This window comes from Pedobacter sp. CG_S7 (genome assembly GCF_040544395.1).
Lineage (GTDB): Bacteria > Bacteroidota > Bacteroidia > Sphingobacteriales > Sphingobacteriaceae > Pedobacter.
The window spans coordinates 57,672-148,973 of the sequence record NZ_JBEONS010000005.1; the positions used below are offsets into that span (position 1 = coordinate 57,672).

Sequence of the window (91,302 nt, forward strand, 5' to 3'; positions counted from 1 at the left end):
GTAATCAAGCTTATGTTTTATAATATAGTCACTTAAATAAAGTACAGGACTATCCAAAAGACCATGCAAGCACAAATAAAGGACATTAATAATTCTCCCAGTCCTGCCGTTACCATCATAAAATGGATGTATGCTTTCAAACTGATAATGTTGAACTGCTAGTTTAATCAATGGAGAAAGTACATCAGTTTCATTTATGTACACTTCTAAGTTTTTCATTAATGCAATGATCATATCATAATCATCCGGTGGCGTGTAAATGACTTCACCTGTAACAGCATTTTTTAATGAGGTTCCAGGCAATCTTCTAAGCCCTGCTTTATTCTCTTCCAGGATTTCCTGTATAGCTAATACTTCGTTTGTATTCAAAAATCCCTTTTGCATGATCATTTTAAACCCGGCGAGCATAGCTTCTCTGTAGCGTAGAACTTCCTTAGTAGCATGATCTATTTGTGAGCCAGTTGCAGATAATGCTTGATAAAGCCGATCATGAGTAGTAATTACATTCTCAATTTCAGAACTCATAAGAGCTTCTTTAAGTATCACGGCGTTAAGAAGTATGGAAGGATTAGGAAGTGTATAAGCTAATCCCTTTAATTCGGCAAGGGCTATTGAAGATTGCACAACTTGCCTTAAAACAGCGATTGTCTCCACTTTAATTTGATCAGGAGGCAATAATGGCAATTCATTAAATGGTACGTTACTTTTCAGTTTAGCCAGTTTTTTCATACAAATTATCTTTACATGAAGCGATCATCATGTAAAGATAATTCAATTTTCTATACATGACAACTTCATCATGAAAAGATTCTATACATGATGTTTCATGAAACAATTCTGACATTCGACTACATTATATGATGCATTTGATTATAGGCTTTGTTGCGCTTTTAAACGCACAGGGCATAAAAAAGTCCCTTCTTGTTGTCAAGAAGGGACTTTTTATTGTTTAAATACTGTTTTTAAAATGGGTCAGTGGCGGTGCGTAATTCGAACCAGTTTGTGGCTGATTTGAAGCGGTTGGCCGAAATGCCACGTAGAATGAAAGAGTTTGAAGAACTGGGAAAACTCATAAATAAGCGTTTTAGTGCCGATTTTTGTACCATCAACCATTGAGTAGTTTTTATCTCTAGTAGCGAAGTTTGAAAGTTCACTACTAGGGATATTTATGTATAGTTTCTCACTAGTAGTGTATCTCCATTAATTTTGTTTTAAATTTTAATAATACCTATCTTTATATTATGACTACAATGACCATACAAGTTCCTGCTGCCCTTGAAAGAGAGCATGATGAGACTACACGTCTTATTGCAGCCAAGCTATATGAAGCAGGTAAACTTACGCTAAGACAGGCTGCTGAAATGTGTCAGATGAAAAAGTGGGATTTTGCTGAAATCCTGATCAATTACGGCGTCCATTACCTAGATCAGAGTGCAGCTGAGGATCTTGAAATGTTCAGGCATGCCCATGCCCGATAAAATTGTCATTACAGATGCTAGCTGTTTCATTACGCTTGACAAAATAGATGGCATTCATTTACTCCATTCCTTGTACAAAAAGGTGATAACAACTCCTGAGATAGCTGCTGAATATGGTAAACGGCTACCTGATTGGGTTGATGTAAAAGCTGTTCAGAATCGTGATCTGTTATATAACTATGCTGAAACTGTGGATATAGGTGAAGCCAGTGCTATGGCTCTTGCATCAGAAATCCATGCTGATTTACTCATTATAGATGATGCAGAGGGGAGAAAATTCGCTAAAAGGCTAGAACTTAACATTACTGGAACCATTGGCGTAATACTTAGCGCGAAGCTTAACGGCATCATTCCTTCAGTTAAACCATATATTACCAAAATACAGCAAACTAATTTCAGGATCTCTGAATGGTTGACCGCACAGATCATTAAAGACGCTGGGGAATAATTTGCAACTAATCATTCCTTTATACATAGAGAACAAAGGTTGATGCATTTTTTCTCAAGCACCTTAAAAATATTCCACCGTTTTAGAGGGTTTTAAACTAGCATAAATGCATTCAAATTTTCATGCCTAGTGGGGTATTTCGCAAACACCTTACTAGGTATATTTGGGTATCTTTTTTACCTAGTGGGTATTAATTATTCTGTATCCTCTTGTTGAGATTTTAAATCTTGATAATTTGTCAATGAAACTTTTGCATAGTAGAAAAGCAGCATAAGATTAATATATATAGTGAGATAGAACGATACTTTTCCGGTAATTTCATGGTATGAATTATTGAAAATATCCTTTAACATATGATATTCAAGATAGAAAGGCAGGATATAAAGAGCGAGAACAGGAAGGGCTAATGCAATTCCAATACATCCCATTGCAACTGGTGTCTTTCCCGAAACCAATCTTGACAAATCTGTAGTAAAAGAGAACGGAAGCAATATCCTTGTAAATACATTATTCTTATCAAAATCGGCAAGTTCTATTTTCTGTTTATATAGTGTTAAAAACAGTAATTTAACAGTTATCAGTACTTCTGTTTTGTGAATAGAGCAAATGATAAGATCAAAAAGCAGGTATGCAAATAAAACAGGAAGCAATTCCCCAATTACACCAATGTCTTTAATATTGAATGGCCCGATACTGAAACTTTCAACCGATGACTTTGCCAAAAGAAAATATACCAGCACAATAATAATCAATGAAAGTGTCGTCTTGTCAATTCGTTTATTTAATTCCTGCAACTTAGCGTAGGATTTATCATAGAAATCCTTAAGATCACTTTCTTGATTGTCAGTGATGAATTTTAAAAGCTGTTTTTGATTCATATTTAATGCTTAATCATTTAAATTGACGCCATCTATAAAATCATTGTAAAGAGTATTCAAATCTGTGATACCTTTAAAGATCATGAGTTTGTTGACTTCACCATCATTTATATTTAATATCACATTGCACTCTGAAACTACACATAAAACCTCAATTAACATTTTATGATAAAAATCAAGATCCTTTTCGGCACTTGTCAGCAGGAAATCATGCATTTTTTGACTGAAGTGCTGGTACTGAGAGAAATATTTAAAAAGCAGGGTGAGGACAAAATGTCTGCGAAATTTCTTTTTTTCAATAAACTCTATCTTTGCACTCTCCGAAATGAAGTATCCGCCCTATGAACTACATATTGTTTAGCAGCAGGTTTTGTTTATAGTTCTGCGGATACAACTCCTTAATTTTTTTATGATTTATTGACATGATGTTTTCCAAGGTATACTTCAACCACTGGTATGGATTTACCTCATGTTTTTTGCAGATGGCAAAGAATGCTTCGTTCTCTAGTGGGGCGAGGCATTTGAATACATAATTTTTCCTCCTATTTTTCTATTGAGTAAGTTGCATGCCTTTAATGCATTAATACACCAATAATGAAGAAGATAGATTTTAACAAAATATGGCTCGGCTACCTCCATCCAAGTCAACCTTTGAATCATTTTATCTATTTTATTTAGGCTTTAAATTTGGTTTGTAATCAGGGTGTGTATACTCTTGCCAAAACATATGACTGGCATAGGCATATTCTTTAGTTTTCAAATAGTCTAGTTGACGAATATGCCCGACCATAAAATTAACAGATTTGCTTCCATCGCCGACACAAAGGTGTTCTTCTATATATTTATAAACGTCTATTGAGGGTTTAGATGGCCCTGGTAAAACGACCGCAAATTGTCTGCTAATACTTTTCGTTTTTAGATTGAAAACTACAAGAAAACTCTGGAGTTCTTTAGGCTGACTTATGATATTTATTCCTTCAAGAGCCTTGGGGAAATGATAATTGATCCAAAAAACATTCCCAAGTACATTTTTGTCTGGATTTAAGATTTGTTCCCGTACTCTATATAACCCACCATTGATAAGAAAACCATTGCCTAAATTGGCATAAGCCATCAAATACGCAATTCTTAACAAGGCGACTTCAGCCCTGCGTTTATTAGAATTTCTTGTAAAATCTAATGTGAAAGTAGGGCTTGACCATTCAGTTAATGCTTCGTCAGAGCTAAATAGAGGATTGTACGTTCGAGGCATTTTCCAAGACATTTTATCAAGGAAAAATTTAGAGTCTATGGGATTCGAAATTTTCGGCTCAATCGACAATATTGCAGTACCGTCTTTATCCATTGTAAATGATCCATTAACCTTTTTTCCTTCAATTTCGAAGCTCGCCCTACTACTTGAACCGGGAAGAAATGATTTAGAATCTTCTTTTAGCAGAAAATTCAAAAGATGTACATCTAGTTCGTGGCCACTTTTAGAATTACAGGATTTGCAGGTTAAAGTGAGGGGCTTGCCACCCATTGAAACAGGTGGGACATCCTCCAGGGTCAGCGGGTTACTAGCAGTATGTATAAGATCATTTGTGAAAAAGGGGTCAAAACAAAGCGGGCATATATATCCGTTTGAAAAATCAGGAACGAAATTAACATCTGGATGTTCCTTGACCCATTCAAGATTCTGGGAGAAAAGATCAAAAATCTTCTGCTTTTTTTCGCGGTTATTCATTGGAAAAAATTGATACTGTGATTTAAGTTATGATAAAGCTGTATTTATATTCTTGATGTCAGTTTCATCAAAAGGCGACCAGCCACCAAATGAACAATTTTTATCATGCGATCAGAAATCCTATGTATTGTGGCAAAATTAGGGTTCCGGCTTTTAAGGACGAATCTGCACGTTTAGTTGATGGGCTTCATGAACCTTTGATTTCCGAAGCTCAGTTCTACAAAATTCAGGATATATTAGACGGCCGCAAAAAAGAATATGGTTTGCCCATAGCCACGCCAAAGGATTTGCCGTTAAGGAATTTCTTAAAATGCCCAAAGTGCCCAAGGATGTTAACAGGGAGTGCTTCTAAAGGACGTACGACTTACAGGGTGTATTATCATTGCCGTTCAGTTTGCGGGGTCAGGTTCAGGGCTGAAGAAGTAAATGCCGCGTTTTTAGATGAACTTATGCAGTTCATCCCCAGAAATGGTTACCCTGAATTATTCGTTCAGACAGTTACAGATTCTTATAACAACCAGACCAAGGGACTGCGGGATGACCGAAAAGAGCTAATCACTGAAATCAACCAGCAAACCAAAAGAATGGAGAACGCCAGGGAATTGATGCTGAATAATGATATTGATTCTTCAGATTTCAGGCTTATTAAAGATCAATGCAATGAAAAAATCAATCGACTGGAAGCACAGTTAAATCACCTGACCGCAGAAAATGCAGTGATTTTAGACATCAAACCAATAGCACAACAAGCGATAGAGGGCTTACGGCAATTGGACAAATTTTATGAAAATGCGGGCTTAGAGGGCAAAAGATACCTAGTAGGGATGTTATATCCTGAAAAATTGACCTATTCTGAGGGGGGATGTCGAACCACAAAGATGAACGAAGCGGTCGAGCTCATCTACCTGAAAAACAAAGAATTACAGGCTAAAAAAAAGAGGCAAAAAGTTCTTAAAAACTCTTTGCCCCATAATGGGTGGAATATGGGGCTCGAACCCACGACCCTCGGTACCACAAACCGATGCTCTAACCAACTGAGCTAAAACCACCGTTTATTTCAGTTTGACAAAAGTACTAACTTTAAGTGATTTTTCAAATTATTTTTCAAATACCTCTAAAATATTCAGTAATTAATTAGCATTCAGGCAGATTAGTTTTTAAAGACTTTAATATATACTATATTTCTTTTAAGAAAATTATTCCTTAAATAACGGAAAATATACTTTTATTATAATGAAAAGATTGTTATATTTGAACTTACCCTTAAGGGTATATGTTTTTCATAGGTAGATGTAAGGGTCGAATACTTGTATTCGGCCCTTTTTTATTTAAAGGTTGTATCTTTAACCCACAATGCACAAAAAGAAAATTATTATTGCAATTACCGGTGCCAGCGGTTCAATTTATGCGAAACTCTTATTAGATAATTTACAGTTATTATCAGATCAAATAGAGAGGGTAGGTGTTGTCATGTCTGATAATGCCAAAGAAGTATGGCGTTTTGAACTCGGAAATGAACTTTATGATAATTATCCTGTAGATTTTTATCAGAAAATGGACTTCAATGCACCCTTTGCTTCTGGATCTGCGAAATATGATACCATGATCATTATCCCTTGTTCTATGGGTACCGTGGGTAGAATTGCTCATGGTATTTCAAATGATTTAATTTCCCGTGCTGCGGATGTAATTCTAAAAGAACGTAGAAAGTTGATTGCCGTGGTTCGCGATACCCCTTTCAGTTTAATCCACCTCAATAATATGAAAACAGTTACTGAAGCTGGCGGCATCATTTGTCCTGCAAATCCTTCTTTTTACCATCTTCCTAAAACAATCGAAGAAGTTGCGCAAACAGTAGTGAGTAGGGTTATTGATTTAGCAGGCCTGGAACATGATAGTTTTCGCTGGAACGAGTAAATTTATATAAAGTTTACAAACTGCTTATTGTTTGCAAAGTGATAAGCCAGTGAAATAAGTATCTTTGCTGACTTTAAATATGAAAAAAGTTGCTTTTTATACATTAGGTTGTAAGTTGAATTTCTCTGAAACTTCAACAATTGGTCGTTTATTTACCGATGCGGGCTATGCTGTAGTTGATTTTACTGCTGGCGCCGATGTTTATGTAATCAATACCTGTTCGGTAACGGATCATGCTGATAAAAAATGCAGAAAGGTTGTTAAAGAAGCATTAAAATATGCTCCAAATGCTTATGTAACTATTGTAGGCTGCTATGCACAATTGAAACCTACAGAAATTGCAGAAATTGAAGGTGTGGACATGGTATTGGGTGCTGCAGAAAAATTCAGGATCGTTGAGTTTATTACCGACCTTACTAAAAATCCTAAAGCAATTGTACACCAACAAAGTATTGAAAAAGTAAACCATAATTTCATTGCTGCTTATTCTATTGGCGACAGAACCCGGACGTTTTTAAAAGTTCAGGATGGTTGTGATTATCCTTGTACTTATTGTACTATTCCTCTAGCCCGTGGTGGCAGCAGAAGTGATAGTATTGGAAATGTTGTAAACCGTGCAAAACAAATTGCAGCAAGTGGCGTAAAGGAAATTGTGCTTACCGGAGTTAATTTAGGTGATTTTGGCATCAGAAACGGACAGCGTGAAGATAAGTTTTTTGATCTTGTTAAAGCGCTTGATGAAGTAGAGGGTATTGAAAGGATTAGAATTTCTTCTATTGAGCCTAATTTATTGAGTAATGAAATTATTAGTTTCGTTGCTTCTTCAAAAAGATTTGTACCACATTTTCATATTCCTTTACAATCTGGTTCTAATAAAATATTGAGTCTGATGCGCAGACGTTACCAACGCGAGCTTTACACCGAACGTGTTGCAACAATTAAAGCGTTAATTCCTAATTGTTGCATTGGTGTAGATGTTATTGTTGGTTTCCCCGGCGAAACACATGAAGATTTCTTAGAAACTTACCAGTTTTTAAATGAACTTGATATTTCTTACCTCCATGTTTTTACCTATTCTGAAAGAGAACAAACTGCAGCTGCAGAAATGGAAGGTGTTGTGGCCGGCAGTACGCGTGCCGATCGAAATAAAATGCTGCATATCTTGTCCGACAAAAAAAGAAGGGCTTTCTATCAGTCTCAGTTAGGTACCGTTGGTGAAGTTCTTTTTGAGGATGATCAAAAATGTGGCTTTATGCATGGTTTTACTAAAAACTATGTTAAAGTGAGGGCTAAATATGACCCTGTTATGGTGAATGAAATCAAATCTGTAAATCTAGTCGCTATTACTGCCGATGGTGAGGTAGAAGTTACGGAATGCAGCCAAGTTTTAGCGCATTAATACTATATTCGCATAAAACTTTTTATACGTATGTTTCCTACTGTATCTCATTTTATAGAATATCTCTTTGGTGTTCAGATTCCCTTACCGTTTAATACTTTTGGTGTATTTGTAGCAATGGCTTTTGTGGCCGGGTATTGGGCTTTTACAAAAGAATTGCAGCGCAAAGAAGCACTCGGTATTCTTCACCCGATAAAGAAAACCATGGTCATTGGCAAGCCAGCTACTACTGCTGAATTGATCTATAATGGAATTTTTGGGTTTCTAATTGGCTATAAACTCGTTTATGCCTTAATTAATTACCAGCTTTTTGTAAGTGACGCACAAACTGTTCTGCTTTCTACTAAAGGAAATATTTTAGGTGGTTTGTTTTTTGCCGGCTTATTTGCTTATTGGGATTATAAAGAGAAGGGGGCACATCAACTTGCTAAACCTAAAACAGTACAAGTAACAGAACATCCTTACCAATTGATGGGCAATTTAATTGTCTGGGCTGCTGTTTGGGGCTTTTTGGGTGCTAAAATATTCGATAACCTCGAACATTGGGACACCTTTGTGCAGGATCCGATTGGAGGTTTATTGTCCTTTAGTGGTTTAACTTTTTATGGTGGATTAATTTGTGGTGGTGCCGCAGTGATCTATATCGCTAGAAAAAATGGAATAAAGCCTTTACATATGCTTGATGTTGGTGGGCCAGGTATGATGCTTGCTTATAGTGTGGGTAGAATTGGTTGTCAGATGTCTGGTGATGGCGATTGGGGTATTGTTAATTTGAACCCTAAACCTATTAGCTGGATGCCAGATTGGTTATGGTCTTATACTTATCCAAACAATGTGGCCATGGATGGTAATCCTATTCCAGGCTGTGTTGGTAAGTTTTGTAATGAATTGCCTTTACCTGTTTATCCAACTCCAATTTATGAAGCGCTCATCTGTTTTGTGCTATTCCTGATCTTGTGGCAAATACGTCACCGCATTAAACTTCCAGGAATGATGTTTGGTATCTATTTAATGTTAAATGGATTGGAAAGATTTTTTATAGAGTTGATTAGGGTGAATTCTAAATATACAGTTGCCGGTATTTCTTTTACACAAGCTGAATTGATTTCCTTAATATTATTTATAACTGGTTTGGCAATGGTGGTTTTCTCCCTGAAAAACAAAGTGAAAAACGCTGCCAATTAAATTTTATGATATTGGATTACGAATTGTTATGTACCAAGGTAATTGCGGTTACTCGCCTAGTTGGTAATTTCATAAGAAAAGAGTCGATGAATTTTGATGCTAAAAACATCGAGTTCAAAGGGCTAAATGATCTGGTCTCTTATGTTGATAAGACTGCTGAAGAACACTTGGTGGCAAATTTAGCTGAACTAATTCCTGATGCTGGGTTTACAACTGAAGAAGAAACTGTTAACAGTAAAGGGGCGGTATTCAATTGGATCATTGATCCTTTAGATGGTACAACCAACTTTATTCATGGCGTTCCAACTTATTCCATCAGTATTGCTTTGTACGAGGATGGCGCTCCTGTATTGGCTGTTATTTATGAAATTAATAGAGGTGAAATGTTTTATACCTATAAAGGGGGGAATGCTTTCCTTAATCATAAGATCATTAGTGTTTCTAAAAGAAATAAGCTGGAGGATTGTTTGCTAGGCACAGGTTTTCCATATTATGAATTTCAAAAACAAGTGCAATACATGGAGGTTTTAAGCGAAATGATGCGTAAATGTCATGGAGTAAGACGTATTGGTTCTGCAGCTGTCGATTTAGCTTATGTTGCCTGTGGAAGATTTGATGCTTTTTTTGAATATAACTTAAATTCATGGGATGTTGCTGCCGGTGCTTACCTGGTGCAACAGGCGGGTGGTCGCGTGTTAAATTTTAAAGGCGGACAAGAGTTTTTAGAAACCAGGGAAATATTAGCGACCAATGCGCTCATTGATGACGAACTTTTTGAGGTAATGGACAAGCACTTTAATCCATAAGAATCAAAAAAAAAGAGGCTCCGATGTGGAACCTCTTTTTTTTATATATAATTTCTTTTAAAGCGCTTCTGAAACAACTTCTTTAACTTCTGGTACCATTCTTTGCAACAGGTTTTGAATACCTGATTTTAAAGTGATGGTAGAAGAAGGACAGCCACTGCAAGAGCCTCTTAGCTCTACGGTAACGATACCTTCGTTAAATGACTTATAGCTAATTGCTCCACCATCTTGTTCAACAGCGGGTCTAACATAATCATTCAAAATCTGTTGTATTTTAATCTCAATTTCAGTTCCTTCAAAACTTAATACTTCTGAAGTTTCTTCTTTAATTTTGTATTCAGATTCTACAGCACCTTTAACAAATTCTTTAAGTATAGGTTCAATATCTGGCCACTCTACATCTTCAGTTTTGGTTACCGTAACGAAATTGCTTGCGAAAAATACCCCATTAACAAAATTGAATTTGAACAATTCTTTTGCAAATGGAGAGTGTTCAGCACTTTCTTTTGTTGCAAAATCTTCGCTTCCATTGATCAATAATTTATTGACCATAAACTTCATTGTAGCAGGATTTGGCGTTGGTTCTGTATATACGTTGATAGTCATTGTCTTTTTTTTCTACAAAAATAATTAATCTACTGCTGCTATTTGAACTTAGCTTGTCTTTTAAAGGTCATTATCTATTAAAACACGCCTGTATAGGTATAGGGAGTGATTTGTTTGAGCTCTTCTTTTAATTCTGTACTGATATTTAACCCTTCTATAAAAACTGACATCGTTTGTGCAGTTATTTTTTGGTTGGTACGTGTTAAGTCTTTTAACGCTTCATAAGGATTTGGGTAGGCCTCTCTTCGTAAAACCGTTTGTATTGCTTCTGCTACTACCGCCCAATTGTTTTCTAAATCTGCGGCAATGGCTTCCTTATTAAGGATGATTTTATTTAATCCTTTTAATGTTGAGGAAATCGATATTACTGTATGTGCCATTGGTACACCAACATTCCTTAATACCGTTGAATCTGTGAGGTCGCGCTGCAGTCGGGAGATCGGTAGTTTTGCAGCAAAGAATTCAAATAAGGCATTTGCAATTCCGGCATTTCCTTCGGCATTTTCAAAATCAATTGGATTTACTTTATGTGGCATTGCTGAAGAGCCAACTTCACCTTCTTTTATTCTTTGTTTGAAATAATTTTTAGAGATGTAAGCCCAAATGTCTCTGTCGAGGTCAATAATGATATTGTTTATTCTTTTTAAAGCATCACATTGAGCAGCAAACTGATCATAATGTTCAATTTGTGTGGTGTGTTGAGCACGGCTTAAACCAAGGGTATTATTGACGAATTGATTAGAGAATGCTACCCAGTTTATTTTTGGATAAGCAATGTGATGGGCATTGAAGTTTCCAGTAGCACCACCAAATTTGGCGCTGTTAGGTATAGCCTTAAGGTTGTTTAATTGAATGTTCAATCGCTCAGCAAATACCAGAAACTCTTTACCTAGTTTAGTAGGTGAAGCAGGTTGCCCGTGCGTATGTGCCAATAAAGGAATGTCTTTCCATTCTTGAGCTAAACTATTTAGCTTGCTAATTAATTCTGAAATGAGTGGTAAATAAACATCGTTCAATGCCAACTTGAAGGTGTATGGAATGGCGGTATTGTTGATGTCTTGTGAGGTTAAGCCAAAATGAATAAACTCTTTAAAAGGCTGAAAATTTAGTTCGTCGAATTTTTTCTTGATAAAATATTCTACTGCCTTAACATCGTGATTGGTGATTTTTTCAGTGTCTTTGATTTCCTGTGCATCTGCTTCATTAAATTTTTGATAAATGTGACGCAACGTGTTGTAATTACTTTTGTCAAATGCTGATAGCGCTGGTAGATTTAATTCACAAAGGGCTATAAAATATTCAATTTCAACGAAGACTCTATATTTGATAAGACCATATTCAGAGAAGTAGCTGGCTAATGCCTGTGTCGTATTTCTATAACGACCATCGACAGGAGATATAGCTTGAAGTGGGGATAAGTTCATGTAAGGGGATATTTTTTACATAGTAAAGGTAGCATAAATTAGGGATTTCAGGGAATCTGAAGGCTAAAATGGCTGGTATAGACATAAAAAAAGGCTTTGAGGTATACTCAAAGCCTTTTTAATAAAAGTAAACTTTTGACTAGTTTTTAACTTCAGTTTTAGTAGTTTCAACTGCAACTGTAGTATCTTTAACAGTTGAATCTTGAACTGTAGTATCGATAGCAGTAGTATCAGTTACGATAGTTGAAGAATCAGTCATTGAAGTATCAGATCCGTCAGTAGTTTTTTCTGAGTTACATGCTGCTACTGATAAAGATAATGCTAAAGCTATAAAGCCAAATTTAAATAAGTTTTTCATTCTAATTTCCGTTTTAAATAATTAATTAATTTCACTTCTTAATACCCGTAATTTTAAAAGGTAACCCTAACTTTGAAAAATAAATAAAAATACTTTTTTCAAGCTTTAAGTCAGACTTTATTTATCTTAGGTTTTAAAGTTAAAGGCACAAAAGTAATTTTTTTATTTAAAATTGGGTTACCATTCACATATAAAAGTATTAATTGGTGAGTAATAAGTTAAGCAGTTCACTTCCAACAGATAGAGAAGTAGTTTTAGGAATTCTAAATAACTCGGATGAGGCGCTTAATAAGTTGTACGTTGGGTATTACCCAATGATATTACAATTTATTTTGAATAATAATGGCGATGAAGAAGATGCAAAGGATGTCTATCAAGAAGCAATTATTGTTTTATATAATAAAATAAAAAGCGGTGAGTTTGAATTAAGTAGTAAGCTTAAAACATATATATATTCTGTTTGTAGGCGTATATGGCTAAAAAAACTTTCTAAGGAAAGTAAGAAAGCAACGAATGTTGCAGATTTTGAAGACATAGAAGCCGTGGAAACTGATATGGAAATGCACAAAGAGAAAGATTTGCAATTTGATAAAATGCAGGAAGCACTTCTTCTCTTGGGTGAGCCATGTAAAACTATTATTCAGGACTTTTATATTCATAGTTTATCTATGCAAGATATATCTGAAAAATTTGGATATACTAACACGGATAATGCGAAAACGCAGAAATATAAATGTTTGCAAAGATTAAAGAAATTGTTTTTTCAAGCTTAAATAAAAAATGAGAAACGAAATAGAACTTGAGGCTTATATTGAAGCTTATTTAAATGGCCAACTTTCTGAAGTGGAAATGAAGGCATTTGAAGAGTTGCGTGCAACTGATCCCAAAGTAGACCATAATGTTGTTACACATCAATTTTTTCTGGGTACAATGAAAGAATATGCAGACACTTTATCTCTCAAGGATAAAATGAATGCTATTCATAGCACTATCGATGTACAACGTTTGTCTGATAAATTAAAACCGCATCCATCTTATATTGTTAATTTATGGCGAAACAATAAGGCTGCATTGGCTGTGGCTGCCTCATTTATGTTATTAACAATGGTTTCAGTTTATTCAATTCAATATAATACCAAACAAAATGGTGGTTATGAATTGATGAGCAGAGAGCTAGTGAAAATTAAAAATTCGCAAAACAAACTCATCAGAAATATTAATAACAGTAAAATAGAAAAAGTACCCGTAAACCCAGCTAAATTTGGTGGAACCGGGTTTGCACTTACTTCTAGTGGGTATTTATGTACCAACCTCCATGTTGTTAATGGTGCTGATTCTATATACGTGCAAAATGCCAAAGGAGACTCGTTTAAAGCTAAAGTAGTTTATCAGGATTCGCAATATGATCTTGCAATCTTAAAAATTGTAGATAAAAACTTTTCCACACTCTCATCTTTACCTTACAAATTGAATAAAAAAAATATGGGAATAGGTGAGAACGTATTTACGCTTGGTTTCCCTAAAGATGATGCTGTTTTGGGCGAAGGTTACGTAAGCTCTAAAACAGGACATGCCGGTGATACTACAGCTTACCAGGTTTCTATTCCTGTCAATCCAGGTAATAGTGGTGGACCATTATTAGATAATAATGGTAATTTGATTGGTGTAATCAGTGCTAAAGAATATCAAATTGATGGGGCTGCTTTTGCCGTGAAATCAAAATATATATTAGAGGCATTGAGTGCTATTCCTCAAGATTCTCTGGGTAAAAAAGTGGCTTACTTAAAAAGGAGTCCGTTACAAGGTTTAACTCGTACCAAACAACTTGAAATTATTCAAGACTATGTATTTATGATCAAAGTATATAATTAAAAATACGTTATTATGATAAAACCCCAGGAGCATTTGGTTGTTTCTGGGGTTTTCTTTTTATAAATTAGCCTTGAAATAATTTTCATTTAAAACGATATATTATGAGTTTAAGAATAGGGGATACTGCTCCCAATTTTCAGGCAGAAACATCTATTGGAAAAATTGATTTTTACGAATTCCTGGGCGATAGCTGGGGCGTTTTATTTTCTCATCCTGCCGATTATACGCCGGTGTGCACTACAGAGCTTGGTCGTACGGCAGCACTGAAAGGTGAATTTGAAAAAAGAAATGTTAAAGTATTGGCATTAAGTGTTGATTCTGCTGAATCTCACCGCGGCTGGATACATGACATTAATGAAACTCAAAACACAACAGTTGATTTTCCAATTATTGCAGATGAGGATAAAAAGATTGCAAATATGTATGATATGATACATCCAAACGCTTCAGAAACCCTTACTGTGCGTTCTTTATTCATCATATCCCCTGATAAAAAAGTGAAATTAATGCTCACTTATCCAGCTTCAACAGGCAGAAACTTTAATGAGGTTTTAAGGGTAATTGATTCTTTACAATTAACGGCTGACTATAGTGTGGCCACGCCAGCAGATTGGCAGCAAGGAGATGATGTTATTATTGCGAACAGTATTAAAACTGAGGACATCCCTGCGCGCTTTCCTAAGGGACATAAGGTCATTAAACCTTACTTAAGAACTACCCCTCAACCTAATAAATAAATATTTTCTAATATTTTTGTTTTAGTTGTTATTTAGTGATAATTTAAGGTGCCAAAACAAAAATTATTATTTATTTAAGACTAAAAATTATGAATACCGGAAAAGTAAAATGGTTTAATTCTGAAAAAGGTTATGGATTTATTGTTTATGAAAACAACAAAGACATTTTTGTGCATTTTAAAGACGTTCAAGGTGGTATTGACAGCTTGAAGGAAAATGACGCTGTAGAGTTTGATATTGCTGAAGGGCAAAAAGGCTTTCAGGCAGTCAGGGTCAAAAAGTACAATTAATTGAACCAGAACAAAACGCTCTTTCAGGATGAAAGGGCGTTTTGTATTTAAAGCCTTTACTTAGTAATGCTGTAGGATAGTCGCTTTAATAATCAGCAATCGAGAAGCTTTCATCTGTGTGAAAATATAAAACTCGTTTTTTCCTGCTTTTATTTTGTATTTCCTCGCAAGAATTTCTGCCTGCTCTGGGTAATTTCTTACCAGAACATTCCCGCTTAAGTTTTTGATTTTCTTTAGATCTGCCGCACTTATAACTTCATTTACTTTGAAGATTCTTCCTGGAAAATCTGGCTTATATTCATTGGATGTATATAATTGTGTTTGTTCCTGCAGTTTTTTTAATTCATACCTTTCTCCAATTAACGAAAAACCACCACTTTTAAGTAAAGCAACATCAGGCTCGTAAATATAATCCAATAAATTTTCTGCTAAAATTCCTTGCGTCTTTTCTCCATTGAAAAAGGAGAATTGTTTGATGTTATCATTTATAGTGACGCTAGTTATTTTAACCGGTTTTATTATTTCGGTTTTTTCCATCACAAATAGCAATTCCTTACATTCATTTTTTGTACTTACAATATGAACTTCGGTTACATGGTTCAGCTCTTTTAAGCCTGCAGTAATGTCAAGTAAAGGTGATGTTTTAACAATTACTTTTGAAGCCTTATTCAAAAGTAAGTCCAGGTTTTCTACAACATTTGGTGTGCAATCTTTTAACATAAAGACTTTGCCTACATTGCTCCGTCTGGCCGGGTCGATATAAATCGTGTCGTATGTTTTATCAGCAGTTTTTAAATAGGCTAAGCCATCACCAGCTAAAAATGTGATATTCGCGACTTGGAGTGCTTCCACATTATGGGCAGCAATTTGAGCTAATTCCTGATTAATTTCGCAATGTAATACCGAACTTGCTTTTTTGGCGAAGTAATAACTGTCGACACCAAAACCACCTGTGAGGTCAATCAGCTTTCCACCATTAAAGAGGCTAGCTTTATATGCCGCTGTCGTTTCAGAAGAACATTGCTCAATAGATAAAGGCTCAGGGTAATAAATAGAACCCGCATTAAACCATGTAGGAAGTTTTTTCTCTGCTTTTTTCTTAGCTTTAATCTGAATAGAAAGTTCTTTAGAAGAGACCATGGTAAACGGACTTTTGGCTAGAGCAATTTGATTTACATCAGCATTTAAATGAGTGTTGATGTATTGCTGAACTGCTGTATCTAATATAAACTTATTCAATAGTTGTGTCTTTCATTAAAATTTGACAAGTATGACGGCTTTTTAGTTCCAGTAAGATTTGTTTTTTTATGGTTACCCTGTCAATCGTTTGTTGGTTATAATACCTGATTGTAACCAGTTCCAGGCCTATGTTGTATTTCACTTTATAAAAAAAAGATAAATCCTTGATGAGTGCCTGAACTTTTACTTCATGCTGGTCAACGCTTACTGAGAAACTTAATGCAGCGTTCAGCATGGTATTTATTTTTACTTTGTGTTTGTGGAAAAGACTAAAAATACCACTCAGGTTTTCTTCAATGATGAAAGAATAGTCTTTTGGGAAGATAGAAATTAAAACCTGGTTTACCTTAAAAATAAAGGATGGTACAGGTAAAGGTGTTTCGAGTGCAGTTATTATCGTTCCTAAATGAGTAGGATCTTTAAAAGAGCGCACGTACAATGGTATATTTTTGTTTTGCAGGGGTTTAATGGTTTTTGGATGTATTACTGTAGCACCATAATAGGCTAACTCAATAGCATCGTGATAGGAGAGTTGAGGAATTCTTTCCGTCTCTTCAAACCATTTTGGATCTGCATTTAATACTCCCGGCACATCTTTCCAAATCGTTAGTGCCTTTGCGTTCAAACAGGCGCTGAAGATGGCTGCTGAATAATCTGAACCATCTCTACCAAGTGTGGTAGTGAAGTTTTCACTTGTTCCACCAATAAAACCTTGTGTAACCACAATACATTTTTGTAACAGCGGGATCAATTGTTTTTGGATTTCGGCCTCTGTTTTAAGCCAATCTACCTTAGCTTCCTGATAGGTGTTATCTGTTTTAATGTAATTTCTAGCATCTGTCCAGGCAACATTACAGCCTATGGATTTCAAATAGGCTGTAACTAATTTTGTGGAGGCTACTTCGCCAATAGAAACGATTTGGTCATATAAATAATCTGGTGCATCACTAGCTTCTTCTTCCAGCAGCCATTCTATCTCTACAAATACATTCGCTATTTCATCATATAACGGATGATGAGGGTCCTGAAAAAGATCCTTCACTATGTTAAAATGAAAGTTTTTGATTTCTTCCAATAAAGGTGTTGCACGGCTATCATTAGAGATATAATACTGGCAAAGTAATTCAAGCTGATTGGTAATATTTCCAATAGCAGAAATTACGACTAGTAAATTTTCTGAAGCTGTATTATTAATGAGCGCAGCCATGTTTTGAATGGATTTGGCATCACATACAGATGCGCCACCAAATTTGTATACTTCCATATTATTTAATTTCGGGTAGTGCCGGATTGGCAATGATCAACTCTTTTATAGCTGTAAATGGAAATACAATACTCGAAATTAATAAAATTAGGGCTATTATTTTCATGCTTATTTTATGTTTTCTATGGTGCTGTTAAGTATCAAAAGCTATTCTGTAAGCTTTTATTTATTACTTAATTGTTCTTTTGAAAAGGAAGCATTTAGCCATCCATCTTCAAAAGAAGCCTGATATTTATTGTAAAAATGAATAGCAGGTTCATTCCAATCCAGCACTTGCCAGCTCATTCCATTAAACCCTTTGTCTTTAGCCTCCTGAATTAATGTTTCAAAAAGCAGTTTTCCAACACCCTTACCTCTAAATTCTTCGGTTACAATAAAGTCTTCTAAATAAAGGCGGCAACCTTTCCAGGTGGAGTACCTTACATAATATAAAGCAAATCCAACAATTTCACCAGCTATTTCTGCTACAAAAGCTTTCCATACAGGTTCTTTCCCAAAACCCGCAGCTAAAAACTCTTCCAGCTTAACGGTAACTTCTTCAGGGGCCTTTTCGTATAATGCCAGTTCATGAATTAATGCTAATAAAGCCGGACAATCTTTTTCCTTTGCAATGCGTATGTTTACTTTCATTCTGCTTTAAAATGTTTAATTACTCTTTTTCCAAAAATATTGCTACCTATTCTAACCATAGTACTACCTTCTTCGACAGCTAATTTATAATCAGCAGACATCCCCATGGACAGTTCTTTAAAAGAGGGCTCGTTTCTAAAATAACTTAATTTAATACCTTCAAACAGCACCTTTAGTTCCTGAAATTCATCACGTATTTGTTTTTCGGACTCCGTATTCGTTGCAATACCCATTAAACCAACGATTCTTATGTTTTTAAAATTCTGAAAGTTATCTGACCTCAATAACTCTATAACTTCATCAAAACTAAGACCGAATTTCGTTTCCTCATCAGCAATATATACCTGAAGCAGGCAATCAATAACACGATTGTTTTTAGCCGCTTGCTTATTGATCTCTGTTAAAAGCTTTTCGCTGTCTACAGATTCAATTAGGGCTATAAAAGGTGCAATGTATTTGACTTTATTTGTTTGCAGGTGACCAATTAAATGCCATTCTATGTCCTTAGGTAACTCTGCTTGTTTATCCACCAATTCCTGTACTATATTTTCACCAAACACACGCTGTCCGATGTTATAAGCTTCCATTATTTCGGAGGCTTCATGGAATTTCGAAACTGCAACTAGCTTAGCTGAGCTGTCTTCTAATTCCTTTTTATATTTCAATAAGTTATCTGCTATGCTCATTTATCAGTATTTTTGGTAAAAATAACAACCTTGCTGCAATTTGCGCAATGAATTAACAATGTTTAAAAAATTAATGAAGAAGATTTTATTTTTAGGATTCCTATTTCTAACAATATACGGTTGTAAATCTCCCATTGCTGATGATATTATCCAGCCCAACAAAATGGGTGATATCTTGTATGATATCCATTTAGCAGATGCCTACACGAACACAATGTCTAATCAAGATTCAGCGAAAAGAGTTGCTTCTTCCTACTATTATGGGATTTACAAAAAGTTTGGAATAGATTCTGCAGCCTACACTAAAAGCATGGATTTTTATTATGAAAATCCTGAAATTATGGCACAGCTATATGAAACTATACAGGCGAAATTAAAGAAAACAAAAGATAAGGCAGAGAAGGCCCAGGAGCTAAAGCTTAAGTTGGCCACTGATAAAAAGAAAAAGCTTGATTCTTTGAGTGCCGATTCTTTAAAAAAGATAAATTTAAAAAAAGCTGGACTTAAGGATAGCGTAGCTATAAAAAAGAAAGATAGCATAGCTAAAGTAAAAAAGGCTGCATTGAAGAAAATAAGAATAAAAAAAGCGAGAGAATTAAAAGATGTTAACAATAAACCAATCCTGAAATAATCATGTTATATCCGGAGAATTGCTTGGAACGACTGGGTTTCAACGAAGTTAAGGCGCTTATTTATAAAAATTGCCTAAGTCCTATGGGCCAGCAAATGGTCAGTAAAATGCAGGTCATGAAGAAATATGACCAAATCGATAAATTTTTAAGACAAACCAAAGAATTTAAGAATATCCTCGAAAATCAGGAGCCTTTACAAATTAATACTTTTTTTGATATCAAATTTCTGGCCGACAAGATCAGAGTTGAAGGAAGCTATTTAGTAGAGGATGAGCTTTTTCAAATGTACACTTCCTTACAAACGGTATTTTCTGTTATTCGTTTTTTTGATGAAAGGAAAGAAGTTTATCCTAATTTGGAAGCGCTTTTTGAACACTTACCTGTTGAAAAAAACATCCTTAAAAAGATAGAAATGGTGCTTGATCCTAAAGGGAAGATCAAGCCAAATGCTTCTAATGCATTGCAGCAGCTGATTGCCGATATTGCAAAAGCCGAGCAAGAAGTAAGAAGAAGAATGGACAGCATTTATAAACAGGCGGTTAGTAATAATTGGGTGGCCGACGGCAGTTTAACCATCCGTGATGGCAGGATTTGTATACCTATACTCGCTGAAAATAAACGTAAACTGAAAGGTTTCATTCATGATGAGTCTGCAAGTGGGCAAACAGTATATATGGAACCTGAAGAGGTATTTACCTTAAATAATAAATTGCGCGATCTCGAATTTGATAAGCGCCGGGAGATCATTAAGATATTAATTGCTTTAACCACGGAGTTAAGGCCATTTACGCCTTTGATTTTGTCTTATCATGGTTTTTTAACCAAGCTAGATTTCGTTAGGGCAAAAGCACTCTTTGCAATTGAAGTGGAGGCAGATATGCCTGTGCTGGTCAAAGAAGCCAGAATTAAATTAGTAAACGCCAGGCACCCCTTATTGTTATTGTCTTTTAAAGAAGATAAGAAAACCGTAGTGCCTTTAAATATGCAGATCCATGAGACTTTAAGGGTTTTGCTTGTCTCCGGACCAAATGCTGGAGGTAAGTCTGTTTGCATGAAAACCGTTGGCCTTTTACAACTGATGGTACAATCTGGATTATTGATACCCGTTCATGAATCAAGCGAGGTAGGTGTTTTTGATCAGATCTTTGCTGATATCGGCGACGATCAATCTATAGAAAGTGATTTGAGTACTTATAGCGCACACCTCACCAAGATGCGGTATTTTGTGGCCCATGCAAGTCCGAAAACATTAGTGTTAATTGATGAATTTGGTACAGGTACCGATCCTCAATTCGGTGGGCCAATGGCGGAGGCCGTTCTTGAAGTCTTAAACAATAAAAAGACAAGAGGTGTAATTACAACCCATTATTCAAATCTGAAACTCTTTGCAGGAAACACCCCAGGGCTTGAAAATGCATCCATGTTATTTGATAATGATAAGATGAAGCCTTTATATGTTTTGGAAATAGGTAAACCTGGTAGCTCTTATGCTTTTGAAATTGCGCAGAATATTGGTTTGCAACCTGAAGTATTAAAGCTGGCCAGAGAAAAAACAGGTACCAATCAAAACCGGATCGACAGTTTGCTTGTGGATTTAGAAAGAGAGAAAAAACAAATCTACGATACAAAAATTTACCTCTCTACCCAGCAGAATAAAGTTAAAAACCTTGTTGCAGAGAATGAAAAGTTAAAGTTATATTTAGAAGAAAATAGGAAAACCCTGATAAAGGAAGCTAAATTAGAAGCCCAGGCAATTATTAAAAACGCCAATAAATTAGTGGAGAACACCATTGCCGAGATTAAAGAAAATCAGGCAGATAAGGTAGCAACCAAACAATTACGGCAAAACCTGCAAAAAGTATTAGTGCAAAACCAGGTTAAAGAAGAAAAGAAACCCGAAGTAGCAGTACCACTGCATACGCCTATACAAGTAGGCGATTGGGTAAAGTTAAACAACAGCGAGACCACCGGGCAGGTGTTAGAAATTAACCGTGATAATTTAGTCGTGGCATTGGGAGAACTCAGGTCGGTATTGAAGAAAAATAGGGTTCAAAAGATCAGCAATACGCAAGCTAAAAAAGCAATACAATATAATTCCTATTCAGGAAGTATTTCTGAAGCCATAAGTTCTTTTAATGCGGAACTTGATCTAAGAGGTCGCCGTGGTGAAGATGCTTTGCAGGAGGTAGAAAAGTACCTAGACAGGTCGGTGATGCTTGGTTTTCCTTTCATTAAATTGATCCACGGTAAAGGGGATGGGATTTTAAGAAAGTTAATTAGGGAGTATTTAAAAAAATACAGCCAGGTAACCGGCGTTGAAGATGAGCATCCGGACCGTGGTGGAGATGGTATAACTTATGTATATTTAAAGTAAGGGGTTTTACAACAAGTTTTTATACTTTAGCAAACAAACCAAATATATGATCAATAAAGTTGTTTCTGGAGTCGATGAGGCTATTCATGACATAGCAGACGGCCAAACGCTCCTACTTGGTGGATTTGGCTTATGCGGGATCCCTGAAAATTGTATAGCCGCCCTTGTTAAAAAAAAGGTAATGAGCTTAACCTGCATTTCTAATAATGCAGGCGTTGATAACTTTGGAATAGGTTTGTTGTTACAGCAACACCAGGTAAAGAAAATGATTTCCTCCTATGTAGGCGAGAATGCAGAATTCGAAAGACAGCTGTTAAGTGGTGAGCTTGAAGTAGAGCTTATTCCACAAGGAACTTTAGCAACAAGGTGCATGGCCGCGGGTTATGGTATGCCAGCCATTTTTACACCTGCCGGTGTAGGTACAGAAGTTGCTGAAGGAAAGGAAGTTAGGAATTTTAACGGCAAAGATTACCTGATGGAATATGCATTTGATGCAGATTTCGCCATCGTAAAGGCTTGGAAAGGTGATACCGCAGGAAACCTTATTTACAGGTCTACAAGTAGAAACTTTAATCCGGTGATGGCTATGGCTGGCAAAATAACGATAGCTGAAGTAGAGCTATTAGTGGAGGCCGGAGAGCTTGATCCTGACCAAATTCACACCCCTGGTATTTATGTTCATCGTGTTTTTCAGGGTTCACATTACGAAAAAAGAATCGAACAACTTACTGTCAGGACCAAAGAACCAAAGAATTAATCATTATGCTAGATAAACATGGAATTGCGAGACGGATCGCTAAAGAAATAAAAGATGGTTATTATGTTAATTTGGGAATAGGGATACCAACTTTAGTTGCAAATTACATACCTGAGGGCATTAATGTGGTGTTGCAATCTGAAAACGGATTGTTGGGAATGGGTCCATTTCCTTTTGAAGGAGAAGAAGATGCGGATCTGATCAATGCAGGTAAGCAAACCATCACCACCTTACCGGGCTCTTCTATATTTGATTCTGCAATGAGTTTTGGCATGATCAGAAGCCAGAAAATAGACCTTACCATTTTAGGGGCTATGGAAGTATCTGAGCATGGTGATATTGCCAATTGGAAGATACCGGGTAAAATGGTTAAAGGCATGGGGGGTGCTATGGATTTAGTGGCTTCTGCAAAGAACATTATTGTTGCTATGCAGCACATAAACAAAGCTGGCGAAAGTAAATTACTGCCTAAATGTAACTTACCATTAACGGGTGTAAATTGCATCAGGAAAGTAGTTACAGAACTCGCCGTATTGGAAATAATACCCCAAGGTGGATTCCATTTAATTGAAAGAGCTCCGGGTGTGAGTGTAGCTTATATCAAAGAGGCTACTTTAGGCCGGTTAATTGCTACCGAAAACACCCCCGAAATGGACCTGAATTAGGCCCTTTCTTTACAATATTGTATTTTTAAATCTTGAGCAATCTTTTCCGTTATAGAAATAATATGGTCAGGGGTATCAAGGTTATTTAAAATGATCTGGTTACAATCATCTTTATATGGTAAAAGAAACTCATTATACGAAGGTACCACATGATTGTGCCATTTAAATAATACATCTTCCTCAGGATAGCCGCGTTCCATACCATCTCTTCTTACGCGGCGGTTTAAAGCGACAGTGTCTTCTGCTTCAATAAAAATCTTATAGTCTAATAAGGCTAAAATTTCTTTGAAATGCAGGATGAATAAACCTTCAACAATAATAATTGGTGCAGATTTGATTTCAAGTATTTTAACTACCGCAAGCGGGTTGTTGAAATTGTATTCTTTTTTATAAACGACATCACCCTTTAACAAATTCTTAATGTCAACGCAAAATTGTTCGTGGTCAATTGTAGAAGGGAGGTCAAAATTATAATGTTTATTTTCTTCCTGGGTCATTTCTCCTGCAGGAATGTAGTAATCGTCTTGAGATACCAAAGTAACTTCATCATTTTTAAAATGATGTAAAAAACAATTTAAAAAGAAAGTTTTACCAGAACCGCTGCCTCCTGCAATTCCGATAATAAAAGGTTTATTGTTCATTATTCTCTTGTCCGCTGTATGTTAAATTGCAATAAAATCTTTTATCTAAGGCACCCACTGCATCGGCAACCGCTTTAGTCATTACAATAATCACATCTTTTGTAGATTCATTCTCTGTAAATTTCCCAACTACTTTTGCAAAAGTAGAGCGGTTACTCATTGGGTAAGTAATTTTGATGACGGTTCCAATAGGTGCAGTTCGGTGAAGTACCAGCATTTTTGTAGGGTCAAGTTCCGGATCAATAATGGCGATAGCAGTTCCTTTCTCTTCAATTTGGTTTAAACCATATTTGCTAGGGGCATATTTTAAGGAAGGATCTTTTATAGATGTCAGCGTATCAGTGTCATTATCAAAAGGGTTTTGAGGTTTTTGTCCGTACTGACCTTTAATTAGCAATTTTTGTCCTAATCTCAACGAATTACTGGAAAGGTTGTTTTTGGCTTTCAGCTGGTCCATTGTCATTTTGTAAGTTGTTGCAATGGAATAGATGGTTTCATTAGATGCCACGGTGTGCACTATTAAATCTTCATAAGGTAAATCTGCAACAGGAGTTACAGGAACTTTTTTTGTAAAGATAGGCTCGGCTTTTTTAGTAGGGAGAGGCTGCTCTGTTTTAGTTTCAGCGGTATCCATTTTAATAGCTTCCGGACTCTTTATAACCGGCATTTTTAACAGCTGGCCTATATTTAGGTTTATAGAATTTAGATTGTTGATCTTTTTGATCTCCTCAACCGTTGTACCATATTTTTTAGCCAGGGCGTTTAAGTTTTCTTTTTTCTGAACAACGTGTTCTGTAAAGGTTTTCTCTTTAGTTATAGCAGGCTGCTGGATTTGATTGTTTCTTGCAGGAGGTATAATCTCGGTAAAAGAACGCTGTGTGGGTACTTTAATGATTGTACCTATATTCAGGAACTTGTTGTCATTGAAAAGCATAATTTCCTTTGGCGTGACATTATATTTCCGGCTGATGGAATAGTAGGTGTCATGCTGTGCAACTTTATGTATAATTAACTTCTTTCCGTTTAAATTTTCTACACCAATAGAGTCCCTGCTGTTTGCTGCAGAGGTGGCTGATACGTTATAGAAAATAGCAAACAATAAAACTATATAATATTTTTGCATTAATGATTTGTCATTTAGTTTGGCAATATTACGAATAAAATTTAAAAGCTTAAATTCTGAATAGAAAACGGGAATTTAGCTAGTGTATTGTATCCAATATTATTTTATTTAAAACCATATCAAAAGATAGTTGTTTTAGTATTATATTTAAAACAAAAAGAAAAATATGGACGCTAAAAAAATAAGTTTGAATGAGAAAGAAGTAAAACCTATTGTTGACATGCTTAACGAATATCTTGCAAACTATCATATTCATTACCAGAAGTTAAGAGGTTGCCATTGGAATATTAAAGGACAGAATTTCTTTACTTTACATGTTAAATTTGAAGAGCTCTATACCAATGCTCAACTTACTATTGATGAAATTGCGGAGCGTGTACTTACTTTGGGAAAGCCACCTCATAGCAGATTTCAGGATTATATTAAAGAATCCAGCATTAAAGAGATTAATACTATTGGTATGAGCGACATGGCTTTAGTAGATGCTATTCTTGATGATATGTCTGAATTGATTTCAATGGAAAGAGCGCTTTTAGTGGCTACTGAAGAAGTCAATGACGATGGTTCTAATGATATGGTGAATCGCTTTATGCAATTCAAAGAAAAAACAACATGGATGTTGCGTTCATTCGCAAATAAAAAATAAATAGCAATACAATATTATAATTTAAAATGGCTGTCACCCTACTCATGGGTGACAGCCATTTTTTTTGGCAGGTCGTTGGCAGGTCCTTACCTTATCCTTTGCAGGTCATTTAGACCTAGCGAGGACCTACCAACGACCTAGAAAGGACCTGCCAACGACCTGCCAAACCTTGGTAAAACATAATTGGTTATTGTTGAATATATTTAGTAAAAATAGTTACCTCGGGGTGAAAGGGAAAAAGGCATTAATCCAGACCACATTAGTATAAACCAAGAATTCTTTAATACCTTTGATTTTAATGGGATATAATAGTTTAGCAGCTTGTGTTGCCGATTTAGATAAACATGGGCATTTACTGCGCATCAAAGAAGAAGTAGATCCTTACCTGGAAATGGCGGCCATCCATTTGCGGGTATATGAACAAAAAGGTCCTGCCATCTTGTTTGAAAAGGTAAAGGGAAGTAAGTTTCCTGCAGTATCTAATTTGTTTGGAACCCTTGAAAGGTCTAAGTTTATGTTTCGCGATAGCCTAGCTAACGTACAGCAGTTGGTTGGTCTACGTTCAGATCCGATGAAGGCGGTCAAAAATCCCTTCAAATTTGCCGGAGCAGGTTTAACAGCAATTTCGGCCTTGCCTTTAAAACAAAGTTTATTTAAAGCTGCTTTCCAGAAAACCACCATTAGTGCTTTACCACAAATTGTAAATTGGCCAATGGATGGAGGGCCTTTCATTACTATGCCCCAGGTTTATACCGAAGATATTGATAAGCCTGGTGTGCTAAACGCCAACCTGGGTATGTATAGGATACAATTAGGAGGAAATGATTATATAAAAGATAAAGAGATTGGCCTACATTACCAGATCCACAGAGGTATTGGCGTACACCAGTCAAAAGCCAATGCCAAAGGGCAGCCTTTAAAAGTTAGTATATTTGTCGGCGGGCCACCAGCGCACCCATTAGCCGCTGTAATGCCCTTGCCCGAAGGATTGTCGGAGATGACTTTTGCTGGTGCTTTAGGGAACCGGCGTTTCCGGTATTTCTATGACGAGGAAGGTTTTTGTATTTCTGCAGATGCAGATTTCATCATCACGGGTACTGTTTATCCGCATGAAAATAAACCTGAAGGTCCTTTTGGTGACCACTTGGGTTATTACAGTTTAACGCATCCATTTCCTTTAATGAAGGTCCATAATGTCTACCATCGCCAGGATGCTATTTGGTCATTTACAGTGGTGGGCAGGCCACCACAAGAGGATACCAGTTTTGGTGCCCTGATTCATGAAATCACCGGCGCGGCAATTCCTCAGGAGATCCATGGACTAAAAGAGGTGAATGCCGTAGATGCATCAGGCGTACACCCTTTGCTATTTGCCATTGGCAGTGAAAGATACACCCCTTTTTTAAAAGAGCGTAGACCTCAGGAAATACTGACTATTGCCAATCACATTTTGGGAAAGAACCAACTGAGTTTGGCGAAATACCTTTTCATTGCTGCCAGAGAAGATAACGAAAGCCTCAGCACTAATGCAATAATAGCATTTTTAAAGCATATCCTGGAGCGTATAGATTACTCCAGGGACCTGCATTTTTATACACAAACAACAATTGATACGCTTGATTACAGTGGCGAAGGATTGAATAGCGGCTCTAAACTCGTTCTAGCTGCTGCAGGTCCTTTAAAAAGAGAGTTAGTCAATGCATTACCGATTAATTTTAAACCAAAAGAAGCGTGTTACCTGGCTATGCCCGGGGTGCTAACCCTTCAATGTCCTGCTTATGTTAACGCATTTACCGCTCAGCAGGAAATTAATGCCTTAAAAGAGGAGCTTCAAGGGTTTGATCTGGATGGGATAGCTTTAATTGTAGTTTGTGATGACGCAAGCTTTGCTGCTAAGGATATCAATAATTTGGTTTGGATAACTTTTACAAGAAGTAATCCAGCAACCGATATTGATGGGGTTGGGAGTTTTACCAAATACAAGCATTGGGGTTGCACCGGCCCATTGCTTATTGATGCCAGGAAGAAACCGCACCACGCATCGGAATTAATTAAGGATCCGGATGTAGAAAAGAATATCAACAGGTTTAAATTATAAAACAAAACCCCGGCTCTTTAAAAAAGCCGGGGTTTTGTTTTATAATTAACAGTGTTTTTTAAGTTGCTTATTTGAATATTAAAGCATTAATAAACAATTAGTTTTGCTTTTTAGAATCTCACTCCAAACGTTAAGAAAACATTGTTTTTGTTGAGTTTAACATCAGCAACCGGTTCAGAAAAATCATTTAATACATAAGGACTAAAAGTGTTATTTGTTTCTGCACGCTGATAAGCTAAATCAATATAGTATTGATTTACTTTGTAACCTATACCGCCACTATAAAATTTAGTTTCAAATAAGTTCTTGTCGTCATCTTTATAAGGCGTTCCATTTAATCCAAATCCCGCTCTTAATGTTAACTGATCAATTTTATATTCACCACCAACACGGTAATTTATAGCACTGGTATAGAAATCTTTCACATCCAGGTTATTATTAGAGATGGTTGTTGGTGCGTAGTTGTTCGCTGCATTGCTGAATTTAATCGAAGAATAGTCAACATAATCAACATCAGCGGTTAATAAACCGCTATTTCCAAGGATTACACTTGCGCCAACAGATCCTTTATAAGGAGTTCTAAGGTTGTACTGAAAAACATCAGTACCAGGATCGTTGGAATATAAGGTGTTACCACCAAAACGAGTGTCTAACACTTCAGAGTAAACATCCTCGAAGTGTAACCAGGTTGGTGTTTGAAAAGTAGCACCAATCCTAACGGCATTAACGGGTTTAAAGATTAATCCAAGTTTACCATTTATACCAGCACCATCAGTGGTCTGACTTTGTCGGTAAGAAAGGTCGTAACTATCGCCTGCTACAGGATCACCTGGAATAGGAACAAGCACCGGGTTTAAAGTTGAAACACCATTTTCAGTAAAGTGGGAATCATAGCCATAACGAACACTGACTAATCCAACTGAAGCACCAATATATAATTGATTAGAAATATTTACTGCACCGGAGAAGTTGATTTCAGAAGTGGAACCATACCTAACCTGGTTATAAGCCTGTTGGTTGTTTAAACTAGTAGCTTTTTCATATTTGGCTGTATTCCCCGAACTAACCTCATCAATCATAAAATTATCATAAGCCATTCGCGCTAATGTTCCTGTAGCTAATTGGTTATTTGATAAGCCAGTAAGTGTAGCATCTTGTGCAAAAAAGTCGCCGATAGAATTCTGTGAATTAGTACCTCCATAAGCGTGGTTGGCACTAAAATCATTATTTCTATTGTATCCAATTCCCCATACAAAACTAAGCACTCCTTTGTTAAGGTCTGAACCATTATTTCTTACTGAAGGATTGTAAAAAACTATTCCAGCCTGATTTAAGTTAACCTTGTCCTGATTGCTATTAGTTCTTTGTCCAAGGTAACTGGCCTCAGACATGGTATTGTTATACTCTGGGGTAAAGCTAAATTCTGAACGGGTAAACATTCCTAAACCTGCAGGATTGCCACTTATGGAACTAATGTCTCCACCTAAGCTGATCTGAGCATTTCCTAATCCTTTAAAACGGGCAGAACTCCCGTGGTTGGATTGCGAAAACCGTAAAGCATCTCCTGAGTATTGCGCGTATATTACACCTGTATGAGCTACCATAGCTAATGCAAGAATTGTTATAAATTTTTTCATTCTTATTGGGTGTGCCTTATTAAATTAATTTCTGCTTCCGCCTCTTTGGCTTCTGCCTCCGCCACCTTGTGAGCTACCGCCATTGTTACTGGAAGCAGGTGGGGAATAGCTTGGTCTTGATTGTGTATTGGATCTTGTAGGTGGCCTGTTGCTTTGTGAAGGACGGCTTATTCTTCCTGTAGCATCAGGATTAGTAGTGTTGGCACGCCCAGGGTTATACCTTTCTGCGCGACTTCTGTCTGTAGACATGATGCCGTTAGTTGATCTTGTTGCCCCACGGCCAATGTAATTTCCTGTTGCTGATCTGGAGGAATAGCCAGTGTTGTTTTCTCTTCCTCTGTCAGGTCTTGGTCCGTAATTAATGGTGCCACTTAAGTTGTTACCATAACCACCGCCATAATAACCACCGCCATAAAAGCCGCCACCATAATAACCACCTCCATACAAGCCTCCACCGAAATAAGGGTTCCAACCAAAATAAGGAGAGTTTATTCCCCAACCATAAAAAGGTCTATTCCAGGAATTACCGAAAAATGAATTTCCCATGCCAAAACCAAATCCCATAGAAAATCCGGAAGAGTACCATGGTGAAAAACTGTTGTAACCATAAGAATCAAAATAAAAAGGGTCATAATAGCTTCTGAAAGGACTTCCATAATAGAACCTATTAATACGGGAAGAGTAATCCATATCATAATAAGGATCACTATAGCCATAATCGTTATCCTGTGTAGAATTATCGTTATATTGAGAAGATTGACGTGGGGCAGGTTGTACATATTCCTGTGCCTGAGCAACGGAATTATAGACATCATCTGTGTTATTATTTTCTTGTGCCAGCCTAGGGACTGAACAAGAAGCCAAAGCCACCGTTGCTACTGCCAGCAGACTGGTAAATAATCGGATCGGTTTCATCGTGTTTGAATTGTTTGTGTGTGTTGCAATTTTTATAGCTATAAATTTATAAATTTGTAGACTACTATACAACTTAATTAACACAAAAAACGTTCCACATACTTATGAGCAAAGGTATTACAAGCAAAAACGACGATTATTCACAGTGGTATAACGACATTGTTATAAAGGCAGACCTTGCAGATCACTCCGATGTAAGGGGTTGTATGGTTATAAAGCCATATGGTTACTCGATTTGGGAGAAAATGCAAGCCATTTTAGACCAGAAATTCAAAGATACCGGACATAGTAATGCCTATTTTCCGCTCCTCATTCCAAAGTCATATTTTTCTAAAGAAGCTTCGCACGTTGAAGGTTTTGCCACTGAATGTGCAATTGTGACACATTATCGTCTAAAAAACGATGGTGCTGGCAATATGGTAGTTGATGAAACAGCAAAATTGGAAGAGGAACTGATTATCAGACCAACTTCTGAAACTATTATTTGGAATACTTATAGAGGATGGATTCAATCTTACAGAGATTTACCTTTATTAATTAACCAATGGGCAAATGTAATGCGCTGGGAAATGCGGACCAGGTTGTTTTTAAGAACTGCAGAGTTTCTATGGCAGGAAGGGCATACTGCTCATGCTACCGCACAAGAAGCTGTTGAAGAAACCGAACGCATGCTGGATATTTATGCTGATTTTGCCGAAAGTTACATGGCCATGCCTGTTGTAAAAGGTAAAAAAACAGCTAATGAGCGTTTTGCTGGTGCTTTAGACACGTATTGTATCGAAGCACTGATGCAAGATGGAAAGGCATTACAAGCAGGTACTTCTCATTTCCTCGGACAAAATTTTGCCAAAGCATTTGATGTTAAGTTTACTAGTAAAGAAGGCAAAGTGGAGCATGTGTGGGCATCTTCATGGGGTGTTTCCACCCGTTTAATTGGCGCATTGATTATGGCACATAGTGATGATGCCGGATTAGTGTTGCCACCAAATTTAGCCCCTATACAGGTTGTTATTGTCCCTATTTACAGAAGCGATGAAGACCTTAAAAATATTTCCTCCTTTGTTGATGAATTGATGCCTAAACTTAAACGCATGGGTATAACGGTTAAATATGACGACCGAGACACACAGCGTCCGGGATTTAAGTTTGCAGAGTATGAACTTAAAGGTATACCAATACGTATGGCCATAGGTGGAAGAGATATGGAAAATAAAACCGTAGAAATCGCCAGAAGAGATACCCGTGAAAAATTTACGGTAATGCAGGAAGGATTGGAAATTTATATCCCGCAATTGCTTGATGCTATTCAAACCAGTATTTATAATAAAGCCGCAAATTATAGGGATGAACACATTACAGAAGCCAATTCTTATGATGAATTAAAATCGCTTTTGGATAGCAAAGGTGGATTTATTTCTGCACATTGGGATGGTACACCAGAAACGGAACAAAAAATAAAAGAAGAAACCAAGGCTACCATTAGGTGTATACCATTAAATAACAAACAAGAAGATGGTGTTTGTGTTTATTCTGGGAAGCCTTCTACCCAACGTGTTTTATTTGCACGCGCTTATTAATTGAATTATAAAACAGTTAGCTGTTTTTATTAAATAAAATAATAACTATGAAATTTGCAACAAAAGCTATTCATGCAGGTCAAGAACCTGATCCAAGTACTGGAGCAGTAATGACACCCATTTATCAAACTTCTACCTATTGGCAAAAGTCGCCTGGTGATAACCAGGGATTTGAATATTCTCGTGGAACAAATCCGACTAGAAAAGCGCTTGAAAGTTGTTTAGCTGCTTTAGAAAATGCAAAATATGGTTTAGCTTTTTCTAGTGGAATGGGGGCGACGGATGCAGTTTTAAGATTGTTACAGCCTGGTGATGAAGTGATTACTGGAAACGACCTTTATGGTGGTTCTTATCGCATTTTTACTAAAATATATCAAAAATACGGTATCAAGTTTCATTTTCTTGACCTTTCTAATCCTGAAAATATTATACCTCATCTAACAGATAAAACTAAATTAATCTGGATTGAAACACCTACAAACCCTACAATGCAAATTGTAGATATTGAAGGGGTTTCGAAAATAGCAAAAAAGCATAATTTAATACTTGCAGTAGATAATACTTTTGCATCTCCATACCTGCAGAATCCAATAGATTTGGGTGCTGATATTGTGATGCACTCGGTAACTAAATATATTGGTGGTCACTCTGACGTAGTGATGGGTGCTTTGTTGGTAAACGACGACCAGCTCTACAAAGACCTTTGGTTTGTTTACAATGCTTGTGGTGCTACTCCTGGACCTCAAGATGCCTTTTTAGTGTTAAGAGGAATTAAAACATTGCACTTAAGAATGAAAGCGCATTGTGAAAATGGGGAGAAGGTTGCTCGTTTCTTAAGGAATCATCCTAAAATAGATAAAATTTACTGGCCTGGATTTGAAGACCATCCTAATCATGACATAGCAAAAAAACAAATGCGTGGTTTTGGTGGTATGGTTTCTATCACTTTAAAAGGTGCTGATTTGAAAGAAACCTACCGTGTAGCTTCATCTTTTAAGGTTTTCACTTTAGCAGAGTCTTTAGGTGGTGTGGAATCCCTAATTAACCACCCTACCAGTATGACCCATGGTTCTATTCCTAAAGAAGAACGCGAAAAAGTAGGGGTAACAGATAACTTGCTTCGTCTAAGTGTAGGTGTTGAAGATATCGATGACTTATTGGCTGATTTAGAACAGGCACTTAAATAATATTCATTGGAATTCCTTGAACTTAAAGATTTTTTAGACTTAAAGGTTGCACAATACAACCGGCCTGTTTTCATTGAAAACGATCCGGTTTGTATTCCACACCGCTTTAAAATAAAACAAGATATTGAAATTGCCGCATTTTTTGCGGCAATTTTAGCTTGGGGACAACGAAAAACGATCATCAACAAATGCACTGAGCTGTTCGAAAGAATGGATAATGCGCCTTATCAGTTTATGTTGCAGCATACTGATGATGATTTAAAGTCGCTTTTAGGGTTTAAACACCGTACTTTCAATGATACTGACCTTTTGTATTTTGTGGCTTTTTTTAAGGCACATTATCAAAATTCAAATAGCCTTGAAACTGCCTTCATACCAAAGCATTTGAGCTCCTCGCCATTTAGAGAAGAATATTTAAGTGCGCCTGTAGCTGAAAATTTTACTTATGCTTCTAGTGCCTGTTTTGCAAATGAGCTTAGCAAACCAAATTTCGAAATTGAACAAACACTTAATCATTTCAGGTCTTACTTTTTTAGCTTGGAAGATTTCCCAAGGAGAACCATTAAACATGTTTCATCACCCTTGCAAAAATCTACTTGTAAACGGTTAAATATGTTTTTAAGGTGGATGGTAAGGAAGGATGATTGTGGTGTAGATTTTGGATTATGGACGACTTTAAAACCGAAAGATTTGATTTGTCCTTGCGATGTTCATGTAGACCGTGTAGCACGCCGGCTGAATTTGATTTCTAGAAAGCAAACCGATTGGCAAACTGCTGTAGAATTAACTAAAGAGCTGAGGTTGTTTGATGCGGTAGATCCTGTTAAATATGATTTTGCTTTATTTGGTTTAGGCGTTGAAGAAAAATTTTAACTTTACCTATAGTGAATTTTAATGCTATTAAATAATGGTTAAGCCTTGCGTTCATAATTTCTGAACCAACTGCTTATCTTCATTTGAATGACACCAAAAAATGCCTCCCTGAAAATTCTTGTGCTCATTTTTGAAACGCCTTCTGTACGGTCTGTAAAAATAATAGGAACCTCTAATACTTTAAAACCATATTGTATGGCTGTAAATTTCATCTCAATCTGAAAAGCATAACCTACAAACTTAATTTTGTTTAGCGGGATTGTCTCTAACACAATTCTGCGGTAACATTTAAATCCTGCAGTGGCATCCTGTATGTCGATGCGGGTAATTAAACGCACGTACATGGAGGCGAAATACGACATGAGCACCCTACTCATAGGCCAGTTCACTACATTGACGCCATTAACATACCTCGATCCAATAGCAACATCAGCACCGTTTACACAAGCCTGCCTCAATTTAATCAGGTCATCCGGATGATGAGAAAAATCGGCATCCATTTCAAAAATGTAGGCGTATTTTCTACTAATTGCCCATTTAAAACCATGTATATAAGCTGTACCCAGACCTAATTTACCAATTCTTTGCTCGAGGTGAAGTTTGCCAGAAAATTCTGGCTGCAAGGTTTTAACAATTTCAGCAGTGCCATCAGGGGAACCGTCATCTATAATTAAGATTTCAAAAGGAAAGTCAAGAGAGAAGACTTTTCTAATGATCTTTTCTATATTTTCCTTTTCATTATAGGTAGGAATAATGATTAAACTATCTGACACGTATTAATTTTATGAGGTAAATAACATTCAAAAGTATTGAATAAAAATTAAAAAACCCGCAGGAGTAACTATTCCTGCGGGCTTTATTTCAAAAGATGAATCTTATGTGGTAGAATTCATTGTTTTTTGCAGCCACTTGCTCATCACAAACAAGATGATTGATGCAATACCGGCCATAAATACAAAGAGCATAAAGAAATCATTTAGGTTATGCATTTCATAGCCAGCAAAATTAGTCACCTTAGCTCCATCAGGATATAAAGAACTTAACTTTCCTGCAAGCACATTCGCTCCAGCATTTGCCAAAAACCAAACCGCCATTAATAAAGAAGCAAATTTTACAGGTGATAATTTGTTTACCAGCGACAAGCCGATTGGCGATAAGCATAATTCTCCCCAGGTATGAAAGGCGTACATCCCGATTAACCAGATCATACTTACTTTAACACCTGTACCAATTTCTTTAATTCCTACGGCAATAACGAAATAACCTACGGCTAACAGCATTAATCCGAGGGCCATTTTTGTAGGTGCTGAAGGCTCTCTTTTGCCAAGTTTAATCCATAACCAGGCAAATAAAGGAGCGAATACAACCACGAATATAGAATTTAAAGACTGGAACCAACTTGCTGGAACAGTCCAGAATCCTAAATCACGTTGGGTTTGCTCTTCAGCAAAGAATGTTAACGAGGCACCAGCCTGTTCAAATGCACTCCAAAAGAAGACCACAAAGAAAGCAAGAATAAAGATGACCGAGATTTTCTTTTTCTCTACAACGCTGAGTTTTTTATCAGCAAATATCATGTAACCAATACCCACAACGGCTACGATTAATAAATAACTTAAATAACTGTAAACCTGTGCATCGATATAAAGCATACCTACACAAATTGCTGCAAAAGCTAGTAAGGCAAGATAAACCAATACAGGGTTAGTTTTTTTAGCATCAGGATTTACAGGCGACATTCCCAGCGGTTCACCATTTGGGTGGCGAACATATTTGTCTTTTAAATAAACGAAAACAATTACACCAAGGGCCATAGCGATAGCTGCACAAAGGAATGCCCACTTAAAATCAAGAGGGTTTCCAGTATCACCGAAATAACCGCAAATAAATGGTCCTAAAGCACCACCAACATTAATGCCCATATAGAAAATAGTGTAGGCAGCATCAATTCTCCTGTCATTGGGGGGATACAATTGCCCCACCATCGAAGAGATATTTGGTTTGAAAAACCCATTCCCTGCAATCATAAATCCTAATCCAGAAAAGAAAAAGAAAATGGAAATCTCCATATTGGTTTGATACATGGAAGCGCAGGCAAACATTAATAGATTTCCAAACGACATTAAAATACCACCTGTAATAATGGATCTTCGATTTCCCCAATACCTATCTGCAACAAAACCACCAATCAATGGAGTTAAATAAACTAAACCCGTATAACTACCATAAAGATTAGAAGCAAAAGCTTTATCAAAAAGCAAGGCCTTTGTCATGAATAATACTAAAATGGCCCGCATGCCATAATAGTTGAAACGTTCCCACATTTCCGTTGCAAACAAAACGTATAATCCTTTAGGGTGGCCTTTCGAAGAAGCGTTAAACTCCTCAGGCTTCAGGATTTTAGATTGATCCATATAATTTTATTTTATGTAATAAATTAGTTTAAAAGTTAAGCGTGTTTGTTAATAATTCCCCTTAACCATTTTAACATGGCGAATATCACAAGACCAGCTAATATACAGGCAATAAAATTGATCCAGAAAAAGTTAGCTTTCTGTTCATAAGTATCCCATAGGGAAGCAAGTACACCAGAAAGTTTGTTTCCTATAGAGGTAGCCAGAAACCAGCCCCCCATCATTAAAGAAGTTAAACGGGCAGGAGCTACTTTTGAAACCAAGGATAAACCAATAGGAGAAAGGAACAACTCACCAACGGTTATTACCGCATAGGATGCTATTAACCACCAGGCAGACGATTTCTCTAAAGTAATATCCGTTGAATAGATTGCGAATGACATGATTGCAGTAGATAGACCAGTAATTAACAAGCCGTAGCCAATCTTTGCAGGAGTGGATGGTTCTTTACCTCTTTTTCTAAGAAAACTAAATAAGGAAATGACCAGCGGGGTAAGTAAAATGATAAAGAAAGGATTTACCGATTGGAATATTTCTGTTGAGATCAACTTAATAGGCTCATTTTCCTTCGGCCAATCGGCCTTTTTTAAGTTTTGGAAATAAGGATCTGGTGCCACCTCCATGATTTTCTCTCCATTAGCATCTTTTAGAACCCTGAAAAAAGGATCATGTTTTGGTAAGGAATCCTGTTTTGTAGTCAATTCTACTACCATTCCAAAAGGCTGGACGAAACTAGCCGTTTTATCGCCGATTTGTCGGTCGGTATAAGTCTCTGCGTAATTGGTCAATGCAGACGAGTTTTGCTTAAAAACTGCCCAAAAAACAACTACTACAGCAAAGATAGCTAAAAGTGCCCCGATACGAGATTTATCTTCCTTGTTTGATTTTACCAATAGATTGATATAGAAGGAGATAACCGGAATACAAGCAATAATAAAAGCATCAGTTGAATCAGATCCAAAAATATTACCTGGAATAAACCAGCCTGCAATACCGAAAACAAACATTGGAACTATTACCAGCCACATCACTTTACTAACAGACATGTCCTCTGGGTTTGCAGGTTTCATTACATCAGCATGTTTAATATGTTTTGAACCTATTATGAACCAGATAATACCTAAAAACATGCCTACCCCAGCAGCACCAAACGCATATCCCCATCCATATTCATTACGCATATAAGCTGCAACGAAATTGCAGATAAAAGCACCCAGGTTAATACCCATATAAAAAATATTGTATCCCGAATCTTTTAAAGCTTTGTTTTCTGGTGTGGAGTATAAATTACCCAATAGGGTGGAGATGTTCGGTTTAAAGAAACCATTGCCGACAACAATAAATACTACGGCTAGCCAAAACATTTCTATGGAAGGGAAAGCGAGGCAAAAATATCCTGCAGACATTAATAAGCCACCCATAATAATAGATTTTCTGTAACCTAAAATTCTATCTGCTATTAAACCACCTATAAATGGGGTTAAATAAACAAGGCCTAGGTAGGTACCCACTATATCTGCTGCCTCCCTATTGTCAAAGCCAAAACCACCTTTAGGGTCTTTTAAATAAAGCAATAAAATACCGAGCATGAGGTAGTAGCCAAAACGCTCCCACATCTCCGTAAAAAATAAAACGGGCAGACCTTTTGGGTGCCGCGTTTTCGTTGTTTCAGCCATTGACTTTATTGGTTTTTTATGTAATAATGAAGTATAAGTATCGCGCAAGATAATAACATGGAAGCAAACTACCAAGTTTTTAATCTCAGGCCTTCATCCTGAATTAATTACATGTGCCTGGAGAGCTTTGCTTCCATATAATAAAGCAGATATACTTAGTTTAAACCCTCAATTACGATGGCACTGGCACCACCACCACCATTACAAATTGCGGCAACACCAATTTTTCCATTATTTTGAGCAAGCACAGAAAGTAGTGTAACCACAATTCTGGCTCCCGAGGCACCTAATGGATGACCTAATGCAACAGCCCCACCATTAATGTTAACCTTTTCGTTGTCGAGCGCTAATAATTGGTTATTTGCTAGAGAAACGACTGCAAAGGCCTCATTAATTTCAAAGAAATCGACTTCTTTTAGCGTTAAGCCTGCTCTGCTTAAGGCCAAAGGAATGGCTTTAGCGGGAGCAGTAGTGAACCATTCTGGAGCTTGCTGTGCATCTGCGTAAGCTAAAATTCTTGCTAATGGCTTTAATCCAAGTTCTTTTGCTTTATCTGCACTCATCAATACCAAAGCAGCAGCACCATCATTTAATGTAGACGCATTTGCTGCGGTTACTGTTCCATCTTTCTTGAAAACAGGCTTTAATCCCGTTATTTTTTCAAATTTTACAGCGAAAGGTTCCTCATCATGAGTAACAAAAGTGATGTCCCCTTTACGGTCTTTAACCTCTATAGGCACTATTTCTTCCTTAAACTTATCAGTTTGCTGTGCAGATTGAGCTTTTTTATACGATGCAATAGCAAAAGTATCCTGATCTTCACGACTGATGTTACATTCTGTTGCACAAAGTTCAGCAGCAGCACCCATGTGATAGTCGTTATAAACATCCCAAAGGCCATCTTTCACTAAACCATCAGTCAGCTGACCATGGCCTAAACGATAGCCATTACGTGCTTTATCTAAATAATAGGGCACATTGCTCATGCTTTCCATACCACCGGCAACAACAATATCGTTTTGCCCAAGTGCAATACTTTGGGCAGCTAACATAATTGCCTTTGTACCTGAGGCACAAACTTTATTGATAGTGGTTGCTGGTAAATCTGGAAGTCCTGCTTGTTTTGCAGCTTGTGTAGCGGGTGCTTGTCCGAGGTTTGCCGACAAAACATTTCCCATATATAATTCCTGAACATCTTCAGGTTTGATACCAGCTTTTTCTATAGCCGCTTTTATAGCTATCCCACCCAATTGAGTGGCAGAAAAACTAGCTAGAGCACCACCGAAGCTCCCAATGGGAGTTCTAACTGCTGAAACGATCACTACTTCTTTCATTCGTAATTTTATAATTAATGGGGCAAAGTTAGAAAATGAAGATCAACGTATAATTTGTTCCTTTTACATTTTGCTCAAGGTAATGCAAGATCATTTGTATTTATAAAAGTAACAGAGGTATTGGCTATTAGAGTTCTCTAATCCAGATGTTTCTAAAACTAATAGGCTCACTTTTGTCACCATGCGACTGTAGTTTTATTGGAGATGACCCATGAGCTTTTTGATATGACGGCTGACCAACATATTGCGTTGGGCCTTTCAATTGAAAATTATTTTGAACCAGGATACCATTGAACAATAAGGTAACTTTTGCTGGGGTTTTTACCGAGCTATCTGCATTAAAAGTTGGTGCAGTCCAGATCACATCATAGGTTTGCCACTCACCGGGTTTTTTAGCTGCATTAAATAATGGGGTAGTTTGCTTATAAATGCTCGCTGCCATGCCGTTGGTATAGGTTTTGTTTTCATAAGAATCAAGGATTTGTAATTCATAACCGAGGTCGCCCTTACCTAAAGAAGCCAGGAACAATCCGCTATTACCCCTTGCTTGCCCTTCTCCAGTAATATTTGCAGGTATAAGCCATTCTAAGTGCAATTGATAATTATTAAAAGATTGTTTTGTCTCTATGTTTCCGGTTTTTTTATCTACGGTAAACACCCCATTTTTAACTTTCCATTTTGCAGGCTCTGATTTATTTTCAACCATCACCCATTGATCAAGGTTTTTACCATCGAAAAGTACAATAGCATCAGAAGGAGCTGCAGTGGGTGTTATTGCTGGAGTAACCACTTTGGGTACAGGAGTGTAAAATTCAGTATCCTCATGTTTGGCTTCCTGTTGTTGTGCATTTGCCATTCCCATTCCAACCAAAAATAGGGAAGTAGTTAACATTACGCTTTGTAATTTCATATATTGAATTCTTTTAGTTTTTAATTTATTATTTGGTTAATTTAGTAATATATATAACAAACTACATCATGGTTCAATTTTCTAATTTATTTTTTTTTAACCGGATAGCCTTTATCTATCCAATCTGCCTTCAGGCTTGTCGGTAAGTTTATGATTTTAGTATTGTTATAACCTAACGATTTTAAAAGGTCGTAGGCAGGACGAACATTTGGGCAGTTTTTAAAAGGACAGCAGCCGCAATAAATTACCACTAATTTATCCTTTGAAATGTTTTTGACTTCTTTTTTCAGGTTATCAAGTCCAGCTTTATCTCTAGCGGCCCCCAAATTTTTAGATCCTGGTATATCGCTCACAAAACCAATGTTAAATATAGGCGGCTTTTTTGAAGAAGGGCTTTTCAATAAAGCCATTAATGCTGAGGGCTCGATGAGCTGATTTTTATTCCATATTTCCTCTTTACCTAAAGATTGAGCTGTAGCTGTACCGTTAGCTAAAGGAATTACTAAAAACAAGAATAATAGAAACTTTAAATAATTTTTCATTGGATTAGATTTTTGTAATACTTGTATTTTATAATAACATAAAGGTACATTATGCAGCTTGAATAGGCAAGGCATATTAAAGTTCAGTCTATTGCTTTTTGAATGATATTTTTTTTCTCCTATTTTTAAAGCAACAGAATAATTGTGGGCCAATTTTAAAAACTCCTAATTTAAGTTTAAATATGCCCGTATTCCTTTGTGTTAAATAGTTTCATCTATTCATTTTTAACCTAAAACAGCTCAATTATGGAAAGACAATGGCCCATTTTCAATTATGATAAGGGAAAGTCCAGCTATAAAACACAGGGAAGCTTTTTAACATCAAACACTTAGCGAATCTATTTTACCTTAAACAGCTGTTCAAAAATCTCCATATCCAAAACTTACTTTATTTGAGCTCTTAGACAATTGTTTTCCAGGAGGCGCTACTTTAGCCAAATGGGATAGGCGGCTTTTTTAGCGCTTTTAAACAATATTTTATATGGATTATGAAGCGGCAAATTAGAAGCCTGAGGTCTAGTAAATAGATTTAATGTACCTTTGTATTAACCCGGTTTTTTAAAAAATACAACATTAAAATAGTATTGGACTATACTTATGGATATCAGTACCTTCAGCGCATTTAAAAATAGAAACTACAGGTTGTATTTTGCCGGACAATCTATTTCGCTGATTGGTACTTGGATGCAAAAAACTGCTGTTTACTGGGTCATCTATTCTCAAACGAACTCACAGTTTATGTTGGGCTTAACACTTTTCGCAAGCCTTTCTCCCTCTTTTATATTTTCATTCCTGGGTGGTGTTGTATCCGATCGCTACAACCGTTATAAGGTCTTGTTGGTTACTCAGGTAGCTTCAATGGCACAAGCAATTTTACTGACCTTAGTAATTGTTTTTCAGGACTATGCTGTATGGGAAATTATTGCCTTAAGTGCATTACTGGGTTTAATTAATGCTTTTGATGTTCCTGCCAGGCAAAGTTTAGTCTATGAAATGGTAGAAGATAAAAAAGATTTGCCCAATGCCCTGGCATTAAACTCTTCTATGGTTAACCTTTCCAGATTAATAGGCCCTGGAATTGCTGGTCTGGCATTGGAGAAATTTGGAGAAGATGTTTGTTTTGGCCTCAATGCCTTCAGTTTTATTGCCGTTATAGGGTCGCTGTTAATGATGAAACTGCCCAAGTATATTGCCAAGCGCCGGACTATGAATGTTTACGGCGAATTAAAGGAAGGTTTCGTCTACATCAAAAAAACGCCATCTATTGCTTTTATCCTCCTGATGTTAGCTTTGGTAAGCTTATTTGTATTGCCTTTCAGTACGCTGATTCCAGTTTATGCAAAAGACATTTTTAATGGTACTGCCTCCACCTTTGGAGTAATTGACAGCGTTATTGGTTTGGGTGCTTTTCTAGGAGCAATTTTCCTGGCTTCCCTGAAATCAGGCAAAGACCTTAAAAAGATATTAGCCATTAATACTTTAATATTTGGAGTAGGCTTAATCTTGTTTTCTCACAGTACCTACTATCCAATGGCACTTGTGTTTGCTGCAATCTCCGGTTTTGGTATGATGTCGCAAATTACCATTAGCAACACTTTGATTCAAACCACCGTCGATCCTGCAATGAGGGGTAGGGTAATCAGTTTTTATGCCATGGCCTTTTTCGGGATGCAGCCAATAGGCGGTTTACTTGTTGGACTCCTATCCGAATGGATTGGTACGCCCAACACCGTGATGATACAAGGAATTATTACCTTCCTGATTGGGCTCCTGCTTTTTCGTTTTTTACGGTTAAAGAAGGAAAAAATTTTGCGCCTTCAAAATCAAATTGCTATTGCTGCAAAAACAGTATAAACTGCTATTTCTTCATTTTACAGTTACTAATTTTTCCATAAAATGATAGGCTCTCCCAATCTAGTTCCTTAATTACTATCCTTAATTTCCTAGAAATCAAATTTATAAGTATTGATTTTTATAATTAACCTGCTGTTTTATAGCTAATTAAATATATAAATGTTTAAGTGTAATATTCTTATTTAGATTAATTAAAAATAACTTGCAAGTGTAAATTCTTTATCCTTTCTTTGTTTTTAATTTAGAACAATTTTAAATAATAGTAAGAATATGAATAAAAAAGTACTCCAAAAACTGGCCTTGTTCAGTTTTTTTTTAGTAATAACTGTCTTTGTTCATGCCCAGGAGCCCAAGGTCAAAAAGACTATAGATTCTACTTCGGTCAAAAACCTGCATAAATTAAAAGAGGTAATTGTAACAGGTAAAAAAAATAAATACAAATCAGATCAGCCTTCAAATTCCTTGCGCCTTAATGAACCCTTATTAGAGGCAGCACAAAATATTCAGATCATCAACTCACAACTCCTGGCCGATCAGCAAGTGATTAGTATGGCCGATGGCTTGATAAAAAATGTAAGTGGCTTAACTCGTTTAAACCATTGGGCAGATATGTACACTCGTGTTAACACCCGGGGATCAAGAATGGCGGCTTTTAGAAATGGTGTCAATGTAACTTCAAACTGGGGCCCTTTAAGTGAAGACTTGAGTTTTGTTGACCACATAGAATTTGTTAAAGGTCCGGCAGGTTTTTTAATGAGCAATGGTGAGCCCAGTGGTATTTATAACGTAGTCACTAAAAAACCAACAGGAAGAGATTTTGGCGGCGAAGCGACCTTCACCCTCGGCAGTTTCGACCTTTACCGGACTACTTTAGACTTGGATGGCAAAGCCGATAAAGCAGGTAAATTGTTATACCGACTTAACCTGATGGGGCAAAATAAGAAGTCATTTCGTAATTATGAGTTCAATAACAGGTATTCCATTGCGCCTGTAATTAGTTATAAAATTGATGAAAAAACGACTTTAACTGCAGAATATACTTACCAACACGCGAAGATGTCGGATTTAGGGTCCTTCTATTCTTTTTCGCCTGCAGGCTATGGATCCTTAGACCGGAATTTTACGACTACAGACCCGGGTATGGAACCGACCAACATTGATGACCAAAGTTTGTTTTTGAACTTACAACATGATTTAAACCCAAATTGGAAGCTTACCGCACAGCTGGCTTATTTCAATTATCAACAAGAAGGTGCAAATTTATGGCCTTCAACCGTTAATCCAAATGGTACCATTATTCGTAATGCAAGTATTTGGGATGCCAGTAATGAATCCAGGTTTGGTCAGCTCTTTTTAAATGGAGAGGTGAGCACTGGTAAAATAAGGCACCGTATTCTTGGCGGATTAGATTTGGGTAATAAAGAATATAAGGCCGACTGGGGTCAAAACCACGAATTGGATTTGGCAACATTACCTTTTAAGCCTTTCCTCGCCGGCTATCAAAATCCAACAAATGGTTATCCGGTATGGGATCGCATTACGCCATTGTCGCAAAGAGCAGGTGCTGGTGGTACCATTAACCAGGCTTATACAGGTTTGTATGTTCAGGATGAACTTGGATTTTGGGATAATACCTTAAGATTAACCCTTGCCGGCCGCTTTACTTATGTTAAGCAATCCAGTTATGGTGCCCCAGCAGAAGAAGCTAAACGTTTTACTCCCCGGTTGGGATTGAGTGTTTCTATTGATAAACAAACCTCCGTTTATGCCCTGTACGATCAATCCTTCGTGCCACAGACAGGTTTCTTAAGAAATGGGGGCAGCGTTAAACCTATAACAGGTAATAACTTAGAGTTCGGTATTAAAAAAGATTGGTTTAAAAGCAAGTGGAATACCACCTTAAGTGTATACCGTATCTTAAAAAACAACGATTTAACAGCTGATCCCAAAAATGCAGGAACTGAATCTTTTTCTGTTGTTTTAGGACAAAGCGAAGCCAAAGGAATAGAATTTGACATGAAGGGAGAGCTTTTTAAAGGTCTTGATGTGATTGCCAATTACGCCTATACAGATTCAAAAGTTAAAAACACGACCGAAGGTGTAACCGCAATTAAAGCCGGCGATCGCATCCCGGGTTATGCCAAACACAACATCAATACTTGGTTAAATTATAAAATACAAACGGGTGCATTAAAAGGTGCAGGTCTTTCTGCCGGTTTCAGCTTACAGGCAGACCGCGACAGTTGGACTTGGGGCGGACAAAATGGAACAGCTGCATTACCTGATTATTTCCGCCTGGATGGGGGTGCATTCTGGCAAGCTGGTAAACTTAAGCTAACTGCCAATATTAATAATATCCTTAATAAATACCTCTATGATGGTGGTTTTCAAAGTTATGCATCTCCGGCCTATTATTCCTGGCAGGTGGAAGCGCCACGTAATTATCGCTTAAGTATGGCTTATAAATTCTAATATGACTTTTAAAAAAGCAATGAGATGGTTACACTTATGGCTCGGATTGATTTCCGGGCTTTTGGTGTTTTTTTTGGGCATAACCGGTTGTATCCTAGCTTTTGAAAGAGAAATCGAAGACTTTACACAGCCTTATCGCTTTACAGAAAACCAAAATCAAAAACAGTTAGCTCCAACGCAGCTTAAAAAAATTGCCGACCTGGCTTTACCGGGTAAAAAAGCACATAGCATTAATTATCAAGCTGGCCGAAGTGCCCATGTGGTTTATTTTCAATTAGACCCTCCATATTATTACATCGTTTTTATAAACCAATATACTGGCGAAGTATTAAAGGTGAAAGATATGAGTAGTGACTTTTTTAGGTTCATCATCAACGGACATTATTATTTATGGTTACCTCAGCATGGCGGTCAATTGATATTAACCAGCGCCACTTTAATTTTTGTGCTCCTGTTAATATCAGGGCTCATTTTATGGTGGCCTAAAAATAAGGCTGCCAGTAAAAAGCGATTTACCATAAAATGGAATGCAAAATGGCGCAGGATAAATTACGATTTACACAATGTTCTGGGTTTTTACATGACCTGGATTATCATTTTTATAGCGCTGAGCGGTATGGTAATGGGTTTTCAATGGTTTTCTAATGGGGTTTATTTCGTTAGCTCGGGCGGTAAATCACTCACTCAATTTGAGGAAACATATTCTGATACCACGGCAGTAAGGGTAAATGGTGTCAATGCTGCTGCCGCAGATGTATTGTGGCAACGTTTTTTCATTGAAGATCCAACGTTTAAAGGAAGCCTTGATGTTCATGTACCAGAAGATGAAAAATCTGCTATTGAGATTGCTAAAAATCCTGATCCTACAACCTACTGGAAATCAGACTATAGGTATTTTGATCAGCATACACTCAAAGAAATTGAAGTTTTGCACAGTTTCGGAAAAATAGCCAATGCCAGCATGGCCGATAAACTTTACCGTATGAATTATGATATCCATGTTGGTTCAATTGCTGGTTTGCCAGGAAAAATACTCGCATTTTTTGCCAGTTTAATCGCTGCCAGCTTACCCATAACCGGAATGATCATGTGGCTTGGCCGCAAAAATAAAAGGGTGAAAGTTTATAGATAAATTAGGGTTGGTAGGTCCTTGGTAGGTCGTTGGTAGGTCGATGGCAGGTCGATGGTAGGTCAAATAGACCTATCAACGACCTGGCAAATACCTGCTAATTAGGAGGTGAAATCAATATTTACTTTTGCACCCACAGTAATTAACACTGTTTAGGTTTTTAACCTAATTCCATTCAAGTAATGGGATTAAAAAAAAATATAAAAATTGTTTTAAACTCAATAATTGAAACTATCTTTCAAAACTAAAAGTGAACTGAGATGGTTTGCATTGATGGATTGGGGTAATCATGGTAAGGAAAATTAGAATAATACATCTTGAAGCTTCACTAGCTGATGCTGCGGAGGTTAATAAGGTTTTAAGTAGAAGTAAGCTGGATTTTGAGCTTCTTGTTGTGGAAACCAAGGAAAAGTTTATCGTTGCAATAAAAGAATTTTTACCAGATATTATTCTTGCTGCTATTCACCTTCCTTCTTTTGATTTTTTAGATGAATTGTCTGCTCTTTGCAAAACTGGAAACAGTATTCCTTTCCTTATTGTAACTGATGACTTATCTGATGAATTTGTTGCGAAAATATTTGAAAAAGGAGCTGCTGATTATCTTATTAAAGACAGATTGAGTCGCCTGCCTTTTGCTATTCAAAATTCTTTACAGAAATTTCAGCTGGAGCAGGAAAAAAATGGTTTTCGTGCTATCATAGATAATGATGAGGATATGATTGTTATTCTCAATTCAACTTTTCTTCCCATTTTCACTTCTCAAGCTGTTCAACGTATTTTAGGTTATACAGCAGCGGAGGCTATAAAAATAAGCAGGGATGGATTGATACATCCGGTAGACAAAGTTGAAGCGGACCGCATATTGGCACAATGTTTTGCTGCACCTGGTAAAGCCATGGAAAAGCAAGTGTGTAGGTTTAAGCATAAAAATGGCAGTTGGAAATGGATAGAATCAACAATTACCAATAGGCTGAATGATGCAAATATTAATGGTATTGTAGCCAATTGCAGGGATATTACGGAATGGAAATTAGCCGAGCAGAAATTGGTGTCAAGTAATAAGGCATTAAAACAGACATTGAATGAACTTGAAAAAATAATGATTTCTTCTTTTGATATTATCTGTACGATTGATGTAAAAGGGGTTATTGTAAATATCAACGAAACAGTAATGGTTACTTTGGGTTATACACCTGCTGAATTAATTGGAAAAAATTTAATAGATTTTGTTATTCCTGAAGATGTAGAAAGTACAATTGAAGTAAATCAGGATGTTATAAAAGGTAATCCTGTAACTATTTTTGAAAACCGTTGTGTACATAAGGATGGTCGAATAATCCCTTTATTGTGGTCAGCAAGATATGATCAAACAGCTAACCTGATTTATGCCAGAGCTAAAGATGCTTCAGAAATGAAGCAGTTAGAAAAATCATTTGAAGCCGAAAGGAAGCGTTTTAATGACCTGTTTCGGCAGGCCCCTACAAGTATAGGAATTTTAATAGGGCCTGATCATGTATTTAAATTAGCAAATCCACTTTATCTGCAATTAATTGGTAAAATTGATATCATAGGTAAATCTGTGAAAGAGGTGTTGCCCTTAATAACTGACCAGGGGTTTTTGGAAATGTTGGATGAAGTATACCTGACCGGCAAGACCATCAATGCTTATGAAAAGCTTGCAACAATTTATGATGAAGCAACTGCCAAACTAAAAAATATTTATATCAATTTGAGTTACCAGCCTTATCGAGATGCAGAAGATAATATTCAAGGCATTTTCTTTTTTATAGTAGATGTAACCAAAGAAGTTGAGGCACGCAAAATAATAGAAGAAAGTGAGAGCCGATACAGGCAGATTGTTGAAACTTCGCAGGAAGGTATTTGGCTGCTGGATGAAAATAGTAAGACCACCTTTGTGAACAAAAAAATGTGTGCTATTTTGGAATATTCACCTGAAGAAATGCATGGTAGAAGTATTTATTGTTTCATAGGTCAAGAAGAGCGAGTGGTGCCCGGACAACTCGATGTTAAATTTACGTCGAAAAGTGGAAACATTATTTTGGCTAGCGCTTCATCTAATTACTTATTTGATGACAGCGATAATTTTAAAGGAACCTTGACAATGGTTTCGGACATTACCGAAAAGAAGAAATTAGCAGACCTTTTGAGTAAAGCCAATAGCCTTGCCAGAATTGGTAGTTATGAGTTTAATTTGCTCACTAAGAAACTCTATTGGTCGGCTATTACCAAAGAAATTCATGAAGTTGATGTTGACTATATTCCAACTCTTGAGCAAATGTTTGATTTCTGTAAAACTGAAAAACGCAAGAAGGCTGTGGAGGCTGCTTTCAATAATGCGATTTCAACAGGCGATTCTATAGATTTGGAATTTGAGATTATTACATCAAAAGGAAATGAGCGCTGGGTCAGAGTTATTGGGGAGCCAGAAGTCTTGAATGGCCAAATCATTAAATTTTATGGAAGTTTGCAGGATATTGATGGCCGGAAAAGAGCAGAAATTAATGACCTGAAAGCTTTTGAAGAAAAGAAGACCGTACTGGAAAGTATCGGTGATGCCTTTTTTACGGTTGATGAAAATTGGGTGGTGACTTATTGGAATAAACATGCAGAGAAACTGTTGGATATTGCTAAAGGGGATATTATAGGTGAATGTTTATGGACTATTTTTGCAGACCCTAAGGCTTCACCCTTTTATATTCCTTTCCATAAAGCTGTTCAGGAAGATGCCATCAAGGATTTTGAAGCCTATTATGATAAGCCTGATTGTTGGTTTGAGGTAACTGCTTATCCTTCGGCCAATGGATTGTCAGTCTATTTAAGAGACGTAACCGAGCGTAAATTAGCAAATTTAAGGGTGCTTGAATTGAATGAAAATCTTGAAAAATACACCAAGGAACTGGTTATTTCTAATAAAGAATTAGAGCAGTTTTCTTATATTATTTCACATAACTTACGATCTCCGGTAGCAAACATCATGGGGTTAGTAGAGGTGTTGAAAGATGATTCGCATACACCCGAAGTACAGCAGCAATTATATGGATCCTTATCCGTCTCAGTAAAACTTCTTGATGAAACTATTATTGACCTTAATACGATATTAAAGGTCAAAAATGAAATTAATGAAAAAATGGAAACGGTAAATTTTGAAGCAATAATTGATAATATCCGATTAAGCATACAAAATGTATTTAGAGAGTCGCAAGTTTCTATAGCTACTGATTTTAATGAAGTTGCAGAATATTTTACGCTAAAAAGTTATATGCAGAGTATATTTTTTAACTTCATTTCTAACAGTATAAAATACCGTCAACTCAATACACGACCATTAATTGAAATAAAAACGAGTTGTGTAAATGGGGAGTTGGTGATTTACTATAAAGACAATGGATTGGGTATAGACTTAGACAAAAAAGGGGAGCAGGTATTTGGCTTGTATAAACGCTTCCATGACCATGTTGAAGGTAAGGGAATGGGTTTGTTTATGGTAAAAACACAAGTGGAAACCTTACGTGGTAAAATTACTATAACAAGTGAAGTAAACAACGGGACAGCATTTACACTTGTGTTTCCACTTACTTAATCTTTTACTCTGCTGAAATCTAAATCCTGAAAGTCAAAACTAAAGTCTGTCAAAGGAGATATGGCTTCCATTTTATAGCCAATAGGTTTAGCATCATGGTTTAAGGTAAAAGTAACAAAAGCATCAGCCTTGAGGCTTCTTTCGTTCCATTTTACGATGAAAGTATTTCCTTTATAATAGAACATTTTACCTTGAAGTTTTGGTGCGTTTTTAGAGGTGTAATAAAGGCCACCGTTTTTTTCTGTTAGGCTAACTTCGCCAAACCAGGGGTCTCTATAAATTCCTGTAACACCTGGTAAAGCAGTTTTTTCTGTTGTTACTTGTTGTTGTGCAGCAATATCTGCCCACACTTTATCGGTAATTGCTTTCGCCTTAATTTCACTAGAAAGCCTTGAATCATTTAACTGTTTAATGCGGTCTTTATTTTTTATTCCAAAATAGCCATCCTTGATTGAATTAGTAATGGCCGTAAAGGCAGCGCCAGATTGTTGATTAGTTAAAACAATTATCCCTAATTTTAATTCAGGTAAAATGGTAACCTGGGTAACAATTCCAGCAAGGCCACCTGTGTGTGATGCCTGGAAATAACCATTCACATCGCTGAGGAACCAGCCTAAACCATAACTGCTGAAGTGTGTATTATAAGGTGAGCCGCCTTTAATAATAGTTTGAGGGGTCCACATTTCTTGATGTACTTTTTTGCTGAACAGTGATTTGCTGAGGTTCTCCCCGTATTTACCTTCATTGATTTGCGCCATTACCCATTTACTCATATCGGTAATGTTGGAATATATTCCGCCTGCCGGATTGGCTAGTTCAGTAAAGCTTAATCCAACGTTGACCAGTGAGCGGTCATCAATGGGAGCATGTCCTTCAATAATATTGCTTCTGTCTTTTAAACGATACCAGGAATCAGCGGTTTTGGTCATGCCTAAAGGTTTCATAATTTTAGTTTCCACAAAATCTTCATAAGGCATTCCTGCAATGCGGGTTACAATATCACCGGCAACGATGTACATTAAATTATCATAATCGTATTGCGATCTGAAGGAAGATACAGGCTTTAGGTACCGTAAATTATGGATCAACTGTGTTTTTGTGACTTTACTGGAGTCTGGCCAAATCATTAAATCTCCTGCCCCCAGCCCCAATCCACTTCTGTGCGTTAACAAGTCTCTAATAGTAAACTCTTGCGTTACAAAGGCATCATACAATTTAAATTCAGGAATAATATCGGTTACCTTGGTATCCCAGGTAATTTTATTTTCATCCACCAACATTCCTAATGCTGCAGCAGTAAAGGCCTTGCTATTTGAGGCAATGCCAAATAATGTGTTTTCATCTACTTTAGCCTTACTTTTTATAGAACGGATGCCATATCCTTTGGCATGGATAAGTTTGCCATCTTTCACAATGCCAACGGCAATACCCGGAACATTAAATGTCGCTAAGGTTTTATTGACCAAACTGTCAATTTGTGTCGCTGTAAGTACTTGTGCATTTATTGTTGTTGCTGCTGCAAGTGAAAATAGGATAGATAAATACAGGGTGTTTTTGAATGATATAAATTTCATAAGTTAAATTAGGAAGGCAAATTTATGCTGTTTTTTATCATAAAAAACAGCAACTTATGCTAGTTTAAGTTTTGGAAGGTGAAATTAAAGTTTAAAACAGACAAACCGTAGCTGGAGTAACTTTTTTCTCATAAAACTTTTTGATTCGCAATAGATTCCAAAGGGTGTATGCATGGTTTCTTCCCAAGTTAAGGTGTTCATGAATTAACTGATTCACATATCCTTTGTTGATGAAATCTGGTAAACCAAATTGGAGTTCAAGGAGTTCTGCTTTCAACTGATTTCTGAACCAAATGCCAATTGGCACACTAAAACCTCTCTTCGGACGGTCAAATAAATGCTTCGGCACATGTTTGGCCAGTATGTCTTTCAAAATGGCTTTTTTTACACCACCTTTTAAAAGAAATTCATGTGGTATAGCCCTTGAAATTTCTACTAAGTTTGCATCTAGCAGGGGCACTCTTAATTCTAATGAAAAGCGCATTGATGCTCGGTCAGATTTTGTTAGCATTTCATCAGGCAGGTTCCATAAGATGTCGATGTTGGAAAGGTCTTTTTCGTCTTCAATAGAAAAGTTTTTAGGGATATTTAAGATGTCGAAAATATCAATAGCTTCTTTTCCGTAATTTTTGTGTAAGAAATCGGGATGAATAACCTTCGCAATATCCCACGGTTTTAATGATGTAGCATAGATCTGGTAGAAATTCATTAGTGAAGGGTGGCTTACAGGATAAACCATTTTTAAAGCCTGGTCATTTCTTGAAAGTTTAAATCCCTCCACCAGCAATTGTCTTAATAGTTTTGGCTTATTCTTAAATAAGTTAAAGTAACGGGTTGCAAAAGTATAACGTTCATAACCTAAAAAAAGCTCATCTCCACCATCGCCGGATAAGGCTACCGTGATGCCTTGTTCCCTGGCTTTTTTGCATAAAATACTTAGGGGCAAAGAAGCGAAATCACCAAAGGGTTCATCAAAATAAAAGTCAAAATCATTAATCTGTTCTAATAAATCATCAGGACTAAAAGTTAAGGTGTGGTGATCTGTTTTTAAATGATTGGCAACTTCCATGGCATAAATACTTTCATCAAATCCTTTTTCCTTGAAACCCATGGAGTAAGTTTTGATAGGCTTGCTGGAATTCTTTTGGGCCATTGCAGCGATAAGGGAGCTGTCTACACCTCCACTTAAAAAACAGCCTACATTTACATCAGCCACCATTTGCATTTTTACTGCCTGCTGTAATTTTTCTTCAACAAGATCAAGTGCAACATCATAACTGCTGATATTATATTTTTGATGTGTTGCTTTATCAATGGCAGACCAGTATTTTGTGGTTGTTAATTTCTCCGCCTTAAACTCAAGGAAACTTCCCGGTTCCAGCTTAAAGATGTTTTCGTAGGCAGAATTTGGGGCGGGGATATAACCTAATACTAAAAATTGCAACAGTGCTTTTTCGTTTTTTGTGGCTAATAGAGCTGCAGGAAATACTTTTAATTCGCTCCCAAAAGCAAACACGCTTTCCTTGTGGTAATAGTAAAGTGGTTTGATGCCTATTTTGTCCCTTGCAACGAAAAAAGACTTTGTAGTTTTATTGAAAATACAAAAAGCAAACATACCGTTGAATTTCGTTAAGCAACTGTTTCCCCAACAGTGAAATGCTTTTAGGATTACTTCAGTGTCTGAATGTGATTTGAAAAAATAGCCAAGACCTATCAATTCTTTTTTTAGGCTTTCGAAATTATAAATCTCTCCATTAAAAGTAATAATCAAGTCCTGGAAAAACATTGGCTGATGTCCGGCTGCTGTTAAATCTACTATTGCTAAACGCCTATGCACTAAACAAACATCGTCTTGTTGGTAAATACCAAAACTATCAGGCCCTCTATGAGCTAAAACTTCTTTAGCTTTAATTATTTCAGGCAAATTAATTGCCCCTGCTATACCACACATAGTTTATTTTACGATTAATAAAAATTAGCTCCAGAACTTTCAGGCGTATTACCTGTGGATTTTTTTTATAAAAAAAAAGATTTAATGAGTAAAGAAGTGTCTTTTAGTTAAAAAAATAAATCTTGTTAATTTAAATATTATTTAAATAAAAAGTTAAAATAATTTTCATTTAATTTTTTTAAAAATTAACTGGACTGCTATGGTGTGGTTGGTTTAATATTATGCTCTTTGACTTTCCACGGTATAGATAAAACTATCTGCTTTATAATAACCTAAATTATACTCAATGGGGCGTTCGGCTTTATCATAAACAAATCTTTTGCGAAATAGAACAGGACTCTCGACTTCAATCTCTAATTTTTCAGCAATAAACTTATCTGCTAAAATAGCACTGATCTCTTCTTTAGATACAGATGCAATAATGGAATGTTCCTTTTCCAGCATTTCATACAACGGTAGCTTGTAATTTTCGTCGCCAGTTAAACCTACCCTAGGGTGAAAGTAAGATTCAAAATATACAAATGGACCATCTGGTTTTCCCCTTAAACGAACCAACTTAAGAACTTTTTTGTCTGTAATGATTTCAAAGAAATTCGCTAGCTTTTCATCTGGATATACCCAGCTGATATGTAATTCAAAATTCTTGATCGCTATTCCCCGAGCTTCCATCTCCTGTGAGAAACTTAACCAGTTCTTAGATTTTGAACTTATGGACTTTTGAGCTATTACTTTTGTGCCAACTCCTTTTTTTCTGATCAACAGGCCTTCGTAAACTAACTTGTTCAATGCCTGGCGTAATGTTGTTCTGGAAATGGCGAGTTCCTTGGATAATTCAACCTCTATAGGTAGTAATTTCCCGTTTTGATATTCAGGAGATGCTATAAGTTCCCGGAGTAACGCTTCAGTTTGTATATGTAGCGGTATAGGACTCTTATGATCTATTGACAATTTCATGTGTTTGATTTTTTCAAAAATATAAAATCTTCTTATATAAGTTGTATATGTAGGTATAATGTTTAGATTTTAATCCACATAAATTGTTTTTATTATAATATTTATTTTATATGTTTGTACATATAAACGTATTGATAACCTATAATTGTGCTATTTTTTCGTTAAAACACTATTTCTAATCAAATATAACCGCCTATATCAAGTTTGTAGGTACAATGTGTAAAATCTAATCAATGAAAGTGGAAGTAACGGAAACTATTCGTAAAACAAGTCAGGAATTATTGCCTTTAAACATCAATCAATTTCTTCAAAAAAGCCAGGATTATACTATTTATCCTTTTCATCCGCTTGGTGATGGAGAAATTTTTAGTGGTTATGCGGCTTTGTCAGATTGGATCTTGGAGCAGAAAACGGTATTGATTGATGGTTATTCAGGGATTATTTGGGATAGTGTTAAAGCAGAGTTGGAACGGGAGTTTACTGTTAAAAAATTAAAAGTAAATTGGCTGGAAACGGCTAATTACTTGAAAGCAGAAGCCGTGCTTGAAGAATTAATAAACCCATTTTTGGGTGAACCAGATGCTGTTTGGGGAATGAAAACTTCTTTGCAATTAGCACAGTTATTTGAGATAAACGATCTAAAAGCATTAAAGCCTGATCTAGCTGCTGATATAAATATAGTGATCGGCACTGGAGCCGCCCTTTTAGATTGGCAGGCGCCCTTGATTTATTTTGATCTTCCAAAATGTGAGGTGCAATACCGGATGCGTTCAGGAGCTATTCGTAACCTTGGAAAAATGCATGCTGAACAAGCGGAGCGGATGTATAAGCGCTTTTACTTTGTTGATTGGGTGATTTTGAATCAGCATAAGGAAGCAATAATGGACCGGATAGTGGTTCTTGTTGATGGACAAAGCTTAGGACAAGTGAACTGGGCTATGTTTGCCGATATAAAGAAAGGTCTTCAAAAGTTATCAAAGTCTGTTTTCAGGGCGTTGCCATGGTTTGCTCCGGGTGCCTGGGGCGGAAATTGGTTGAAAAATCATATTCCTGATTTAAGCCAGAAAGAGTTTAATTATGCCTGGTCATTTGAATTTATAGTTCCAGAGAATGGATTGGTATTTGAAAGTGACGGTAATTTACTCGAACTATCATTTGATTTCCTGATGTTCCAGGAATATAAAGCTGTTTTAGGTGAACATGCCGAACGCTTTAAAACAGAATTCCCCATTCGTTTTGATTTTCTGGATACTTTTGATGGGGGTAACCTTTCTATTCAATGCCATCCTTCTACAGCTTACATTCAAAAAGAGTTTGGTGAAAATATTACCCAGGATGAAACTTATTATATCTTGGATTGCAAAGAGGATGCTAAAGTGTACCTGGGTTTTCAGGATAATATACAGCCATCAGAATTTAAACAAGAACTGGAAGAGAGTTTCTATTCAGGTAAGGAAATAGCGGTAGAAAAATATGTTCAGGTTTTACCGGCCCATAAGCATGACTTATTTTTAATTCCAAATGGAACCGTGCATAGCGCAGGCATCAACAACCTGATTCTGGAGATCAGTGCTACACCATATATTTTTACTTTTAAAATGTATGATTGGGTTAGGCCTGGTTTGGATGGTGAACCTCGGCCAATAAATATTGAGCATGCTTTTAAGAATTTAAACTTTGACAGGAAAGGTGATAAAGTAGTACAGCAATTGGTATCCAAGCCTAAAGTTTTAACTGAAGGGGCAGATTGGAAATTAATTCATCTTCCAACTCATGAAGAGCATTTTTATGATATACATCGAATAGAGTTTGCTTCTGAGATAGTCGTAGAAAATTTTAATAGTTGTCATTTGCTGATGTTGGTTGAAGGGACTAGCATTACCGTGGAAACGGCAGATGGAACAAAAATGCAGTTCAATTTTGCCGAAACATTTGTAATACCTGCGGCGGCTACAAGTTATAAATTAATAAATAAGGGCAAAGGAATAGCGAAAGTGGTTAAAGCATTTTTAAAAACTAAAGACTGATGGACCAAAAAACACATAAAACACCCATACTCTTCCTGGTATGCTGCATTTCAGCATTAGGTGGTTTGCTTTTTGGTTTTGATATGGCAGTCATCTCTGGTGTATTGCCATTCCTTCAAAAACAATTCAACCTGACTGCAGTACAGGAAGGTTGGTTTGTATCCTCTGCTTTAATTGGTTGTATTGCTGGTGTTGCCATGTCTGGAGAACTCAGCGACCGTTTTGGCCGTAAAAAATTATTGGTGTTTTCTGCTGTTCTTTTCTTAATTGCTGCCGTTGGTTGTACCTGGTTTACTCCATTTTCATGGGTAGTAGCGGCAAGAATATTAGCGGGTGTAGGGGTGGGGATAGCCTCCAACATTGTTCCATTGTATATATCAGAAATTGCGCCAGCTAAAATACGAGGTCGTTTAGTAACTTATTACCAGTTGGCGGTAACACTTGGAATCTTGATTGCTTATTTAAGCAATGCCGCTGTGTTAAAATATTCATTAACGGCAACTATCGATCCTGATAATGTTATATTTCATTTTCTTTTTGTAGAACAGGTATGGCGGGGCATGTTTAGCATCGGCATTTTACCTGCCTTGCTTTTTATTGTGGGTTTATTCTTTATCCCGGAAAGTCCGAGGTGGTTAATTCAGAAAGGCCGCCATGAAGAAGGGTTAAAATTATTATCCGACCTTATTGGTGCTGAGGAGGCTAAAAAGAATGCGGCTAATATTGAAAACAACCAGGGAACTGGTGACGGTTCCTATAAAGAACTAATTTCTCCCCGTTTGCGTCGTGCTTTGCTATTAGGCTTACTCTTACCTTTGTTTTCGCAGTTTAGTGGCATAAATGCCATCATTTATTACGGCCCAAGTATTTTAAACAGTGCAGGCGTAAGTTTAAGTAACTCTTTTCAGAGCCAGGTTATTTTCGGACTGGCCAATATGTTGTTTACGCTGATTGCCGTTTGGAAGGTAGATGCTTTAGGGCGTAGGCCACTTTATCTGATTGGAACAGTCGGCGCAACTGTAAGTTTGTTCGTTACTGGTTTGTGTTTTTATACGGGTGCAACCAATAGCATATTCTTATTAATCGCCGTGCTTGCCTTTCTAGCTAGCTTCGCTTTTTCCATTGGCCCCTTAAAATTCGTAGTGGCCTCAGAAATATTTCCTGCAAAAATTCGTGGCCGGGCTATGGCTTTAAGCATCATGGTGATGTGGATTGCAGACACCATTGTTGGGCAATTGACACCTGTTTTTCTGGAAGAACTTGGCACAGCAGCTACTTTCTGGATATTCGCAGTCTTTTGTCTTATCGCTTTTGTTACCGTTTACCTCTTACTCCCAGAAACAAAAGGAAAATCTTTAGAAGAAATTGAAAACAACTGGGCTTCAAAATAACTAAATCAAATAGTAAATATTAATCAATCAACTAAAATTTATATGAAATGAAAAGTACGTTAATAACAAATCAAAAGAAATTTCAGGTAAGAATTTTCTTTTTATGTTTCATCTTTATGTTTGGAAGCGGTATATCCGGCTTCGCTCAAACTCCGTCTGGTAAAACAATTAAAGGTATTGTTTATGATGCAACAAATAGGTCAATCAGCTTACCAGGCGTAGGTGTCATTCTAAAAGGCACTAATAAAAGGACTGTTACCAATATAGATGGTGCTTTTCAAATAGAGGTTCCGTCTGCACAATCAATTTTAATTTTCACATACATAGGTATGGAGAACCAGGAAGTTGTTATAGGTGAGAATCCAATACTAAATGTATATCTGGCTTCCTCCAGCAAAGCGTTGGAAGAAGTAGTGGTAACTGGATATGGAACACAAAAGAAGTCTGATGTAACAGGATCTGTAGGTGTTGTTTCTGGAAAAGACCTGCTTAATGCTCCGGTAACTAATGCATTGCAAGGTTTAAAGGGTAAGGTGTCTGGCGTAAATGTTTTTTTAAACTCAGGATCTCCAACAGGAAGCCCTAAAGTGTTGATCCGTGGATTAGGTACTATAAATTCATCTTCCAGTCCTTTATATGTTGTAGACGGAGTGGTTATGGAAGACATACAGTTTCTTAATCCGAATGATATTGAGCGTATGGAAGTGCTAAAAGATGCTTCTTCTACTGCTATATATGGTGCCCGTGGTGCAAATGGTGTTATTTTAATATCCACCAAAAGAGGGGCTGCAACTGAAGGTGTAATTGTAGGATATGATGGTTACTTAAGTTTGGGTGTTTTACCAAAGAAACTTGATGTGCTTAATTCTGCACAGTTTTTAGAAGTTATTAAAAAAGGTTTTGAAAACTATGGCCAGTACAATCCAACAGGAACCCCACCTGTTTTTAGTACAACAGACCCCCGTTTATTTGATGCTAACGGTAATCCGCTTTATGATACCGATTGGCAGGAAGAATCAACACGAGCAGCGATTTCACACAACCACCAGTTGTCCATATTGGGGAAATCAGAGAAATCTTCATTTGGCGCATTTATGAATTATGCCAGAACAGAAGGTATAATGCTTGAAAGCTGGCTGGATAGAATTAATGGTAAAATTGCTTACGATGCTGCGCCAAAGAAATGGCTTTCTGTAGGTTTAAATTTACTCGTTAACAGCACTAAAGGCAATGAGACTCAGGAAGACGGTGGAAACCAGGCACCACGACGATCAATGCTCGAAATGCCACCTATATTTCCAGTGAAATTTGCCGACGGGTCCTGGACAAACAGTAGTTTGATTACTGACCCTTTTTCTTTAGAATCTATTGCAAATCCTGTGCACGTTTTGTCTACACAGGATAGGCTTAGAAAAAGGAACCAGCTTTTTGGTAATACTTTCCTCACCTTTCATTTATTGCCGGGACTGGATTTACGAACACAGTTTGGATTTGATAAGAGAGATAACCTTATCCAAAATTATGATCCTACCGACCTGATCAATATTTCAGCCCCACTAGGTTATGCCTATATTGAAAATCAGCACTTTTTTTACTGGCAGCAGGAGAACTACTTAAACTATAAAAAAGAGATCGGAGATCACCGCATCAATGCTGTTTTAGGTTTAAGCTGGCAAGAAAGAACTGAAGAAAACAGTTGGAATTCTGCTCAAGGATTTTCAGATAATTTTTTCAGGTTCAACAGTATACAATCTGCCAGTCAGCCAGGGGCTCCAGGTTCTTCGTATGATCGCTGGGCAATGAATTCTTATTTTTTAAGAGGTAGCTATAGCTATAAAAACAAATACCTGTTAACATTTACCGGAAGAGCTGACGGATCGTCGCGTTTCGGTGAAAACAATAAATATGGGATTTTCCCATCAGTAGGATTAGGTTGGGTGATTTCTCAAGAGCCATTTTTGAAAGATGTAACCGCAATTAGTGAGTTGAAATTGCGTGCCAGTTATGGTATAACCGGAAATACAGAAATCCCTACTTACCAGTCGCTGGGTACTATTTCTTCACAAACTACCTTACTTAATGGTACCAGGGTATCAACAAGTTTTGTCAACAGGTTGCCAAATCCAAACTTAGAGTGGGAAAAATCTAAGCAGTTTGATGTAGGCTTTGACTTGTCTTTACTCAACAGAAGAGTAACATTAGGTGTCGATTATTACCATAAACTAACTACAGATTTACTGTTGGATAAGCCAATTCCAACATCTGCTGGTTTTGCAGCAGTTAGAGATAACATCGGATCAGTATCAAACAAAGGTGTAGAAGTTTTATTAAGTGGTAGTCCAATTGCCGGCCGTGATTTTAGATGGGAATCTACTGTAAACTTTAGTTACAATAAAAACATCATCGAATCATTAGGCGCAAACAATGAAGATATCTTCCCTGGTCCTGATTTTGTTTCAGGCAGTCAGACCATTTTAAGGGTAGGCGAAAGTTTAAGCTCATTCTATGGGTATAAAAGACTTGGCATTTGGGGCACAGATGAAGTGGCGGAAGCGGCAAAGGTCGGTGCAGTACCAGGAGTAGCCAAACGCAGTGCCGAGCGGAGCGTTATTGGTAAAGGTATACCAGATTGGAACGGAAGTTTTATCAATACCTTCCGTTATAAAAACCTTGATCTAAGTGTTGATATGCAATTTGTATTCGGAGTAGAGGTGTTGCAGCAATTCCTTCATTCAATGGAAGATAGAACAGGGTACTCTAACGGATTTACCACTACGCTTACTGAAAGCTGGACACCACAAAACCAAAACACTACTATTCAACAGATTCGTAATGGCCCATATTCAGGTCAGAATTCTGAAATTGATGACCATTGGATAGCTGATGGCTCTTATATCCGTGGTAGTGCCATTACCCTTGGCTATAACCTTGGTCAGAAGCAAATGAGTAAGTTAAATATAAAAAGCATGCGTGTTTATTTAAGTGTACAGAATGCCTTTTTAATTAACTCCAAAGCGTTTAAGGGTTATGATCCAGAAGCGACTTCGTATGGTGGTAACCAATGGGGTCAAAACATTTACTTCCACCAGTATCCTAAACCTAGAACTTTTACAATAGGTACATCTTTTCAATTTTAAACGCAGCAGATTTAATATTTGACATTATCTGAATTCAAAAAATACAAATATGAAAACTACAATCATATGTTTATTGTTAGCCATGATGTTAACCACCTCATGCAAAAAATTTCTGGAAGAAGTGCCTAAGGATGAGATCTCCAGTGGCCAATATTTTAAACAGCCGGATCATGCTGTAAATGCGGTGAATGCTTTATACAGATCGGGTGCACCCCAATTGTATGAATCTAATTCAGGAGCTTATTCTGGTAGCCGAATGATGTTCGGGCCTTACTTGTCGGGCTATATAGATAACGAGTTCAAAGGACAGGAAATTCATGTTCAGTATGCGCAGACAATGACCTTTAATGGCAATAACCTTTCCTCTTATTTGCAGAGTATGTGGAGCAGTATTTATACTGGCATTTCACGTGCAAATAATGCGATAAAGTACATTCCAACTACCCCCGGTGTTTCAGAGGTGCAGGGAAAGCGACTTTCTGCTGAAGCTAAATTTTTCAGAGCTTATGGCTATTTTCAGCTCGTGAGGTTGTTTGGTGGCGTACCCTTAATTACAGAACCTTACGAAAACCAGGATAACCTGAATGTTAAAAGGAATAGCATTGAAGAGGTCTATAATTTGATTACCGCTGATTTGGAATATGCTGTTAATGAAGGTGGATTATCTGCTAATGCAATGGTTAATAATGCCAGTCGCATCACTAAAGGTGCTGCAGCTACATTATTAGCAGATGTTTACCTCACCATGTCTGGGTTTCCTTTAAATAAAGATATGTCTGTTAAAGCAGCTACAAACGCCAGATTAGTCATTAACGCTGGTGTATACCAATTAACTGCTCATGAACGCTATAGCAATGGTGAGGTTGTGCTTACAAATACGGCATATAATAAATTGCGTGTAGCAGATAATTCTGCCTTGGAGAATATTTATTATTACGAATTTGCCGAAGGGATAGCCACGTCCAACTATTCAGCATGGTCATTTCCTGCCACGGCAGCTTCAGATACAAAATTTGCAGTAACGGTTAACGCTTATGCACCAACGGCGAAATTCTTACAGGGATATAACCAAACAGAAGATTTACGTGCACAGGAGAAGCAATTTTTCCATTCCTCATTAACCAGAAGCAATAGCACGGTGTTTAATTTTGCAAAGTCACCATACATGTGGCTAAATGATGAAGCTTCTTTTACTACAGGGAGCTCGGGTAAAGATTTTCCAATTTACACTTACGCTGATCCTTTGTTGATTGCTGCTGAATCTATCGCGCTTTCTGAAGGGGTTACTGCAGATGCAGTAAATTATTTATCACAGGTAAAAGGAAGAGCCTATTGGAAAACAGATTTGAATGTCCTTAAAGCTCAACTTACATTGCTTTCTAAATCAGATTTTATTAAAGAAGTTTGGAAAGAAAGGTATAGAGAACTAGTTTTTGAAGGGCGTATATGGTTCGATATTCAACGTACACGTCTCTTTCCTGTACCGGTTGGAGATAGCGCTGGCAACATCTTGTTTGAGCCTGTTATTGGCCATGCAAATAATGCGGGTGCTATTATTCAGGAAAAGAACCTTCTTTTACCTATAGCATCAGATGAGTTACAGCGTAATGCCAACCTTGTTCAAAACCCAGGCTACTAAATCTTATTCTAATGGATTCCCTGTGATGGGAATCCGTTTAAAAAATTTATTACACGATGAGAACGACCTTATTTTTAATATTTGCCACAGTATTCCTTTTGCCGTTTTATGCAAATGCCCAGAAGAAAGACAACCTTTTACTTGCTGCATCAATTCTTGCCGACAAGCGTTTAGATACCGTACAGGCAAATGCACTCCAACTCCTTAATGGGTTTTCTGCAGGAACTTCTTATGATGAAGTCTGGATCAGGGATTTTAATACTTTCATTAAAGGATCGCTGGAAGTTCAGTCAAAGGAAAAAGTGAAAAACATGCTACTTATGTTTTTCAAAATTCAGGGAGAAGATGGTAATATTGTTGATGGAGTGGTAGAACACACCAAAGCACAGGGAGGTTATCAATACCTTTATTCTGAATTGTTGCCGGGATGGGCGGCGCATAAAAATACCGTAGAGACAGATCAGGAATCATCATTGGTGCAGGCCGTTAAAAAATATATAGAAGTTACAAATGACACATCTATTTTGACAGAAACAATAGGTGGAAAAACTGTTTTAGAACGAATAGAAGATGCTTTTCAATATATTAGGAAAGAACGGTGGTCAAAACAATATGGATTGGTTACCGGTGCTACAACCATAGATTGGGGTGATGTACAACCTGAGACAGGATGGGGAGTGACCATAAATGATAAAACTAAAATGGCCATTGATATTTATGACAATGCGATGTTTGTGATCGCTATACGCGATTTTTTAGCAATGAAACCTCAACATTATAAAACAAAAGAAAATTGGGCTAAAATTGCTAAAGATATTAAATCAAATGTCCGCAAGCACTTGTGGATGAAAGATGCTCAAAAATATAAACCACATATCTATTTAAACGGCAGTCCTTTTTCAGCGGCTTTTAACGAAGATGAAATCTTATATACCGGAGGTTCCATATGTGCTATTCTTGCAGGGTTTAATACTCGTAAGGAAGTGGCAGAAATAAACAGACAAATGGTTACTGCGGCATCAAAAGAAAAATATGCAACCATTGGTATTACCGTTTATCCGCCTTATCCTGTGGCAGAGTTTCCTAATATGAAGGCTTATTTATATCAAAATGGAGGCGACTGGACCTGGTTTGGTGGAAGGATGATAGGTGCTTTAATGAATTTTGGTAAGGTAAAGGAAGCATACACTGAAATTTCACCTATAATAGACCGTACCATTGCACATAAAGGTTTTTATGAATGGTATGATGTACAAACTGGAGCCCCAAAAGGATCTGGAAATTTTAGAGGTGAAGCAGGCGTTTTATATGATGCTATTACAGTTTTAAAACAATGGGCAGCTAAAGAGCAATCGTCTTCTTCGTCTGTTAAGTAAGAATGATATAATATAACTAAAAGATGAGAAGAAATAGAGGTGTTTTGTTGCTGTTTTTTTGCTGGATTACAAGTATAGCTTGTGCACAGAAAAAAGTGGTTTGGGAAATAGGGAAGGCTGATCAAAGCAGTGCGGGGATGGCTTTAGCACCATCAAGTTATACCCATTTTTTAGAAAGTGATTTTGGGTGGGAAGACAAGTATTATCTGATTGGCTTTTCTAAACCTGAAACAGATTGGCCGTACGCTATGCCGGGTCCAAAAGATGAATGGGGAGGCACAGGAAATACATCTGGTATTCGATCGCAGGTACTCAATATTCTTTTCTCGCTAGCAGCTAAACCGAATAATAGCAGCAGTAATCTAGTAATCAATTTTTTAGGTTACAATGGTGATTTGCCACCACTGATTAAAGTGTTGGTAAATGGTAGATCTACAGTAGTTCAACTGCCAAAACGGAAGAAAGATGACGTTCTCAACGGTAATTTGGCTGGTGCAAAAGGATACATACTGAATATCCCTGTTAAGGATTGGCTGCAAACCGGTGGAAATGAAATTCAGTTAACATCTCTTGATGGTTCATGGCTGGTATTTGACCAGGTTAAACTGGAAGGCCCACAGGGTTTAAAATTAATTACGCCAGGCGATGTTTATATCCGTAAGGTGAAAGCGGCTTCCTATGAGGTAAAAGAAGAGGGTAAACAGTTTCAGCCTTTACTTTTAGATGTGCAGCACCTGCGCGGAAAACCTAAGCTTACCGTGAAAATGGACGGGAAATTGATCTTTGCTGAAACACTGGATTCTGCGAGGTATGAATTTGAAGTGCCAATGCCTGCAGTTACCAAAGTAAAAACTAGTCGCTATGAAATCTTTAACAATGGCAAATCCATTCAAAAAGGCGAAGTTACGCGTTCGCCGGGTAAAGTTTATACGGCGGCAGACTATGTAGATACAAAACTGGGTTCAGCCCATTCCAGGTGGATGATTGCCCCAGGACCATGGATGCCCTTTGGTATGGTGAAGTTAAGTCCTGATAACCAAAATTCTGGATGGATGGGTGGATATGACCCCACTTTTGAAAGCATAGGTACCTTTAGTCATATTCATGAATGGACGATGGCGGGTTTAGGTATGATGCCAACAAGCGGGCCATTAAAAATTGTAGTGGGCGACCAGCGGAATTTAGGTGACGGTTACCGCTCGGCAATTGATAAATCTTCTGAAGAAACCCCTTTGGGCTTATATAAAGTCATGTTAACGGATTATCAGATCAAAGCTGAACTAACCGCAACAACCCGTGCTAGTTTTCAGCGCTATACTTATCCAAAAGCAGAAAACTCCAGGGTCATGATAGATTTAAAGATACCCGCAGAATATAGCTATGATTTGAAAAATGTAACCCTGAAAAAGGTAAGCGATTACCGTATTGAAGGCTCAAGTAAACAATTTACAAAAGATGCCTGGTCCGGTGGTGTAAATCAGGATTATACCATTCATTTCGTGATGGAATTTGACCGTCCGATTAAGAAATTCGGAACCTGGATTAACGGAAAAGTTGGTCAATCAGACATTTTAGCAGCCGAAAATCCAAAAAATGCAGGTGCTTTTGTAGAATTTGACACCAGAGAAAATCAGTCTGTACAGGTTAGAACCGGTATTTCATTGGTCAGTTTAGACAATGCAGCAGAAAATCTAACTGTAGAAATCACTAAGCCTTTTGACTGGAGTTTTGATAAAGTGGTACAATCACAAAAGGATACCTGGAATAAATTGCTTGGTCGCCTGGAAATTAAGAGCAATGACCGTAGAGAAAAGATGCGGTTTTATAGCAATATGTTCCGGGCATTGGCAAGTCGCAATACCTGGAGTGATGTCAATGGCAACTGGGTTGACGCAAGTAAAAAGGTACAGCAGCTACAAGACCCTGAAGCTTTAGCACTGGGCTGTGATGCTTTCTGGAACACCTTTTGGAACTTAAATCAATTTTGGAATTTAGCAACCCCCGAATGGTCATCTAAATGGGTGAAATCACAGTTAGCCATGTACGATGCTAACGGTTGGCTGTCAAAAGGACCTGCGGGCATGAACTACGTACCAGTAATGGTTGCTGAACATGAGATACCTCTTATTGTAGGCGCCTATCAAATGGGTATCCGCGATTATGATGTCGAGAAAGCTTTTGAGGCGGTATATAAAATGCAGACTACACCAGCACAAAAGGTGGGTGCTGCCGGATATGCAGGTAATGAAGATTTAGAATCTTATTTGAAGTACAAATATGTGCCTTACGATAAAGGACGCTTTTCTAATACCCTTGAATATGCTTATGACGATTGGACCGTTGCTCAGTTTGCAAAATCATTAGGTAAAGATAAAGCTTATAAGGAATTTAAAGAGCGCTCTGGATACTGGAAAAATGCAATTGATAAAACCATAGGTTATGCACGAATGAAAAAATCTGATGGCTCATGGTTTCCAGATTTTGATCCCTTTAAATCTGGCGCAAATAAACAGTATGTGGAAGGAAATGCATGGCAGTTAACTTATTTTGTGCCTCAGGATATTCCTGAGTTAGCTAAGGAAATTGGCATAGAACGTTTCACAGACCGTCTTTCCTGGGGATTTGCAGAAAGTTTTAAACTTAGGTTCAATGCCCCAGGCGACCAATATTGGGATTATCCAGTTATTCAGGGCAATCAGCAATCCATGCATTTTGCGTTTTTATTTAACTGGGTTAAAAAGCCCTGGTTAACACAACATTGGAGCCGCTCCATTATGGATCGTTTTTATGGTTATGGTGTGGCTAATGCTTATTTAGGAGATGAAGATCAGGGACAAATGAGTGGCTGGTTTATTATGAATGCCATTGGTCTTTTTCAAACCGATGGGGGCGCAAGTGCAAATCCGATATATGAAATTGGAAGTCCGATTTTTGAAAAGGTGACGATTAATTTAAATGAATTATATGGCAGAGGTAAGAGTTTTACAATCGAAGCACCTCATGCATCCAGAAGTAATAAATATGTGCAAAGTGCAACGTTAAATGGTAAACCATTGGAATCTTTCTGGTTTCCGGCAGTTGAGTTATTAAAAGGTGGTAAACTGGTTTTGGAAATGGGTGCCCAGCCAAATAAAAACTGGGGAATTAAAAATCCTCCGGCTGCACAATAAAAAACGATAATTAAAGGTGTATCATAACCTGCACTTCATCTGCTAAAAGGCTGTTAAGAGAATGTGCAATAGCAGCAAGGTGTTCCGGTTTGATCTTAGGACTTATAGTTTTATGGAAATAATATTTATTAATCTTATCGGAAAAAGTTCTTTTGTTTGGCCTCCATGCCATGAATGTTTGCTCAACATGGTTACCTAACTTCATCACTAAGGTTTTTTATAATCAGAAATAATTAATATGTTTGTGAAATAGCGCAATGGAAATGGTGTCTTCCATTTAAAATAACCGCCTCTGGCTAATGACTCCTACAAAATTGAATAAGCAAAAGCATGTTCGTTAATTTTTATGTAGGTGAAAAAAGAATCATTGAATGACCAGTAACAACAAAAATCCTTTTAATGAGCATTATACGATTATTAAACAACTCATCCGATGGACCCTTTTAATAGTCCCCGTATCAATCGTTATTGGCAGCATCATTGCATTTTTTCTATGGCTGCTCCATGCAGCAATTCTTTTCCGCTTTAATCATTACTGGCTTTTATATTTGCTTCCCCTGGCAGGATTGCTGATTCATTTTATTTATCAGTACCTGGGTAAATCGGCGGAGAAAGGCAATAATTTAATTTTAGAGCAGATTAATGAGCAGGGTGGGGCTGTACCTAAACGTATGGCACCAATTATTTTCATCACAACGATCATAACGCATTTATTTGGCGGTTCTGCCGGACGGGAAGGTACTGCAGTGCAAATTGGTGGGAGTATAGCCTCACTTTATGGGCGATGGTTTAAATTAAAAGGCATTGATATGCGTATGATTTTAACTGCTGGCGTAGCTGCAGGATTTGGGGCAGTTTTTGGAACACCACTAACAGGAGCTGTTTTTGCCATAGAGGTTTTAACCATTGGCAGGATTAAATATGATGCTTTATTGCCTGCTTTAATTGCTGCTGTAGTTGCAGATATGACCGTAAACGCCTGGAACATACCACATGTTCATTATCAAATAGCACCTTTGCCCCAAGCGCCTTATTTAATGTTAGATTTATTTCGTTTTAATATTTTGCTTGTTGGCAAAGTCATTATTTCCGCTGCTGCATTTGGATTAGCGAGTTTTCTTTTCGCTGCCATGGTTTATGAAATCAAGGCAATAACCCAGAAACTATTTAAACATAAGTGGTTGATTCCTGTTTTTGGAGGCTTAGTGATTATCGGGCTCACCTTATTAATAGGAAAACCTGATTACCTGAGTTTAGGTGTTGATGCCGAATATCCAGGCGCTGTAACCATAAGTTCTGCATTTCAGGCAGGCGGATCACAAACCTGGAGCTGGCTGTGGAAAACAATTTATACCACTGTAACTTTGGGTACTGGTTTTAAAGGCGGCGAGGTAACACCCTTATTTTATATTGGTGCTACTTTAGGCAATACCTTGGCAACATTTTTAGATGCTCCGGTAAGCCTTTTTGCTGCACTGGGTTTTATTGCCGTTTTTGCTGGTGCCACTAATACACCACTTGCCTGTACTTTTATGGGTGTTGAATTATTCGGAGGAGAGCATGCCTTATTATTTGCCATCGCCTGCTTTACAGCATACTTTTTCAGTGGTCATTCGGGTATTTACAGTGCGCAGCGAATTGTAGTCCCAAAGCTCAATGATGCCTATTTTGCTGACGAAACTTCCTTGGCCGTAGCTATGAAGCGAAGAGGATATATTTATCAAAAATTCAAGAAATACGATTACTTATTCAAGAAAAAAAACTTATAATCAGCAGTAATCATACTTTTAATTATTTGTGTTTCAATACTTTGGCCTCCAGGTAAAAGATGATTTCTTCTGCAATATTTGTGCTTTGATCACCTACTCTTTCTAGTTTACGAATAATGGAAAGGATATTTAATGCCTGTTCAGTATTATCAATATTTTCCTTTATATAGTTAGAAACATTCTCATTGGCTTCGGTATTAATTTCATCCAACATTTCATCTTTTTGAAAAATGCTTCTGGCCATTTTGGTGTCATCATTTTCAAAAGATATGAGTACATCTTCCAGAATATTAATTGAACCTTTAAACATCTCAATAAAGCGTGTTCTTTTTAATAAGGCTTCATCAAAAGGTACTTTTTCACTGATGATAAACCTGGCAATACCTTCCGCAATGTCTCCAATGCGTTCCAGATTATTGTTGATCTTTAAGGTAGCTAACACCAACCTCAAGTCTACGGCAACAGGATTATACAAGGCAAATATATTTTCGCAGTCACGGTCAATCTGCAGTTCCATCGCATTAACTCTTTTTTCCGTTGATACCACTTCCCTGGAGAAATCTTTGTCAAACGTGTTTAAAGAATGAAAGACCTTGTTAAGTTGTGTCAAGACAAGCTTATACATTTGTACAGTATCCGCTTTTAATTTTTTTAATTCATTTTCTAAGTGTGTCATAAACGTTTTAATATTTGTTGAAGCGTGATGTCAATTAACCAAATCTACCGGTGATGTAATTCTGTGTAGCGTCTTTAGTTGGGTTGGTAAATATTTTGTCTGTTTTATCGAATTCTATTAATTCACCCATATAAAAGAAGGCCGTTTTATCACTTACTCGAGCAGCCTGCTGCATGTTATGGGTAACAATAACAATGGTAAACTGGTCTTTAAGCTGGTAAATTAGTTCTTCAATTTTAGCCGTTGAAATAGGATCAAGTGCTGATGCAGGTTCATCCATTAGCAGCACCGATGGTTCTACTGCTATTGCCCTGGCAATACACAGCCTTTGTTGCTGTCCACCTGATAAGGCTAATGCAGATTTATTAAGGTTATCTTTTACTTCATCCCATAACGCAGCTTTTTTCAACGAGCTTTCAACAGCTTCATTTAAAATTGTTTTCGAGCTTTCCCCATTGATACGCAAGCCAAAAGCGACGTTTTCAAAAATAGATTTAGGGAATGGGTTAGGTTTTTGAAAAACCATGCCTATTTTTTTACGGTACTCATAAACATCCACAATGTTTTTATAGATATCCACATCATCAATCATCACCTCACCCTTAATGGTAACATTTTCAATAAGGTCATTCATTCGGTTAAAGCACCGTAGAAAAGTAGATTTTCCGCAACCTGATGGCCCAATAAAGGCAGTCACCGTATTCGCTTCAATATTTATGGAAATATCTTTCAGGGCCTGCTTTTGACCATAAAAAAGGTTTAGGTCTTTGGCTCTTAACTTATAGGCTCCATAGGTTTCCATCATCATATTGCTGTTTTTTTGTACCATCTGTTTCTTAAATAAATTGCTGCACCATTAAGTATAAAGGTAAACAACAATAATACGATTATTCCTGCCGCTGCATTAGTTATAAAACCTTGCTGTGGACGAGATGTCCAGTTAAAAATCTGTATCGGCAGTGAGGTATATTGATCCATTGGTCCTTCGGGTATAAAAGGTACATAGGCTAAAGCACCTACTACAATTAAAGGTGCCGTTTCGCCGATTGCCCTGGAAATGGAAAGAATAATTCCGGTCAGTATTCCCCCGAAAGACGCGGGTATAATTATTCTGCGTATAGTTTGCCATTTTGTTGCCCCCAAGCCAAATGCTGCCTCTCTAAGTGAATCTGGAACAGCCTTTATTGCTTCTCTGGTGGAGACAATAATTACAGGCATGATCAATAAAGCAAGAGTTAGGGCTCCAGAAAGGATGCTGTTTCCAAAACCTGCAGTACGTACAAAAAGCTGTAAACCAAGTATACCATAAATAACGGATGGTACCCCGGCGAGGTTGGAAATGTTGATCTCAATAAACTTCGCCAGCTTATTCCTTTTGCCATATTCCTGCAAATATATTCCAGATAAGATTCCAATAGGTAAGGAAATAATCAGGGTTAACACTAAAAGACTAACCATACCTGCCAGTGCGGTATAAATACCTGACTCCTCAGGATGCCTGGAAGGTAAATTAACAAAAAAGGACCAGTTTATTCTGTGGATACCCTTAATTGTAATGTCTACCAGCAGCACCAATAAAGTTATTAATGCCAGTGCAGTGCAAAAGATGGCGAAATATTTGAATAAAGTATCTTGTACTTTAGGACTGATTAAATGTTTTTTACTCATAGCGCTGTTGGTATTTTTTCCTAATCCAATAGCTGAGGTTATTGAGTAAGAATGTGAATATAAAAAGAGTAATACCAGCGGCAAATATAGTGCGGTATTCCATAGAATCCTGAGGGACATCACCCATGCTCACCTGAACGATATAGGTTGTAATCGTTTCTACTGATTCCAGCGGATTGAAAGTTAAGTTTGGCTGCTGCCCTGCGGCAATGGCTACAATCATTGTTTCGCCTAAAGCCCTTGATATAGCCAGGATTACGGAAACGATAATACCAGAGTTGGCTGCAGGAACCATAACCTTAAAAGCAGTCTGAAAACGGTTAGCACCCAAACCATAAGAAGCTTCTCTGAGCGATTTTGGTACCGCTCTTAAAGCATCCTCACTCAATGAAGTAATGTAGGGGATGATCATGATACCCATTACCAGTCCTGGAGATAAGGCATTGAAGCCCGGTAATCCAGGTATCACTTTCTGCAGCATTGGGGTCACAAACTGTAACGCAAAAAACCCATATACTACAGTAGGCACTGCGGCTAATACTTCAAGCAAGGGTTTTACAATTGCAGTGAATTTTTTAGAGGCATATTCGTTTAAAAATACCGCGATAGAAATTCCTACTGGAACTGCAAAAACTATAGCAATAGTGGTGGTCAGGAGTGTTCCTGCAAGTAACGACATGATGCCAAAATGCTTGTCTTCAAAAAGCGGGGTCCATTGTTTATCGGTTAAGAAGCTAATAATAGAAACCTCCTCGAAGAATTTAAAAGTATCTATGGAAAGGACCATGATAATTCCGATAGTTGTGAGCACAGAAACCATACTGCAAAGCAGCATGATCAATTCTATTAACTTCTCAGATTTGAACTTTTTAATTGCCATGATTATTGCTGAGTAGATAAAAGTTGTAGCAAGTTTGCACCTACAGTTGATTTGTTTTCAAACACCGAACCGGTACTGCCCGTAGTAAATCTTTTATAGGACAAACGGTAAGCTTCTTTTGGTAAGGGAACATAGCCTACCTCTTCAGATAAAGCTTCTGCATTTTCAAGGTAAAATTTAACAAACTTTTTCACATATGGTTTCTTCGCCGATTTAAGGTTCACATAAATAAACTCTGGTCTGGAGAGCGGCTGGTATTTACCATTTTGTACAGTTGTTTTGTTTGGAAAAATAGCTTCGCTTTCGGCGGTGAGCTTAACAGGAACTAATTTAAGTTTCGATTTATTTTCAGTATAATAAGCGAGGCCAAAATAGCCAAGCCCCCCAATATCAGAAGAAACTCCCTGTACCAAAACATTATCGTCCTCACTTGCCGTATAATCGCCTCTAGATGCTTTAGCTTTTCCGTTGATCGCTTCAGTAAAGTAATCATAAGTTCCGGAGGAAGTGCCAGCGCCATATAAATGCAGCGGAACATCAGGCCAGGAATTGCGGACTTGCTTCCATGTTTTGATTTTGTTTTGGCTTTCCGGCGACCACATTTTCTTTAGTTCAGCAACGGTTATGTCATTGACAAAATCATTCTTTGGGCTCACTACAATGGCCATACCATCATAAGATACTGGAATCTCAATAAATTCAATGCCATTTTCTCTGCTGACTTGCAATTCTTTAGCACTAATGGGACGGGAAGCATTGCTGATGTCGGTTTCGCCTCTAAGAAATTTTTTGAATCCACCACCCGTACCAGAAACACCTACAGTGACCCTTATATCTGCATCAACCTCTCTAAATTCTTCTGCAACAGCTTCCGTTAATGGATAAACGCTACTGGAGCCATCAATGTTTATTTTTCCTTTATATTCTTTAAAACAGGAACTAAACAATATCAAAATACTGAATAGAAAATATTTATATCGGTACATATCCGTCTGTTAGTAAATTGCTAGTAGCGTAAATAAAAGCCAATTGCTACTAGCGCAAACAGTTGGCTCCTGTAATATACATTATTTAATTAGTTTTTCAGATTGCTGTAAATTCAGTAAAAATCTAACCCTTAAGCAATAATTGCAAAGTTAGGAATTTAGACCTGTTGGTGAAAAATTGAGTGTTACTTTTGTATTACCACAATGTGAACTTAATGTTAAGTATTTTTGCTTTTTTAGAGCCCAGGGTGGTTTTGGTTTTCTTTTTATAAGGAATTGGATTAAAAATTTTAGCTAATAAAAGAAGAGACTGTGTCATTTATAAAATGATCTTTGTCAGGTCGTTGGCAGGGCCTTGCGAGGTCGTTGGTAGGTCCTTAACGCAATCAGGAGACCTACCAACCACCTGCCAGGGACCTGCCAATATTTCACCAATTGCAACATTGGCAACAGCGTAACTAATCGTTAATGCTGCTTGTAAAAATGTTATTCCACAAAAAAGGCTGCCACGGATTAATGTGACAGCCTAATTCTTAAAAGTGAGCCTGACTTTTTATTCTGATGATTTTCTGAAAACCAGTAATGGGATTTTTGAGACAGAGGAGTATTCAGCTGAAATGCTGGATAGAAATATTTTCTCAAAGAAGGTTCTTTTTTGCTGTGTAAACATAATCATCATTGATGGTTTAGTTTGTTTAATAACGCTATCAATGTTTTTAATCAGCGTTTTTTCATAATCTAAATTTTCAAAATGGGTGTCTATGTGGTGAGCCGATAGTTTCTTATTAATCCTTTCCACTTGATCAGCGTCAGTTAGCTCATCAGCAGGAGATTTAAAATGCAGTAATTCAACTTTGACATCCAGGTTTTTTGTGAAGCTGGTTACTTTTTTGAGCTCATTATCTATATCAGAGAGGTCAGAGGCATAAGAAATCTTTGTAATCTTAGCGCTTTTGTAACTCTGAGGCACTGCAATTACCGGAACCTTAGATTTATTGATTAATGTGGAAGTATTGGTTCCAAATAACATATTGCTTTTGCCATCACCTTTTCTGCTGAGGCAGATATAGGTATAATTGTTTTGTTCGGCAAAATCCATGATATTACGATCGGCAGATGCACCACTTTTTGCAACACAATCAAGATTTGTGGCATTAATGCCAAGATCCTTATATACGGAGGCAACGAATTGCTGTAATTTCGCATTGATTTTTGTGGATTCACTGTTTTCATAGGATACAAAAACTTTTTCGTTCCACTGCGTAGGCCTCATGACATGATAAGAATGAAAGAAAGTTACTTTACAATCCATTTGCGAGGCTAACTGGATTGCAAAGCGTAAAGCCCTTTTAGAGTTGCTGGAGAAGTCGGTAGTTGCAAGAATCTTATTCATAATGGGTTCAGTTAGATGTAGCTATTAACTTTTAGTTAATATACAAAAATATAAATTGGATTCCAATTTATAGATGAGTTTAGTCAAGCGAAAATATGATCCTTGTCATTTATAAACTTAAACCGATTTCAAATCCAATTAAGCCTTGTTCTTTTTAGTTAAAAAGAAGCAAATGATGCTCACCTAAAGATGATGACGGTGATTTTAAATAAATAATTTGCTTTTCTAAAACTAACTCCTAACTTTATGCAACCGTTTGCATTATCCAATATTATTTAAATTATAAACGCATGTATTTATTAGGTATTGATATAGGCACCTCGTCTATAAAAGTTGCCGTTGTTGAAGTGAGCACACAGAAATGTATTGCTTCCGTACAATACCCAGAAGAAGAAACAAAGATAAAATCTATCCAGCAGGGATGGGCAGAACAGTCGCCTGAAGACTGGTGGGAGAACACGCAGCAAGCGATTTTAAAATTGAACGCTACCGGATTATTTAATCCGAAAGACATCAAAGCGATAGGCATTGCTTACCAGATGCATGGTTTGGTGGTGGTAGATAAGGAACAAAATGTTTTAAGAGATAGTATCATTTGGTGTGACAGTCGCGCAGTTGAGCTTGGAGAGCAGGCTTTTGAATCAATTGGGGAGGAGAAATGTCTTAAAAGTCTTTTAAACTCACCCGGAAATTTCACTGCTTCAAAACTAGCCTGGGTAAAAAATATGGAGCCGGAATTATATGAGCAAATTGATAAAATAATGCTACCCGGTGATTTTATTGGAATGAAACTTACAGGGAGTATCTCCACAAGTATTCCTGCTTTATCGGAAGGCGTTTTCTGGGATTTTAAAAAGGATGAAATATCGAAAGATGTGATGGAACATTATGGGTTAGATAGCAATTTAATACCAGCAATTAAGCCCTTGTTTTCTGAACACGGCTACTTAAAAGTGGAAATAGCCAGTAAGCTAAGTTTAATGGAAGGGATTCCAGTAGCCTACAAGTCGGGTGACCAGCCAAATAATGCTTTATCGTTAAATGTTTTTAAACCAGGTGAGGTTGCCGCTACTGCAGGTACTTCTGGAGTAATTTATGGTGTAAGTGATGAGCTTACTTACGATTTGCAATCCCGCGTAAATACCTTTGCCCATGTTACCTATTCAAAAGAGAAGAAGCATACAGGTGTATTGTTATGTATCAATGGTACTGGAAGTATGTACCGCTGGGCAAAACACAATTTTGCCCCAGAATTATCTTATTCTACATTAAACAAAATGGCGGCAGAATCGCCAATTGGAAGCAATGGTTTAATGGTTTTACCATTTGGTAATGGTGCCGAGCGGATGTTAAATAATAAGTTTACCGGTGCGCAGTTGTTGGGTATAGATTTGAACAAACATGGCCAGTCTGATATTTTTAGAGCGGTGCAGGAGGGCATAGCATTTGCTTTTCGCTATGGTTTAGATATTATGCGTGAAAATGGGATGAAACCAAGCGTAATTCGTGCAGGAAGAGCTAACTTGTTTTTAAGTGATGTTTTTGCTCAAACTTTTGTAGACGTAACCGGTGTTCCTGTAGAACTCTATGAGAATGATGGGAGTGTTGGTGCAGCCCTTGGTGCTGGAATTGGATCTGGTGTTTTTAAAAATGCAGCTGAGGCATTTACCAAGCAGGAAGTAATCAAATACCTGGAGCCAAAAAATACAATTGCCTATGACGCTATTTATCCGGAATGGAAAAAGCTTTTGATAAAAGCATTATAAATTAGAATTACTAAATAAATAAAAATGATAAAAGTAGTAACAGGAGTAAAAGAATTTTTTAAAGGCGTGGAGCAAGTCAAATTTGAAGGTTTACAAAGTGATAATCCATTAGCATTTAGGTGGTACGACGCCGACAAAATAGTTGCGGGCAAAACAATGAAAGAACATTTTAAATTTGCCTGTGCCTACTGGCATTCTTTCAATGGAAATGGCGCTGATCAATTTGGTGGTGCATCGCATGTTTTTCCATGGGATGAAAAGAAGGATGCCATAGAAAGAGCAAAAGATAAAATGGATGCCGCTTTTGAGTTTATTACAAAAATGCAATTGCCTTATTATTGTTTTCACGATGTTGATGTAGTTGATTATACCGATAATGTTGCCGAAAATGAGGGCAGGTTACAGGAAATGGTAGCTTATGCAAAACAAAAACAGGCAGATAGTGGGGTTAAATTACTTTGGGGAACAGCAAATTTGTTTAGTCACAAACGTTACATGAACGGTGCAGCTACCAATCCCGATTTTCACGTGTTAGCACATGGAGCAGCGCAAGTTAAAGCGGCAATAGACGCAACGATTGCCCTAGGTGGCGAAAATTATGTTTTTTGGGGAGGAAGAGAAGGATATATGACGCTGCTAAATACCAATATGAAGCGGGAGCAGGAACACCTAGCGAAATTTTTACATACAGCAAAAGATTATGCACGCCAGCAAGGTTTTAAAGGTACCTTCCTAATTGAGCCAAAACCTTGTGAGCCTTCAAAACATCAGTATGATTATGATGCAGCTACGGTAAAGGGTTTCTTACAGCAGTATGATTTATTAAATGACTTTAAACTTAACCTGGAAGTAAATCATGCCACTCTCGCCGGACATACTTTTCAGCATGAATTACAGGTTGCGGTAGACAGTGGGTTATTGGGGTCGATTGATGCAAATCGCGGCGATTACCAAAATGGATGGGATACTGATCAATTTCCAAATGACATCAATGAAATAACAGAAGCCATGCTAATCATTTTAGAAGGTGGAGGTTTAAAAGGTGGTGGCGTAAATTTTGATGCTAAAATTCGCCGGAATTCTACAGATCCTAAAGACCTGTTTTATGCACATATTGGTGGTATGGATATCTTTGCTCGTGCCCTGATTACCGCAGATGCTATACTTGAGAAATCAGTTTATAAGAAAGAAAGAACTGATCGTTATGCCACTTATGATAGCGGGAAAGGCGCAGCATTTGAGCAAGGTGAATTGAGTTTAGAAGATTTAAGAAACTTTGCAGCAGAAAATGGCGAACCTGAAGTACGCAGTGGAAAACAAGAATACCTTGAAAACATCATTAACAGACATATTTAAACTATAGTAAGTTTAATTTGTTTTTATTTGCAGAATGATTTTACCCATGAATAAGGGCTTAATCATTCTGCAAATGATATAGGGCCGCTTTTTTTGATTATAATTGTCTGATAAAAGAAGGAGTTAACGATAATGTTATTTTGAAAAAGAAAACAACTATATACGATATTGCAAAAGTTCTTGGGGTTAATGTGGCTACGGTATCAAGAGCACTCAATGGATTAACTACAGTAAGCGAAGCCACAAGAAAGTCGGTTGAAGAAACCGCTAAGGCATTAAATTATAGTCCTAATAGGCTGGCAGCAGCATTAAAGTCTGGTAAGACTTATATAATAGGGATCATTGTGCCTAGTGTTCAATCTCATTTTTTCGCTTCCATTATCAATAGTATAGAAGAAGGTTTAAAAGGCAGTGGTTACGGAGTATTGCTGTATCAAACTAATGAATCAGTAGCAAGCGAAATTAAAGGGGTTAAAACTTTAATGGAGGCTCAGGTTGATGGTATTATTGCCTCCTTGTCGCTGGAAACAAGTGATGTTTCCCATTTTGAAGAAATAATTGCTCAAAATATCCCTTTGATTCTATTTGATAGGGTCAGCACTTCTTTAAAGGTATCTACGGTAACAATGGATGATTATAAAGCAGGATATTTGGCGGCAAAGCATCTTATTGATCAAGGGTATAAAAATATCGGTTTTATCACCACTTCTCATCAGGTAATGATTTTTACAGAACGTTTAAGGGGGTATAGAGCTGCGCTTCAAGAAAATGGAATTCCCGTTTTTGAGGAAAACATTATTTTGGGAGGCTTATCTATAAAAGATGGAAGATTTGGTGCCGGAAAACTAATGAGGGGATTAAATATGCCAGATGCAATTATTGCCGGGGATGATTTTACAGCATTGGGAGTTATTAAAAAATTAAAAGAAATTGGATTGTCACCTCCCAAGGTAGGTGTGCTAGGTTTTGCGAATGAGGTGTTTTCGGCATACATTACGCCAAGTCTTACTTCGATCGACCAGCATCCAAATGAAATAGGTAAAGAGTGTGCCAAGCTATTTTTAAAAAAGATACAAGAAACAAACCAGGAGCAAATGATTTATAATATCGTATTGGAACCAACTGTAGTAGAACGACAATCATCAGCAAAGCTATTTCTTCTGCCATTATTATAAGCTAATCACTGATGACGTGCTCAAATGGAGGGAAAACTAATAAGGGCAGTTCTGTATGCCGGGATAGTTTTTGAGTATAGCTACCTTTGAATATTTTGCCTAAAATATGATGCCTGTGGTGCACAATAGCAACCAAATCAATGTTATCTTGCTCGGTAATATATTCTAAGCCACTGCCAACATCAATGTTCCATACATATTCATATTTGATTTTAGGGTATTTTATTTCTGAGACAACATTATTTAGAAATGCATCAATTTTACGCTGCATTTTATCTTTTTGGTCCACCTCTTTATTGGTGATATGTGCAATTAATATTTCAGGGCTTAAATCACTGATAAGGGTAGTGAGGAATTGGATGTATTCCAAGTCCCCTTCATTTAAATCTGTAGTAAATACAATTTTACGGATCTCTTTATAATGTGCAGTAAAAGGAATAAATAAAACAGGAAAACTTGCTTTTTCAATCATTTCTTTACTGCTACTACCCAGTATAAATTTAGCTAGGCCCCCAGCACCAGATAAACCCATCACAACGAGGTCTATTTTTCTTTGGTTTGCCAGGTTGGTCACTACATCACATACTGTTCCTACTTCACTTTCATATTCTATTTTTGGTCGATGTGTTTGCGGATCTTCTAAAGCAGAAAGTGCGGTTAATTTTTTTGCTAATGCTTCAAGTTTACTGGTCACTTCTTTTTTTATAACACCATAGTCCATTAAAGGCCAGGCAACCTGTGCGGCCAAAGGGGCATCTGCAGGCACTTTAAAGGCATTGCAGAGCAATAAATCAGCCTTTAAAGCTATGGCTAATGCTAAGGCATACTTTGCAGCATTTTCTGCAGGCGCTGAAAAATCGGTAGCGATTAAGATTATTTTCATTTCATCTATATTAAATGGCCATGTATTTATAGAAGCTTTATTTTTAAATTAACAGGAACAACAGGCTATGGCTTGTCAGTTCTCCAGAAGTCTTCCATCATTGACCCTAATGTAGGAAATGTTTGTTTTAACTAAAGTTGTCATCATATTGAATTTGAAAGTGATAAAGCTAATTTAGTTAGACTTGAAAAATGATTTAGTGATGTTCATCACGCGAGGAGGTGAGTTTGATCAACAGAATATGGTCTAGCGTTTTAGGTTTTTAAGAATTCAAGTCGTTTATAAATTAGGATGGCCGGCCAAATGATGGCTTTATCTAAACCAAGAACCGCAGTCAAGAAGCTTGTAGCATGATGGGTAAAATAAATAAGTGCACCAATAAAACAGAGGCCAACATCACCAACTCATCCTACTCATGCTGATTTTATCATTATGGAATCTACTTATGGCGACCGGTTGCATGATAATACACCGATTGATGTTGAACTTGCTGGTATCATTAACGAAACTATCTATCAAAGAGGTAATATACTTATTCCCTGTTTTGCGGTTGGAAGGGCTTAGGACGCATGAGTTGAAAATCTGTGGTGAATACTTTCCTGTTAAGGCTCGTATTAAAGAACTTCATAGCCTGTCTGCCCATGCTGATCAATCTGAACTCATTAGATGGTTGAAAGAATTTAAAACTATAAAGCCAAATGTGTTTTTAGTTCATGGTGAACCCAGTGCCCAACAAGCTTTACTGGTTAAAATTAAAGATGAATTTGATATACAGGCCACTATAGTGAAAAAAGGTGAAAAATTATTGCTTTTTTCGTTGGAGAAAGAATAGTTTTACTGTAGGCAATAATTATTTTTATGAATTGGCACTTAATCAATCAAGAGAATCTCTTAGAAATGCTTGATGCAAAACCTGAAGGTTTGCTACAGGTGGATGCAGAAGAAAAACTTCTTTTACATGGCCCAAATGAATTGGTGCGTGAAAAGAAAAAGCCGCTATGGTTAAAATTCATAAAGCAGTTTCAGGATTTTATGATTATTGTATTGATGGCCGCCGGTGTTATTGCTTATATCATAGGGGACATAACAGATACCATCATTATTTTAATGATTGTCATATTAAATGCCATTATAGGCTTTGTGCAAGAATACCGAGCAGAAAAAGCAGTGGAAGCATTACGCAATATGGCAGCACCCAATGCCACTGTAATGCGAGACGGTAATATAAAAATTATACAGGCTCATGAATTAGTGCCCGGCGATAAAGTTTTGCTAGAAGCAGGACAGATAGTGCCTGCCGACATACGTTTGTTAAATGTTTACAGTCTTAAAATGCAGGAGTCTGCTTTAACAGGCGAATCTCATGATGTAGAAAAGCATACCGGTTTATTGCATGGAGAAGATATGCCTTTAGGCGATAGAAAGAATATGGCTTTTAAAGGAACCTTTGTAACCAATGGACGGGGCGATGGAATAGCGGTGCAAACCGGTATGGAAACAGAGATGGGTAAAATTGCAAAAATGTTGGTCGGAGGTGATAATACAACTCCTCTGCAAAAGCGAATGGCAGTGTTTGGAAAAAAATTATCGTTCGTTGTATTGGGTATATGCATTCTCATTTTTGCGACCGGCTACCTGAGGGGCGAAGACACACTCCGCTTATTGCTTACAACTATTTCGGTGGCTGTAGCCGCCATACCGGAAGCGCTCCCTGCTGTAATTACTATTTCATTAGCCTTTGGTGCGCAACGGATGGTAAAGCGGCAGGCTCTTATCCGCAAATTACCTGCAGTAGAAACGCTGGGTTCGGTTACCTATATCTGCACCGATAAAACAGGTACACTTACCCAAAATAAAATGCAGGTAGAGCAATCAATACTGCTAAAAAATAGTAGTAAAGATGACATTAACGAACTGCTTTTATTAAACATGGCGATTAGCAATGATGTGCAGGAAAATGAAAAAGGGAATGGCGTCGGCGACTCTACCGAACTGGCATTATTTGAATACGCTGCCATAAATAAATTCAGTAAAAATGATTTGCAGAAAAAATATCCCCGCATAGCAGAAATCCCTTTTGATTCAGAACGAAAATGCATGAGCACACTACACAGCTATCAAGACCGGCATCTGTTATTAGTAAAAGGAGCATTGGAATCTTTATTGGAACGCTCTGCTTTACAGGATGAAACTTTTGCAAAAGATTTGCATCAGCAGACAGAAGTTTTAGCAGCAAAAGGTTACAGGGTATTGGCACATGGTTACCGATGGGTAGATGATTTTTTAATAGAAGCTCCTTTAAATGATTTGGAAAAAAATCTAACTATAATCGGGCTTACCGGTATTATGGATCCGCCACGGTTAGAGGCCTCTAAGGCAATTGCCGATTGTCATACAGCCGGCATCCAAACGGTAATGATTACAGGGGACCACCCCGAAACAGCCCGAAACATTGCATCAAAAATCGGTATCCTAACTAAAGAAGAATCAAACAATAAACTGGCAGTAATAACTGGTAAAGAATTATCAAAATTAAGTTGGGAAGAATTTTTAAACCGGGTAAAAAAAATAAGAGTATATGCGAGGGTATCTCCCGAACAGAAATTGCATATCGTTAAAGCATTGCAGGAAAAAGAACAGTTTGTAGCCATGACAGGCGATGGCGTAAATGATGCACCAGCCTTAAAACATGCAGACATTGGCATAGCCATGGGCATTACCGGCACCGATGTTTCTAAAGAAGCAGCACACATGATTTTGTTGGACGATAATTTCGCTACCATTGCCAAAGCAGTAATGGAAGGGCGGCGGATTTTTGACAACATCCGTAAGTTCATTAAATACTCAATAACAGGGAACACCGGAAAAGTGTTAACTCTTTTTGTAGGTCCTTTTTTAGGTCTTCCTATTTCGTTGTTGCCTATTCATTTGTTATGGCTTAATTTGGTTACCGATGGATTACCGGGGCTTGCTCTTGCATTTGAGCCGGCTGAAAAAGATATTATGCAGCGCCCGCCCCGCCATCCTAAAGAAAATATTTTTGCTAAGGGATTAGGGGTGCATGTAGTTTGGGTAGGATTGTTGATGGGAGGCCTAACATTAGGCACACAGGCATGGGCTAATCATGAAAGTAATCCACACTGGCAAACAATGGTATTTAATGTACTTTGCCTAAGCCAAATGGGACATGTGCTGGCCATCCGTTCCGAAAGTGAGTCGTTTTTTAGAATGGGTATTTTCTCCAATAAACCGTTGATTGGCGCTGTGATACTTACATTGTTACTCCAGATAGCAGTAACGTATGTTCCGTTTTTACAACCTATCTTCAGAACAGAAGCATTAACATTAAAGGAGTTTTTATTAGTTGGCGCCGTTTCATCACTCGTATTATTTGGTGTTGAAATCGAAAAGGCCATTTTCAGGAAAAGAAAAAGGGCAGGATTGAAAAAGCATAATGCTAAACTATAGGATCGCAGCTGCTTTAACTTTGGAGGATAAATAGGTGCTGATAAATAAATTATTGCATGAATAGTAGTGATTATTTAATTAACATGGACATACTTTGTCTTGGTAAGGGTATACTTTTGGTATTCTAAGACTTGATCTATGACTGCAAAAAAGTTTATGACACAGATTTATGATATAACCTCAAAGCAATTTTTAAAGGTCTTTATACTATTAAACGTAAACAATAAATCATCACGAAAAAATGGATACATTGGCAATAAGCCTCCGACAATTATTAATGAAGGGGACAGAAATCCAGGAAATGTAAATTTTCCCCGAATTGTGCTTGGCCTGGATATTGGCTTTAGTAAAATAGTTGCAATTATTGGCCGTTTAAATCAAAAAGGACTTCTTGAAATTTTAGGCTTTGGAGAGGCGCTGTCTGATGGCCTTATACGTGGATCAATTTTCAAAGTCAGCAAGACATCAGCTGGGGTAAAGTGCGCTATGAAACTTGCCTGGCCAAATCTAGATACTGATGACTTAGATATTAAGGTATGATCTTCAGGCATTATATCCAAGCGCAATCGATTCTACACGGCCATACGTTTCCGTTAAAGCCTTAGCCGTATATTGTGAACCCGTAAGGCCCTTGATTGTTAATCTGGACCTAATTTCTCTAAATCTCACATCAATATGATGATGTTCTTGATATTGCTGATTTTATGGGAAAGCAGATCATAACCACGAAACATGGAAATAACATCACGATCCGTGAAGACAATGCCATTGCAGCATTAGAGGTAATGAGTCGCTTTGCCATCAATCCGAAATGGCTGATTTATTTACCGCCTACAATGAGTCCTGCTAAAAACCAGCGTACTTAATGATTACCTGGAATATCCTTCTGAAGGTTTTGATTACTACAAAAGTATTGGTGTAAACAAAGTTGTTTATGAACAGAAACATATGGGTTCCAGGGCAATTGTAATTGTGGCTAAGAATGAGGAAGTCGTTAAAAGGGTTTTCGGAATTGAGAATGAAGGAATTGGTTCAGTCTATACCCGTACCGGGAGGGCGTATTTCAACGATAAAACAATGGAAAAACAGTTTATGGAAAAAGTAAACCAGGCCCTACAATCCTCTGGTTTTTATGATAAATTTAAAACAGACTGGGTTTGCCTAGATACAGAATTAATGCCTTGGAATGCAAAAGCCCAAGCTTTATTGGAATCACAATATGCTTCAGTTGGAACAGCAGCAAATCATGCCTTAAATGAAACCATAAATGTACTTGAACAAGCGTCTGTAAATAATCCTGCATTAACGGAATTACTAGAAAGACAGTTAATAAGAAAGAAACAAGTGGAGAATTATGTGAAAGCCTATGGTGAATATTGCTGGCCGGTAAATACCCTTAAGGATTATAAATTGGCTCCCTTCCATATTTTGGCTACGGAAGATAAGGTATGGACGGATAAAAATCATGAATGGCACATGGAAAATATTAAATCTATTTGTTTGGAGGATCCTGCTCTATTTTTATCCACTAATTATAAAATCATTGATCTGAATGATGAAGCAGCAACAAAAGAAGCTTGTGAATGGTGGTTAACCTTAACTGAAAATGGCGGCGAAGGAATGGTTATAAAACCATACAATTATATTCAAAAGGACCCGTAGTGCACTATAAATAAGGTTGCTCATTTCACTAAAATTAGTATATTATATTGATTGTCAAGTTATTATAATTATGAGCAACCTTATACGAAAATATGAATTAATCTTGAAGACCTTTAGGGAAATTTCATTATCGGATAATTTTTATTACAAACCAGTCAAGCCTAAGCTGTCTGATTTAGAGTTGATTACGTTGAGTATTACCGCAGAATCATCCGGTATAGATTCTGAATATCAGCTGTTTAGAGAACTTCGCTTTTCTAAACTTGAGGGTCGTATAGAGCGCAGCGTTTATAATAGGAGAAAACAGAAGAAGTATTTCATTGTCGATTCGATGCCCTTGAAGATATGTAAGAACGCTAGAATTACCAGAAGTAAAATCTGTAAAGACCAAGATGGGGCATTTCCAAACCAAGGGTTCTGTGCTTCGCAGAATGCGAGATATTATGGATACAAACTCCATGCGGTCTGCTCTTCAGATGGTATGTTTGAGAATTTTGATCTGAGTCCTGCTTCTGTACACGATATTCATTACCTAATGTATATTAAGACTCAAATGTCTGACTGTGTGCTGCTTGGTGATAAAGGATGCCTTTCTTCAGAAATACAGATGAACTTGTTTGAAACTGATAAAATCAAACTGGAAACACCTATGAGGAACAATCAGATGAATTTTAAAACCTACCCATTTATCTTCAAGAAGTCCAGAAAAAGAATAGAAACTCTTTTCTCACAATTGTGCGACCAGTTTATGATACGAAGAAACTATGCAAAGACTTTTATTGGTTTCAAAAACAGAATACTTACCAAGATTACAGCATTGACAACCATTCAATATCTCAATAAATTTGTCTTTGGTAGAAACATAAACAATATTAAAGTTAACTTGATTTAATAATGCACTACGAGTTCTTTTAATATTTTTTTATTTATTGGTTGAAGAGTTTTACAAAACGATATAGAGAGTATTGTTAATTCGCAAAAAAATCTCTTACAAAAGCATGCTCCTGGTTTTCCGTCATTTTATCACTTGGTTTTATTTCAAATTTTATTTTTTAAAAGTGCATTCTATTATATCTCAAATCCTCTTCTCTAATTACTCTTTACGTACAAGCTTTAGAAGTAGAAAACTTACATAATATATTAGAAGAGGTAAGATCATAAATTGTAATACAGGCGAAATACCAGCATTAACTAAAGGTATTACCGGCATTGAAAAGGTGTAAGCCCAATCACCTTCGGAAAGATGTTTCATTTCTGCTAAAATTGCACCAATTCCGCCTGTTAAAATAATTAACAAAGCCTGTAGAATATTTACATTTTTTATCCAAAAAGCATTTTTATAAACCAGTGAGAAACCAAAATAAATCAGGAGTACCATGATGACATCTGCCACTGATGCCAATGCACAAAAAGAGATATGTAGTAGATCAAAGACATTGTTTTGATACAAAGGTATCTGTATAATTTCCCAAGCAAAATTCAGTACAAAAGCTAATATAGTTGTGATAAAAACAAATCGTTTAAAAGCTACTTTATTCGTCAGTCCTTTTAATAAAATGAAATAAAATACCACTACTAGTATTAAGGCAATAACCGGCACGAGAAAAATTACTGGGGGCAATTTGTTCATTTTTATATAAATATTAGTTAAAAAAAATACCAGGTAGCTACCTCTTTATTCCGGGTAAATGGGAAATTTCTTTCTTAAAAATATTTTAATTATTTTTATATACTCTATTCATCTGCATCTAACTCCATTTCCAATCTCTTATTTCCGGCATGTCCAATCCATTCTTCCTGATATAATATTTGTGTTCAATAAGCTTATCCTGCATCTTTTGTTTCAGGTAAGCTGTTTTATTTTTTAAATGCAGTAACCTGTCTAATGTATCCATTACTAAGTGAAACCTGTCCATATCGTTCAACACCGTCATATCAAAAGGAGTGGTTATAGTTCCTTCTTCTTTATAGCCGCGTACATGAAAGTTTATATGATTAGTTCGCTTATAAGTAAGCCTGTGAATGAGCCAGGGGTAACCATGAAAAGCGAAGATTACCGGTTTGTCTTTTGTAAATAAGGTATCAAAGTCTTTAGTATTCAACCCATGTGGATGTTCCGTCTCGGGTTGTAGTTTCATTAAATCAACTAAATTCACTACCCTGACTTTTAGCTCAGGCAAATGCTCCCTAAGAATAGAAACAGCAGCCAACGTCTCTAGAGTAGGTACATCTCCAGCACAAGCCAATACTACATCCGGCTCAATATCTTTATCGTTACTTGCCCACGTCCATATTCCAATGCCCTTGGTACAATGCACTACAGCTTCATCCATGCTGAGCCATTGCGGTGAGGGATGTTTACCCGCCACTATCACATTTACATATTGCCTGCTGCGGAAACAATGATCCATTACAGATAAAAGGCAGTTGGCATCTGGTGGCAGATAAACACGTACAACAGATGCTTTTTTATTCATAACTACATCAAGAAAACCTGGATCCTGATGGGTAAAGCCATTATGATCTTGTCGCCATACATGTGATGCCAAAAGAATATTGAGGGAGGCAATTTTTCTTCTCCAGGGTAAATGCGATGTAACCTTTAACCATTTTGCATGCTGATTAAACATGCTGTCGATAATATGAATAAAGGCTTCATAGCAATTAAAAAGCCCATGCCTTCCTGTAAGTAAGTATCCTTCCAGCCAGCCTTCGCATTGATGTTCACTCAGCATTTCCATCACCCGGCCTTCTTTTTTAAGAAACTCGTCTGTATCAATTACCGGTGCTTCCCATTGGCGGTCGGTAGCTTCAAATACAAAGTCTAATTTGTTTGAAAGTGTTTCATCAGGTCCAAAAATCCGGAAGTTTCTTTGATCAATGTTCTTTTTTATAATATCTCTAATAAATTTTCCGAGCACCAAAGTATCGCCCGGTCCCAATTCGCCACGTTCCATTTTAATTCCATAGTTCCTGAAGTCGGGAATACGTAGGTTTTGAAGTAAAAGACCTCCATTAGCATTTGGATTATCTCCCATTCGGTGTTTCCCCGATGGAGCCAGTTCCTGAAGTTCGCTTTTGAGACGGCCGTTCTCATCAAATAATTCTTCTGGTTTGTAGCTTCTCAGCCAATCTTCTAGCTGTTTTAAGTGTTCGGGATTTGTAGCAGGATCTTTAATAGGGACTTGATGTGCTAGAAAATTGCCTTCTATCTTTTGTCCATCCACATATTTAGGTCCCGTCCACCCTTTTGGTGATTTTAAAATAATCATCGGCCATTTTGGACGACTCGCATTTTTATCGTGCGCAGCATTTTCTTTTATCTGTTGTATTTCTTCAATTATCGTATCCAGCAAAGTCGCCATTTTTTGGTGCATTTCCATGGGGTCATCACCTTCAATTAAATAGGGCTTCCATCCATAACCTAAAAAAAGTTGTTCCAATTCCTCGTCTCCAATTCTTGCGAGAACTGTTGGATTGGCGATTTTATATCCATTGAGATGAAGGATAGGTAGCACTACACCATCGGTAACAGGGTTTAAAAATTTGTTAGAATGCCATGCGGTCGCCAGAGGACCTGTTTCCGCTTCTCCATCACCAATCACGCAAGAAACGATTAAATCTGGATTGTCAAAGGCAGCTCCGAAAGCATGACTGAGCGAATAGCCAAGTTCACCGCCTTCATGAATAGAACCAGGACATTCGGGGGAAACATGGCTCGGTATTCCACCCGGAAATGAAAATTGCGTAAAGAGCTTTTTTAATCCGTCCTCATCTTGGCTTATATCTGGATAAACTTCACTATAAGTTCCCTCCAAATAAACATTTCCAACAACGGCAGGGCCGCCATGACCGGGACCTGAGACGTAAATCATATCCAGATCATACTTTTTTATAATCCTGTTAAGATGTACATAAATAAAATTTTGTCCTGGCGTAGTGCCCCAATGACCTAGCAACATATTCTTAATATGTTCCGGTTTTAAAGGTTCTCTTAAAAGTGGATTCTCATGTAAATAGATCTGGCCGACAGACAGGTAATTGGCAGCCCGCCAATAAGCATTCATATTATTTAAAAGGTCGGAAGATAACTGTTCTTTGTCTGTTTCAATAGTTTGTGTTTCCATAATATTAATTTTTTTGTAATTAAAAATTTTAAATTACTTTCCTTTCATTGGGTGCTTCATCTTAGGCAAGGCTCATATGCCATTTCTCTATTAGTTAAATGCTTTGTCAAGAATTACCAATAGCGAACACTATAAGCAGAAAAAAACTTTCATCTAAGCCTGTAAACTATGTTAAATATCTGCTTTTAAAATATCATTTGTCCTTTTTGAAGTAAAACCGTCTGTTGATCTTTGCATAAATTTATTTTCCCTTCCAATACCTGCACATGAATGTACCCAAATGACTTACGCTTTTTTAGTTCGGCATTTGGATGCATTCCAATCAATGCTACAGTCGTAAACCTTACCAATCTCAAAATCTTCGGGAGATAAGGTTATATTTGATTTATTACATTGCAGAAATTTCTGACTGATATTGAAGTCCAGCATATAACCTTCCTTTTTTAAACCGTTAATAGTTTCTGATAATGTGCCATAGCTTTCTTTCATGTCCTGTTATTTCGTGTTATTAACAAACTCGCTTGTCGATTTGGCAATCATTAATTCTTCATTGGTTGGAATAACATATACTTTTACATTGTTTTTTTCAGTTGAAATCTGCCATTGGTTTTTATTATTTTTTTCTTCATTCAAATGAATGTTTAAATAGCCCAAATCATTGCAAATTCGTTCACGAATTTCCGGTGCATTTTCTCCAATACCGCCTGAAAACACCAGTATATCCAATCCACCCAATGCTGCAGCATATCCGCCGATGCATTTTTTAACCTGGTAACAGAAAATATCAATTGCCAGTGCCGCATCTTTATTTTCTTTTTCCCGCCGCAGGAGGTCTTGCATATCAGTACTGATACCTGAAATTCCCAGCAAACCTGATTGATGATTGATCAAATCATTGAAGGCTTTTGCATCCATTCCTTTTTGCATTAAATAACATGCAACACCGGGATCAAGATCGCCGCTTCTTGTGCTCATCATTATTCCACCGGCAGGCGTAAAACCCATGCTGGTATCTATACATTTACCATCTTTAACTGCTGCCAGACTTACACCGTTACCAAGATGTGCCAGAATAATTCTTCCATTTGCTTCTGCTTCGTTTTGATTTTTTAATTCCTGCATTAAATAACTATAAGAAATGCCGTGAAAGCCATAACGCTGAACACCTTCTTCATAATACCGTTTGGGAATTGCAAATGTTTTTGCCACTGCAGGAATAGTGGTATGAAATGCAGTGTCAAAACAGGCAACCTGCATGAATAAAGGAAAGTGTTTTTTAAATAATTTTGCTATTTCTATTTCTGCGGGAAGATGTTCGGGATCATATTCACTGATTTGATTTAATTCATTCAATAAATCTTCGTCTATTATTTGGGCTTGTGTATGCTTCATGCCATGCACAATGCGATGGCCGATGCAGGTTACTTTATCAAAATCCTTTTGTTTTTTTAACCAATCAATAAAAAATCCAGCAGCTTCTTTAAAATTCGAAGCATGCATTTTGACATTATTTTTTTTATTATTGATATTATTCTTAACAGAGAACTCAGGACCATCTAACCCAATTCTTTTTATTTGCCCTGAAAAAATTTCAGTTGGATTTTCATCCATACTATATAACGCGAATTTGATGCTGGACGAACCACCATTTATTATCAAGATATTTGAATTTTCATTTTTCATACAGTTGTTTCAAATCCAAATGATTGCAATTCTTTACAGGTTGTTTCATAGTCGATATGCCAAATACCTTTAATACCGAGACTTTTGGCAATTGTTATAAATACTTCCGTATCATCAATATAAAGAACTTCATCTGGCTGAACATGAGCCATGTCATGCGCCAATTTAAAGATGTTCTTGTCGGGCTTGCGAATTTGTATATATGTTGAGGAAACAAAAAATTCAATAAAGCTTGCTAGCTTAAATTACTGAATCCTGTAGGTATTTAATTCCCTTGCTTCATTTCTGACTGCAATAATCTTTAAACCACTTTTTTTTCAACTTTTTTATCAGATTCATAAAAAACAGCAATGTCTAAATACTCCTCCGAAGTGAGTTTGCGTATTTCATAAGTTTCGAACGCAATGGCATGTCTAATATTGAAATCGTTGTAATCAAGGGTGAATTCCTTTACAGCAAGCTGTTGCAATTCATGTCCCCAACCATTTGTCAGAAGGTATCCGCCCCATGAAGCCCATCTTTTATTTGTAGAAACAATTTCCTATAGCTCTTTTGGTAAGGTTTTATTTTTCCTGTTTCAGTTTAAAGTTT

At 37.1% G+C, this 91,302-nt stretch carries 76 protein-coding genes, 1 tRNA gene, 3 pseudogenes and 1 riboswitch (1 of these 81 cut by a window edge); of the genes and pseudogenes, 41 read left to right on the forward strand and 39 right to left on the reverse strand.

Annotated elements, in window-relative coordinates; all coding sequences use genetic code 11:
• Positions 1–729, reverse strand: partial view of a Fic family protein gene (locus AAKU52_RS04860; RefSeq protein WP_354330837.1) — the 5' portion only. The gene continues 369 nt to the left of window position 1, outside the view; 729 of the gene's 1,098 nt are visible here — the first part of the coding sequence; it begins with the start codon at positions 727–729; the stop codon falls past the left edge of the window.
• A gap of 252 nt (positions 730–981) precedes the next feature.
• Between AAKU52_RS04860 and AAKU52_RS04865 the strand changes: the two genes are divergently transcribed.
• The 3 genes from AAKU52_RS04865 (at position 982) to AAKU52_RS04875 (ending at position 1,926) form a co-directional block, all read left to right on the forward strand.
• Positions 982–1,116 (forward strand): hypothetical protein, encoded by a 135-nt coding sequence (locus tag AAKU52_RS04865; protein WP_354330839.1) that lies wholly within the window; start codon positions 982–984, stop codon positions 1,114–1,116.
• Positions 1,117–1,241: 125 nt separating this feature from the next.
• Positions 1,242–1,478: a UPF0175 family protein gene (locus AAKU52_RS04870; RefSeq protein WP_354330841.1), complete on the forward strand. Its 237-nt coding sequence runs from the start codon at positions 1,242–1,244 to the stop codon at positions 1,476–1,478.
• Positions 1,468–1,926 (forward strand): PIN domain-containing protein, encoded by a 459-nt coding sequence (locus tag AAKU52_RS04875; RefSeq protein WP_354330843.1) that lies wholly within the window; start codon positions 1,468–1,470, stop codon positions 1,924–1,926. The genes AAKU52_RS04870 and AAKU52_RS04875 overlap by 11 nt, the downstream gene beginning before the upstream one ends.
• 194 nt (positions 1,927–2,120) lie before the next feature.
• Here AAKU52_RS04875 and AAKU52_RS04880 read toward each other — a convergent pair whose 3' ends face one another.
• The 4 genes and pseudogenes from AAKU52_RS04880 to AAKU52_RS04895 form a co-directional block, all read right to left on the reverse strand.
• Positions 2,121–2,804 carry a hypothetical protein gene (locus tag AAKU52_RS04880; RefSeq protein WP_354330845.1) on the reverse strand — a complete coding sequence of 228 codons (684 nt, stop codon included), beginning with the start codon at positions 2,802–2,804 and terminating at the stop codon, positions 2,121–2,123.
• 9 nt (positions 2,805–2,813) lie between these two features.
• Positions 2,814–3,020: a hypothetical protein gene (locus tag AAKU52_RS04885; RefSeq protein ID WP_354330847.1), complete on the reverse strand. Its 207-nt coding sequence runs from the start codon at positions 3,018–3,020 to the stop codon at positions 2,814–2,816.
• Between the two features lie 130 nt (positions 3,021–3,150).
• Positions 3,151–3,300 (reverse strand): annotated as a pseudogene (locus AAKU52_RS04890) (transposase domain-containing protein); the annotation flags it as partial.
• 174 nt (positions 3,301–3,474) lie between these two features.
• Positions 3,475–4,530 carry a hypothetical protein gene (locus AAKU52_RS04895; RefSeq protein ID WP_354330849.1) on the reverse strand — a complete coding sequence of 352 codons (1,056 nt, stop codon included), beginning with the start codon at positions 4,528–4,530 and terminating at the stop codon, positions 3,475–3,477.
• Positions 4,531–4,619: 89 nt separating this feature from the next.
• On the opposite strand from AAKU52_RS04895, the pseudogene AAKU52_RS17520 reads away from it, so the two are divergent.
• A pseudogene (locus AAKU52_RS17520) lies at positions 4,620–4,766 on the forward strand (recombinase family protein); the annotation flags it as partial.
• Positions 4,767–5,504: 738 nt separating this feature from the next.
• Here AAKU52_RS17520 and AAKU52_RS04905 read toward each other — a convergent pair.
• Positions 5,505–5,580: transfer RNA gene (locus AAKU52_RS04905), tRNA-His, on the reverse strand.
• Between the two features lie 303 nt (positions 5,581–5,883).
• Here AAKU52_RS04905 and AAKU52_RS04910 point away from each other — a divergent pair.
• From AAKU52_RS04910 to AAKU52_RS04925, 4 genes are all read left to right on the forward strand, one after another.
• A complete protein-coding gene (locus tag AAKU52_RS04910; RefSeq protein ID WP_354330851.1) occupies positions 5,884–6,447 on the forward strand; it encodes a UbiX family flavin prenyltransferase in 564 nt (187 codons plus the stop codon).
• A 79-nt stretch (positions 6,448–6,526) separates the two neighbouring features.
• Positions 6,527–7,846 (forward strand): tRNA (N(6)-L-threonylcarbamoyladenosine(37)-C(2))-methylthiotransferase MtaB, encoded by a 1,320-nt coding sequence (mtaB, locus tag AAKU52_RS04915; protein WP_354330853.1) that lies wholly within the window; start codon positions 6,527–6,529, stop codon positions 7,844–7,846.
• A gap of 30 nt (positions 7,847–7,876) precedes the next feature.
• Entirely contained in the window at positions 7,877–9,031 is a 1,155-nt protein-coding gene (locus AAKU52_RS04920) for a prolipoprotein diacylglyceryl transferase (RefSeq protein WP_354330855.1), read from the forward strand.
• A gap of 5 nt (positions 9,032–9,036) precedes the next feature.
• Positions 9,037–9,837, forward strand: a complete 801-nt coding sequence (locus AAKU52_RS04925) for an inositol monophosphatase family protein (RefSeq protein ID WP_502931015.1) — start codon at positions 9,037–9,039, stop codon at positions 9,835–9,837.
• A 57-nt stretch (positions 9,838–9,894) separates the two neighbouring features.
• On the opposite strand, the gene AAKU52_RS04930 is transcribed toward AAKU52_RS04925, so the two are convergent.
• From AAKU52_RS04930 to AAKU52_RS04940, 3 genes are all read right to left on the reverse strand, one after another.
• On the reverse strand, positions 9,895–10,443 hold the full coding sequence (locus tag AAKU52_RS04930; RefSeq protein ID WP_354330857.1) for a NifU family protein: 549 nt from the start codon (positions 10,441–10,443) through the stop codon (positions 9,895–9,897).
• A 77-nt stretch (positions 10,444–10,520) separates the two neighbouring features.
• On the reverse strand, positions 10,521–11,867 hold the full coding sequence (purB, locus tag AAKU52_RS04935) for an adenylosuccinate lyase (protein WP_354330860.1): 1,347 nt from the start codon (positions 11,865–11,867) through the stop codon (positions 10,521–10,523).
• A gap of 139 nt (positions 11,868–12,006) precedes the next feature.
• Positions 12,007–12,225, reverse strand: coding sequence for a hypothetical protein (locus AAKU52_RS04940; RefSeq protein WP_354330862.1), 219 nt, complete (start codon positions 12,223–12,225; stop codon positions 12,007–12,009).
• A 206-nt stretch (positions 12,226–12,431) separates the two neighbouring features.
• Here AAKU52_RS04940 and AAKU52_RS04945 point away from each other — a divergent pair, with 206 nt between their 5' ends.
• The 4 genes from AAKU52_RS04945 (at position 12,432) to AAKU52_RS04960 (ending at position 15,124) form a co-directional block, all read left to right on the forward strand.
• Positions 12,432–12,998 carry an RNA polymerase sigma factor gene (locus tag AAKU52_RS04945; protein WP_354330864.1) on the forward strand — a complete coding sequence of 189 codons (567 nt, stop codon included), beginning with the start codon at positions 12,432–12,434 and terminating at the stop codon, positions 12,996–12,998.
• Positions 12,999–13,005: 7 nt separating this feature from the next.
• Positions 13,006–14,097: a S1C family serine protease gene (locus AAKU52_RS04950; protein WP_354330866.1), complete on the forward strand. Its 1,092-nt coding sequence runs from the start codon at positions 13,006–13,008 to the stop codon at positions 14,095–14,097.
• A 101-nt stretch (positions 14,098–14,198) separates the two neighbouring features.
• Positions 14,199–14,834 carry a peroxiredoxin gene (locus AAKU52_RS04955; protein WP_354330868.1) on the forward strand — a complete coding sequence of 212 codons (636 nt, stop codon included), beginning with the start codon at positions 14,199–14,201 and terminating at the stop codon, positions 14,832–14,834.
• Positions 14,835–14,923: 89 nt separating this feature from the next.
• The gene (locus AAKU52_RS04960; protein WP_354330870.1) at positions 14,924–15,124 is read left to right on the forward strand and encodes a cold-shock protein; all 201 of its coding nucleotides are present in this window, start codon (positions 14,924–14,926) and stop codon (positions 15,122–15,124) included.
• Positions 15,125–15,184: 60 nt separating this feature from the next.
• On the opposite strand, the gene AAKU52_RS04965 is transcribed toward AAKU52_RS04960, so the two are convergent.
• From AAKU52_RS04965 to AAKU52_RS04980, 4 genes are all read right to left on the reverse strand, one after another.
• Positions 15,185–16,363, reverse strand: coding sequence for a class I SAM-dependent methyltransferase (locus tag AAKU52_RS04965; RefSeq protein ID WP_354330873.1), 1,179 nt, complete (start codon positions 16,361–16,363; stop codon positions 15,185–15,187).
• Complete coding sequence (locus AAKU52_RS04970; RefSeq protein ID WP_354330875.1) at positions 16,356–17,627, reverse strand: aspartate kinase; 1,272 nt, start codon at positions 17,625–17,627, stop codon at positions 16,356–16,358. Before AAKU52_RS04970 ends, AAKU52_RS04965 begins: the two co-directional genes overlap by 8 nt.
• Positions 17,628–17,789: 162 nt before the next feature.
• Positions 17,790–18,257: a GNAT family N-acetyltransferase gene (locus tag AAKU52_RS04975; RefSeq protein WP_354330877.1), complete on the reverse strand. Its 468-nt coding sequence runs from the start codon at positions 18,255–18,257 to the stop codon at positions 17,790–17,792.
• Entirely contained in the window at positions 18,254–18,943 is a 690-nt protein-coding gene (locus AAKU52_RS04980) for a YggS family pyridoxal phosphate-dependent enzyme (RefSeq protein WP_354330879.1), read from the reverse strand. Before AAKU52_RS04980 ends, AAKU52_RS04975 begins: the two co-directional genes overlap by 4 nt.
• Positions 18,944–19,001: 58 nt before the next feature.
• Between AAKU52_RS04980 and AAKU52_RS04985 the strand changes: the two genes are divergently transcribed.
• Genes AAKU52_RS04985 through AAKU52_RS05000 form a run of 4 tightly spaced genes read left to right on the forward strand, consistent with a single transcriptional unit; the run spans position 19,002 to position 23,371 of the window.
• On the forward strand, positions 19,002–19,574 hold the full coding sequence (locus AAKU52_RS04985; protein WP_354330881.1) for a DUF4296 domain-containing protein: 573 nt from the start codon (positions 19,002–19,004) through the stop codon (positions 19,572–19,574).
• 2 nt (positions 19,575–19,576) lie between these two features.
• Positions 19,577–21,949, forward strand: a complete 2,373-nt coding sequence (locus AAKU52_RS04990; protein ID WP_354330884.1) for an endonuclease MutS2 — start codon at positions 19,577–19,579, stop codon at positions 21,947–21,949.
• A 46-nt stretch (positions 21,950–21,995) separates the two neighbouring features.
• Entirely contained in the window at positions 21,996–22,706 is a 711-nt protein-coding gene (locus AAKU52_RS04995; protein ID WP_354330886.1) for a CoA transferase subunit A, read from the forward strand.
• 5 nt (positions 22,707–22,711) lie between these two features.
• Complete coding sequence (locus AAKU52_RS05000) at positions 22,712–23,371, forward strand: 3-oxoacid CoA-transferase subunit B (protein ID WP_354330888.1); 660 nt, start codon at positions 22,712–22,714, stop codon at positions 23,369–23,371.
• Here AAKU52_RS05000 and AAKU52_RS05005 read toward each other — a convergent pair.
• A complete protein-coding gene (locus tag AAKU52_RS05005) occupies positions 23,368–24,012 on the reverse strand; it encodes a uridine kinase family protein (protein ID WP_354330890.1) in 645 nt (214 codons plus the stop codon). The two genes, AAKU52_RS05000 and AAKU52_RS05005, sit on opposite strands and share 4 nt — an antisense overlap.
• Positions 24,002–25,135 (reverse strand): LysM peptidoglycan-binding domain-containing protein, encoded by a 1,134-nt coding sequence (locus AAKU52_RS05010; protein WP_354330892.1) that lies wholly within the window; start codon positions 25,133–25,135, stop codon positions 24,002–24,004. The genes AAKU52_RS05005 and AAKU52_RS05010 overlap by 11 nt, the downstream gene beginning before the upstream one ends.
• Before the next feature lie 166 nt (positions 25,136–25,301).
• Between AAKU52_RS05010 and AAKU52_RS05015 the strand changes: the two genes are divergently transcribed.
• Both AAKU52_RS05015 and AAKU52_RS05020 read left to right on the forward strand, forming a co-directional pair.
• Positions 25,302–25,781 (forward strand): Dps family protein, encoded by a 480-nt coding sequence (locus AAKU52_RS05015; RefSeq protein WP_354330894.1) that lies wholly within the window; start codon positions 25,302–25,304, stop codon positions 25,779–25,781.
• Positions 25,782–26,079: 298 nt separating this feature from the next.
• Entirely contained in the window at positions 26,080–27,879 is a 1,800-nt protein-coding gene (locus AAKU52_RS05020; protein ID WP_354330896.1) for a UbiD family decarboxylase, read from the forward strand.
• Positions 27,880–27,989: 110 nt separating this feature from the next.
• On the opposite strand, the gene AAKU52_RS05025 is transcribed toward AAKU52_RS05020, so the two are convergent.
• On the reverse strand, positions 27,990–29,516 hold the full coding sequence (locus tag AAKU52_RS05025; RefSeq protein WP_354330898.1) for an OmpP1/FadL family transporter: 1,527 nt from the start codon (positions 29,514–29,516) through the stop codon (positions 27,990–27,992).
• A 24-nt stretch (positions 29,517–29,540) separates the two neighbouring features.
• Positions 29,541–30,431, reverse strand: a complete 891-nt coding sequence (locus AAKU52_RS05030) for a hypothetical protein (protein WP_354330900.1) — start codon at positions 30,429–30,431, stop codon at positions 29,541–29,543.
• A gap of 104 nt (positions 30,432–30,535) precedes the next feature.
• Between AAKU52_RS05030 and proS the strand changes: the two genes are divergently transcribed.
• From proS to AAKU52_RS05045, 3 genes are read left to right on the forward strand one after another with little or no spacing between them, the layout of a single operon-like run.
• Entirely contained in the window at positions 30,536–32,008 is a 1,473-nt protein-coding gene (gene proS / locus AAKU52_RS05035; protein ID WP_354330902.1) for a proline--tRNA ligase, read from the forward strand.
• A gap of 47 nt (positions 32,009–32,055) precedes the next feature.
• Entirely contained in the window at positions 32,056–33,195 is a 1,140-nt protein-coding gene (locus AAKU52_RS05040; protein WP_354330904.1) for a cystathionine gamma-synthase, read from the forward strand.
• A gap of 6 nt (positions 33,196–33,201) precedes the next feature.
• Positions 33,202–34,068 (forward strand): TIGR02757 family protein, encoded by an 867-nt coding sequence (locus AAKU52_RS05045; RefSeq protein WP_354330906.1) that lies wholly within the window; start codon positions 33,202–33,204, stop codon positions 34,066–34,068.
• A 38-nt stretch (positions 34,069–34,106) separates the two neighbouring features.
• Here AAKU52_RS05045 and AAKU52_RS05050 read toward each other — a convergent pair whose 3' ends face one another.
• The 6 genes from AAKU52_RS05050 to AAKU52_RS05075 form a co-directional block, all read right to left on the reverse strand.
• Positions 34,107–34,841 carry a polyprenol monophosphomannose synthase gene (locus tag AAKU52_RS05050; protein ID WP_354330908.1) on the reverse strand — a complete coding sequence of 245 codons (735 nt, stop codon included), beginning with the start codon at positions 34,839–34,841 and terminating at the stop codon, positions 34,107–34,109.
• 102 nt (positions 34,842–34,943) lie between these two features.
• Positions 34,944–36,482 (reverse strand): peptide MFS transporter, encoded by a 1,539-nt coding sequence (locus tag AAKU52_RS05055; RefSeq protein ID WP_354330910.1) that lies wholly within the window; start codon positions 36,480–36,482, stop codon positions 34,944–34,946.
• Between the two features lie 35 nt (positions 36,483–36,517).
• Positions 36,518–38,158 (reverse strand): peptide MFS transporter, encoded by a 1,641-nt coding sequence (locus AAKU52_RS05060; protein WP_354330912.1) that lies wholly within the window; start codon positions 38,156–38,158, stop codon positions 36,518–36,520.
• 155 nt (positions 38,159–38,313) lie between these two features.
• Positions 38,314–39,492, reverse strand: a complete 1,179-nt coding sequence (locus AAKU52_RS05065; RefSeq protein ID WP_354330914.1) for an acetyl-CoA C-acyltransferase — start codon at positions 39,490–39,492, stop codon at positions 38,314–38,316.
• Between the two features lie 127 nt (positions 39,493–39,619).
• A complete protein-coding gene (locus AAKU52_RS05070) occupies positions 39,620–40,402 on the reverse strand; it encodes a 3-keto-disaccharide hydrolase (protein ID WP_354330917.1) in 783 nt (260 codons plus the stop codon).
• A gap of 86 nt (positions 40,403–40,488) precedes the next feature.
• Positions 40,489–40,944, reverse strand: coding sequence for a rhodanese-like domain-containing protein (locus AAKU52_RS05075; RefSeq protein WP_354330919.1), 456 nt, complete (start codon positions 40,942–40,944; stop codon positions 40,489–40,491).
• A 597-nt stretch (positions 40,945–41,541) separates the two neighbouring features.
• Here AAKU52_RS05075 and AAKU52_RS05080 point away from each other — a divergent pair.
• From AAKU52_RS05080 to AAKU52_RS05095, 4 genes are all read left to right on the forward strand, one after another.
• Complete coding sequence (locus tag AAKU52_RS05080; RefSeq protein ID WP_354330921.1) at positions 41,542–42,798, forward strand: MFS transporter; 1,257 nt, start codon at positions 41,542–41,544, stop codon at positions 42,796–42,798.
• Between the two features lie 270 nt (positions 42,799–43,068).
• Positions 43,069–45,270, forward strand: a complete 2,202-nt coding sequence (locus AAKU52_RS05085) for a TonB-dependent siderophore receptor (RefSeq protein WP_354330923.1) — start codon at positions 43,069–43,071, stop codon at positions 45,268–45,270.
• Between the two features lie 19 nt (positions 45,271–45,289).
• Positions 45,290–46,402 (forward strand): PepSY-associated TM helix domain-containing protein, encoded by a 1,113-nt coding sequence (locus tag AAKU52_RS05090; RefSeq protein ID WP_354330925.1) that lies wholly within the window; start codon positions 45,290–45,292, stop codon positions 46,400–46,402.
• A 286-nt stretch (positions 46,403–46,688) separates the two neighbouring features.
• On the forward strand, positions 46,689–50,000 hold the full coding sequence (locus AAKU52_RS05095; RefSeq protein ID WP_354330927.1) for a PAS domain S-box protein: 3,312 nt from the start codon (positions 46,689–46,691) through the stop codon (positions 49,998–50,000).
• Here the strand turns inward: AAKU52_RS05095 and AAKU52_RS05100 are convergent.
• The 3 genes from AAKU52_RS05100 to AAKU52_RS05110 form a co-directional block, all read right to left on the reverse strand.
• Positions 49,997–51,574, reverse strand: coding sequence for a serine hydrolase (locus AAKU52_RS05100; protein ID WP_354330929.1), 1,578 nt, complete (start codon positions 51,572–51,574; stop codon positions 49,997–49,999). The two genes, AAKU52_RS05095 and AAKU52_RS05100, sit on opposite strands and share 4 nt — an antisense overlap.
• Positions 51,575–51,665: 91 nt before the next feature.
• Positions 51,666–53,525, reverse strand: coding sequence for an asparagine synthase (glutamine-hydrolyzing) (gene asnB, locus AAKU52_RS05105; RefSeq protein WP_354330931.1), 1,860 nt, complete (start codon positions 53,523–53,525; stop codon positions 51,666–51,668).
• A 219-nt stretch (positions 53,526–53,744) separates the two neighbouring features.
• On the reverse strand, positions 53,745–54,479 hold the full coding sequence (locus tag AAKU52_RS05110; RefSeq protein WP_354330933.1) for a GntR family transcriptional regulator: 735 nt from the start codon (positions 54,477–54,479) through the stop codon (positions 53,745–53,747).
• 233 nt (positions 54,480–54,712) lie between these two features.
• On the opposite strand from AAKU52_RS05110, the gene AAKU52_RS05115 reads away from it, so the two are divergent.
• Genes AAKU52_RS05115 through AAKU52_RS05140 form a run of 6 tightly spaced genes read left to right on the forward strand, consistent with a single transcriptional unit; the run spans position 54,713 to position 67,219 of the window.
• Positions 54,713–56,506 (forward strand): class I mannose-6-phosphate isomerase, encoded by a 1,794-nt coding sequence (locus tag AAKU52_RS05115; protein ID WP_354330935.1) that lies wholly within the window; start codon positions 54,713–54,715, stop codon positions 56,504–56,506.
• A complete protein-coding gene (locus tag AAKU52_RS05120; RefSeq protein WP_354330937.1) occupies positions 56,506–57,897 on the forward strand; it encodes a sugar porter family MFS transporter in 1,392 nt (463 codons plus the stop codon). Before AAKU52_RS05115 ends, AAKU52_RS05120 begins: the two co-directional genes overlap by 1 nt.
• A 47-nt stretch (positions 57,898–57,944) precedes the next feature.
• Positions 57,945–61,034, forward strand: a complete 3,090-nt coding sequence (locus tag AAKU52_RS05125; protein ID WP_354330939.1) for a SusC/RagA family TonB-linked outer membrane protein — start codon at positions 57,945–57,947, stop codon at positions 61,032–61,034.
• Positions 61,035–61,083: 49 nt separating this feature from the next.
• Complete coding sequence (locus AAKU52_RS05130) at positions 61,084–62,673, forward strand: RagB/SusD family nutrient uptake outer membrane protein (protein ID WP_354330941.1); 1,590 nt, start codon at positions 61,084–61,086, stop codon at positions 62,671–62,673.
• 56 nt (positions 62,674–62,729) lie between these two features.
• Positions 62,730–64,049: a glucosidase family protein gene (locus AAKU52_RS05135; protein ID WP_354330943.1), complete on the forward strand. Its 1,320-nt coding sequence runs from the start codon at positions 62,730–62,732 to the stop codon at positions 64,047–64,049.
• Positions 64,050–64,072: 23 nt separating this feature from the next.
• A complete protein-coding gene (locus tag AAKU52_RS05140; RefSeq protein WP_354330945.1) occupies positions 64,073–67,219 on the forward strand; it encodes a GH92 family glycosyl hydrolase in 3,147 nt (1,048 codons plus the stop codon).
• A gap of 10 nt (positions 67,220–67,229) precedes the next feature.
• On the opposite strand, the gene AAKU52_RS05145 is transcribed toward AAKU52_RS05140, so the two are convergent.
• Positions 67,230–67,424, reverse strand: coding sequence for a hypothetical protein (locus AAKU52_RS05145; RefSeq protein ID WP_354330947.1), 195 nt, complete (start codon positions 67,422–67,424; stop codon positions 67,230–67,232).
• 45 nt (positions 67,425–67,469) lie between these two features.
• Positions 67,470–67,535, forward strand: a riboswitch (Fluoride riboswitch).
• 55 nt (positions 67,536–67,590) lie between these two features.
• Between AAKU52_RS05145 and AAKU52_RS05150 the strand changes: the two genes are divergently transcribed.
• Entirely contained in the window at positions 67,591–68,988 is a 1,398-nt protein-coding gene (locus AAKU52_RS05150) for a voltage-gated chloride channel family protein (protein ID WP_354330949.1), read from the forward strand.
• Positions 68,989–69,010: 22 nt separating this feature from the next.
• On the opposite strand, the gene phoU is transcribed toward AAKU52_RS05150, so the two are convergent.
• From phoU to AAKU52_RS05180, 6 genes are all read right to left on the reverse strand, one after another.
• Positions 69,011–69,664, reverse strand: a complete 654-nt coding sequence (phoU, locus tag AAKU52_RS05155; protein WP_354330951.1) for a phosphate signaling complex protein PhoU — start codon at positions 69,662–69,664, stop codon at positions 69,011–69,013.
• A gap of 34 nt (positions 69,665–69,698) precedes the next feature.
• Positions 69,699–70,472, reverse strand: a complete 774-nt coding sequence (gene pstB, locus AAKU52_RS05160) for a phosphate ABC transporter ATP-binding protein PstB (protein ID WP_502931016.1) — start codon at positions 70,470–70,472, stop codon at positions 69,699–69,701.
• Positions 70,469–71,332, reverse strand: a complete 864-nt coding sequence (pstA, locus tag AAKU52_RS05165) for a phosphate ABC transporter permease PstA (protein ID WP_354330953.1) — start codon at positions 71,330–71,332, stop codon at positions 70,469–70,471. The genes pstB and pstA overlap by 4 nt, the downstream gene beginning before the upstream one ends.
• Positions 71,325–72,212 (reverse strand): phosphate ABC transporter permease subunit PstC, encoded by an 888-nt coding sequence (gene pstC / locus AAKU52_RS05170; protein ID WP_354330955.1) that lies wholly within the window; start codon positions 72,210–72,212, stop codon positions 71,325–71,327. The genes pstA and pstC overlap by 8 nt, the downstream gene beginning before the upstream one ends.
• Positions 72,213–72,214: 2 nt before the next feature.
• Positions 72,215–73,198, reverse strand: coding sequence for a PstS family phosphate ABC transporter substrate-binding protein (locus tag AAKU52_RS05175; protein WP_354330957.1), 984 nt, complete (start codon positions 73,196–73,198; stop codon positions 72,215–72,217).
• 553 nt (positions 73,199–73,751) lie between these two features.
• Positions 73,752–74,591: a universal stress protein gene (locus AAKU52_RS05180; protein ID WP_354330959.1), complete on the reverse strand. Its 840-nt coding sequence runs from the start codon at positions 74,589–74,591 to the stop codon at positions 73,752–73,754.
• Between the two features lie 290 nt (positions 74,592–74,881).
• On the opposite strand from AAKU52_RS05180, the gene AAKU52_RS05185 reads away from it, so the two are divergent.
• The 3 genes from AAKU52_RS05185 to AAKU52_RS05195 all read left to right on the forward strand — a co-directional run bounded on the left by AAKU52_RS05185 (position 74,882) and on the right by AAKU52_RS05195 (position 78,888).
• Entirely contained in the window at positions 74,882–76,357 is a 1,476-nt protein-coding gene (locus AAKU52_RS05185; RefSeq protein ID WP_354330961.1) for a xylulokinase, read from the forward strand.
• 24 nt (positions 76,358–76,381) lie between these two features.
• Complete coding sequence (gene xylA, locus AAKU52_RS05190; protein WP_354330963.1) at positions 76,382–77,713, forward strand: xylose isomerase; 1,332 nt, start codon at positions 76,382–76,384, stop codon at positions 77,711–77,713.
• Between the two features lie 140 nt (positions 77,714–77,853).
• A complete protein-coding gene (locus tag AAKU52_RS05195; RefSeq protein WP_354330965.1) occupies positions 77,854–78,888 on the forward strand; it encodes a LacI family DNA-binding transcriptional regulator in 1,035 nt (344 codons plus the stop codon).
• Between the two features lies 1 nt (position 78,889).
• On the opposite strand, the gene AAKU52_RS05200 is transcribed toward AAKU52_RS05195, so the two are convergent.
• On the reverse strand, positions 78,890–79,771 hold the full coding sequence (locus AAKU52_RS05200) for a universal stress protein (protein WP_354330967.1): 882 nt from the start codon (positions 79,769–79,771) through the stop codon (positions 78,890–78,892).
• Between the two features lie 460 nt (positions 79,772–80,231).
• Here AAKU52_RS05200 and AAKU52_RS05205 point away from each other — a divergent pair, with 460 nt between their 5' ends.
• The 6 genes from AAKU52_RS05205 (at position 80,232) to AAKU52_RS05230 (ending at position 85,793) form a co-directional block, all read left to right on the forward strand.
• The gene (locus AAKU52_RS05205) at positions 80,232–80,603 is read left to right on the forward strand and encodes an MBL fold metallo-hydrolase RNA specificity domain-containing protein (protein ID WP_354330969.1); all 372 of its coding nucleotides are present in this window, start codon (positions 80,232–80,234) and stop codon (positions 80,601–80,603) included.
• Positions 80,604–80,629: 26 nt separating this feature from the next.
• A complete protein-coding gene (locus AAKU52_RS05210) occupies positions 80,630–83,239 on the forward strand; it encodes a cation-translocating P-type ATPase (protein WP_354330971.1) in 2,610 nt (869 codons plus the stop codon).
• A gap of 138 nt (positions 83,240–83,377) precedes the next feature.
• Positions 83,378–83,779, forward strand: coding sequence for a hypothetical protein (locus tag AAKU52_RS05215; protein WP_354330973.1), 402 nt, complete (start codon positions 83,378–83,380; stop codon positions 83,777–83,779).
• Positions 83,780–83,943: 164 nt separating this feature from the next.
• Positions 83,944–84,105 (forward strand): hypothetical protein, encoded by a 162-nt coding sequence (locus tag AAKU52_RS05220; RefSeq protein WP_354330975.1) that lies wholly within the window; start codon positions 83,944–83,946, stop codon positions 84,103–84,105.
• Positions 84,106–84,112: 7 nt separating this feature from the next.
• Positions 84,113–84,901: a DNA ligase-like domain-containing protein gene (locus AAKU52_RS05225; RefSeq protein WP_354330990.1), complete on the forward strand. Its 789-nt coding sequence runs from the start codon at positions 84,113–84,115 to the stop codon at positions 84,899–84,901.
• Between the two features lie 70 nt (positions 84,902–84,971).
• Positions 84,972–85,793, forward strand: a complete 822-nt coding sequence (locus tag AAKU52_RS05230; protein ID WP_354330977.1) for an IS982 family transposase — start codon at positions 84,972–84,974, stop codon at positions 85,791–85,793.
• Positions 85,794–85,994: 201 nt separating this feature from the next.
• On the opposite strand, the gene AAKU52_RS05235 is transcribed toward AAKU52_RS05230, so the two are convergent.
• The 5 genes and pseudogenes from AAKU52_RS05235 to AAKU52_RS05255 form a co-directional block, all read right to left on the reverse strand.
• A complete protein-coding gene (locus AAKU52_RS05235) occupies positions 85,995–86,531 on the reverse strand; it encodes a hypothetical protein (RefSeq protein WP_354330979.1) in 537 nt (178 codons plus the stop codon).
• 118 nt (positions 86,532–86,649) lie between these two features.
• Positions 86,650–89,028, reverse strand: coding sequence for a phosphoketolase family protein (locus tag AAKU52_RS05240; RefSeq protein WP_354330981.1), 2,379 nt, complete (start codon positions 89,026–89,028; stop codon positions 86,650–86,652).
• Between the two features lie 285 nt (positions 89,029–89,313).
• Positions 89,314–89,517 (reverse strand): hypothetical protein, encoded by a 204-nt coding sequence (locus AAKU52_RS05245; RefSeq protein ID WP_354330983.1) that lies wholly within the window; start codon positions 89,515–89,517, stop codon positions 89,314–89,316.
• A 6-nt stretch (positions 89,518–89,523) separates the two neighbouring features.
• Complete coding sequence (locus tag AAKU52_RS05250) at positions 89,524–90,711, reverse strand: acetate/propionate family kinase (RefSeq protein ID WP_354330985.1); 1,188 nt, start codon at positions 90,709–90,711, stop codon at positions 89,524–89,526.
• Positions 90,708–90,944, reverse strand: a pseudogene (locus AAKU52_RS05255) (HAD family hydrolase); the annotation flags it as partial. The gene AAKU52_RS05250 and the pseudogene AAKU52_RS05255, both read right to left, overlap by 4 nt.
• Positions 90,945–91,302: the final 358 nt, after the last annotated feature.

What these genes read in the sequence shown, in the direction of transcription:
- AAKU52_RS04870 (WP_354330841.1), top strand. Translation starts at nt 1,242, where the DNA reads ATGACTACAATGACCATACAAGTTCCTGCTGCCCTTGAAAGAGAGCAT.
- AAKU52_RS04875 (WP_354330843.1), top strand. Translation starts at nt 1,468, where the DNA reads ATGCCCGATAAAATTGTCATTACAGATGCTAGCTGTTTCATTACGCTT.
- AAKU52_RS04880 (WP_354330845.1), bottom strand. Translation starts at nt 2,804, where the DNA reads ATGAATCAAAAACAGCTTTTAAAATTCATCACTGACAATCAAGAAAGT.
- AAKU52_RS04885 (WP_354330847.1), bottom strand. Translation starts at nt 3,020, where the DNA reads ATGCATGATTTCCTGCTGACAAGTGCCGAAAAGGATCTTGATTTTTAT.
- AAKU52_RS04895 (WP_354330849.1), bottom strand. Translation starts at nt 4,530, where the DNA reads ATGAATAACCGCGAAAAAAAGCAGAAGATTTTTGATCTTTTCTCCCAG.
- AAKU52_RS04910 (WP_354330851.1), top strand. Translation starts at nt 5,884, where the DNA reads ATGCACAAAAAGAAAATTATTATTGCAATTACCGGTGCCAGCGGTTCA.
- mtaB (WP_354330853.1), top strand. Translation starts at nt 6,527, where the DNA reads ATGAAAAAAGTTGCTTTTTATACATTAGGTTGTAAGTTGAATTTCTCT.
- AAKU52_RS04920 (WP_354330855.1), top strand. Translation starts at nt 7,877, where the DNA reads ATGTTTCCTACTGTATCTCATTTTATAGAATATCTCTTTGGTGTTCAG.
- AAKU52_RS04925 (WP_502931015.1), top strand. Translation starts at nt 9,037, where the DNA reads ATGATATTGGATTACGAATTGTTATGTACCAAGGTAATTGCGGTTACT.
- AAKU52_RS04930 (WP_354330857.1), bottom strand. Translation starts at nt 10,443, where the DNA reads ATGACTATCAACGTATATACAGAACCAACGCCAAATCCTGCTACAATG.
- purB (WP_354330860.1), bottom strand. Translation starts at nt 11,867, where the DNA reads ATGAACTTATCCCCACTTCAAGCTATATCTCCTGTCGATGGTCGTTAT.
- AAKU52_RS04940 (WP_354330862.1), bottom strand. Translation starts at nt 12,225, where the DNA reads ATGAAAAACTTATTTAAATTTGGCTTTATAGCTTTAGCATTATCTTTA.
- AAKU52_RS04950 (WP_354330866.1), top strand. Translation starts at nt 13,006, where the DNA reads ATGAGAAACGAAATAGAACTTGAGGCTTATATTGAAGCTTATTTAAAT.
- AAKU52_RS04955 (WP_354330868.1), top strand. Translation starts at nt 14,199, where the DNA reads ATGAGTTTAAGAATAGGGGATACTGCTCCCAATTTTCAGGCAGAAACA.
- AAKU52_RS04960 (WP_354330870.1), top strand. Translation starts at nt 14,924, where the DNA reads ATGAATACCGGAAAAGTAAAATGGTTTAATTCTGAAAAAGGTTATGGA.
- AAKU52_RS04970 (WP_354330875.1), bottom strand. Translation starts at nt 17,627, where the DNA reads ATGGAAGTATACAAATTTGGTGGCGCATCTGTATGTGATGCCAAATCC.
- AAKU52_RS04975 (WP_354330877.1), bottom strand. Translation starts at nt 18,257, where the DNA reads ATGAAAGTAAACATACGCATTGCAAAGGAAAAAGATTGTCCGGCTTTA.
- AAKU52_RS04980 (WP_354330879.1), bottom strand. Translation starts at nt 18,943, where the DNA reads ATGAGCATAGCAGATAACTTATTGAAATATAAAAAGGAATTAGAAGAC.
- AAKU52_RS04985 (WP_354330881.1), top strand. Translation starts at nt 19,002, where the DNA reads ATGTTTAAAAAATTAATGAAGAAGATTTTATTTTTAGGATTCCTATTT.
- AAKU52_RS04990 (WP_354330884.1), top strand. Translation starts at nt 19,577, where the DNA reads ATGTTATATCCGGAGAATTGCTTGGAACGACTGGGTTTCAACGAAGTT.
- AAKU52_RS04995 (WP_354330886.1), top strand. Translation starts at nt 21,996, where the DNA reads ATGATCAATAAAGTTGTTTCTGGAGTCGATGAGGCTATTCATGACATA.
- AAKU52_RS05000 (WP_354330888.1), top strand. Translation starts at nt 22,712, where the DNA reads ATGCTAGATAAACATGGAATTGCGAGACGGATCGCTAAAGAAATAAAA.
- AAKU52_RS05005 (WP_354330890.1), bottom strand. Translation starts at nt 24,012, where the DNA reads ATGAACAATAAACCTTTTATTATCGGAATTGCAGGAGGCAGCGGTTCT.
- AAKU52_RS05010 (WP_354330892.1), bottom strand. Translation starts at nt 25,135, where the DNA reads ATGCAAAAATATTATATAGTTTTATTGTTTGCTATTTTCTATAACGTA.
- AAKU52_RS05015 (WP_354330894.1), top strand. Translation starts at nt 25,302, where the DNA reads ATGGACGCTAAAAAAATAAGTTTGAATGAGAAAGAAGTAAAACCTATT.
- AAKU52_RS05020 (WP_354330896.1), top strand. Translation starts at nt 26,080, where the DNA reads ATGGGATATAATAGTTTAGCAGCTTGTGTTGCCGATTTAGATAAACAT.
- AAKU52_RS05025 (WP_354330898.1), bottom strand. Translation starts at nt 29,516, where the DNA reads ATGAAAAAATTTATAACAATTCTTGCATTAGCTATGGTAGCTCATACA.
- AAKU52_RS05030 (WP_354330900.1), bottom strand. Translation starts at nt 30,431, where the DNA reads ATGAAACCGATCCGATTATTTACCAGTCTGCTGGCAGTAGCAACGGTG.
- proS (WP_354330902.1), top strand. Translation starts at nt 30,536, where the DNA reads ATGAGCAAAGGTATTACAAGCAAAAACGACGATTATTCACAGTGGTAT.
- AAKU52_RS05040 (WP_354330904.1), top strand. Translation starts at nt 32,056, where the DNA reads ATGAAATTTGCAACAAAAGCTATTCATGCAGGTCAAGAACCTGATCCA.
- AAKU52_RS05055 (WP_354330910.1), bottom strand. Translation starts at nt 36,482, where the DNA reads ATGGATCAATCTAAAATCCTGAAGCCTGAGGAGTTTAACGCTTCTTCG.
- AAKU52_RS05060 (WP_354330912.1), bottom strand. Translation starts at nt 38,158, where the DNA reads ATGGCTGAAACAACGAAAACGCGGCACCCAAAAGGTCTGCCCGTTTTA.
- AAKU52_RS05065 (WP_354330914.1), bottom strand. Translation starts at nt 39,492, where the DNA reads ATGAAAGAAGTAGTGATCGTTTCAGCAGTTAGAACTCCCATTGGGAGC.
- AAKU52_RS05070 (WP_354330917.1), bottom strand. Translation starts at nt 40,402, where the DNA reads ATGAAATTACAAAGCGTAATGTTAACTACTTCCCTATTTTTGGTTGGA.
- AAKU52_RS05075 (WP_354330919.1), bottom strand. Translation starts at nt 40,944, where the DNA reads ATGAAAAATTATTTAAAGTTTCTATTATTCTTGTTTTTAGTAATTCCT.
- AAKU52_RS05080 (WP_354330921.1), top strand. Translation starts at nt 41,542, where the DNA reads ATGGATATCAGTACCTTCAGCGCATTTAAAAATAGAAACTACAGGTTG.
- AAKU52_RS05085 (WP_354330923.1), top strand. Translation starts at nt 43,069, where the DNA reads ATGAATAAAAAAGTACTCCAAAAACTGGCCTTGTTCAGTTTTTTTTTA.
- AAKU52_RS05090 (WP_354330925.1), top strand. Translation starts at nt 45,290, where the DNA reads ATGAGATGGTTACACTTATGGCTCGGATTGATTTCCGGGCTTTTGGTG.
- AAKU52_RS05095 (WP_354330927.1), top strand. Translation starts at nt 46,689, where the DNA reads ATGGTAAGGAAAATTAGAATAATACATCTTGAAGCTTCACTAGCTGAT.
- AAKU52_RS05100 (WP_354330929.1), bottom strand. Translation starts at nt 51,574, where the DNA reads ATGAAATTTATATCATTCAAAAACACCCTGTATTTATCTATCCTATTT.
- asnB (WP_354330931.1), bottom strand. Translation starts at nt 53,525, where the DNA reads ATGTGTGGTATAGCAGGGGCAATTAATTTGCCTGAAATAATTAAAGCT.
- AAKU52_RS05110 (WP_354330933.1), bottom strand. Translation starts at nt 54,479, where the DNA reads ATGAAATTGTCAATAGATCATAAGAGTCCTATACCGCTACATATACAA.
- AAKU52_RS05115 (WP_354330935.1), top strand. Translation starts at nt 54,713, where the DNA reads ATGAAAGTGGAAGTAACGGAAACTATTCGTAAAACAAGTCAGGAATTA.
- AAKU52_RS05120 (WP_354330937.1), top strand. Translation starts at nt 56,506, where the DNA reads ATGGACCAAAAAACACATAAAACACCCATACTCTTCCTGGTATGCTGC.
- AAKU52_RS05125 (WP_354330939.1), top strand. Translation starts at nt 57,945, where the DNA reads ATGAAAAGTACGTTAATAACAAATCAAAAGAAATTTCAGGTAAGAATT.
- AAKU52_RS05130 (WP_354330941.1), top strand. Translation starts at nt 61,084, where the DNA reads ATGAAAACTACAATCATATGTTTATTGTTAGCCATGATGTTAACCACC.
- AAKU52_RS05135 (WP_354330943.1), top strand. Translation starts at nt 62,730, where the DNA reads ATGAGAACGACCTTATTTTTAATATTTGCCACAGTATTCCTTTTGCCG.
- AAKU52_RS05140 (WP_354330945.1), top strand. Translation starts at nt 64,073, where the DNA reads ATGAGAAGAAATAGAGGTGTTTTGTTGCTGTTTTTTTGCTGGATTACA.
- AAKU52_RS05145 (WP_354330947.1), bottom strand. Translation starts at nt 67,424, where the DNA reads ATGAAGTTAGGTAACCATGTTGAGCAAACATTCATGGCATGGAGGCCA.
- AAKU52_RS05150 (WP_354330949.1), top strand. Translation starts at nt 67,591, where the DNA reads ATGACCAGTAACAACAAAAATCCTTTTAATGAGCATTATACGATTATT.
- phoU (WP_354330951.1), bottom strand. Translation starts at nt 69,664, where the DNA reads ATGACACACTTAGAAAATGAATTAAAAAAATTAAAAGCGGATACTGTA.
- pstB (WP_502931016.1), bottom strand. Translation starts at nt 70,472, where the DNA reads ATGATGATGGAAACCTATGGAGCCTATAAGTTAAGAGCCAAAGACCTA.
- pstA (WP_354330953.1), bottom strand. Translation starts at nt 71,332, where the DNA reads ATGAGTAAAAAACATTTAATCAGTCCTAAAGTACAAGATACTTTATTC.
- pstC (WP_354330955.1), bottom strand. Translation starts at nt 72,212, where the DNA reads ATGGCAATTAAAAAGTTCAAATCTGAGAAGTTAATAGAATTGATCATG.
- AAKU52_RS05175 (WP_354330957.1), bottom strand. Translation starts at nt 73,198, where the DNA reads ATGTACCGATATAAATATTTTCTATTCAGTATTTTGATATTGTTTAGT.
- AAKU52_RS05180 (WP_354330959.1), bottom strand. Translation starts at nt 74,591, where the DNA reads ATGAATAAGATTCTTGCAACTACCGACTTCTCCAGCAACTCTAAAAGG.
- AAKU52_RS05185 (WP_354330961.1), top strand. Translation starts at nt 74,882, where the DNA reads ATGTATTTATTAGGTATTGATATAGGCACCTCGTCTATAAAAGTTGCC.
- xylA (WP_354330963.1), top strand. Translation starts at nt 76,382, where the DNA reads ATGATAAAAGTAGTAACAGGAGTAAAAGAATTTTTTAAAGGCGTGGAG.
- AAKU52_RS05200 (WP_354330967.1), bottom strand. Translation starts at nt 79,771, where the DNA reads ATGAAAATAATCTTAATCGCTACCGATTTTTCAGCGCCTGCAGAAAAT.
- AAKU52_RS05205 (WP_354330969.1), top strand. Translation starts at nt 80,232, where the DNA reads ATGATAATACACCGATTGATGTTGAACTTGCTGGTATCATTAACGAAA.
- AAKU52_RS05210 (WP_354330971.1), top strand. Translation starts at nt 80,630, where the DNA reads ATGAATTGGCACTTAATCAATCAAGAGAATCTCTTAGAAATGCTTGAT.
- AAKU52_RS05215 (WP_354330973.1), top strand. Translation starts at nt 83,378, where the DNA reads ATGACTGCAAAAAAGTTTATGACACAGATTTATGATATAACCTCAAAG.
- AAKU52_RS05220 (WP_354330975.1), top strand. Translation starts at nt 83,944, where the DNA reads ATGGGAAAGCAGATCATAACCACGAAACATGGAAATAACATCACGATC.
- AAKU52_RS05230 (WP_354330977.1), top strand. Translation starts at nt 84,972, where the DNA reads ATGAGCAACCTTATACGAAAATATGAATTAATCTTGAAGACCTTTAGG.
- AAKU52_RS05235 (WP_354330979.1), bottom strand. Translation starts at nt 86,531, where the DNA reads ATGAACAAATTGCCCCCAGTAATTTTTCTCGTGCCGGTTATTGCCTTA.
- AAKU52_RS05240 (WP_354330981.1), bottom strand. Translation starts at nt 89,028, where the DNA reads ATGGAAACACAAACTATTGAAACAGACAAAGAACAGTTATCTTCCGAC.
- AAKU52_RS05245 (WP_354330983.1), bottom strand. Translation starts at nt 89,517, where the DNA reads ATGAAAGAAAGCTATGGCACATTATCAGAAACTATTAACGGTTTAAAA.
- AAKU52_RS05250 (WP_354330985.1), bottom strand. Translation starts at nt 90,711, where the DNA reads ATGAAAAATGAAAATTCAAATATCTTGATAATAAATGGTGGTTCGTCC.